The 115343-nt window shown below is 62.9% G+C and carries 91 protein-coding genes and 15 pseudogenes (2 of these 106 cut by a window edge); 40 read left to right on the forward strand and 66 right to left on the reverse strand.

Annotated elements, in window-relative coordinates:
* The 5 genes from OKW41_RS14695 to OKW41_RS14715 all read left to right on the forward strand — a co-directional run.
* Nucleotides 1-170 carry the 3' portion of an efflux transporter outer membrane subunit gene (locus OKW41_RS14695; RefSeq protein ID WP_429572971.1) on the forward strand. It extends 1396 nt beyond the left edge of the window, so only the last 170 of its 1566 coding nucleotides appear in the window; its start codon lies off the left edge, out of view; the stop codon is at nt 168-170.
* Complete coding sequence (locus OKW41_RS14700; RefSeq protein ID WP_429443873.1) at nt 167-1375, forward strand: HlyD family efflux transporter periplasmic adaptor subunit; 1209 nt, start codon at nt 167-169, stop codon at nt 1373-1375. Before OKW41_RS14695 ends, OKW41_RS14700 begins: the two co-directional genes overlap by 4 nt.
* 645 nt (nt 1376-2020) lie before the next feature.
* Nucleotides 2021-2782 (forward strand): hypothetical protein, encoded by a 762-nt coding sequence (locus OKW41_RS14705; RefSeq protein WP_429572972.1) that lies wholly within the window; start codon nt 2021-2023, stop codon nt 2780-2782.
* A gap of 248 nt (nt 2783-3030) precedes the next feature.
* A complete protein-coding gene (locus tag OKW41_RS14710; RefSeq protein WP_429443875.1) occupies nt 3031-3516 on the forward strand; it encodes a GNAT family N-acetyltransferase in 486 nt (161 codons plus the stop codon).
* A gap of 207 nt (nt 3517-3723) precedes the next feature.
* Nucleotides 3724-4950, forward strand: a complete 1227-nt coding sequence (locus OKW41_RS14715) for an MFS transporter (protein WP_429572973.1) — start codon at nt 3724-3726, stop codon at nt 4948-4950.
* A gap of 438 nt (nt 4951-5388) precedes the next feature.
* Here the strand turns inward: OKW41_RS14715 and OKW41_RS14720 are convergent, their stop codons facing one another.
* Both OKW41_RS14720 and OKW41_RS14725 read right to left on the reverse strand, forming a co-directional pair.
* The gene (locus OKW41_RS14720; RefSeq protein WP_429443797.1) at nt 5389-6651 is read right to left on the reverse strand and encodes an IS110 family transposase; all 1263 of its coding nucleotides are present in this window, start codon (nt 6649-6651) and stop codon (nt 5389-5391) included.
* A gap of 783 nt (nt 6652-7434) precedes the next feature.
* The gene (locus tag OKW41_RS14725; protein ID WP_429443877.1) at nt 7435-8577 is read right to left on the reverse strand and encodes a hypothetical protein; all 1143 of its coding nucleotides are present in this window, start codon (nt 8575-8577) and stop codon (nt 7435-7437) included.
* Between the two features lie 281 nt (nt 8578-8858).
* Between OKW41_RS14725 and OKW41_RS14730 the strand changes: the two genes are divergently transcribed.
* The 4 genes from OKW41_RS14730 (at nt 8859) to OKW41_RS14745 (ending at nt 11771) form a co-directional block, all read left to right on the forward strand.
* Entirely contained in the window at nt 8859-9608 is a 750-nt protein-coding gene (locus tag OKW41_RS14730; protein ID WP_429572974.1) for a GNAT family N-acetyltransferase, read from the forward strand.
* 100 nt (nt 9609-9708) lie between these two features.
* Nucleotides 9709-10218 (forward strand): GNAT family N-acetyltransferase, encoded by a 510-nt coding sequence (locus OKW41_RS14735; RefSeq protein ID WP_429572975.1) that lies wholly within the window; start codon nt 9709-9711, stop codon nt 10216-10218.
* Nucleotides 10219-10459: 241 nt separating this feature from the next.
* A complete protein-coding gene (locus OKW41_RS14740) occupies nt 10460-10993 on the forward strand; it encodes a GNAT family N-acetyltransferase (protein WP_429443881.1) in 534 nt (177 codons plus the stop codon).
* A 466-nt stretch (nt 10994-11459) separates the two neighbouring features.
* Nucleotides 11460-11771: a hypothetical protein gene (locus OKW41_RS14745; protein WP_429572976.1), complete on the forward strand. Its 312-nt coding sequence runs from the start codon at nt 11460-11462 to the stop codon at nt 11769-11771.
* A gap of 6 nt (nt 11772-11777) precedes the next feature.
* On the opposite strand, the gene OKW41_RS14750 is transcribed toward OKW41_RS14745, so the two are convergent.
* The 4 genes and pseudogenes from OKW41_RS14750 to OKW41_RS14765 form a co-directional block, all read right to left on the reverse strand.
* On the reverse strand, nt 11778-12671 hold the full coding sequence (locus OKW41_RS14750; RefSeq protein WP_429572977.1) for a class I SAM-dependent methyltransferase: 894 nt from the start codon (nt 12669-12671) through the stop codon (nt 11778-11780).
* 451 nt (nt 12672-13122) lie between these two features.
* Nucleotides 13123-13794 (reverse strand): SagB/ThcOx family dehydrogenase, encoded by a 672-nt coding sequence (locus OKW41_RS14755; RefSeq protein WP_429572978.1) that lies wholly within the window; start codon nt 13792-13794, stop codon nt 13123-13125.
* A 155-nt stretch (nt 13795-13949) separates the two neighbouring features.
* Nucleotides 13950-14149: pseudogene (locus OKW41_RS14760) on the reverse strand (MFS transporter); the annotation flags it as partial.
* Nucleotides 14150-14293, reverse strand: a pseudogene (locus OKW41_RS14765) (nitrate reductase); the annotation flags it as partial. It lies immediately after the preceding pseudogene.
* Nucleotides 14294-14474: 181 nt separating this feature from the next.
* Between OKW41_RS14765 and OKW41_RS14770 the strand changes: the two are divergent.
* From OKW41_RS14770 to OKW41_RS14790, 5 genes are all read left to right on the forward strand, one after another.
* Nucleotides 14475-15308, forward strand: a complete 834-nt coding sequence (locus OKW41_RS14770; RefSeq protein WP_429443885.1) for a class II glutamine amidotransferase — start codon at nt 14475-14477, stop codon at nt 15306-15308.
* A gap of 201 nt (nt 15309-15509) precedes the next feature.
* Nucleotides 15510-15644, forward strand: a complete 135-nt coding sequence (locus tag OKW41_RS14775; RefSeq protein WP_429572979.1) for a hypothetical protein — start codon at nt 15510-15512, stop codon at nt 15642-15644.
* Between the two features lie 7 nt (nt 15645-15651).
* Entirely contained in the window at nt 15652-16944 is a 1293-nt protein-coding gene (locus tag OKW41_RS14780) for an NRAMP family divalent metal transporter (RefSeq protein ID WP_429572980.1), read from the forward strand.
* 212 nt (nt 16945-17156) lie between these two features.
* The gene (locus OKW41_RS14785; RefSeq protein WP_429572981.1) at nt 17157-18518 is read left to right on the forward strand and encodes a metallophosphoesterase family protein; all 1362 of its coding nucleotides are present in this window, start codon (nt 17157-17159) and stop codon (nt 18516-18518) included.
* Between the two features lie 401 nt (nt 18519-18919).
* Nucleotides 18920-19375 carry a PAS domain-containing protein gene (locus OKW41_RS14790; RefSeq protein ID WP_429446846.1) on the forward strand — a complete coding sequence of 152 codons (456 nt, stop codon included), beginning with the start codon at nt 18920-18922 and terminating at the stop codon, nt 19373-19375.
* Here the strand turns inward: OKW41_RS14790 and OKW41_RS14795 are convergent.
* The 6 genes and pseudogenes from OKW41_RS14795 to OKW41_RS14820 all read right to left on the reverse strand — a co-directional run.
* A pseudogene (locus tag OKW41_RS14795) lies at nt 19327-19437 on the reverse strand (CoA transferase); the annotation flags it as partial. The gene OKW41_RS14790 and the pseudogene OKW41_RS14795 sit on opposite strands and share 49 nt — an antisense overlap.
* A complete protein-coding gene (locus tag OKW41_RS14800; protein ID WP_429572982.1) occupies nt 19437-19898 on the reverse strand; it encodes a MaoC family dehydratase in 462 nt (153 codons plus the stop codon). The pseudogene OKW41_RS14795 and the gene OKW41_RS14800, both read right to left, overlap by 1 nt.
* A gap of 3 nt (nt 19899-19901) precedes the next feature.
* A pseudogene (locus OKW41_RS14805) lies at nt 19902-20042 on the reverse strand (VOC family protein); the annotation flags it as partial.
* A 218-nt stretch (nt 20043-20260) separates the two neighbouring features.
* A pseudogene (locus OKW41_RS14810) lies at nt 20261-20641 on the reverse strand (ketopantoate reductase family protein); the annotation flags it as partial.
* Nucleotides 20642-20730: 89 nt separating this feature from the next.
* Nucleotides 20731-21051: a DUF4148 domain-containing protein gene (locus tag OKW41_RS14815; RefSeq protein ID WP_429572983.1), complete on the reverse strand. Its 321-nt coding sequence runs from the start codon at nt 21049-21051 to the stop codon at nt 20731-20733.
* A gap of 171 nt (nt 21052-21222) precedes the next feature.
* Nucleotides 21223-21978 carry a hypothetical protein gene (locus tag OKW41_RS14820; RefSeq protein ID WP_429572984.1) on the reverse strand — a complete coding sequence of 252 codons (756 nt, stop codon included), beginning with the start codon at nt 21976-21978 and terminating at the stop codon, nt 21223-21225.
* A 322-nt stretch (nt 21979-22300) separates the two neighbouring features.
* Between OKW41_RS14820 and OKW41_RS14825 the strand changes: the two genes are divergently transcribed.
* Nucleotides 22301-22711 carry a tannase/feruloyl esterase family alpha/beta hydrolase gene (locus OKW41_RS14825; RefSeq protein ID WP_429572985.1) on the forward strand — a complete coding sequence of 137 codons (411 nt, stop codon included), beginning with the start codon at nt 22301-22303 and terminating at the stop codon, nt 22709-22711.
* A gap of 33 nt (nt 22712-22744) precedes the next feature.
* On the opposite strand, the gene OKW41_RS14830 is transcribed toward OKW41_RS14825, so the two are convergent.
* From OKW41_RS14830 to tssA, 22 genes are all read right to left on the reverse strand, one after another.
* Nucleotides 22745-24202 (reverse strand): serine/threonine-protein kinase, encoded by a 1458-nt coding sequence (locus tag OKW41_RS14830; RefSeq protein WP_429572986.1) that lies wholly within the window; start codon nt 24200-24202, stop codon nt 22745-22747.
* A gap of 40 nt (nt 24203-24242) precedes the next feature.
* A complete protein-coding gene (locus OKW41_RS14835; protein ID WP_429572987.1) occupies nt 24243-25121 on the reverse strand; it encodes a c-type heme family protein in 879 nt (292 codons plus the stop codon).
* A gap of 86 nt (nt 25122-25207) precedes the next feature.
* The gene (locus OKW41_RS14840; RefSeq protein WP_429572988.1) at nt 25208-26251 is read right to left on the reverse strand and encodes a hypothetical protein; all 1044 of its coding nucleotides are present in this window, start codon (nt 26249-26251) and stop codon (nt 25208-25210) included.
* Nucleotides 26252-26416: 165 nt separating this feature from the next.
* Nucleotides 26417-26968, reverse strand: a complete 552-nt coding sequence (locus tag OKW41_RS14845; protein WP_429572989.1) for a hypothetical protein — start codon at nt 26966-26968, stop codon at nt 26417-26419.
* 53 nt (nt 26969-27021) lie between these two features.
* The gene (locus OKW41_RS14850) at nt 27022-27948 is read right to left on the reverse strand and encodes a hypothetical protein (RefSeq protein ID WP_429572990.1); all 927 of its coding nucleotides are present in this window, start codon (nt 27946-27948) and stop codon (nt 27022-27024) included.
* A gap of 21 nt (nt 27949-27969) precedes the next feature.
* Entirely contained in the window at nt 27970-28575 is a 606-nt protein-coding gene (locus tag OKW41_RS14855) for an OmpA family protein (RefSeq protein WP_429572991.1), read from the reverse strand.
* Nucleotides 28576-28735: 160 nt separating this feature from the next.
* Nucleotides 28736-29452, reverse strand: a complete 717-nt coding sequence (tagF, locus tag OKW41_RS14860; protein WP_429572992.1) for a type VI secretion system-associated protein TagF — start codon at nt 29450-29452, stop codon at nt 28736-28738.
* Nucleotides 29449-32994: a type VI secretion system membrane subunit TssM gene (gene tssM / locus OKW41_RS14865; protein WP_429572993.1), complete on the reverse strand. Its 3546-nt coding sequence runs from the start codon at nt 32992-32994 to the stop codon at nt 29449-29451. Before tssM ends, tagF begins: the two co-directional genes overlap by 4 nt.
* Nucleotides 32995-33040: 46 nt before the next feature.
* Complete coding sequence (locus tag OKW41_RS14870; protein ID WP_429572994.1) at nt 33041-34330, reverse strand: DotU family type VI secretion system protein; 1290 nt, start codon at nt 34328-34330, stop codon at nt 33041-33043.
* A gap of 23 nt (nt 34331-34353) precedes the next feature.
* Entirely contained in the window at nt 34354-35688 is a 1335-nt protein-coding gene (tssK, locus tag OKW41_RS14875; protein ID WP_429572995.1) for a type VI secretion system baseplate subunit TssK, read from the reverse strand.
* 20 nt (nt 35689-35708) lie between these two features.
* Complete coding sequence (gene tagH / locus OKW41_RS14880) at nt 35709-37454, reverse strand: type VI secretion system-associated FHA domain protein TagH (RefSeq protein WP_429572996.1); 1746 nt, start codon at nt 37452-37454, stop codon at nt 35709-35711.
* 31 nt (nt 37455-37485) lie between these two features.
* On the reverse strand, nt 37486-39477 hold the full coding sequence (locus OKW41_RS14885) for a type VI secretion system Vgr family protein (protein WP_429572997.1): 1992 nt from the start codon (nt 39475-39477) through the stop codon (nt 37486-37488).
* 1 nt (nt 39478) lies between these two features.
* A complete protein-coding gene (locus OKW41_RS14890) occupies nt 39479-39868 on the reverse strand; it encodes a DUF4280 domain-containing protein (RefSeq protein WP_018422989.1) in 390 nt (129 codons plus the stop codon).
* Between the two features lie 23 nt (nt 39869-39891).
* A complete protein-coding gene (gene tssH, locus OKW41_RS14895) occupies nt 39892-42678 on the reverse strand; it encodes a type VI secretion system ATPase TssH (RefSeq protein ID WP_429572998.1) in 2787 nt (928 codons plus the stop codon).
* Between the two features lie 4 nt (nt 42679-42682).
* The gene (tssG, locus tag OKW41_RS14900; RefSeq protein WP_429572999.1) at nt 42683-43762 is read right to left on the reverse strand and encodes a type VI secretion system baseplate subunit TssG; all 1080 of its coding nucleotides are present in this window, start codon (nt 43760-43762) and stop codon (nt 42683-42685) included.
* Nucleotides 43747-45642: a type VI secretion system baseplate subunit TssF gene (tssF, locus tag OKW41_RS14905; RefSeq protein ID WP_429573000.1), complete on the reverse strand. Its 1896-nt coding sequence runs from the start codon at nt 45640-45642 to the stop codon at nt 43747-43749. The genes tssG (OKW41_RS14900) and tssF (OKW41_RS14905) overlap by 16 nt, the downstream gene beginning before the upstream one ends.
* Nucleotides 45643-45646: 4 nt before the next feature.
* Nucleotides 45647-46159 (reverse strand): type VI secretion system baseplate subunit TssE, encoded by a 513-nt coding sequence (gene tssE, locus OKW41_RS14910; protein WP_429573001.1) that lies wholly within the window; start codon nt 46157-46159, stop codon nt 45647-45649.
* The gene (locus tag OKW41_RS14915) at nt 46152-46988 is read right to left on the reverse strand and encodes a type VI secretion system accessory protein TagJ (protein WP_429573002.1); all 837 of its coding nucleotides are present in this window, start codon (nt 46986-46988) and stop codon (nt 46152-46154) included. Before OKW41_RS14915 ends, tssE (OKW41_RS14910) begins: the two co-directional genes overlap by 8 nt.
* Nucleotides 46989-47083: 95 nt before the next feature.
* Nucleotides 47084-47572 (reverse strand): Hcp family type VI secretion system effector, encoded by a 489-nt coding sequence (locus OKW41_RS14920; protein WP_429443907.1) that lies wholly within the window; start codon nt 47570-47572, stop codon nt 47084-47086.
* A gap of 45 nt (nt 47573-47617) precedes the next feature.
* Nucleotides 47618-49114, reverse strand: a complete 1497-nt coding sequence (gene tssC, locus OKW41_RS14925; protein ID WP_187616311.1) for a type VI secretion system contractile sheath large subunit — start codon at nt 49112-49114, stop codon at nt 47618-47620.
* 25 nt (nt 49115-49139) lie between these two features.
* Complete coding sequence (gene tssB / locus OKW41_RS14930; protein WP_018422997.1) at nt 49140-49646, reverse strand: type VI secretion system contractile sheath small subunit; 507 nt, start codon at nt 49644-49646, stop codon at nt 49140-49142.
* Nucleotides 49647-49733: 87 nt separating this feature from the next.
* Complete coding sequence (tssA, locus tag OKW41_RS14935) at nt 49734-50765, reverse strand: type VI secretion system protein TssA (RefSeq protein ID WP_429573003.1); 1032 nt, start codon at nt 50763-50765, stop codon at nt 49734-49736.
* 786 nt (nt 50766-51551) lie between these two features.
* Between tssA and OKW41_RS14940 the strand changes: the two genes are divergently transcribed.
* The 3 genes from OKW41_RS14940 to OKW41_RS14950 are packed head-to-tail and all read left to right on the forward strand — an operon-like array spanning nt 51552 to nt 53992.
* Complete coding sequence (locus OKW41_RS14940) at nt 51552-52328, forward strand: hypothetical protein (protein ID WP_184062845.1); 777 nt, start codon at nt 51552-51554, stop codon at nt 52326-52328.
* A gap of 34 nt (nt 52329-52362) precedes the next feature.
* Nucleotides 52363-53157: a PP2C family protein-serine/threonine phosphatase gene (locus tag OKW41_RS14945; RefSeq protein WP_429573004.1), complete on the forward strand. Its 795-nt coding sequence runs from the start codon at nt 52363-52365 to the stop codon at nt 53155-53157.
* 34 nt (nt 53158-53191) lie between these two features.
* Nucleotides 53192-53992, forward strand: coding sequence for a glycosyltransferase family 2 protein (locus OKW41_RS14950; protein WP_429573005.1), 801 nt, complete (start codon nt 53192-53194; stop codon nt 53990-53992).
* Here the strand turns inward: OKW41_RS14950 and OKW41_RS14955 are convergent.
* The 3 genes from OKW41_RS14955 to OKW41_RS14965 form a co-directional block, all read right to left on the reverse strand.
* On the reverse strand, nt 53989-58548 hold the full coding sequence (locus OKW41_RS14955; protein ID WP_429573006.1) for a beta strand repeat-containing protein: 4560 nt from the start codon (nt 58546-58548) through the stop codon (nt 53989-53991). The two genes, OKW41_RS14950 and OKW41_RS14955, sit on opposite strands and share 4 nt — an antisense overlap.
* A 76-nt stretch (nt 58549-58624) precedes the next feature.
* Nucleotides 58625-60298: a ShlB/FhaC/HecB family hemolysin secretion/activation protein gene (locus tag OKW41_RS14960; RefSeq protein ID WP_429573007.1), complete on the reverse strand. Its 1674-nt coding sequence runs from the start codon at nt 60296-60298 to the stop codon at nt 58625-58627.
* 20 nt (nt 60299-60318) lie between these two features.
* Nucleotides 60319-62583: a CHAT domain-containing protein gene (locus OKW41_RS14965; RefSeq protein ID WP_429573008.1), complete on the reverse strand. Its 2265-nt coding sequence runs from the start codon at nt 62581-62583 to the stop codon at nt 60319-60321.
* A 277-nt stretch (nt 62584-62860) separates the two neighbouring features.
* On the opposite strand from OKW41_RS14965, the gene OKW41_RS14970 reads away from it, so the two are divergent.
* The 3 genes from OKW41_RS14970 (at nt 62861) to OKW41_RS14980 (ending at nt 67334) form a co-directional block, all read left to right on the forward strand.
* The gene (locus OKW41_RS14970; RefSeq protein ID WP_429573009.1) at nt 62861-64858 is read left to right on the forward strand and encodes a protein kinase domain-containing protein; all 1998 of its coding nucleotides are present in this window, start codon (nt 62861-62863) and stop codon (nt 64856-64858) included.
* 37 nt (nt 64859-64895) lie between these two features.
* On the forward strand, nt 64896-66653 hold the full coding sequence (gene mltA, locus OKW41_RS14975) for a murein transglycosylase A (protein ID WP_429573010.1): 1758 nt from the start codon (nt 64896-64898) through the stop codon (nt 66651-66653).
* A gap of 87 nt (nt 66654-66740) precedes the next feature.
* Entirely contained in the window at nt 66741-67334 is a 594-nt protein-coding gene (locus OKW41_RS14980; protein ID WP_429443917.1) for a ParB-like protein, read from the forward strand.
* Between the two features lie 13 nt (nt 67335-67347).
* On the opposite strand, the gene tssJ is transcribed toward OKW41_RS14980, so the two are convergent.
* The 3 genes and pseudogenes from tssJ to tssF (OKW41_RS14995) all read right to left on the reverse strand — a co-directional run.
* Nucleotides 67348-67869, reverse strand: coding sequence for a type VI secretion system lipoprotein TssJ (gene tssJ, locus OKW41_RS14985; RefSeq protein ID WP_429573011.1), 522 nt, complete (start codon nt 67867-67869; stop codon nt 67348-67350).
* A gap of 23 nt (nt 67870-67892) precedes the next feature.
* Nucleotides 67893-69044, reverse strand: a complete 1152-nt coding sequence (gene tssG, locus OKW41_RS14990; protein WP_429573012.1) for a type VI secretion system baseplate subunit TssG — start codon at nt 69042-69044, stop codon at nt 67893-67895.
* Nucleotides 69041-70090, reverse strand: a pseudogene (gene tssF, locus OKW41_RS14995) (type VI secretion system baseplate subunit TssF); the annotation flags it as partial. The gene tssG (OKW41_RS14990) and the pseudogene tssF (OKW41_RS14995), both read right to left, overlap by 4 nt.
* Between tssF (OKW41_RS14995) and tssD the strand changes: the two are divergent.
* The 3 genes and pseudogenes from tssD to tssE (OKW41_RS15010) form a co-directional block, all read left to right on the forward strand.
* Nucleotides 70089-70364 (forward strand): annotated as a pseudogene (gene tssD / locus OKW41_RS15000) (type VI secretion system tube protein TssD); the annotation flags it as partial. The pseudogenes tssF (OKW41_RS14995) and tssD overlap by 2 nt on opposite strands.
* 146 nt (nt 70365-70510) lie before the next feature.
* The gene (tssH, locus tag OKW41_RS15005; RefSeq protein WP_429573013.1) at nt 70511-73222 is read left to right on the forward strand and encodes a type VI secretion system ATPase TssH; all 2712 of its coding nucleotides are present in this window, start codon (nt 70511-70513) and stop codon (nt 73220-73222) included.
* Between the two features lie 14 nt (nt 73223-73236).
* On the forward strand, nt 73237-73662 hold the full coding sequence (tssE, locus tag OKW41_RS15010; RefSeq protein WP_184010942.1) for a type VI secretion system baseplate subunit TssE: 426 nt from the start codon (nt 73237-73239) through the stop codon (nt 73660-73662).
* A 763-nt stretch (nt 73663-74425) separates the two neighbouring features.
* Here tssE (OKW41_RS15010) and OKW41_RS15015 read toward each other — a convergent pair.
* Complete coding sequence (locus OKW41_RS15015; protein ID WP_429573014.1) at nt 74426-74722, reverse strand: hypothetical protein; 297 nt, start codon at nt 74720-74722, stop codon at nt 74426-74428.
* Nucleotides 74723-75433: 711 nt separating this feature from the next.
* Entirely contained in the window at nt 75434-75703 is a 270-nt protein-coding gene (locus OKW41_RS15020) for a hypothetical protein (RefSeq protein ID WP_429573015.1), read from the reverse strand.
* Between OKW41_RS15020 and OKW41_RS15025 the strand changes: the two genes are divergently transcribed.
* The 3 genes from OKW41_RS15025 (at nt 75681) to OKW41_RS15035 (ending at nt 78287) form a co-directional block, all read left to right on the forward strand.
* Nucleotides 75681-76787, forward strand: a complete 1107-nt coding sequence (locus OKW41_RS15025) for a cation:proton antiporter (RefSeq protein WP_429573016.1) — start codon at nt 75681-75683, stop codon at nt 76785-76787. The genes OKW41_RS15020 and OKW41_RS15025 overlap by 23 nt on opposite strands.
* A 412-nt stretch (nt 76788-77199) precedes the next feature.
* Entirely contained in the window at nt 77200-77478 is a 279-nt protein-coding gene (locus tag OKW41_RS15030; protein ID WP_429443941.1) for a DUF1488 family protein, read from the forward strand.
* Nucleotides 77479-77495: 17 nt separating this feature from the next.
* Nucleotides 77496-78287: a phosphate/phosphite/phosphonate ABC transporter substrate-binding protein gene (locus OKW41_RS15035; RefSeq protein ID WP_429573017.1), complete on the forward strand. Its 792-nt coding sequence runs from the start codon at nt 77496-77498 to the stop codon at nt 78285-78287.
* A 33-nt stretch (nt 78288-78320) separates the two neighbouring features.
* Here OKW41_RS15035 and OKW41_RS15040 read toward each other — a convergent pair whose 3' ends face one another.
* The 4 genes from OKW41_RS15040 to OKW41_RS15055 are packed head-to-tail and all read right to left on the reverse strand — an operon-like array spanning nt 78321 to nt 84119.
* Nucleotides 78321-80390 (reverse strand): acetyl/propionyl/methylcrotonyl-CoA carboxylase subunit alpha, encoded by a 2070-nt coding sequence (locus tag OKW41_RS15040; RefSeq protein WP_429573018.1) that lies wholly within the window; start codon nt 80388-80390, stop codon nt 78321-78323.
* Nucleotides 80391-80442: 52 nt separating this feature from the next.
* Nucleotides 80443-81228: an enoyl-CoA hydratase/isomerase family protein gene (locus OKW41_RS15045; protein WP_429573019.1), complete on the reverse strand. Its 786-nt coding sequence runs from the start codon at nt 81226-81228 to the stop codon at nt 80443-80445.
* Nucleotides 81229-81277: 49 nt separating this feature from the next.
* A complete protein-coding gene (locus OKW41_RS15050) occupies nt 81278-82885 on the reverse strand; it encodes a carboxyl transferase domain-containing protein (RefSeq protein ID WP_429573020.1) in 1608 nt (535 codons plus the stop codon).
* A 52-nt stretch (nt 82886-82937) separates the two neighbouring features.
* Nucleotides 82938-84119 carry an isovaleryl-CoA dehydrogenase gene (locus OKW41_RS15055; RefSeq protein ID WP_429573021.1) on the reverse strand — a complete coding sequence of 394 codons (1182 nt, stop codon included), beginning with the start codon at nt 84117-84119 and terminating at the stop codon, nt 82938-82940.
* Nucleotides 84120-84366: 247 nt separating this feature from the next.
* Here OKW41_RS15055 and OKW41_RS15060 point away from each other — a divergent pair, with 247 nt between their 5' ends.
* The 3 genes and pseudogenes from OKW41_RS15060 to OKW41_RS15070 all read left to right on the forward strand — a co-directional run bounded on the left by OKW41_RS15060 (nt 84367) and on the right by OKW41_RS15070 (nt 86846).
* Nucleotides 84367-85104, forward strand: coding sequence for a TetR/AcrR family transcriptional regulator (locus OKW41_RS15060; RefSeq protein WP_429573022.1), 738 nt, complete (start codon nt 84367-84369; stop codon nt 85102-85104).
* A 39-nt stretch (nt 85105-85143) separates the two neighbouring features.
* Nucleotides 85144-85416, forward strand: a pseudogene (locus OKW41_RS15065) (DUF72 domain-containing protein); the annotation flags it as partial.
* A gap of 191 nt (nt 85417-85607) precedes the next feature.
* Nucleotides 85608-86846: a tyrosine-type recombinase/integrase gene (locus OKW41_RS15070; protein WP_429573023.1), complete on the forward strand. Its 1239-nt coding sequence runs from the start codon at nt 85608-85610 to the stop codon at nt 86844-86846.
* Nucleotides 86847-87934: 1088 nt separating this feature from the next.
* On the opposite strand, the gene OKW41_RS15075 is transcribed toward OKW41_RS15070, so the two are convergent.
* The 5 genes and pseudogenes from OKW41_RS15075 to OKW41_RS15095 form a co-directional block, all read right to left on the reverse strand.
* Entirely contained in the window at nt 87935-88963 is a 1029-nt protein-coding gene (locus tag OKW41_RS15075) for a phytanoyl-CoA dioxygenase family protein (RefSeq protein ID WP_429573024.1), read from the reverse strand.
* Nucleotides 88964-90318: 1355 nt separating this feature from the next.
* Entirely contained in the window at nt 90319-91293 is a 975-nt protein-coding gene (locus OKW41_RS15080) for an NAD-dependent epimerase/dehydratase family protein (RefSeq protein WP_429573025.1), read from the reverse strand.
* Nucleotides 91235-91795, reverse strand: a complete 561-nt coding sequence (locus OKW41_RS15085; protein WP_429573447.1) for a hypothetical protein — start codon at nt 91793-91795, stop codon at nt 91235-91237. The genes OKW41_RS15080 and OKW41_RS15085 overlap by 59 nt, the downstream gene beginning before the upstream one ends.
* Nucleotides 91796-91928: 133 nt before the next feature.
* Nucleotides 91929-92135, reverse strand: a pseudogene (locus OKW41_RS15090) (PDDEXK nuclease domain-containing protein); the annotation flags it as partial.
* A 326-nt stretch (nt 92136-92461) separates the two neighbouring features.
* Nucleotides 92462-92662, reverse strand: a complete 201-nt coding sequence (locus OKW41_RS15095; RefSeq protein WP_429573026.1) for a DUF2905 domain-containing protein — start codon at nt 92660-92662, stop codon at nt 92462-92464.
* Between the two features lie 412 nt (nt 92663-93074).
* On the opposite strand from OKW41_RS15095, the gene pepE reads away from it, so the two are divergent.
* From pepE to OKW41_RS15120, 5 genes and pseudogenes are all read left to right on the forward strand, one after another.
* Nucleotides 93075-93830, forward strand: coding sequence for a dipeptidase PepE (pepE, locus tag OKW41_RS15100; RefSeq protein ID WP_429443952.1), 756 nt, complete (start codon nt 93075-93077; stop codon nt 93828-93830).
* Nucleotides 93831-93869: 39 nt separating this feature from the next.
* Nucleotides 93870-94352, forward strand: coding sequence for a porin (locus tag OKW41_RS15105; protein ID WP_429573027.1), 483 nt, complete (start codon nt 93870-93872; stop codon nt 94350-94352).
* Nucleotides 94353-94710: 358 nt separating this feature from the next.
* The gene (locus tag OKW41_RS15110; RefSeq protein ID WP_429573028.1) at nt 94711-96192 is read left to right on the forward strand and encodes a M81 family metallopeptidase; all 1482 of its coding nucleotides are present in this window, start codon (nt 94711-94713) and stop codon (nt 96190-96192) included.
* Nucleotides 96193-96418: 226 nt separating this feature from the next.
* Nucleotides 96419-96787: pseudogene (locus tag OKW41_RS15115) on the forward strand (IS66 family transposase); the annotation flags it as partial.
* A gap of 102 nt (nt 96788-96889) precedes the next feature.
* On the forward strand, nt 96890-97702 hold the full coding sequence (locus tag OKW41_RS15120; protein ID WP_429573029.1) for a class I SAM-dependent methyltransferase: 813 nt from the start codon (nt 96890-96892) through the stop codon (nt 97700-97702).
* A gap of 398 nt (nt 97703-98100) precedes the next feature.
* Here the strand turns inward: OKW41_RS15120 and OKW41_RS15125 are convergent.
* The 10 genes and pseudogenes from OKW41_RS15125 to OKW41_RS15170 all read right to left on the reverse strand — a co-directional run.
* Nucleotides 98101-98326: pseudogene (locus OKW41_RS15125) on the reverse strand (tyrosine-type recombinase/integrase); the annotation flags it as partial.
* A 513-nt stretch (nt 98327-98839) separates the two neighbouring features.
* On the reverse strand, nt 98840-100225 hold the full coding sequence (locus OKW41_RS15130; RefSeq protein WP_429443956.1) for a sensor histidine kinase: 1386 nt from the start codon (nt 100223-100225) through the stop codon (nt 98840-98842).
* Nucleotides 100201-100866: a response regulator transcription factor gene (locus tag OKW41_RS15135; protein WP_429443957.1), complete on the reverse strand. Its 666-nt coding sequence runs from the start codon at nt 100864-100866 to the stop codon at nt 100201-100203. Before OKW41_RS15135 ends, OKW41_RS15130 begins: the two co-directional genes overlap by 25 nt.
* 22 nt (nt 100867-100888) lie before the next feature.
* Nucleotides 100889-101278 (reverse strand): annotated as a pseudogene (locus OKW41_RS15140) (hypothetical protein); the annotation flags it as partial.
* Between the two features lie 11 nt (nt 101279-101289).
* The gene (locus OKW41_RS15145; protein ID WP_429573030.1) at nt 101290-101742 is read right to left on the reverse strand and encodes a hypothetical protein; all 453 of its coding nucleotides are present in this window, start codon (nt 101740-101742) and stop codon (nt 101290-101292) included.
* Between the two features lie 27 nt (nt 101743-101769).
* Nucleotides 101770-102552 (reverse strand): COG4705 family protein, encoded by a 783-nt coding sequence (locus tag OKW41_RS15150; RefSeq protein WP_429573031.1) that lies wholly within the window; start codon nt 102550-102552, stop codon nt 101770-101772.
* A gap of 67 nt (nt 102553-102619) precedes the next feature.
* A complete protein-coding gene (locus tag OKW41_RS15155) occupies nt 102620-103297 on the reverse strand; it encodes an undecaprenyl-diphosphatase (protein WP_429573032.1) in 678 nt (225 codons plus the stop codon).
* Nucleotides 103272-103607, reverse strand: a complete 336-nt coding sequence (locus tag OKW41_RS15160) for a PepSY domain-containing protein (protein WP_429573033.1) — start codon at nt 103605-103607, stop codon at nt 103272-103274. Before OKW41_RS15160 ends, OKW41_RS15155 begins: the two co-directional genes overlap by 26 nt.
* A gap of 374 nt (nt 103608-103981) precedes the next feature.
* Nucleotides 103982-104227 (reverse strand): annotated as a pseudogene (locus tag OKW41_RS15165) (type II toxin-antitoxin system RelE/ParE family toxin); the annotation flags it as partial.
* Between the two features lie 589 nt (nt 104228-104816).
* Entirely contained in the window at nt 104817-105344 is a 528-nt protein-coding gene (locus OKW41_RS15170; protein ID WP_429573034.1) for a DUF4142 domain-containing protein, read from the reverse strand.
* Between the two features lie 291 nt (nt 105345-105635).
* Here OKW41_RS15170 and OKW41_RS15175 point away from each other — a divergent pair, with 291 nt between their 5' ends.
* Nucleotides 105636-105827: a hypothetical protein gene (locus OKW41_RS15175; RefSeq protein WP_429573035.1), complete on the forward strand. Its 192-nt coding sequence runs from the start codon at nt 105636-105638 to the stop codon at nt 105825-105827.
* Between the two features lie 53 nt (nt 105828-105880).
* Here OKW41_RS15175 and OKW41_RS15180 read toward each other — a convergent pair whose 3' ends face one another.
* Together OKW41_RS15180 and OKW41_RS15185 are read right to left on the reverse strand one after the other, a co-directional pair.
* Nucleotides 105881-107071 (reverse strand): M20 aminoacylase family protein, encoded by a 1191-nt coding sequence (locus OKW41_RS15180; RefSeq protein ID WP_429573036.1) that lies wholly within the window; start codon nt 107069-107071, stop codon nt 105881-105883.
* Between the two features lie 539 nt (nt 107072-107610).
* Nucleotides 107611-108195, reverse strand: a complete 585-nt coding sequence (locus tag OKW41_RS15185) for a hypothetical protein (RefSeq protein WP_429443965.1) — start codon at nt 108193-108195, stop codon at nt 107611-107613.
* A 431-nt stretch (nt 108196-108626) separates the two neighbouring features.
* Between OKW41_RS15185 and OKW41_RS15190 the strand changes: the two are divergent.
* Both OKW41_RS15190 and OKW41_RS15195 read left to right on the forward strand, forming a co-directional pair.
* Nucleotides 108627-109788: pseudogene (locus OKW41_RS15190) on the forward strand (IS30 family transposase).
* Between the two features lie 734 nt (nt 109789-110522).
* The gene (locus tag OKW41_RS15195; RefSeq protein WP_429573421.1) at nt 110523-111356 is read left to right on the forward strand and encodes a DUF932 domain-containing protein; all 834 of its coding nucleotides are present in this window, start codon (nt 110523-110525) and stop codon (nt 111354-111356) included.
* Nucleotides 111357-111717: 361 nt separating this feature from the next.
* On the opposite strand, the gene OKW41_RS15200 is transcribed toward OKW41_RS15195, so the two are convergent.
* Genes OKW41_RS15200 through OKW41_RS15210 form a run of 3 tightly spaced genes read right to left on the reverse strand, consistent with a single transcriptional unit; the run spans nt 111718 to nt 113629 of the window.
* The gene (locus tag OKW41_RS15200) at nt 111718-112455 is read right to left on the reverse strand and encodes a hypothetical protein (protein WP_429573037.1); all 738 of its coding nucleotides are present in this window, start codon (nt 112453-112455) and stop codon (nt 111718-111720) included.
* The gene (locus OKW41_RS15205; RefSeq protein WP_429443970.1) at nt 112445-113152 is read right to left on the reverse strand and encodes a P-loop NTPase; all 708 of its coding nucleotides are present in this window, start codon (nt 113150-113152) and stop codon (nt 112445-112447) included. The genes OKW41_RS15200 and OKW41_RS15205 overlap by 11 nt, the downstream gene beginning before the upstream one ends.
* Nucleotides 113153-113161: 9 nt before the next feature.
* A complete protein-coding gene (locus OKW41_RS15210) occupies nt 113162-113629 on the reverse strand; it encodes a hypothetical protein (RefSeq protein ID WP_429443971.1) in 468 nt (155 codons plus the stop codon).
* Nucleotides 113630-114635: 1006 nt separating this feature from the next.
* On the opposite strand from OKW41_RS15210, the pseudogene OKW41_RS15215 reads away from it, so the two are divergent.
* Together OKW41_RS15215 and OKW41_RS15220 are read left to right on the forward strand one after the other, a co-directional pair.
* A pseudogene (locus tag OKW41_RS15215) lies at nt 114636-114899 on the forward strand (IS110 family transposase); the annotation flags it as partial.
* Between the two features lie 311 nt (nt 114900-115210).
* Nucleotides 115211-115343, forward strand: partial view of an IS5 family transposase gene (locus tag OKW41_RS15220; RefSeq protein ID WP_429573038.1) — the 5' end (the start) only. Its footprint extends 821 nt past the window's final position; only the first 133 of its 954 coding nucleotides appear in the window; the start codon lies at nt 115211-115213; its stop codon lies beyond the right edge, outside the window.

Consider the following 115343-nt stretch of genomic DNA (forward strand, 5'->3'; position numbering starts at 1 on the left):
CTCATATCGCGTTGATCCGGGCGCTCGGCGGTGGGTTCGACGCGACCGCAAGCAGCCCCTCGGCCGCTTCGCCGGCCAGCCACGCGAATCAGGAGTCGCGCGAAAACATCAGCGATATCCGCCGCGATAGCCGCTTTTCTTCCCTTCCCTCCTCCAGCCAGGCCTCATGAGTACAGAAAATCTGCTTGGCGAACGCGTGCCGATGACGGAGCGCGACACAACGAAGGTCAGCCGCCGGAACCGGCGGCTCGCGCTGCTGTTCGGCGTCGTGTCGATGGCGGCGGTTGCGGCGGGCGTGCACTGGTTTGTTTCTGGGCGTTACGTCGAGGAAACGGACAATGCGTATGTCAGCGGCAATGTGGTGCCAATCGCCGCGCGGATTGCAGGCACGGCGCGCGAAGTGCTGGTCGGCAATACGCAGTACGTCAAGGCTGGTCAACCACTTGTCCGGCTCGACGACACCGAGGCGCGCATTGCGCTGCAAGAGGCCGAGGCACAGTTGATCCGCGCGGTGAGGCAGGCGCGCAGCGCCAGATTTTCCAACGCCATGTACCGGGCTGCCGTCGACTCGCGCGCCGCCGAGCTCGCGCTCGCCGAACAGAGCCTGAAAGCGCGCTCGGGCGCAACGGTGGAAGTGGTCTCCGCGGAAGAGTATGCACGGGCCCAGGAAGCGGTGAAAGTTGCGCGGGCCAATCTTGCATCGGCCCGCAGTCAGCTTGCCAGCGGACTCGCCGCGAGCGGCTCGGGCCGAATCGAAGACGATCCGGCCGTGATGCAAGCCGTACAACAAGTGGAGCTTGCGTATGTCCGAAACGCGCGAACGACACTCGTTGCGCCGGTCGAAGGCGCCGTTGCCCTGCGTTCGGTGCAAATCGGCCAGCCGGTTGCGGCCGGTACACAGCTGATGACGGTCGTGCCCGTCAAGCAGTTGTGGATCGAGGCCAACTTCAAGGAAGGACAAGTCCGCAACCTGCGTATCGGCCAGCCGGTTTCCGCGGTCGCCGACCTCTACGGATCGAGCGTGGTGTTTCACGGCCGGGTTGGCGGACTGTCACCGGGAACGGGCAGCGCCTTTTCCATGTTGCCACCGCAGAACGCGGCCGGCAACTGGATCAAGGTCGTTCAGCGCGTGCCCGTCATCATTTCGCTGTACCCCGAGGAGCTCGCCGCGCATCCGTTGCGAGTCGGCCTCTCGATGACAGTGTCGGTCGATACGCATCAACGCGACGGAGCGCTAAGCACCAGCGCCACCGCGCAGCCAGGTGCGAACGCGGCACCAGCGCCTGACGATGACATGACGCGCGCGGAGGCCATCGCGAGAAAATTGATCGGGAAGAGCGATAGCTTGGGTTCTCATGACGCCGGTGAGGATTGAGTTCGACAGCGCAGAGGCGCGGCCACTTGTTCAATGCCCGGCTGCACGGGCTGCTGGGGCATTCACCTTGGCCGTTTTCTTCGCCCGGATCAACGGAATGATCACCCGATCCCGAGATCAGTAAGCTGGTGCGGCATTACGAGCGTCGGTCGACTGGCCGGTCAAGCTGATATGAAAGCAAATATTGTCGATCATTCTTGACGTTCAAGCATAGCGGGCCGCTTTGGAACGCTTCCGGGCGTGTTCTGTCAATGAGTACAGCCGGCCACAAGCAGCCGGTCGACTCGGGGACCGAGATCGTCAACAATAAGCCTGCAAGCACGTGGGTATCCACGACTGACACGACCCTCATCTAGGCTTTCGGTGCTGGCTGCTGCCTGCGCGATTGCATTCGCCTTAGAATATCGCTACAAATCGTGAACCGGACATATGAGGCCGCTTGCTCAGGCGAGACGTAGCAATCTGCTCCCGGGGGGACGCGCTCAAGCGCAATCCTCCGTTATGAGGCCAGATCCGGCCGCGCCGCACCCTTTGGAGGAGTGAGGGCTGTCGCTCAAGTGACACGAATCATTGTCAGACAAAGTTGCGACTGAGCTTCGACGCGGCCGCAATGCTGCACGCAAAAACAACGACGAGGGGGAAACAATGACCGATAACCTTTTCGACCTGCAGCATGAGGTTACGACATCCTTTATTTCGACCGCTGAGACAGAGTACAAGAGCCTGTCCACCACCTACGAAACCATAGACCGGAAAGCACAGGCTACTACTGCAGTCGCGGGTGTCTTTCTGGCGGCTGTATTCGCATTAGCCTCGCACGTCGATGGCAGCACGAATAGTATCGTTGTGTGGTTGGTTTTTCTCCTCATGATCGTGCTACTGACTTGTGTTGTGCTCGCGGTCGGGGCGATGTTTGCGCGAGCCACGGAGCTTCCGCCGACAGCCGAGCAATGCCTGTCGGAGTGCTCGCCAGTGATCCTGGCGGCAGACCCAGATAGCTTTCGTCAGGGGCGCAACAGGGTCTATAGCAAATGGGCTGATGAGTGGGTAGAGGCGAACCGAACCGTCCACGCGGCAAATCAGAATAAGGCTTTGTGGTTGTTTCTGTCGCAGATCGCCGTGCTTGTCGCGGCCGCGTTGACTGTCTTCCTTGGGGCGCTCCTGCTGTTCACCCCTGCCAAGATCGATGTGCAGTCGCAGGTTACCCCCAGTCCCAAATCTGCGGGAACGGGGCAGGACATGAATCGAGCGGTCGATATTGCGCCGCCACTGCCTTCGATTACCGTCTCTCCCACCATAACCGTGGACACGTGCTCATCTTGCGAGCCGCGCGCTTCGAACGGGACTTCGCACATCAGCAAGGCAAAAGCTGTAACCGCGGCGAGCAGTTGCGTGCCGAACAGATGACTCCTCCGTTTGGGCTTCCGCTTCGGGGTATCTGTGAGAGCATGCCCAATTCTAGCCGCTACGTGGAAACGTTTGCTATCCGCCGCGCCGGAAGCGTCGGTCCCAATTACCGTCGAGCGAACCTGTTGTCGCCCCTGACTTTCAGGGGCCGGCAAGGAGCGGTCGGTCGGTAAGCCGTCGAGAATTGGCGACAATTTTGATTCGAAGTACGCTTCCGCAATCTCTTTCTCTTGCCCTAATCTCCTGACATGTTGCCGTCTGTTGACGAACTTCTCGCGCTTGACGCTCTTACATTACGTGAACACACCGAGCAGGCTGGTGATACCTTCGACCTGGACGAGCACCGGGTGCAGTTGGGGAAGTCGTTGGAGGTGAATGAAGTGTGCTCAGTGCGGCGGGGCGGCAAACTCGTTGCTTACGCGATGCTTCGCCCGGAGTCGGGAGCGTGCTGGTTCGTTGGCGCATTTGCTATACATCCCTTGTACCGAACCTATGCCGTCATAGCCGAACTGCTCGCGAAGGTGGCCACGCTGGCGATCGACCGAGGGATTGTCGATCTGAGGAGTCACGTCTACAAGACCAACCGATTATCTGTCGCCTTCCATCGCAAACTTGGCTTTCGAGTGACGCGTGAAAATGACAAAGGGTTTGAATTCTTCGCTGCGGTACATGAGTTGATCGTGCGACCAGCGGTTCGCCGCGTTGCGGCCAACGGTTGCGCCCTCTCTAGGTAACTCGCGAACAACGAGCTGTAGGTTTGATCGACGGGAAGTACGCTGGTAGTCCGCACGTAGCAGCTTCCGGAAGAAGCATACCGCCGCCTAGGGATGCCTTATGCCGCCCGCATAAGCCGAGGACCGGCCAGAAGGCGACATTCACCGGTACGCCAGGAATCTGATACATCCCTATATTCAATCCAGCCGTCGGCAAGGATGTCCTCGATGAAGCTTTGGAGCATTCGCGATTACGTGTTTTTGCTTTCAGCGCAATCGGCGTCCACCTTGGTTGGTGCGGGTATGAACGTGGTCTTTCCGCTGTTGATCCTAAAATTCACCGGATCGATGGCTGCCGCAGGGGTGGTGGGCGTCTTGAGGTCCGCGCCTTACTTATTTTTGAGCCTGCCATTAGGGGCGCTAGTCGATCGATGGAACCGCAGACACATCATGATGGCGTGTCAGACCGGGCGGTACCTCTGCTTTTTCGCCCTTGGCCTAATGGCATATTACGGCGTCGTCAATCAGTGGCACATTTACTTCGTCTGCATAGTAGACGGCATCCTGTTTGTATTTTTCAATATCGCTGAAGCGGCAGTCCTGTCGAGCGTAGTGCCCCGCGAACTGCTGTCTCAGGCATCTAGCACGAACGAGGCTGGCTTCGGTACCGCGATGATTCTCGGGCCGGCGGCCGCGACGTTGGTCTATCAAATTGTTGGGATTAGCGGGGCGCTTTTCGCCGGCGCTTTCTGCTACCTTTGTTCCTTCATCCTCCTCAAAGTACTTAAGACCAAACTAAATGTTTCGCGTGTGGATGCGCGCCGTTCCTTGACCGAGGAAATTGCGGAGGGAATTCGATGGCTTTCAGGTGCCCGCCTAGTTCTTTTGCTTGCATGCATCATGGGGGGCTTGAATTTAATCAACGCCGCAATGCCGCTTTTGGCAATCACTCTGGGACAACGTTTGGGCGTCAGCGATACGTCGATTGGGACGATGGTCGCATGCGGAGGTATCGGAAGTGTTCTCGGATCCATTTGCGGCATGCGTTGGTTGCGTTTGCATGGTTTTGGCCGAGGAGCGGTGCTGGCCGCCTGGCTCCATGCGATCGCCTTTGGTGCGTTGTTCATAGCGACAAATTTGCCGAAGCTTGGCTTAGTTTATGGGCTAGTCGAAGCGTTCTATTCTCTCTACGCCGTTATGCAATTCGCTTACCGTGTTAGGTCCGTGCCCGAGCAGCTTCAGGGAAGGGTCAACAGTTTATGCCGATTAATAGCCTTTGCTTTGTATCCCCTAGGTTCGGCGCTCGCTGGGGTAATCTCCGAATACTGGGGCGTACAAGTTTTATTGACTCTTTTTACAGCAGTTGCGGTCCTGCTGGCTTGTACTCTATCGCTCAGTCGGTCGATCGCGCCGACATGGTGTGAAGGTTCTGTTCGGGAAGGCTTACGAGAATGATTGTGCGCCTGAGGGACCACCGGTTGGGCGATGCCTGTCGCGCAGTGTTCGCTGGAGGATATTTCGGATCGGCAAAATGAGTGATGTAGCGTCTATGCACACGTCCCGCAATGGCAACCGTCCCTGCTTCCTTGCTGTGAAGGGCCGCTTTCGGGAAACCGGAAAGTCCCCTTCACGCCCTGAGGCAGTCCGTCAAGGTTTTTCCGAGGGCATGTGCAGCCCACATCCTTGACCCTGTAGTCTCGGGCGTCGCTCATTCATGAAACGGCGTATGTCGAAGAAACGTCGCGCGCCCACCTGGCGAGTTGCCCACCGCCGGCCAGCGTCATGGTCATAACAGGCGACCCGCCGGCCGGCCGTGGACAACTCGCGACATCACGTCAAATGGAGGCAACCCACGGCCCCGGAACCAGCTGCGTCATCGTCGACCGGAACGGGTTACCCCGGAAGTTCGAGGTTCCTGAGGAGTGACGAACCACGCTTCCTGAGGGCGTTGAGGTAGACGCTCTCGTCGTATCGTGTGCCGGTCTGCCAGCAGCGGTAGAGGATCCGTATCCACTTGAACGCCAACGCCCTCACGGCGGCCTGATACGAGCTGCCCTTCGCCCGCTGTTGCCGGTAATAGGCGCCGGCCCAGAACGATTTGTTGATGGTCTGGCCGGCCCATTCGACGAAGGTCTGGCGCAGGAAGGTCGGGCATTGCCAGCGCCAGTGCACCCAGCACTTCTTGCCGCTGCGCTCGGTGACCGGCGCGATGCCGGAGTACTTCTGCAGTTCATCAGCGCCGCTGAAGCGGTCACGTTGCTCACCGAATGCAGCCAGCAGGCGCGGTGTCAGATGCGGACCTGCGCCGGGCAAGCTGTCAAACAGGTCGAAGTCGGGCAGTGTGCGTGCGACTGCCGCGATCTCCTTGTCGAACACGTCGATCGCGGCGAGCGCTGTGCGCAGTTGCGAAACCAACATCAATGCGAGCAAGCGGTGAGGCGCAACGATCCCGGGATCATCAGTGAGCGATGCAGCACAACGGATCGACTCCAGACGTCCCTCAATCAGTTTGGCCCGCCGACAGTTGTGCGCATGGAAGAACGTTTCAAGGGTCTTTCTGCTCGCGCGCCTGACTGCTGGCAGAGTTGGCCAGCGGGTCAGGAAATCACAGAACAGTACCGTGTCGATATCGTCGAACCATTCCAGGGGTTGAGGGTAATACTGCTTGAGTGCGTTGGTTAGCCGGTTGGTGAACCGGGTCTTGTCGCCGACCAGTTCACGACGCTGTTCGATCAGGCTCAGCAAGGAACGCATGCCGGCGCTCTGCGGCCTGAGCGGGCTGAACCGCTCAGGATGGCGCAGCAGCAGGTCGAGTGCCAGCTCGGCATCGGTGGGATCGTCCTTGGCCCGGCTCGGTTTGAACGCCTCACGGTACTTCGCAAGCATTGCGGGATTGACCGGGAACAGTGTGAAGAACGCATGTTTCTGCAACACAGAGACGATCGGCCCTCTGGCCAGCTCAAGCGCGATCGCGATGGGGCCACCAAAGCGCCGATGTAATACCTTTGCCCATTCATCGATGCGTGTAACCTGGTGAGGAATGCAGTCGAACTCGCGCCTGTCGTCGCCAGCCTGCTGCAGGCAGATGTCATGTTTGGTATCGGCCCAGTCGATGCCGACAAAAGCCTTGAAATGCTGATTCGATAGCGGCGCCATGCGAACCTCCGCAAGTGATAGATTACCCGGTAGGGACATGCATGCTTGCGTTCAGCGAAGGCAATATAGTGAGCCGGTGTGACGGCGAACCCTGAGTATTCGTTATCGGACGCAAGCGCACCCGTGGACTCGAAGCTAAAGCGGCAATCGTCCAGGCGTTTGGGTCGACTTATTCGTAGTCCACGGGTGCATGTTCCGCATTGACTGGCAGCGAGCTGCCAGTCCCACCAGTATCGATGAAAGCGGAACGGACTATCTATATCGGGTCGACATGCGCCCGATGCGTCCGGCAGCATGCGGCCGAGGGTGCGTCAAAACTCAAATTCACTAGGTTTTAGTGGGTCGCTTTATCCCTCCCGAGGTGCCGCGAGGCCGGTATAGGTCGTTTTGACAAGCCGTTTTTTGCGGTGCGCCGAAGCGACGTGCGTTTTGACACAGTCTGGGCCATCTCCAGCAGTTCGCCTGCACGCCCAGACGGACGCTCATGCATCAGCTTCATCCAGACAGCGGATCTTCGCCCGCCGATTACAGGCGTCGTGTCATCGGCCATAACAGCCGCTCGTGGCAGCAAGACGATGTCGGCGAATGATGTTGCCGTTCGACGCGTTGACGGGCCGCTTTATGGGTCGGCGGTCGGTCTCGACCTTCACAGTCGGCGAGGAGCAGACAACCCAATGCATTCTTGCGCAGCGCGAACGCGCTCCTTGAAGCCCCCAAGCTTCAAGGAGCGCTACCGGCGAGGATCGTGCAGCAACCTCCACGCCGGCAGCGGTTCATACGTCCTCAATGCGTAGTGATGACATGAATCCCGCCATTCGGGAAAGCCGCGACCCCTGGCTGGAAGGGCACGTACACCTGACCCGAGGCGCCATCCACCGCGACCGAATGTACACCGTTGCCGACCGCCAGCTTGTCGATGAGTGTGCGCGTCGACGCGTCGACTGTGCCGAGTATCGGCGTGAAGCCGGAGGCGGCCGCGATGCCGGTCGCGGTCTCATGACGAGCCGGGAGAAAATAGCGATTCGACACTGCGTCGTACGCGACCTGATCGACTCCGCCGAATGGAATGCTCGCAAGCGTGGCGCCCGTCGTCCGATCGAGGATCAACGTGATAAGCGGCTTCCCGGCGGCCGGATCGCAGCCCACCAGCATGTCGTTGTTCGGACCGAGTTCGAGTCCTGTTGGCCCGCATGCGCCAAGCGGGAATACTTTGCTCACCGCCGGTGCGCCTGCGACCACCGTATTCGCGGCAATCACGTTCACCTCACCTGCCGGATTGGTGGGCGTGCCGTCGTTGTTGACGATGAAGCTCTTCGACTTCGAGTCGTACACGCATGCCTCGAGGCCGGACGACGTCGTGAACCTATACGTCGCGACGATCGAGTTTGTCTTCGTCGAAATGAAAGTCGCAATCGGGGGCGTCTCCCCCGGACTCGAAAACATCACCAGGTTGTCGTCCGGGTCGTAGCAGCCTTCGTCGACGCGGTGCGGGGCCGTGTTGAGTGGTGGGACTGCGATGGTGCTGACGACTTTCTGCTGGGCGACGTCTATGACCTTGATCGAGTTGACATCGCCGGCATAGAGGATGTTTGTGCCGGGGATGCCGACGAGTCCATCAGGGCCGGCCACATCGGTGTTCGCATTAAAGCCGGTGAAGGCGGTGGGGCCACTGCCCTTGATCTGCGCGATGAGCGTGTTGCTCTTCGTGTCGACCACGTCGACCGCCGCGTTGTTGCGGTCGGCAAGGTAGTACTTGCCACTATCGGCGTAGCTGATGTCGAAACTGAACGGCGGGGTGGCTGAATTGGGTACCGAGATGGCAGTCTTGATGGTCGGCGAAGTGGAGGTGACTTCCGAGCCTCCCCCGCACGCGGTGAGCAGAACGGACGCGCCAAGCGCTAACGCGAACCCAAGCTGTCTTTTCATTGTTGTCTCCGGAATAGGTCCGCATGTTCGGTCAGGAACGGGGACCATTTTTGGTTCAAGGTTGCGAGACCACGCCACGAGTGGACGAAGCCTCCGCATGCACAATAGGACGAGCAACGCGTAAAGTCGAAGACGTAATTTTGCTGCGCGCAACAAAGCATGCCGCCTGGCGTATCAGGCGGACTATTTCATTGCAAAATCAACCAGTTATGCGATTCCTTCGAGTTAGTAGACTCAGAAGTTACTTTTTATTTGCAATCCGGCATTTCTGCTGCCTGTCCGTGAGCGGACGGCTCGCCTCGGAAGGCGAATGTTTATACAGGGTCGACTTCTGCCGGACACAGAACGTCGACGGCGGCTACCTCGACTGTCTCGGCGTCGGACCGGGTTCGGCCAATTTGAGACACTCGACGCCGCCGCTTAAACTGTTGACAATCACTCCTCCTGACGCGAAGAAAATGACAACTGAGATCGAACTCTTGAGGCCTACGACTGCGTTGCTGGCAAGCTACGTTTCGGCCCTTGAAGCGGGATGGTCACCTGACAATGTTCGTAAGGAGGTCGCTGCGCGCGAACAGTTGAATGCTATCGAGTTGAACGCGGAGGCATTCGTCGACGGGCTGGATGATCCGACCGCATCAGGCGGCCCGATTCCTTTGCCCGATGGCTCGACCGTTGCCCGTCTGCCAAGCATCATCCGATGGATTTGGGACGGCGATGTTAGCGGTGCGATCGGATTTCGTTGGCAGGCTGGATCCGCCGAATTGCCGCTGTATGTGCTCGGACATATCGGCTTCTCAGTCGTGCCGTGGAAGCGAGGCAACGGCTACGCCAAGCAGGCGCTCAATTTGATGCTTGGCGAAGCGAGGCTGCAAGGCTTGCCCTACGTGGAACTAACGGTTGATCCTGAAAATATAGCCTCACAGCGGGTGATCGCAGCATGCAGTGGTGTCCTGATTGACCGGTTCAAAAAGACCGCCGCCTATGGATTCGCGGAAACTCTTCGTTATCGCATTGAGCTAGACGACTGAGAAACCTGTCGGACCCTGTTCGGCCAACTCCCGAGATTGATCCATCTCTGTTGGATCGGCGACAATTCAAGCCCTGCACACGCCTATACGATGGAGCATCATGAGTGGCATTCAGCTAAGCCGAGTGATCCGTGCCGACGCCGCCGATTTGATCGCCGCAAACTTGGCAAGTCAGGACTATCACCTGCCTTGGGTCACATCCTTTACCGATCAAACGGGCTTTGATAACTGGTTTTCGGGTGGTCTCACCGGGTCGAACGTCGGCCTCATTGCGCGTGAAGTGGCATCGAATCAAATTGTCGGCGTGGTGAACATTAACGAAATAGTAATGGGCGCTTTTCGCAGCGCCTATCTCGGGTATTACGGAATGTCGAACTTCGCCCGGGCGGGGTTGATGACGGACGCGGTACGGGCAGCTGTGATCTATGCTTTCAGCGAACTTGGATTGCATCGGGTGGAGGCAAATATTCAAGCGGGGAATATCGCGTCGATCGCACTTGTGCGGCGGTTGGGTTTTAAACAGGAAGGTTTTTCTCCTCGCTATCTCCGCATAAATGGCGAATGGCGCGACCACGAGCGATGGGCGTTGCTGGCCGATATGCCCGGTTAGACACAGCCGCCACTCAAAAAAATAATGTGCTCACGCAGAAATTGTTTTTGTGCCAATATTGACAGCATGGAACTTCGTAACGTCCCGAGCAAGGCTCACCACCATCATCACGGTCGCTATCCGTTGCGCCGTGGGTCGTTACGTCCATAGCAAGGAATTCGACCTCACGGTCCATTCCATGTGCAAACGACCAAGGCGCTTAAGGCGCCTTTTTTTATTTCCCCACCATCAAGAGCTGAAGATGACCGACTCGATAAGCTATCGCCGCGCAACCATCGACGACATTTTGAAAATTTGCGAGTTGGGTCAAATCTTGAACGCGATCCACCACTTGGCACGCCCCGATATCTATGCGGATGCCACAACCGAGATGGATCGGGACAAACTGCACTGGCTCTCCAGCCTTCAGGAAGAAGATCGGGCTACGTTTCTTGCCGAGCTTGGCAGCAAGGCGGTCGGCTTTGTCACCGTTCAGGTGATGCAGCCGATAAGCTCGTTATTGCAGCCGATGGTCGTTGGCCGCATCGGCTCGATCGCTGTTTCCGAACGACTGTGGGGACGCGGAATCGGCAGCACACTGATGAAACTCGCAGAAGAGTGGGTGCGGAAACACGGTGCCACCGACGTCAGGCTGGCCGTTTGGGCGTTCAACGAAAAGGCGGTCGATTTGTACCAGGAGCTTGGCTACGAAATTCGTGCATTCGAGATGGGAAAGCGAATTCAGGCTGCTGCGGATATGGCCGCCGATGGACAGGGTGAGGCAACCAGCGCATGAACACTATTTGGGTTGAACGCCACATCGATGCGACATCGTAGGTTCGTACGCGGGATCAACGAGCCGAGCCGTTGTGTGGGCGGCGACCGTCCGCTATCGAGAGAGCGGACGGTCCCTTCAGGGTCGAGATGGAATGGACACCGCCCTCCCTCCGGGGAGGACCGTGCGCGTTTTCCAGCCGCACGATGGATATTCTTCGAGCCCGAACTGCGAGAACGTGGCCGCGCCCCGCTCTAGCAATGATGCGCAGCGCCGGCGACACGTGGCGCGCCGCTTGCTTCGTTTACAGATGCAGGCGAGATTGGGGGGTGGCTTCCCCCCAATGGGGGCCGCAGATGGACGATCGAGCTTCGGAGTCGTGCGATCTGCAAAAGTCGAACTGGCATGTCGAAGAGGCAATGAGACTGGGCTGGGAAGATTCGGCATCCCGCTTGCGGCACCGAGCGGGATACCGATGAGGGTGACAATGGATAGCGTGCAGTGCGAGTACGACGATTGCGTGGTGCTGATCCGCGCACTACGCAACTGGATTGACCGCTACTGGCCCGCCGACTACACGCGGGTCAAGGCCGAGATCAGGCAACTCATCGACATGGTGGAACGGGCCGGACCGCGCGACGCGATGTTTCACGGTCGTCTCGATGCGGCCCGCTCGCTGATCGTGCTCGGGCGACTGTCAGACGCGCTGGACTGTGTCGATACGCTACTGCGGGTCGTGCAACAAACTGAGCGCAGCCCAACGCGTCGGCCGATTACCGCTCGCGGCTGGCGCCCGTAGAACACGCTAAGGCTTGACGAATCTCAGCGTCATGCGATCCGATTCACCGATTGCGGCGTAGCGCGAGCGGTCGACGTCACCGCCCGCGTAGCCCGGTGGCAGCGACCATACGCCTTGCGGATAATCTTTCGTATCTCGCGCGTTCGCGTTGATTTCGCTGCGTTGCGCGAGCACGAAGCCGGCCGCCTGTGCCCGGTCAATCACGAAAGCTTCAGTCACATATCCGGTTTCGATCATCTGCTGTACCGTCGAGCCGGGCCGGGCGCGATGTTCTTCCACGCCAAGTTCGCCCCCGTGCTTCAGCGCGTCATGGAACGCACGCAGATTGGCATCGAGCTGCCCATCCTTGATCCAGTTGTGAATGTTGCGAAAAGTAAGCACGCGATCGAACCGCTCGTGTGCATCGAAGCCGAAAAACTGGCCCGCGTGCAATGTGCCGACCACGACGTTCCCGTAGATTGCGGGGGTGCCCGCGAGCTTACGCAAATACTCTGCATCGATTGACCGGTCTTCCGAGGCCAGGTCCGCGGACGTGCTCAGATATTGCGCTTCGTACAGGTGACCCGCGTCGTGCAGATAGGGCGCCAGAATGTCCGTGTACCACCCGCCGCCCGGCGCGATCTCCAGCACGGTTTGCGTCGGACTCAGATCGAAGAAGCGCAACGTCTGCGCCGGGTGACGATAGACGTCGCGCGCCCGGGCGGTCTGACTGCGTTGTGGATTGGCGACCGCCAGGTCGAGCGCCTTCGCATCGGAAGCTTGCGAAGGTGTGACATGACCGCTCAGCTGTGAGGAGGAAACGCATCCGGCCATGATCGTCGCGATCACCGTCATCGCGAAACGGACAGCACGACGCTTCGAATATTCCACCAGGGTCGAGCGCACGAGAATCGGCTTCATAGGCACCACGCGGAGTTGACATGGCACACACGATACCCGCTCCTTCGAAGTTCGTGTTTGCCGCACTGCTGGCCGGTGCATCGATGTCCGCGCAGGCCGTCGCGCCGGGAAGGACCCAGTCCTCGAGCCCGCGTGTCAGGGAGCGGGCGGTGCCTTGTAGGTGTCTTCTATTGCCGTCAGCTTATCGAACGTGAGGTCCGGGTCCTGTTTGAAAGTATCGAGCACCTTTCGTTCGCGGGTCAGCAATTTGCGGAGCTCGAATAGCACATCGCCTACGCCGATTATTTTGTCCGGCTGGCGGCGGTGGCCCCAGATCGAACGCTTCCGAAAGGAAAACGGGACCCTCGGCCAGTCGCGCCCGCTGCTCGTATTTCTCGTCTTGCCCCAGATATCGCTGGATCGCCTCATGGAGGCCGACGTCGATCGAACTCATATTGCCTCACGCAATGACTTAGACCGGAAAACCTACCGGGATCAGATAGACGACGGTCTGGGCGTGAGGCAGGCCGAGCTTGCGCGCCGCCGGAGCTCCGTCGACGGCGCCCACGGTCACCGCGACGAGCCCAAGCGTGACGACCTGGAGCAGCATGTTCTGGGTCGCGTGCCCGACCTCGAGATCGGCATACAGATTCGCTCTCCCGCCATACCTCGCGGTCAGCCGACTGGGGTCGGCGGCCACCACGAGCAAGGCCGGGGCCGCCTCGACGGACGCCTGGTTGACCGCCAGTGCTCTCATCTCGGGGCGCAGGTCGTGGGTCGCCCGCGTCTCGGCCCGGTGGCCATCAGGCAGATAGTGCATCACCTCCGTGGGGGTCACCACGTAAAGTTCGAGCGCGTACAAAGCGCCGGCCGCCGGAGCCGCGCGCTTGCCGTCCGAGTTGGTGATGCCCTGCCCGGCCCACAGCAGTTGGCCAATGGCCTCGACCGGCAGCGGCTTTGGCGCGAATCTGCGCACGGACCTGCGCTTCTCGATGGCTTCTTCGAGGGACATCGTGCCTTTGAGGTTGGGCTTGGGCAGATCGATCTGACCGGTGAATTTCGCCTGGCTTGCCTGCGCCAGGCCGGTAGAACCCTCGGCGAGCGCGCCTGCGGCCAGCGCAACCAACAGTTCACGGCGTTTCATCGGCACCTCCATCAGCAAAAAAGCAGGCTGGCTGGCAGAGCCTGCAGCCTGCGCGAATCTCAGTGCTGCACGTTTGCCGCCTCGTCTTTTGCGGGGCGGTCCGTCGAGCGGCAACGGCGCAGTCGACCACTCGCGCGGAGCAAACACGAACACGGCTAAGCGACGGAACCCACGACCGGTGTGTGCCGCACTTCCGACAGGCAGATCAGGATCAGCGAAACCCAGACGATCCCGTACAGGAACATAAAACAGGTGGAACGCACCCTGAAAAAATCCAGCAGGATGCCGAAGATGATCGGCCGCAGGAATCCGCCAAGCCCCCTGCAAGCCCGACGATCCCGGTGACGATGCCCATGGAGCGAACTATCTTGTCGTGCTGCCAGCGCTGGCGGTAAGCTTCCTCCCATTGCCGGTCTTCATCTGTGACAGCACCATGACCATCCGAGAACTGGGGACGGGGGGCCTTGAAGTAACGTAACCTGTCCAGAAAGTGGCTCATGCGCGTCCTGCCTCTATCAGATCAGGCCGGTGCAAGCTCAAAGCGATGCCCGGCACGGAAGCACCTAAACGCCATCTGGCATAGTGACAGGTACGGTGTCTGCCTCAATCGGACTTTGGTCCTACAATCGCCGCCCGCGGGTGGTGTAGGGTTGTTACGCGCAACCGACAGGAGAGCAATCATGTGCCGCTGGCTCGCTTATACCGGCAATCCCGTTCAGCTCGAAACCGTGCTGTTCAACGCCCGGCATTCGCTGATCGATCAGAGCATGCATTCCCGGCTCGGCGCCACCACCACCAATGGCGACGGATTCGGGATCGGCTGGTATGGACATCCCACTGACATTCCGTTTCGCTACCGCTGCATCCAGCCCGCGTGGAGCGACCGCAATCTACGCGAGGCCGCGCGGGCAATCCACTCGCCGCTGTTCGTCGCGCACGTGCGCGCGGCGACCGACACGCCGTCGCAGGAAACCAACTGTCATCCGTTCCGCCACGGCCGCTGGCTGTTCGCGCACAACGGCCTGGTGCGCAACTATCCGGCGGTGCGCCGCGACCTGATGGTGAAGATCGACCCCGATCTGTTCCCGTCCATCGAAGGCTCGACCGATTCCGAGGTGCTGTTTTTTCTCGCGCTGACCTTCGGGCTGGAGTTCGCGCCCGTCACCGCGCTCGAACGGATGGTCGGATTCGTCGAAGCCACCGGCCGCCGGCATGGCGTGGATGAACCGCTGAACATGACCGTGTGCGCGACCGACGGCGAGCAGATCATCGCGGCCCGCTATTCGAGCGAAGGACAGTCGCGCTCGCTGTTTCACAGCACGTCGTTCCGTCATCTGCGCGAGTTGTATCCCGACGACGAGCGCATCAAGACGGCCGGCGAGAATGCGTTCCTCGTGTTGTCCGAGCCGCTCGCGGACTTGCCGGGCTTTTGGGAGGAAATTCCCGAGAGCACGGCGGTGGTCGCGCGCGGCGGCGAGATTGGGCAGTATGCGTTCAAGCCGCGACTGGACTGAGCCGCGACTGGACTGAGCCGCGCCTGGACTGAGCCGCGCCAAGCCAATCGTGCTCGAAGACTTGCCTTACGCGATCGACGAGATCCAGTTGCGGACGAAGCCTCTTGCGCACCATGCGTGACGGTGTCCGCCGGGACGGCCCAACGTTCGTTACTCCCGTTTTAGAAACCCGCATTTCCGCTCACTTTCACCGGAGGCGCCTTGCGCATCTTCGCCGGTGCGCTCGTCGAGCGCGTCCATGATGTGCAGCCGATTCCCAATGCCCGCCTCCCGAAGCCGCGCAACGCCGGCACGAATGCCCGGGCCCGCAATTTGCTAAATGTTGCCGCGAGGTGACATATATATGAACGACGAAAAATTGATAGAGCCGGAATCCGCCGTACGCGATTCCGTGGAGCGATCCTGGATCAGACGCCTGGGCCCTGGCCTGATCACGGGCGCCGCGGACGACGATCCGTCAGGAATCGGCACCTATTCGCAGGCCGGCGCGCAGTTCGGATTCAACCTTCTTTGGGTGATCCTGATCACGTATCCATTGATGACCGCAATACAACTGGTTAGCGCGCAGATTGGCCGGGTAACCGGCAAGGGCCTCGCGTCCAACATACGCGCGCATTATCCGGTATGGCTGCTGTACGGCGCGGTCGCCCTGCTCGTCGTGGCAAACGTGATCAACATCGCCGCCGATCTGTCGGCGATGGGCGCCGCGGCCGGATTGCTGCTGCCAGGTCCGCAGCACCTGTATGTCGTCGGCCTCGGGACGCTCTGCGTCGTTCTGCAGATTTTTGTCCCCTACGACAGTTATGCGCGCATTCTGAAGTGGACCGCCCTCTCGCTTCTCGCGTACGTCGCGGTCGCATTCATCGTTCCGATCCCCTGGGGTGAAGTCGCGCGCGCCATTGTGTTGCCGCGCATCTCGCTGACGTCGGACTATCTGACCATGGTCGTCGCGGTGCTGGGCACGACGATCAGTCCGTACCTGTTCTTCTGGCAGGCGTCGCAGGAAGTCGAAGAAATGCGCTCGGCACCGGAACAGGCGCCGTTGCGCCGCGTACCGCACCAGGCGCCCGCGCAGTTGCGAAGGATCCGTTTCGATACGTGGGTTGGCATGGGGGTGTCCAACTTCGTCGCATTCTTCATCATGTTGACGGCGGCGGCCACGCTGCATCTGCATCACATCGACGTGAAAACCTCGGCCGATGCCGCGCGCGCGCTCGAGCCGTTTGCCGGGCGCTTCGCTTACGTCCTGTTTGCGCTCGGCATCATCGGAACCGGCCTGCTCGCGCTGCCGGTCCTCGCCGGTTCGGCCGCCTACGCCGCCGCGGGCAGCTTTCGCTGGCGCAGCAGTCTCGCGTTGCATCTGACACTCGCGCGTGAGTTCTATGCGGTGATCGCACTGGCCATCCTGGGCGGTGTGGCCATCACCTTCATGCATTTCGACCCGATCCGCGCGCTGTACTGGAGCGCGGTGATCAATGGCGTTACCGCGGTGCCGATCATGGTCATCATGATGCTGATGGCGCGAAGCCGGCGGGTCATGGGACAGTTCGCCGTCAAGGGCGTGCTGGCCTGGGGAGGATGGCTCGCAACGCTCGCGATGGCGCTGGCGGCTGTGGGCGTGTTCGTACCGTCATAACAGACGCGTGCCACCGCGAACCCGGCTTTCGCACGGAACAGCGGTGCCCCGCAATTCGGGCCGCACGGGTTGCGCAACGGCAAGAGAATCTGAACTTCCCCGTTTCAGGTTCGTCTGAACCGTGCATCCGGCCAGCGACAGCGCCGTCACATGCTGACGGTTTGCCGACAACAGCGTGGCCGCTCCCGTTCGCCAATCAAGGAGGATTGCAAATGCCGAAAAAGCGTTCAGATGAATCGTCAGCCGCACGCGGCAACCGCAGCGACAGGATTCTAGCCGCGCCCGTTTTCTCGCAGCCACAACCCACGCCGGACCCGCAAACTTTCGTGGTCAGGCACGCATCCGATGCCGCAGCCTACAAGGTCATCGACGAACTGAACCGCGAGCACAAGCTGAAGGCGCTGCCGTTTCCGCCACCGCGCGGCGGCACCGAGCCCCGGCTGACGTTTGCGGAGGTGGTGGACAACAACCAGAAGCTCCTCGATACGATCAGCGCGAACGGACAGATCGTCTTTCACGCCACCGGCGATTGCGGCAGTACGAAAGGTCCGGCCACCCAGAATGAAGTTTCGGACAAGATGGTCAGCGACTTCGACGAAGCCGATCCCGCCGAAGTGCCGCAATTCAACTTCCTGCTGGGCGACATCGTCTACAGCTTTGGCGAAGCGCAGTACTACTACGATCAGTTCTATGAGCCGTACCGCAACTATCATGCGCCGATTCTCGCCGCTGCCGGCAATCACGACGGAATGGTTTCGCCGTTGCAGCATGAGAAGAGCCTGCAGGCGTTTTTGAGGAACTTCTGCTCCGACTGCTTCCAGGTCTCTCCCGATGCGGGCAACCTTTCACGGACGGCGCAAATTCAGCCAGGCGTTTTCTTCACGTTCGAGGCGCCGTTCGTGCGCATCATTGCGTTGTACAGCAATACGCTCGAGGACCCAGGCGTGATCTCGGACCGCCAAATCGGCAACAGCCAGCTGAAGTTCCTGAAAGCGGCGTTATTGCGGGTGAAGAAAGAGAACTATCGAGGCGCCCTGCTTTTCGCGCATCACCATCCGCCCTATGTGGCGCGCGGCCGTCATGGCTGGAGCCTCGAAATGCAACAGCAGATCGATACTGTTTGCAATGAGGTCGGTATCTGGCCGCATGCCGACCTCGCGGGACACGCGCACAACTATCAGCGCTTTACGCGAACCCGTTCCGATGGCACCCACATCCCTTACATCGTTTGCGGGAACGGCGGTCACGCCGTGCAGCGACTCACCACCAACGGACAGCCGCCCCTTCGCGCGCCGCAGCTGATCCAGGCTGCGTCGAAAGACACGGATGCCGTGGTCCTTGAAAGCTACGACGACCGCAACTTCGGCTATTTACGGCTCGTCGCCAACGCGAGGCAACTGCGTATCGAATACCATCCCGCGGTTGACGGACCCAACACGAAGACCCCCGACGATCAGGTGACCATCGATCTGGCCACCCGGCAGGTCGCTCACTACGTGGCTCGCGACTCGGGAATACCCGCTCTTGCGGAGCGCATTCGTCAGTTCGCGCAGGTCAAGCCCCACCAAGGCTGATGGGCGCACAATCCGCCCCCGATCTCATGCGAACCGCGGTTCCCGCGCGTTTCCCCGCATTAAAGATTTGTGACTTCCTACCGTAATAATAGAAGTGAGGCGGCTCGCAGCGTTCGAGCCGCCGCTCAACCCGGTAGTCGGAGAACAGCGTGAGATTCAAGGCGGCTTCGTGCCCTAAAGAAACCAATCCGATTGAGTCCCGGGTCGATAGCGACGCACATGCCAATGGCTGGTCAGCCCGCAACCAGCAGTTTCTTTCCTGTTTCCTGTCGCGGTACGGTCAACGCAGGACCATACCGTTCTCGAGTCTCTGCATTGCCGTCGTTGCCGGCGTTGGCATCGGTGCTCTTGTGCATCAAGCGGCCGGTGAAGCGGCGATTACCCTACGTGTCGCATTGTCGATGGTGTCGGGCGCAGCCGGTCTCGCGATCGTTCGTCGCAAACTCGGCGTGGATTACGCGCGGCAAAGCGCCGCCACCGCACTGGCGAGCGGGCTTCTGCACGCGAATCGCGACTGCCTGAAGGTGCTCGCTACCGACGGAAAAATGCTGCGGGCGTCGGAGCATGGCGCGATGTTGATGGAAGCGGAGTCACCGGAGCAACTGTCCGGCGCGGGGCTCTTGCCGGAAACGGCGCCCGCCAAATCCTTCTCGGCCGCCGTGCGGTCCTCGCCGGTCCAGAATGCGAGCCAGTCGGGGCGTACCAGGTGGTGGAACTCCACGCTCACGCCAGTGACGGGCGACGACGGTGCGGTGAGCGCGCTGCTTTGTGCTTCCGAGGACGTCACCCAGCAATCCGAGCTGCTGAAGACACTGATCACTTCGGCGCCGAGCGCCGCGAGGCAGCGGCCCACATAGGGACCGGCGAGAAAGTGGCTGTAGTCGACGACGCGAATACCTTCGAGGGGACGGGCTTGCATCAGTTCGCTCCCGGACGGCGCGGCACCATCAGGCGACGTTCGCCGCGCTGGACGACCTGGCCGTCCTGATTGATCAGCTCGGACGGCAGCACGACGATGCCCCAATCCGGACGGCTGTTGCTCGCGCGCATATTGCCCACGCGGAACCTGACGTGAAGCACATCGTCGACCTTGATCGGCAGCAGGAAATCCCACGTCCAGCCGAGCGACATGCCGGGCAGGAAGCGATAGTCGCTCTGCGTCTTCAGGCCGTCCGCGATCGACAAGCCGAACAGCCCGTGCGCGACGATCGACCCGAAGTGGCTCGCGTTCGCATATTCCTCGTCCACATGCACGGGCGTGTGATCGCCGGTCAGATCGGCGTAAGCGAGAATGCGTTCTTTCGTGACCGTATAGGTCGGGCTCACGCACGCGTCGCCTTCGTTCGCGTCGTCCCAGTACTTTTCGATGACCGTGCTCATGCTTTACGCCTCCGCGCGTGGATTGATCGCCAGCGCCTGCGCAACGCACGTGGCAGGTTTGGCCTGAATGAGTTCGAGCGCAAGTCCATCCGGCAGACGCAGCCAGTTGCGCCCTTGCGGCATTTCACTGACGCCGAACGCTTGCCGCCAGCGTCCAGGCTTCCTCCGCCTTCGTCATCGAAAGATGGATGCCGGCGGCCTTCGCGGCTGCCATCGCTTCTTCGATCGCCGCCAACGCGGTGGCTTTCAGAACGGGCTCTTCGTACAGTTGCCCATACGTCAGACTGGTGATGCCGGTGATCGCGCCGGTCGCGACATTGATCAGCAACTTGTCCCACATGGTGCCGAGGATGTTGTCGCTGACCTTGGACGTCCTCGTGGCCGAGACCGTTTTGCAGCGACAACACGAGCGTGTCGGGTCCGACGAGGTCGAGCGCGCCGCGCATCGCCGAATCGGTGTGGAAAGACTTGACCAGCACGATGGCGAGGTCCACCGGCCCGACTTCGGCGGGGTTCGTCGTCGCGCGGACTTTCACGCGGCATGACCCGGTGGCATCGTCGACTAACAGGCCGTCGCAGCGCATGGCCTCGACGTGCGCCGCGAAGCGGTCGACCAGCCACGTCTGATGGCCACCTTCAGTCAGCGCGGAGCCGATCGCGCAACCCAACGCGCCGGCCCCCAGGAATGCGATCTTCATAGGTGTCTCCGTGATATGGAGACGAAGATACGATTCCGACGTCATGCTGGCAATGCAATGAACGCAATATGAACATTGCCTATTGCAATGGCGCAGTGCGCCACCGCAGGTGGATCAACGTTCCAGCCTTTCCCTCAATGCGTGCGCAGCGTTTGCCCGCTCTGTCCCGCGTTCATCGCCGCGGCTCTTTCCGTTCGATGCATCGCGGCCACCTTCGCTTCCGCGGCCTGTAGATCGGCAGGATACGAACCATCATCGCCCATCGACGGGTTGTATCCCGCCGCTTCAAGTTCTTCGAGTTCGTGCATGACCTCCGCGCGCGTGACTTGATGAGGCTCGGGCTCCGACACAGTTTGTGCATCCACGCTTGCAGAGCTCGCCATCAACATCACACCAACGATCACGAGGCTCAGTAGCAGGGAAACCGCGTATTGATTCAACGATCCGGATTTCATGATGTACTCCTTTTGACATGGGGATGTATTCGCGCATCTGCATTCACTTCGAACCGTCTTGTCAGATTGTGAGAGTTACGCGATGCACATCCGGTAGACGGAGTTTTCTCGTTGGATATTCCCGGGCTTCGCGTCAAAGAGCACTGTGATAATCCGGATACTTCCAAACGCCTAAATAGAACTCCCACGCAATCTTCGCCGCTCGATCCCGTTGCGCAATTGCCCCGCGACGAACGCGCCGACGATCAGAGCCAGATATAAGGCCACGAGATCGTGACGCCAGGCATTCAGCGTAAGCTGATGCGCGATCAGTTTTGGATCGGGAGCCGCGAGGATCGCCCGCTTCGCTTCGACGGTTCGCATCATCCGCACAAAGCCCACCGCGGACAGCAATGGCAGCACGATGACCGAAGTGAACAGCACAGGCTTCATGCGAAGCGCCCATGGCATGTGACGCAAGCGAAACCATAGTCCGAGGCATCCGTGTATCCATCCGGGCGCGAGCAGCGCAAGCTGCAAACCTTGCGTACCTGTCGTTAGCAACTGGATCACGACGCGCTCGTAGTCCGGTTCGAAACCATACAGCGCGGACGCGAGCCGGGTCGTCACCGCATGACGGATCAGCAGCAGCGGCAGGCTGATTCCTGCCCACAGACGCACCCACTCCACCGCAGGCAACGCCCAGTGACGGCGCGCATAGATGGTTCGCATCGCCAGCGCGAAATGCAGCGCGGCCGCCCCATACAACGCAATCGTTCCAGGCGCACTGCGCCAGAGCCGTAGCGCTAGAACGAGACCACGTCGGGCAAGTTCGAGCGACCAGATTCCGAGTGCGTGATTGAGCAGATGGAGAAAGAGATAGACCAGCAACACCACGCCGGAGCCGAGTTGCATCCGGCGCAACGCGGCTTGTATCCGCAACGTCATGCGAACGTCCCGCCGGTGTCGTGCGCCACGTGTCGGGCAAACGCGGCTTCGATGACGACCTGTTCCGATGCGCGAACCATATCGACGATGTTCATTTGATCACCCATTTGCCGTCAAGTCTTACCTGCAAGACCGCGGGGATGCGGTGGTTATTCCCGATTCGATTTACGTGGCTTCGCAGTGTCGAGCGAGTACGACACTCTGGTGTGCCCGCGATAACGATTCGGCCCGTGTTGCGTGAGTTAGCGACTATGATTGATTGGTTGATTTTGGCCCACCGGAACCACATCGACAGGCCGATGAAAGACTTCTACCAAATCGAATGCAAGTGCGGATATGCGGTGATGCGAACCTGACGCCCTTCATGCGGCACGGCGGCAAGTTGCTGATGGCGCACGGCACCGTCGATCAGACCGTCAGCACGCAGGCAACCGAGATCTACTGTCAGCGCATGCTGGTGACGATGGGCTTTAGCGCGGTCGGCTCGTTCGCGCGCTTCTATGAGATTCCGGGGCTGCAGCACGCGGTCGGCACCGAGTTCAATGCGTCGTGGGACTCGCTGACGACGCTGGAGAACTGGGTCGAGCACGGCACACCGCCGGCGCATCAGGTGGTCACCGATACGGAGGGTGTGCCGGGACGCACGCGGCCGCTATGCCAGTATCCGGCGTGGCCCAGCTATAACGGCGCGGGCGACGTGAACAGCGCGAGCTCGTTTACCTGCGTGCAGTGAAGCCGGTCATGAAGAGGCTGGTCGGTCGCGGCGCTAACTGGATGAATCGACATCGTGCCGGAATCGACGGCGTTGCGCGGGGTCGGTGATGCAGTCCTCGACCCGCTGGACGAACTCGTCGAAATTCGCGGCATGCCGCGCCTCGCGACTGGCGATCATCTTCGCGATCGGGCCCAGATAGACGGCCAGCTTAACGGCGACGGCATCGATGCTGGCCTGATCGATCGCACTGTCTGGCGACGTGCCCGCGGCGCTCGCGGGCGATACAGCCGATACCTTTGCGGCAGCCGTCGCGACGCGTGAGCCCGGCGATGACGAGGTCATCATCGACATATCGGGCAAGCCCGCCGTCAGCCGCGCGAAGGCCTGCTCGAATTCGAGCCGCGCCGTGTCCGGCAACGCCGCCGCCAGCTGCGCGCCGAGCGTCGGCAGGTCGTTCGTCTGGGTGGCCGCGCGTCGCACCAGAAGGCTCGCGAGCGGGCCCATCTGGGTCGCGAGTTGGCGTTCGATGCGCGCGAGCATCTCAGGCGGCCAACTCGGCGGCGCCGAAGGCGCCGGCACAGGTGCGGGGTCGACGCCCGTCGCATGCGCTGGCAAGGAAGCGGACGCGGACCAATACGCGGACGGCGTCACGATGGTCCGGTCATCGTCGGCCGCCGCCGGTGAGACGGCCAACAACCTCAAGCTCGCGAGCCATTCCGCGGCCGAACCGAAGCGGTCGTCCGGCCGTCTCGCGAGTGCTTTCGCGACCATCGCGTCGAGCGCCGGCGGCAACGCGGAGACGATTTCCGATGGCCGGGCCGGCGCATCTTTGAGGATCTTCTGCCTGATCGTGGCCGGCGAGCCGACGAACGGCTGGCGGCCGGTCAGCATCCGGTACAGCACGACGCCGGCCGAGAACAGGTCCGCGCGGGCATCGACCGATTCGCCCTCGAACTGCTCGGGCGACATGTAGCTCGGCGTGCCGATCATCCACCCGGACGAGGTGGCGGATGAGCCGATGCGCGCGACGCCAAAATCGGCGACCTTCAGAAGCCCTGCCGCCGTGACGAGCAGATTCGCGGGCTTGATATCGCGGTGCACGACGCCGGCCTCATGCGCATACGCGAGCGCGGCGAGCAGTTGCGCGAGCCAGTGGAAAGCGTCCGACAGCGGCAACGCGTGGCCCGGCACCAGCAATGTATCGAGGCCATGCCCGGCGACGTACTCCATCACGATATAAGCCGTATCGCCGTCTTCGCCGAAATCGTGGACCGTGACGATGTTCGGATGCGCGAGCCGACCGGCCGCGCGTGCCTCGTTGCGAAAACGCAGCAGCATGTCGCCACTCGTGTCCTCGCCGGCGAGCAGTTCGCGACGCACGGTTTTCAGCGCCACCGGTCTTTCCAGGTGCGGGTCGAACGCGAGATAGACGAGGCCCATGGCGCCCGTCCCCAGCACGCGGTCGATGCGGTACTTGCCAATGCACGTAGGCGTTGCTTCGTTGCTCATTCGGGTTCCGGTCGAGGGGCGCCTGGCCGATCACGCCAGCTTACGCTCCCAGCATCCGCAGCGCTTCGACGAGACTCGTTTTCATGCGATTGAACGAGACCGCGAGCGAGGCGATTTCGTCGCCGCCGCGCGTCGAAAACGATGCGGTGTCGAGCTTGCCGAGGCTGACTTCGTCGGCCGCGCGCGACAATGCCTTGAGCCGCTTCGTCACGAGGAAATGCACCATCAGGTTCAGCGCGATCAGCACGCATCCGAACACCGCGGCGAACGACAGCATGAACGTGCGCCAGACGCTGTGCGCCTGTCCCAGCGGCAGCGACATCGGCACGGACACGACCTGCGCGCCGATCGTTTCATGCAGGGGCCAGTTGAAGCCGTTCGCCGGCCCGTATTTGTCGATCATCGTGCGCGGCGCCGCGCTGGGCGTGCTGTGGCATTCGAGGCACGCGCCCGAGTCGATGCGGGTGGGCCGCGCGATGTACAGGCTGGGGCCCGACGGCGTCGCGCGTTCGCCAATCAGTTCGGGCAATTCGGGGTGGTCATGCAGGCGCCGGATCACATCGGTCTCCCAGTCCGTGGCGCGGTCGCGCGGGTTGGTCGGATCGAGCATCGCGCTCTTGTACGAGAAGCCCGGAAACTTCTTCTGGATCGCGAGCAGGCTCTCGACGGCGGAATACGCGGGAATCGACTGCGGGACGAACGCGTATTTGATCTGCGTGGCAAGCAGCGGCGTCACCTGTTCGGACGTGTAGTTCTGCGCTGCGGTAGCGGCTTCGATCATCAGGCTCGCGTCGCGCACGGTCGTCTGCACCGCGTTTTCCTGCAACACCCGGTCGGCCACGAAACCCGTCGCGGCGAATCCCGCGGCGAACACGACGAGGAAGGCGAGATTGAACTTCAGAGTCAACGACAGGTTCATGGCTGCTCCACGCGAATGGTGTGCAAGGGCGTCAACGCCCGGTGGTGCATGGTACGTCAATGCGCGTCGGCGTCGTCCGGCGTAGGTTAGTGCCGGTATAGCCAGCTGGGGCCGGATTCGGGACGCACCGCCGGCGGCGCTTGCGCGGGCCTTTTGTGTGGCTCGCTCGCTTCGGGACGCACCGCCGGCGGCGCTTGCGCGGGCCTTTTGGTTGGCTCGCTCGCCGGGCGTGGCGGCGGCGGATGCAATATCGGCCGCCATTCCGGCAAAACGTCCAGATGGGCGTCGACCTGCGCGCGGAAGGCCGCTGTCTTCAGGCGCGGCACAAAGCGTTTGACGAAGGTGGCACGCTCGCTGACGCTGCTCGTGAGCCAGTCGGAGACGTCGGCGTAGTCGACGGCGCGAAGTGGCGCGGCAAGTTCGTGCCTGCTCGCGAGCCGTCCCGCCATCCCGACCAGCGCGTCCCGAAAGCCTGGCGGCATCGTGCCGATGAACTCCGCGGATGGCCGGGCTTGCGCGCGCAGGGGCCCGTCGACAAGTCGCTCGAGGTACTGGCCCGCGTGCAGGATTTGCCTGGGCGCCTGGCCAGGGGCGCGAACGACGACGATCGCGTCGTCCCCGGACTCCGCGAAGATTGCGGCGCGCTCGCCGGTGGTCATCGCGACGACCGACCACGGACCATTGCCTGAAGGTTTGATGTCGAGGCCGTGAAGTTCGATCGACAGCGGCGGTTGCGCACCTGCGCTCACGTTGCAGCCGCCCTTGAGCCAGCCGCTCAGCATCGTGATTCGCAGCGGTCCCACCGCGGCGTTTTGCGACGCCGACGGCGTTTTGAGCAGTATTTGCGTTTGCGGCCCGAGCGCGATCAGCGTCCCCGCACCGTCTTCGAGCTGCGCGGATTTGCCGGCGTCGGTTTCGATGATGTCGTCGTCGCGCAGCCTGGCGCCCTCGCCCGTCCGATACAGCGAGGCGCCGCGAATCACCGACACGGGACTCTCGGCGAACGAGACGACGACGTCCGCGTGGACGAGCGGCACCGCCGACGCAAACAGCGCCAGCGCGCCGCCCGCGCGTGCGCGCAGGAAGGCTGACGCCAGCATGACGAGGAAACGGCGAGCGGATGGCATCATCGGGGTCCGTTACGTCGGTGTCTGCGGTACTGTTTATCGTAGACGGTCCGATTCCTCGAGGGGTTCACCGACGAAGGCCGACACACGGCGTATTTCCCCAATCGCGGCGCGCGGCTTTCAAAAAGACGCGCATCGCGTTGTTTTTTGCGGACCGCCGCGCTTGCCTCAATTCCCAAACGTCGCCAGCTTGAACGTGCACGCAGTCGCCCCCGGCATCAGAAGCCCCTGCTCCACGCCAACGGGCACCTGACTATTGCCCGGCCCGTACAGCCAGTAGGTGAAGTAAAGCGCTCCCGCATGGCTGACCGCCAGTCGTTCCAACGTCTGGAACGGCCCCGAATTGATCTTGCCCAGCTGCGGCACGAGGTTGATATCGGTCGAACCGCCGAGCGTGTGCGGAATGGCGTGACCCCGGTGATAGGTCCCGCCGTTGGCGAGCGGATGTCCGCGCATCCGCGTCGCGATTTCCTTGCGCGGCACCGTACTCTTTCCCTGACTGATTCCCCACGCTGCAATGAGGCGCTCGGTCGTCATATCGAACAGATATGAAAACTGGCCCACGGAAGTTTCGAGCAATTCGCACGATGCCACGCGCCGGACATAATCATCAGCCCACAGGTTGACCAGCAGCGGGGCCACCTCGTCGCTAAACGCAGCGGTCGCATGCGCGTGCGACAGGCGCGGCAAAATGCGGTTGAGTTCTGCGTAATCCGTCATGTGTCACCTCGACAGCGTGTGTCGCGCGGTTCGCGCGGCTCGCTTCGTCCTTGCTATCCGCCCGCTCTCGCGACCGCCTCCTGCAAGCGCCGCCGCACCTTGCCGACATCGACGCCGCCAGGTCCCGGCGTGTCGCTGATCGGCATATAGCGCGCAGGCGTATGCAGCAAATAGGCCTGCATCTCATCGATCACGATCCGGTCGCTCGGGTCGTAGCCGAGATTCTCCAGTTGCCGGGTCAACTCCGCGCGTTCCTCGAAGCTCAATACCTGCCACCAGAAAGCGCGGCACGCGTGTGCGTAGGCACCGTCCGAGAAGTACCGCCAATGGCCTAATTCGTGACTGAGGATCGCGGCCCTGACCGTGGCGTCGATCGTCTCGCCGCCTGGCGCGCGACCCAGCCCGGGAATGGTAATCAAAAAATCGTGTGCGTTCGCCGCTTTCCAGATTCCCTGCTCCTCGCGAATCAAACGCCATCGCAGGAGAATCGTCTGCAACGTGCGCTCGCCCTGGTTCAGCACCACGCCCTGCTCGCGCGCGAGTTCGAAAAAATGCGCCAACTCCTCCGCGCTGAAGTTGTTGCCCGCCGTCAGCCCGGCGGGGTCGGTGCCAAAGCGCCGCGCGTGAGCCGCGATGGCCGCCGCCGACACCACGCGGTCGCGCGGCATATCGCGGCGTTCGAGCAATGCCACCACGCGCGTGAACATCGCGCCCTGTTGCTCGAGGCTGGCCGCCTGCATCACATGGAGTCCGGGTTGGTCCGTCACGGTGAACAGTTGCAGGCGCGCGTCGGGAGCCAACGCGGCGGCGAGCCGGGCAAGCGGCAAGCGCACCGCTCCGGTGTCGTCGTCGACGGCCGCGGGTCTGTCGGCGGCGTTGTTCGAGTCCTGCGGACCCGCGGCGACCGCGATCGTGGTGACGCACGCGAACAGCAGCGCCACACCTGTCGCCACGTCGCAATACACGCGATAACGTGTCATCGGTGGCAACCTCGAAAGCGCCTAATCCGTGACCGTGACGATCGTCACCCGACGATTCTCGGGCGCCGTCGGATTGCGCTTGTTCAACGGATCGGAAGAACCTTTGCCGAGCGACGATAGCCGCTCCGCCGAGATACCGTCTTTCCGCGTCAGATATTCGACCACCGCGGCCGCACGGTCTTCGGAGAGCTTCATGTTGGCATCGGGAGACCCGCGAGGATCGGCGTGCCCTTCGACGCGAAACCGGTACGCCGCGAGTTTCTCCGACTGCAATGCACCGGCGACCTTGTCGAGCGCGGCCTTCGCGCTGTCGGTGAGCATGGCCGAATTGGTGGCGAACGTGATCAGGATTTGCGCGGCGGGTTTTCTCGCGGGCGCGGGGCGCGGCGCGGCGGACGGCGGCTTGTTCGACAGCACGAAGCCGCGCGTCACGACGTTCTCGCCCGACTCGCTCGACTCGTCGGGCTCGAGCGCGCGCGTCACCGACTGCTCGTTGATGTCCTGCTCGTTCAGGACCGGTTCGGCTGCGCGCAAGGCCGTGCACAGCAATGCGAGCAAGCACAGCGTGGCGGACAGAACGCCGCCCGGAATGCGTCGTGCGGAAGACGGATGCGTCAGGCGTGACATACGGCGATCTCCGCAGAATGGAGTTGCGGTGAGGCCGCCAGCGCCCCTTTACGGACCGTCGGCGAACACCGGCGGGAACCGGCGTATGACAGCCTCATCCTTTAAAGACGAATCATGGGAAGTCAATTTGAAACGCTTACCCTTACCCGCGGCGGCGACGTCAGTGATGCCGTTGCTGTGCGCCCGGGTTCGAAATCACGTCGATCACCGAATCCCACTCTTGCGTGCCGACGTCGAGCAGACTCGCGAACTGCAAGCCGGTCGTCGTGCCCGCGGAAACTCTCGCCGAAGCCGGCACGGCGGGTGAACCGTCGCTCCACCAGACCGCGTGTCCCATGGCGACGGTCTGTTCGAGCAAGGCGGCGAATCCGCCGTCGGCTGCATCAGAAATGGCGAGCCGCCACGGCATCGATGCGCGATCCCCATTGAACAGGCTCTCGGCTCGCAACGCCGCGTCGAAAGCATCGAGGGCAAATTCCTGCGTCAGTGTCGACAATGCGAGCGCCACCAAGCGGTCATACCATCCTTGCGCATCGGCTAGTCGCCGTGCGAGTTCGGCGCCGTCGATCGCCTCAGCGATCGTGAACGGAAAATAGCGCCCCACACGGTCCACGCCCGGCGTCAGAACGCCCGCCCACGCGCTCGGGCCATACAGACCCGCGCCCAGCGCGAAACACCACACCGGGGCATTCAGATACAGTTCCAGCCACTGCGCGCCAAAGCGCTGCCGCGAGAGCAACATGCCTTCCTGCAAGCGCTCATCCCAACGCGTGACGAACTCGACTGGCAAGCGCCGTCCCACGAAGTCGCCATGCGTGCGCACCTTGCCGAAGAAGCCGGGCCCGGATGTCGGCTCCTGCGCAAGCTCGCCGCTCATAGCCGATCCGGACAGCGAAACTGCTCGAGCATGGCACGGCGAAACGGATTCACGATGCTGCTGGCTGCCAGTTCGAACTCCGCGCGCCGGCCATCCGAGTCGAAGCTCAGGCGAAAGCGGTCGGGTTGCGCGGTGGGTTGCAGACGCGCATCGTCCATCAGATGCAGCAGTGCCCACGGTCCGTCGGCGCGCGCCGCCGGTGTGCTGCCCGCCGGCGTGAACTCGACGTGCGCCTGGCCGGTGCCCTTGCCGCTCGGCCACTGGAACACCATCGATTGCGGCGTGTCGGGTTTGACGACCATTTGCTGCCCATCGATGTCGAGCGTGAACTGGGTAATCGATGGATCGATGGTGAGCGGCTTCACCGTGAAGCGCACCGACACGTCTCGGCCGCCGGCCCGGAAGAACGCGTCGCGGATCTGCGCGGCGCGCTGGAACTGGCCGAGCACGTCGACCGGGATGCCGAGCGTATCGACGCCGCTGCGCCATTTCCACTGCGGTCCCGACATGTCGACCATCGTTGCCAGATTCTTCTGGAAGAAATCGTCGATCAGGCCGCCTGGGCTCAACAGCCTGCCGAAATCGTCGGGCGCGACGTCGCGCGTCGAGCCGCGCACGAGAGGATAGCGACCGTCGAGCGCCTGCCGGCACAGCTGCGCCACGTTCGCCTGCCACAACGCGTTCAGGCGCGCCCGCTCGCCGCCCACCATCAGCGACCCCGCCCCGCTCGCGACGCTGGTGGCCACCGTCGCAAGCGGCGGCGGCGATCCCTGGGCCACCAGCTTGAGCTTGTTCAACGCATCGCCGGGTGGTGGCGGCAAGCCCTGACGGCGCGCCGAGTCCGCGGCCTCCAGATAGGTCGCGGCGTCCTTCAGCGCGGCGAGTTGCGCGTCCAGCGGAGCCGGGCCCGGTGCGCCGGGTTTGCCGGCCAGTTCATGCAGCGCCTGGAAATGCGCGTCGACCGGATTGAGTTCGGCCGGCGCGGGCGGTGCCGCGTCTTCCGGCTGGTTGCCGAGTGCGCTCTCGAGGCGTTTTTTGGCCGCATCGAGCTTGTTGGTCAACGCGGCAACGCCCTGCTCCGTCAGCGAACCGCCTGTTTTGGTGCCGCCCAGCGTGGTTTCCTGCGCCGCGGCCAGCATCAGCGAGCGCAGCGGCGAGTCGGGCGCCGCGAGCACATTTGCCACGCGTGCCCCCTGCTGCACGCCGTCGAACGGCACCACGTCGATATCGTTGAGCAACGCGTCCCACTGGCGGATGTACTCGTCGTAGTAAAGCCGGGTGATGCCCGCCTTCAGATCCTCGATACCGTTCGGCGTCAATACCGATTCCTGACGGCCGAGCACCCAATCGTCCTTCGCGATATCGATCACCGCCGCGTCGCGCAACTGGCCGAACTTCTGATAGCCGGCCCGCGTGTACGCGCCTGAAACACCGCGCGTCAACGGCGCGCCGCTCTTGCGCACGAGCACTAGCGCGGCATTGCGCCCGGCCGCGTTGGCGACGCTGAACTCCGGCAGTCTGCTCTGTTCGAGATCGCGTTTGACGCGGTTGAACAGACGCTGCGTCAGCGGCATTTTGGCGAGCGTCGCGCGCGCCTGCGCGATCAGATCCTTGTCGAGCGGCAGCGACGCATCGAAGCGCGCCGGCTGGAACAGCGCGGCGAGATGGCCGTCGAGATCGTTGCGCTGATCGTCGCTGGCATCGCGCAACGGCCCGCGGCGCCAATCGACATCGGCCCACAAGCGCACCGAGTCGGCGTCGAAGTGCAGCGAATCGCCCAGCATCAGATATGCGCGCAAGACCTCATACTGGAAGTCGGGATTGTTCGCGTCACCGCGGCGCAATTCTTCTTCCATGCGGCTCACGACCAGAGGCAAGAGAGTCTGCCGCAACAGCCGCCGATAACTGGTCTGCGCTTCGAGGCCGAGCTTATCGCCCTGATAAAGGCCGAGGCGCGACAGCCACGGCGCGCTCCTGTCGCGGTCCGCGTAACCGCCGGGAAGGTCGCGCGCGGCATTGAGCAGCGGCAGCAGCGCGAGCGGATTGTCGCCCGGCTGGGTGGTCTGCGCGAGCTTCTGCAACTCGGCAACGTGCTGTCGAACATCGGCGACGTAAGCGCGATTGCGTTGATAGCTGACGAAGAACAGAACCAGCGCCAGCACCGTGACGATGCCGATCGCCGCCAGCGCGGCGCGCTGAAACCAGGCGCGACGCCGCTCCAGCTTCTGGTTCACGCCCGCGAGTCCGGCTTCCTCGAAGATCACGCCGCGCAGCAGCCGCGTGATGAAGTACGCGCGCCCGCTCGCCGGATCGGGCAACACGACCTGTTGCTGGAAGCCGAGCGCCGAGGCGACCGCGCTCATCACGCGATCGATCGGCCGGCCTTCCTGGGTGCCGCTCGTGAAATACACGCCGCGCAGCAACGCGGACTCCTCGAAGCGCGAGGTACTGAAGGTTTCGTCGAGAAAGCTTTTCAGTACGGCTTGCAGACCCGCGAACTGCTCCGGAAATCCATAGACGAGCGCACGCCGGCGCACATCGGTCTCGCGCTGCATACGGTTCAGCACGCGGGCTTGCAACTGCTTTTCCAGCGCGTCGAATTCGGCGGGAAATGCGGCCAGTGCGTCGTCTGGTGAGCCTCGCTCGGTGAACGGGAACGTCATGCCCCAGACCTGTTCGCGCTCGTCGCGGCCGAGGTCGTCGAAGAATTCCGCGAAACCCGCGAGCAGATCGCATTTGGTCACGATCACGTAGACCGGAAAACGCATGCCGAGCTTGCCGTACAGTTCCCTGAGACGCTCGCGCACGGCTTGCGCCTGCTGCGCGCGTTGCGTGTCGGACAGTTGCAGCAGGTCGCGCGTCGACAAGGCCACGATGACGCCATTCAGCGGCCGGCGTGGCCGATACTTGCGCAGCAGTTGCAGGAAGCCGGCCCACGCGGCCTGGTCGGCTTCGGCGAAACTATCCTGGGTGGTGAAGCGGCCCGCGGTATCGAGCAGCACCGCATCGTCGGTGAACCACCAGTCGCAATTGCGCGTGCCGCCCACGCCGCCGATCGACTGCTTGCCGAGCCGCTCGGCGAGCGGAAACTTCAGCCCGGAGTTCAACAGCGCGGTGGTTTTGCCCGTGCCGGGCGCGCCGACGAACATGTACCACGGCAACTGGTACACGTACTGACTACCGAAGCGCCCCTTGACCCGCGCCTTGCGCAAGGTCGCCATGGCGGCTTCGAAACGCTGCTTCAACGCCGCGATGTCGGCCTCGGATTCTTTCTTGCCGGGCGCGGGCTCGGCCGGTCCCTCTGCCACCACGCGAGTGAACTGGATGTTGGCGAGACGCACCGCGATCCAGCGCACGCTCCAGTACACCGCCCACACCAGCAGCAACACGATGATCACGGCCCAGCGGCTACTGTTGCTTTCGAGCGGCTCATGACCCGCGTACGCGACGAGCGGCCCCTCGACCCACACGATCAGCGACAGCGCGAGCACGCCGAGCAACGACAGCACGATGGCTCGTCTGAGCCAGCCAAAGATTTTCATACCCGGCTCCCCTGTGCCACCCGCGACGGACTCATCCCGAAGGCCTTCACGACGCCGCTCCCGGCGCCAGCACCGTGATATCGACGCGGCGGTTGCGCGCGCGATTCGCGGCGGTGTCGTTCGGTGCGATCGGCTCGGCGTCGCCGCGCCCTTCGGCGCTGAAGCGGGCGGGGTTGCCGGCCCGCGACGCGAGCATGTCGCGCACCGCTTCGGCGCGCGCCTGCGACAGATGCCAGTTCGACGGGAAGCGCGCGGACAAGACTCGCTGGCTGTCCGTGTGACCCGCGACCACCACGTTGCCCGGCACTTCCTTCAACGCGTCGCCGATACGCTGGATGAGCGGGACGAAGCCCGCGGCCAGATCGGCGCTGCCCGAGCCGAACAGGCCGTCGCCATTGATCGTGACGACGGTCCGGTCGGGCAACTCCGAGACACGCACGAGGCCTTGGGCAATTTCATGCGCGAGGAACTGCGATAGCTTCGGCGCAGGTTTGGGCGCCGCCGCCAGCTTCGACGCAAGCACGGGAGCCGGCGCGACGCGGATGCCGTGCAGCGCTTCGAACACGCGGTCGGACATGTCGTTGAGCCTGAAGCTCAACACCAGATTGACGATCACCAGCACGAGGCAGGCGATTGCTGCCGCCACCCACAACGGCACGAGTTGCAGCAACGGCTTGCGTTCGACCTTGACCGGCAGCCAGTGCGGCGACAGATCGCGTTCGGCCGCGCCGCGCTGGCCGCGAATCATCTGTTCGAGGCGTTCGCGGATCGTGTCGAGCTGCGTGCGGCCACCGTCGATCAGACGGTAACGTCCTTCGAAACCGAGGCCGAGAATCACGTAGATCAATTCGAGCACGTCGATATTGGCCGCGGGGTTCTGCGCGAGACGCTGCAGGATCAGGAAAAAGCGCTCGCCACCCGAGGCCTCGTTGTGGAACGTCACCAGCAAGCTGCGGCTGCCCCACAAGCCCGCCCCCCATGGCGTGCTGGCGATCGCTTCGTCGAGGAACGTGCACAGGCAATAGCGCGAGGCACCGAGCTTCTCGTCGTCGATGCCGTTGGCGCGGCCTTGCGTCTCGAAGTTGCGCACCATTTGCATCAGCTGGTTGCGCAGGTCGTCCACATTCGGATGAGTCGGCAACTGCCGCAACGGCACCGCCAGTTCGATCAGCGGGTTGGCCGCGCGCAACAGCGGATTCAGACCGCCGCCGGCGGGCAGCATCGGCGCGGGCGTTGCCGCGGCCGCCATGAACGCCGCCCGCGCGCCGCCCGGTGTCGGAATCAGAATCGTCGCGCCGGGATCGTCGGCGGGGCCACGCGGTTCGTCTGGACTCACGATGAACTTCCTCAATCAATGCATCAGCGGCGAATTGCCCAGAACTCCATCGTCAGTCCGGGAAAGTCGCCGGCGACGTGCAACGCCATGCCCGCGGAATTCGCGAACTGTTTCCACAGTTCGTTGCCGCGATCGAGTTCGAAGTAGGTAAAGCCCGCATGGAACGGCAGTTGCCGGGGCGCCACGGGCAACGCGCGCAGGCCGACGCCCGGCAATTGCAGATTGACGAGATCGCGAATGCGTTCGATCGGGCCGATCTTCACCTGTGGCGCGAAGCCGGTCAGGATGTGCTCGGCCGGCATTTGCGCGCGCACCGCGAGCACGAAGGTGGCGCCGGCAAACAGCGTCTTGTCCGGCACGATCGCCACGCGCAAGCCGAACTTGCGCTCTTCGAGCGGGATCGCCACGGCGTGCGGGTCCATCACCATGCTCAGCGACGCGCGAATGTCGTCGATCACCGGTGCGAAGGTTTCGCGCAACCACTCATGGCGATACACCGGATACGCCGGCGGCCGCTTCGACGCCTGGCTGAAGGTCGCCAGCTCGCCCGCCAACTGCACCGCCGCCTGGTACAGCGCCTCGGGATGCAGACCGGTCATCGTCGATAGATGCGCGGCCAGCGGCTCGTGACGATTGATCAACTGCAGCAACAGGAAATCGGCCACTTCCGCGACACCCGTCACGCCGGGCTGCGCAAGCCGTCCGGCCAGCGCTTCGCCGCGCTGATGCAGAAGGCCCACGAGGTCGTCGACGAACGCCGCGAGGCGGCGCGCCACCCGATAGTCGAGACACGGCGGGCTGTAGTCGTTTTCGAGCACGACGCGGTTGTCGGGCAGACGCTCGAGCACGCGCGCGACGCCGAGCGCGGTGTAGGCATTCGCCACTTCGGGGGCGAGCGCGAGACGCACGCGCAGTTTGCCGATCTGCAGCAACGCCGCGCCGGCATTCGGATCGTTGCTGTCGCTGACGTCGAATTCAGTGACACGGTGTCGCGCGAAGTTCTCCTCGCTGGCGTCGTTGCCGGTTTCGGCGACACCCGGCCTGCGCACCGGCAACGCCAGTTGGACCAGCATGTTGCGGGTGCCTTCGGGAATCTCGAGCGGCCCGGGCAAGTCATCGTCGGCGGGCAGATCGAACGGTGTGCCATCCGGCATCACGCCGGAGCACGACAGTAGCGCGAGCTTGCCGAGCTTGAGCAGCGACTCGTCGATCTCCAGCGCGGTAAAGCCCCAACTGTACGGACGCAGGCCGGCCGCGCGCGTCTCCAGTTGCCGCTGCAGATAACGGTCGTGCTGCTGCAAGTGCTGGGGCTGCAGAAACATCCCCTCCGACCAGATGACTTTGCTGTTCCAGGACATGTTGTCTCGTTCAAACGTTTCTAGGTGGGATCGGCGGGATGCTTCGGCTGACGCTCGCGGGCCGCGCGCAGTTCGTCGATCTGGGCCTCGTATGCGTCATTGAACGCCTGACCGAAGAGCTTCTGGAAATCGTCGTCGGCTTCGCGCGCGACGGCGCCCTGCAATGCGACGAACAGATCCCACAGTTTCGCCTTGCGGTTGGACAGCACTTTTTCGAGCGCGCCGGAGTCTTTCAGCTGCGCTTCGATCGAAGCGGGATCGAAGCGTCCGAGCACGTGCGCGAGCGCCGCGCGCATGCCGGCGAGCACCGCGAGCTCGTGCGCCTCGATATCGTCGAAGGCGCGCCTGAGCGCCTCGTCGGGCGGCAGATAACCGGCCGAGCGGCCAGTCAGCATCTGCGCCAGCGCGCTGTCGACGTCAGGGAAAAACTTGAGCGGATTGTTGTCGCGCGCGACGATCATCGTCGTGTCGAGACGGGCTTCGCGTTTGGTCATCGAGCGCGCCCGCAGCACGCCCATCGTGCCGCGCAGCGCGTCGCGCAGCATCGTGCCGATCAGACGCGCGAACTCCGCTTCGGGCAGGTTCGGCGCGCGCGACGGATCGAGGCCGAGGCCTTCGAGCAGCGCCTGCAGGGTGCCCAGGTTCTGGCTCGCGGAAGTGGCGGCGGCCGCGTGCCGAACCGGGGCCGGCTGGGCGATCGGCGCTGGCGCGGCAGGCGGTGGCGTGATCGGGTCCGCGGACGGAGCCAGCTGCTGAAGCTGCTGCGCCACAGGCTCCAAAGCGGGCTGCGCAGCGGACGACGGCCCCGGCGCCGCGCCAGGTACAGCCACCCGCGCGGTGGCGGCTTGCGGCGCGACCACCGGCACGACCACCGGCACCACGGGAGCCAAAGGGGTCGATGGCGCAAACTGCGTCGACGGCGTTGTCGGTATCCCGAACAGATCATCGAACGGTGTCGCCGCCGACCCTGCCGCGCCGGGATCGAGCAATCCCGGCGGCAAGCCGGTCGGGCCGCCCAAAGGCGCGGCCGCCGGCGCGGGCGCAGTGGGCCACCCCGGCAACTCGTGCGAAGGATGCGGCGCGGCCGGCGAACCGCTGCCCGGCTGCACGGGCGTTTCCCATTGCGCCAACGCCTCCGCGAGCGGGTCGTAGTCCGCCGGAATACCCCCCGTGGGTGTGGCAGGCCGGCCGGGATCGGGCCGGGACGCTTGCGGCGCCGAGAACGCCTGCAACTCCGGCGACACATGATCGCTCTCCGAGCCCGCAAAGCCCGGACCCGACGAGACCCGCTGCGGTTCGCCGAAGCCCGGCTGCCCGAGTGGATCGAGCGCGCCCATCTGCAACGCGTCGCCTTGCGAATCGGCCGGCAACGGTCCACTGAGCACCTGCGCGGCACTCAGCGGATCACGCCCGCCCGTCAGACCGCGCACGCCGGCCGCCTGCTCGCCGATCGACACCTCGAGCAGATACGGACCGATCAGCAGACGGTCGCCGTCCGCGAGCCGCGCCTCGCGCGTGCCGCCCAACGCGCGCTGATTTAGCACGCTCGGATTGCTGCCCAGATCGCACAGCAGATAGTCGCCGCCGCGAAACTCGACGCGCGCGTGAACGCGCGAGATCGCGCGTTGTTGATCGGGCAGCACCAGCGTGCAGTCGTTGGCCCGGCCAATCGTGCCTCCGGCGGGGCCGAACGCGATCGCGATCGGCTCGGCCAGCGTCTCGTCGTTGAATCGCGCAACCCGCAGCGAAAGAATCGGATAGTTCACTTGGCTCCCCACGAGCGGTCAGGTGCATCACTCACGATTTGATTTTTTTGGTTCCGTCGTCGGCGTCTTTGGGCGCGCTCGGCGCGGTCGGTGACGAGCCGCTGCCGGAGCCCGCCGAGCCGCCCGAATTGAGCAGGATCGGTGTGCCCGACACCGCCACGCTGACCGGCCCGACCACCACGAAGGCGCCGCCCGCCTTTAGCGTAATGCTCGCACCCGCTTCGATCACGATGTTCATTCCGGCCTTGATGTGGATATTCATGCCGGCGTCGATCGCATAGTCCATGCCGACCTTTTCCTGCAACTTCTGCCCGACCTTCAGCGACGCGTTGCCATCGACCTGGGCGTTCTGGTCGCCCGTCACGGCGTCGTGGCGCGCGCCGGTGATCGCCACGAACTCGTTGCCGGTCACTTTCAGATGCCGGTCGTTGCCGACGTTACTCAGCATGTCGTTCTTGACCCAGGTCTCGTGGTCCTTTTCGGCGTGGAAGAACAGTTGCTCGCTGCCCTTGTCGTCGTCGAAACGCATTTCGTTGAAACCGCTGCCGCCCTTGGTCGAATTGCTCTTCAGCGTCGAGAACATCTGATTGGCCGGCAGTTCGTACGGCGGCATCGTGTTCGCGTTGTAGACGCAACCGGTCACGAGCGGCCGGTTCGGATCGCCCTCGACGAACTCGACGACCACCTCCTGACCGATCCGCGGCAAGAAGAACGTGCCCCAGCGTTTGCCGGCCCAACTCTGCGACACGCGCACCCAGCACCGCTTCATGCGCGCGTCGGCATCGGCCGGCGGAGCGAACTGCTCCCAATGAAACTGCAGCTTGATGCGGCCATATTTATCGGTGAGGATTTCTTCGCCGTCCGGGCCGACCACCATGGCGGTCTGCGGGCCCGCCACGACCGGCTGCGGCGTCAGCCGCTCAGAGCGGAAGTGGTTTTCCTTGCGCAACGCGGTGAACTCGCAGTCGAAGAGCGGCAGCGAAGGATCGTGGCGCACCGTAGACACATAGACATCCGAATTGATCTCGTACGCGGCGCTGACCACCAGATACTCGTGGTTCTGCGTATCGCAGGCGTGATTCTCGAGCTTGAACTGACCGCCCGGCCAGATGCCGCGCGCGCTCGATCGGCCCGAAATGCTGTCGTTGCGCGCCTGACGGATCTCGATACCGACCTTCGCATAGCGGTCGCCATCGCTGGACTGCGCGTGGCCGCTCAGATGTTCCTGCATCGCGTACACCGGCGGATCGTACACTTTCGGCCGCGTCGCGCGCGACAGCAGGCCTTGCTGATTGCTCAACGTGGGCTTTTCGAAATCGTAGTCGTTGACTTCGTACTTGCCGGTCTGCAATTCCGCGCCCGAACTCCACGCATACACGCATTCCTTCTCGTTCGAAGGCTCGTACCACGCATCGTACGAAACCGACGCATAGTGTTCGATCGGTCCGTGAACGTCGCTCGAATCGGTCAACACCAGCGTGTGCTTGCCCCCTTTGTGCTCGAAGTAGTAGTACATGCCCTCGTGCTCCATCAGGCGGCTCACGAAGGCGAAATCGGTCTCCCGGTATTGCGCGCAGTGCTGCAGCGGCGGATAGGTCGCCTGGCATTTATTGCTGACGTCGATGTTGTAGTCCTGCAGCACGCCGGTCACGATATCGAGCACGCTCTTTTCATGGAAAAAGCGGCTGTGCGCCGCGCGCGTGAGCAGCCACAGCCGCGGACGCACCACCGCTTCATAGCGCGCCATGCGGTTGCGGGTGTTGTCGCCCGGTGCGACGATCCGGAACGCCGTGACGATCCCGTTGAATTGCCGCTCGCCGTCCTCTGGCAACGACAGTGCAATCGAGATGTCATGCCCGAGCAGATCGCCGGCCTGCACATCGTTGCGCTTGCCAAGCAGATCGAGCCGCCATTCGCTCAGGCGTCCCAACTCCTCGGTGCCGCTCAGATGCAGAAACAGCAGATCCTCGCCGGCAGGCGCGCAACTGACGGTGACGTGTCGGTTCGGGTTTTGCGTGGTCATGTCACGGAATCATGGTCTTGACTGTCGCCGGATTGACGATCGTGACCACGCCACCCCAGTTGCACATGCAGGTCGACACGTTGTCGAGCGACGGCTGGTTGCCGAGCAGCACGGTCGGCGCGCCCGGCGTCCACGGCGTCATGGTGGCCGGAATGCACGGCATCGGCGTCAGCACGCCCAACGCCGCCGCCGTCGCGGCGGCGACGGTCGGATTGGCGGGCGAGCTGCACACGCCGAACGGCATGATATTGACGAGCGGAATGTGATCCATGATGTTGGCCGCGGGCGGCCCTTCGCCCATCACCCGGTTGACGGGCAAGACCACGAGCGTCGAAGGCGCCGCGCCGAACGAACATTGCAGCGTCGCGCCCATGCTGACTTGTTGCGGCATAAGAAGGCATCCTCCCCTTTCGATCAATCGAACGTATAGAGAAATTCACCGTCGCGCGCGCCGATCTGCACTTTCGTGACCGGGCGGCCGTTCATCATGCGCGTCAGAAACTCGGTGCTGATACGCGGCAACAGCGTGTTGGTCAGGATTGCGTCGATCATGCGTCCGCCGCTTTCGAGTTCGGTGCAGCGACTGCCGATCAGCTTCACGACGTCGTCGTCGTAGCTGAACGGAATCTTGTGCGACACGCGGATGCGTTTCTCGATCCGGCCGAGCTGCAGCCGGATGATCGCGCCGAGCATCTCGTCGGACAGCGGAAAGTACGGAATGACCACGACGCGCCCCAGCAAGGCCGGCGGAAACACCTTCAGCAACGGCTCGCGCAGCGCTTTCGCAATACCCTCCGGCTCCGGCATCAGCTCCGGGTCTTTGCACAGGCTCGTGATCAGATCCGTGCCGACATTGGTGGTCAACAGGATCAGCGTGTTCTTGAAGTCGATCACGCGGCCCTCGCCGTCTTCCATCCAGCCCTTGTCGAACACCTGGAAGAACAGCTCGTGGACGTCGGGATGCGCCTTCTCGACCTCGTCGAGCAGCACCACGCTGTATGGACGGCGGCGCACCGCCTCGGTCAGCACGCCGCCTTCGCCGTAGCCGACGTAGCCGGGCGGCGCGCCCTTCAGCGACGACACCGTATGCGCTTCCTGATACTCGCTCATGTTGATCGTGATGACGTTCTGCTCGCCGCCATACAGCACCTCGGCGAGCGCCAGCGCGGTCTCGGTCTTGCCGACTCCGGAGGTGCCGGCGAGCATGAACACGCCGATCGGCTTGTTCGGATTGTCGAGACCCGCGCGCGAAGTCTGAATGCGCCGCGCGATCATCTCCGTCGCATGAGCCTGGCCGATGATGCGCCGGTTCAGGTTCTCCGCGAGCTTCAGGACGTTTTCGATTTCGTTGCGGACCATCCGGCCCACCGGTATGCCGGTCCAGTCCTGCACGACGGAGGCGACCGCCTGCTGGTCGACGGTCGGCAGGATCAGAGGATCTTCGCCTTGATGCTGCGCGAGCTGCGCCTGCAACTCGCGCAGTTCGGCGAGCCGCGCTTCGCGCGTCGCGGTGTCGCTGGCGGAGTTGTCAGTCGCGCCGGTGGCCGCTGTTTCGTTTACCGTTCCGTTCGCAGCTTCGTTCGCTTCGTTCGCTTCGTTCGTGCGGCTGGCTTGCGCCGCGCCTTCCACCTTGCCGGTCTCGCCGCGCAGTTGCGCGCGCAGCGCGAGAATCCGCGTCACCAGTTCTTTCTCCGCCTGCCAGCGGGTGTCGAGCATGGCGAGACGCGCCTGTTCGGCGGCGAGCTTTTCCGCCGCGGCGGCTTCACGCTCCCGCGTGTCGACGCCCACCGCGCTTTCTCGGCCGATGATCGCCAGCTCGGTTTCGAGCGCGACGATCCGCTTGCGCGAATCGTCGACCGATGCGGGCGTCGCATGCTGGCTGACCGCCACGCGCGCGCAGGCGGTGTCGAGCAGGCTGACCGCCTTGTCGGGCAACTGCCGCGCCGGGATGTAGCGATGCGACAGACGTACCGCGGCTTCGAGCGCTTCGTCGAGCACCTGAACCTTGTGGTGCTGCTCCATCGTCGAGGTGACGCCCCGCATCATCAGGATCGCGCGGGACTCGTCCGGCTCGCTGACCTGCACGACCTGGAAGCGCCGCGTCAGTGCGGGGTCCTTCTCGATGTGCTTCTTGTATTCGGCCCACGTGGTTGCGGCCACCGTGCGCAGCGTGCCGCGCGCCAGCGCCGGCTTCAGCAGATTCGCCGCGTCGCCGGTGCCGGCCGCCCCGCCCGCGCCGACTAGCGTGTGCGCTTCGTCGATAAACAGGATGATCGGCTTTTCCGAGGCTTGCACTTCCTCGATCACCTGCCGCAAGCGGTTCTCGAACTCGCCCTTCATGCTCGCGCCCGCCTGCAACAGACCGACGTCGAGCGTGCGCAACTGCACGTCGCGCAGCGACGGCGGCACGTCGCCCGCCGCGATGCGCTGCGCGAAGCCTTCGACCACCGCGGTTTTGCCGACGCCCGCTTCGCCCGTCAGGATCGGATTGTTCTGGCGGCGGCGCATCAGGATGTCGATCACCTGGCGAATTTCCTCATCGCGCCCGACGATCGGGTCGAGCTTGCCGTTGCGCGCCTGTTCGGTCAGATCGGTGGTGAAGCGCCGCAGCGCTTCCTGCTTGCCCAGCGCGGCGGCCGGCACCGGGCCGCCCGTGGTGTCCGCGTCGCCGCCTTCGCGCTGCGCGCCGCCCGCCTGAAAACCATCGCTCGCGCTCATCGCCGCTTCCGGCGACTCGCGTAGCAGGCTGTGAAATTCGTCGACGAGCGAATCGAGCTTGATGCGCTCGAACTGACGCGAGATGCCGTAGAGCCCGTTGCGCAGCGACGGCGTCTTCAAGAGGCCGACCACCAGATGGCCGGTGCGCACCTGCGACTCGCCGAACATCAGCGAGCCGAACACCCAGCCACGTTCGACCGCCTCCTCGACTTGCGACGAGATGTCGGTCACCGAAGCCGAACCGCGCGGCAGACGGTCGAGCGCTTCGGTCAGATCGCGCGCCAACGCGGAAGGCTCGAGCCCGTAGTGTTTGATGATGCGGTGCAGGTCGGAGTCCTGCAGTTGCAGGATCTGGTGGAACCAGTGCGACAGTTCGATATAAGGATTGCCGCGCAACTTGCAAAACACGTTCGCGCTCTCGATTGCGCGGAATCCGAGCTTGTTCAGCTTGCCGAACAACGCTGCCCGTTTGATCTCGGCCATTTTTCTATTCCCTCGATGATGTCGATGGCGGCGCCCCCGCGGACGCCTCGCGGGCCGCCACGGCAATCCGTGAACGGCCGTCCGGACCGGTCGGCCGCAACACCAGCTGACGCTGATCGCCGCGCGCCGGGCGGCCGAGCGTCCAGGTGGTGTAACCGAGCCGCGTGTGGCGCCCGAGCTTCAGGCTTGGCACTTCCTCCTGTTTCAGCACCAGCCGGAGATCCCAATCGAGCCCGTCGCGCGCGTAATTGCGCACCCAGTCGATGAGGCGCTTCAGACTCTCGCCGCCCGGCAGGAAGCGCTCGTAATCAGCGCGGCTCAACGGTCCGATGACGATGCGGAATTTATGCTGGCAATCCCAGACGCGCGCGCCGAGCAGCGTCGACACGCCGAGCGCGGCCGAACCGTCCGGTGCGCCCAGGCGCAACAACGAATTCGCGGGCAGCGTCATCCAATGGCCGACCCACTGCTCGATGTCGACCGGCAGGTTGAAAAAGCGCGCCAGCACGAGTTTCAAACCGGCGGCCGGACGGGTCGGCCCGCCCAGCAATCCGGCGAAGTGCAGCTTGGCGAAATCGGGCACCGCGTCGCGCTCGCGCAGCGTCGGCTCGCCCAGCCCGAACACGCTGCCGACATAAAAGGAAAAGCGATCGCGCCCCGGACGGTCGAGACTCACGGCCGGTTGCGCATTGGCCCACGCGCGATAGAACAGCGACACCATCCGGTGGTGAAAGACATCGAGAAAGCGCGCGAAGGTCGGATCGTTCGCGTTGCGGGTGCGGTCGCGAGCGTACTCGGTCAGATGGGTGGGCAACGGACCGTGCGGCCCGAGCAGGCCGAAGAACTTGACCGCGAGGCGCGCGGCGTGATGCTCGCCGGCGGGGGTGAAGTCACCGAGCGTCGTCGGATGGAAAACCAGTTCGGGCTCCTGCACGAAACGGATCGCATCGTCGCGCGGCTGCATCGACTCGCCGACGCGCGGCTTGTCCGCATACGCGTTCTCCAGCAGCCGCACGACCTGGAAGAAGTCGAAGCGGCGCGCATCGTCTTCGAGCCGGCGCAACAGTGTCAGAGCGTCCGGCATTGTCCGACCCTCGCTGGCCAGCGCATGATCTCGCCGCGCGACAGCGTCTTCACGACGGTCTCGGTGAACGAGTTGATCGATACGTATTGCGCGAAATATTGCGCGAGCACGGCACCGAGCAGAAACGCGCCGGCGCCTTCGAACGCGGCTTCGTCGAGCGTCAGCGTCACTTCGAGACCGCGGCCGAATACGATCGGCCCCGCGCCTGGCAAGCGTCGCGTCACCGAGCGCGAATCGATCGAGCGTACGCCCTCGATCAGCCGCTGACTCGCGATCTCGTCGGCGGGACAGTAGAGACTCAGCAGATCGCGCAGCGCGCGGGCGCCCTCCTGTGCATCGTTATCGAGCAGCGACGAGTAGTTCAACGACAGGTGACTCAACAGCCGCCACGCCACGGCCCCGTGCGCATACGACGGCAGCGGCCGGCTCGGGCCGCTCACGCAGCGCACGCTCTGCACCGGCGCTTCGACATCTAGCGTGAAATCGGCGGGGCCGACGCCGACCGGCATCGTCAGTGGCAGGTCGCGATTCGTGCACAGCACCTGCAAGCCGAGTTGCCGCAGGTCAGCGCGAAACGGCGCATTGCTCGCGTCCACCAGCGCGATGAACATCTCGCTGCCGAGGTAGCTCGTGCGCGTGCCGCGCTCATGCTGACGCGCCGACGGCAGACGTTTTTCGCGGCGCACCTGGTAGTACGCGCCGGCGCGATAGGTGGCGCCGAGATCGCGCGCGTGATAGAACGGCTCGAAGCGCTGCTCGCCGCCGGCGCCCGCGCTATAGCCGGTCGCACTCTCGATCTGATAGATCTCGAAGTCCATCGGCCGGGTGCGGTCGGCCACCACGTGATATTCGAACTGTTCGTCCGACAGCGCGATGCGATCGGTACGCCGCGGAAAGAGATTGATCGCGGGCGTGCAATGCAGCGCGAAATTATTGGCATCGAGCGATTGTTCGAGCAGCGGATCACCGCGTTTGAGCAACACGATGACTTCGATTTCGGTGTCCGCGCAACGCCGCAACGCCGCGTGCAAACCGTCGATGGCGAGAAACATGAAGCGCTGCGGAAACGCGAAATACTCCTGCAACAGCCGGTAGCCCTGGAACGACTGCCGGCTGACCGGCAGCAATGCTTCATCGTCGGCAAACCCGAGCGGCCGCAGCGCGCTCGCCGGCAACTGCACATGCCAGGACGCCGGACGCTTGGCCGGCATCACGACGACGCCGCTCACCGAACCGAGCAGACGCTCGTGGATACGCGTGGCCATCCCGTCCGTGCCGCGCAGATACAGCGTCAGCCGGTCGAGTTTCAGCTGGTTGATTCTCAGACCAGCGGTGGCGCGTAGGCGCAGCCTGAGGCCGGCCTTGATTGCGGCGCCCGCCGCCATGCTCGCCGGCAGCGCGCTGTCGATGCCACCGAGCGAGCCCGCGTGCGTAAAAAACCGCGCTTCCGCGATTTCGAGCGGCCAAAGCGTCAGTTCGTGCGCGCTGCGGTATTCGCAGCGCGTCGAGCCGTTCTTGTCGAGCACGCTGCGCAGCGTACTGCCGCGCGGAACCCGCACGCCGTCCGCGAGATTGGAGCTGGTCAGGTCCGGCTGGATCTGCACCACGGCCATCGACGGCGTGGGCGCGAGGTAATGCGGGTACACCAGCTCCGCGAGATGCTGGGTGAAGCGCGGAAACTCGTCGTCGATCTTCAGTTGCACACGCGCCGCGAGGAAACTGAAGCCTTCGAGCAGACGCTCCACGTAGGGGTCCGCGCATTCGAGGTTTTCCAGTCCGAGGCGCCCGGCGATCTTCGGAAATTCGCGCGCGAACTCGCCGCCCATCTCCCGAAGATGCTGCAGTTCCTGGCTGTAGTATTTGATCAGGTCTGGATTCATGGCTTCAGCGCGGCCCGCCCTGGTCGATCACGCGGATTTCGCCGACTTCCAGGTCGAGTTCGGTCCTGAAGTAGAGCCGCTCCGGATACGGCTGCGCCCACAGATCGCCCTCCACCAGAAACGACACGGTGTTGTGGCGCCCGGTCGTCTCTTCGAGTTGCATCGAACTGACCCGCACGGTGTCGCGCAGAATGCGTGGCTCGAACGCCCAGATCGCATCGCGCACGAGCCGCTCGAGCCGCGACGGATCGATGCCTGAGGCGGTCTTGCCGGCAATGTCCGGCAGGCCGAAATTGATCACCGATTTCGCGACATACGGATAGCCGCTCAGATCCTGCACCGACGCGAGGCCATTCGCGTTCAGCAGCCAACCGAGGTCGCGCTGCACACTTTCGCGCAGCGCGCGCATCGACAGAACGCGCCGCTCGCGCGCTTCCTGCTTCGCCTCCGGTTCGAGATCGGTCAGCCGGTCGAGCAGCGACGGTTGCAGGCGATCACGCGCGGTCAGTTCAGCCATGATCCGCAGCGGCCGCGCCGTCGTGTTCGGGAGGCGCGTCGCCGCTCGTCAGTTCGATGGTGCGCACGTCGAAGAGCGCGTAGTCGTTCGCATCGGAGGCGAACATACGCTGTCCCACCGGCCGCGCGAGCAAGGGATCGTCACCGATCCATTCGGTCAGGCGCGCGAGCCACAACGCTCGATTCGGCTCGGCGAGCGTGCCGGGATAGCGGGCGGGAATCAGACCGGCGGCCTGGCCGTCGTTGGCCCACGTGAAAACGGCCGGCATCCAGACGCGGTCGCGCAGGTCGGACGGCGGCTCGATTTCGATCCGTTTGATGCGCGAAAAAGGAATCCAGTAATAGCGGCCGTTCAGCACGGCTTCGAGTGTCGGGCCGAGCCGGTTGTCGGCGTCGGCGAGCCACATGAACGGTTCGCCATTCAATGCGCCGGCGGTGGCGGGCGCCTCGTCGAGCGCCCGCGCGCGCGCGGCGGCCGCCGCGCCGCTATCGCCCGCGGTGTCGAGCCGCAATGCCTCGAGGAGCAACGCAAGCCAGCCGGTCGGCTCGCCGAAGATCAGCGGCGCGCGCTCGCCTTTGAACACCGCTTCGCGCAGCGCCTCGCATTGCAACGCTTCACGATAGGTTTGCACCATCGGCAACGCGGCCGCGTCGAGTTCGCCGACGACGTTCAGTTGCGTCAATGCGCGATCCCAGGCGCCCGTCACCGCGAGCAACTGGAATAGAAAGACGCGATAGGCGGCTTTCGACGGATCCTTGCGAACCTGTTTTTGCAATTCGCGCAGACATCCGTCCAGATCGCCTTCGCGCAAGCATTCTTCTGCGTTCATGCCGGTTCGCTCCGGTCTGGCTCGAGTCGTCCCACCCGCCGCCGCACTGCGACGGCAGGACCGCCGCAGTGCAGTCGCCCTTTGCGGTCAGCCGATCAGGTAGTCGCGTTGGCGGGGATGTTCCATTTCACTTCGACCACCCCGCCTTCCTTCTCGCCCTTCGCGTTTTGCGGCTGGTACTCGACATGGAATTTTTCGAAGTTGAGCGTGACGTTCTCGGTGAAGCGTTCTTCGCCGCCCGAGCCGCCGGTCGAATACGAGCTGATCAGCACGCCGTTCAACGTGATCTTGTAGTACTCGAGCGGATTGTCGCCACCTGCCTTGCGCACCGTCAGCAACACCGTGTCGATGTGCGTGCCTTTGGTGCAGGCTGCCATGATCGGCGGACTCGCCTTGTCGCTGTATTTGGTAAATGACAGGTCCTGCACCGACACCTTGCCGGCGCCGCCGCCCGTGCCCATGTGCATCGTGCCGCTCTGGCTCATGCCCCAGCTCCACGCGAGCACTTCGATTTCTTCCTTGTGGGTCTTGTCCTGAGACTCGCCCTTGATATCGCCCAGCTTCATGAACATGTCGATGGCCATCTTCTTCTCCGCTCAAAGCAATTCGTCACTGAATGGGGATTTCCGTCATGCCGCCTTGGCGGACGGAAGCTTCGAAACCAACCGTAGCGATACGGTCAGGCCTTCCAACTGGTAGTGCGGACGCAGGAAAAACTTCGACGTGTAATAACCGGGATTGCCTTCGACTTCCTCGACGACCACCTCGGCGGCCGCGAGCGGGCGTCGTGCCTTGGACTCTTCCGTCGAGTGCGCCGGATCGCCGTCGACGTACTGAAGGATCCAGTTCTGCAGCCAGCGCTGCATGTCGTCCCTCTCCTTGAAACTGCCGATCTTGTCGCGCACGATGCACTTCAGGTAGTGAGCGAAGCGGCTGCAGGCGAACAGGTAGGGCAGACGCGCGGCCAGGTTCGCGTTCGCGGTGGCATCGGGGTCTTCGAACTCGGCGGGCTTGTGCAGCGACTGCGCGCCGATGAAGGCGGCGAAATCGGAGTTCTTCTTGTGCACGAGCGGCATGAAGCCGTTCTTCGCGAGTTCGGCTTCGCGGCGATCGCTAATGGCGATTTCGGTCGGGCACTTCATGTCGATGCCGCCGTCGTCGGTGGGGAACGCGTGCACCGGCAGGTTCTCGACGGCGCCCCCCGACTCGATGCCGCGAATCCGCGAACACCAGCCGTACATCTTGAACGAGCGGTTGATATTGCTCGCCATCGCATAGGCGGCATTGGCCCATGCGTATTTGCCGCTGTCCGCGCCGGCCGTGTCTTCCTCGAAATCGAATTCCTCGACCGGATTGGTCTTGGCGCCATACGGCGCGCGCGCGAGAAAACGCGGCATCGCGAGACCGACGTAGCGCGCATCCTCGGATTCGCGCAGCGAGCGCCACGCCGCATGCTCAGGCGTCTGAAAGATTTTCGTCAGGTCGCGCGGATTGGCCAGCTCCTGCCATGAATCCATCAGCATCACCGCGGGATCGGCGCCGGCGATGAACGGCGCATGCGCGGCGGCCGAGATCCTGGATATCTGCGTCAGCAGATCGACGTCGGGCCCGCCGTTGTCGAAGTAATAATCGGCCACCAGCGCGCCATACGGCTCGCCGCCGAACTGGCCGTATTCCTCTTCGTAGAGCTTCTTGAAGATCGGGCTTTGATCCCACGCGGTGCCCTTGTACTTCTTGAGCGTCTTGTACAGATCGCCCTTCGATACGTTCATCACTCGGATCTTCAACGTCTCGTCCGTCTCGGTGTTGTTGACCAGATAGTGCAAGCCGCGCCACGCGCTCTCGACTTTCTGGAACTCTTCCGAGTGGATGATCTGATTGATCTGGGCGGTCAGCTTCTCGTCGATCTGCGCGATCAGCGATTCGATCGTCGCGAGCACATCGCCCGAAATCACGTTCGTATCGCGCAGCGCCTGTTCGGCGAGCGTGCGCACCGCCGTCTCGACGGCTTCCTTCGCCTTCTCGCTCTTCGGCTTGAATTCCTTTTGCAGCAGATTCGCGAAATCGCTCGTTTCAAGCGACGCCTCGCCGGGTTGCGCTTGCCCTTGGGTGCTAGGTTCAGCCATGGTCAGACTCCCCTGTAGATCACGCTCATTGCTGCGGCTTCGGTGCGGACGCCAACGACTGCAGCAACGCAGGATCGTTGAGCAGTTTCGCGATCAGCTCCTCGGCGCCGGTCTTGCCGTCCATATAGGTCAGCAGGTTTTGCAACTGGCCGCGCGCCTCCAGCAGCTTCGACAACGCGTCCACCTTGCGCGCGACCGCCGCGGGCGAAAAGTCGTCCATGCTCTCGAAGGTCATGTCGACCGCGAGGTTGCCCTGACCGGTCAGCACGTTCGGCACCTGCACGGCGACGCGCGGTTTCATCGACTTCAGACGCTCGTCGAAGTTGTCGACGTCGATCTCGAGAAACTTTCGATCCGCCACCGGCGCGAGCGGGTCCGCCGGCTGACCGGAGAGATCGGCCAGCACGCCCATGACGAAGGGCAGATTGACCTTTTTCTCCGACCCGTAGACTTCGACGTCATATTCGATCTGAACTCGCGGCGCTCGATTGCGCGCGATGAATTTCTGGCTGCTTTCCTTGGCCACGACCATTCCCCTGGTTGACGCCGCACGGCCGCGAGCAGCGTGGCGCATGACTGGCGTTGCTAGAAGCGAAAAAGCCCATCCCCGCCTGACTGCTTACTCGTTTTCGATACCGCCGGCCTGCCTGGCCTGGCGCACGCCTTCTGGCGCGAGGTCCTGCAGAATTTCCATGAAGTTCTTGTCGACCAGCCGGCGCGCGCGCAGCAGCAGCAGCGGCAACGGGCTGGAGGGCTCGTGACGCTCGTAGTACGCGCAGATCTTGTCGATCATGCGGATCACGTCCTGACGGTCCGTGATGTCGCCGGACAGCGGCACGGGTGCCGGCGCCGCGCCGACGCTTTCGCCCAGGGTCACGTCGCCGTTCGGCGATACTTGCGGCGCTCCGCCCGGGACGTCGAGACGCTCGCCGAGAAAGTCGGCTGCACGCCGCAGCAGCCTCGATAGCGGCGACAGATCGATGGAGCGCGCCGCGCCGACACGCTCGGTCAATACCGTCTCGATGCGCATCGCGCTATGCGTGGCCGCGAGCAAGGCCGTGTGCGCTTCGGCGGCGTCTTGTTGGGCGTCGGCGATCACCGCGTCGATCGAGCTCAGCGACGCCGCCTCGACGCCCTTGGGCAGCGGCACTTCGCCGGTCGCATATTCAATGTCGCGCAAGCTGACGCCACCGTGCGCGCGCGACGACGCGAGCGGTGCGTCGCGCACGTCCAACAGCATGCCGGACGGTTCGACGAGGGCGGCGAGCGCGTTGACGCGGGCGGTCGGATCGTTGTCGTCGTCGGGATCGAGCTGTGGATAGACATGGTCCCAGCGCTGTTCGAGCAGGCCTTCGACGAGCGCGAGGCCCTCGGCGAAGCCGGCGAAACGACGGCGATTGAGTAGCGCGCGCGCCAGGTGTACCGCGACGCGCAAGTCGCGGCCTTTTGCGAGCAGATCGAGCGATAGCGCTTCGGCCACTTTCCAGTCAGGCGGCGTGGCGGCGACCATGGTCTCGCCGAACTGCACCTCCGGCTTGCCGTGGACGACCTGCTCGAGCGCAAGGAAGTCAGGGTCGTACTCGAGGTCGTCCCCGCATGGACTGGCAGCTGATAGGTCGGCAAGCATTTCGCCCGCGAGAAGCGTGGCCATGTCTGGTATCGGTCTCGGATGAGTAGTCTCGACGCACCGTAAGTGACCGGTACGGGTTGCCCTTGCCCGCCGGGAATCAGCGTTCCCGGAAATACGTGTTAACTCTGATTAGATTGCCTTCGCCAGCTATTGCGATGTTTTTAGCGAGCGTTGTCCTTTCTCGGCGGCAATCCGATATGAGAATAGCACGCAGCCCGGAAAATCAAAGCCGGATAGCAATAGAAACGAAACGGATTTTGTTTAATTAAGCGAAACAGTATATGTAATACCATTCAACTCCATAAACACTTAAGACGTTTTAACCCTTTCGTTCTGGCACCATTACAATCACAAGCTCGGACGGTCGTCTTACGACCTCACCAGCGCGCCCTTTCAGGACGGTCGATTGGCGGGATCGGCCGACATTTGGGTAAACGAATCAGGTGCTCGTATTTTGTAAAAAATTTGACCTTCCTGGACTGCCGGTAAGCGCTTACGTTGCGTTTAGGGTTAGTCCTGATAGCGATAGAACCTGTCGCCAAAGCGGTGAATAACATATTAAGTTTTACCTTGTAATAAATAAAACGTGCCAATAGACTAAGTCTGTTTTCCAATCACGCGCCGGTTGCACGGCGGAATTGCCGGTATTGCAGCGTTTGGCACGCGCATCTGCCCGATATGGCGGCAAAGCGAGTGCCGGATTCATTGGGGACAGAAAACCGGCGCACCACAAACGCGGCGAAATGGGTAGTGTCAGCAGCCGGGCTCCGCCCTTAAGAAGCGGGGCTCACCACCTCGGGGTGAAAAGTGGCAGATATCCAAAGCGCTGCAATTGCCGACCACGCTGGAGAAAGCGCACTGCCCGACCTGTGGCAACGCCGCACCTGCCTGAGCCACGACGAAATGGCGTCGATCTATACGATCGTGCGCCGCGCGCTGACCGGCTACCATCCGTCGGAATTGCAGGCGCTTGGCGAGGACAAGGAAGAACTGATCTCGCAGTTCCTCTATCTCAAGGTGTTCCGCCTCGATACCGCGCCGACGGCATTGCCCACTTTCCCGCTGCACAGCGCGCCTTCGACCAGCCATGCCGTGTGCGCCTATTTCCGCCGCTATCTGATCGACTGTCTGCGCAGCGCGAGCCATCAGCGCAACGTGTCGCTCGACGAAGGCGACGTGATGCTCGAAATCGACCGGCAAACGGCTTTTCATCCGGATCCGATCGGCTCGGTCCTGTTGCAATACGGTCTGCACGAAGCCGAGGTACGCGAATCCGCGTCGCATTTCATCGCTTCGCTCGACGACGCCGACCGCATGCTGCTCGCCGGCAGTCTCGGCTGGCTGTCGAACGAGAAAGGCGGTCTGTCGCAGGTGGCCGCGCGTTACGGCATCGCGTCGTATCACTACCGGGCGCGCAAGCTTGGCGTCACGCTGAAAAAAGGCTCGATACCCGCCGACTTCGCCCGCACGCAAATCGGCCAATGGATCGAGCACAGCCTCGGCATCGACATCTCGCCGGGCAATCGCATCGTCATCCTGCTGGTTCTGGGCATTCTGTCCGCGCAGTCGCACGCGCAGGAATGAGCTCGACAGACCACGAGCATATGAGAGGTCAACGGTGCAACTTGCCACCGCAAGCCTGACCGACCGGGGCGACCGCCCGCGCAACGAAGATTCGTTCGGCGACTGGTCGAGCGAACGGCTCTACTATTGCGTCGTCGCCGACGGCGCCGGCGGACACGGCGGCGGCGACACCGCCTCGCGCCTCGTCGTCGCTTCGGTGCTGGCGGATTTGCGCTACCTGACCGTGGCCGAATTGCCGCCGACGGGCGACCGGCTGATCAGCGCGCTCACGCATGCCAATGAGAACATCGTCGAAGAACAGTTGCGCGGCAAAGGCAATGAAAAAGACATGCGCTCGACGGCCGTGGTGCTTGCCATCGACCGCGAATGCGCGACGGCCGCGTGGGCCCATTGCGGCGACACCCGCCTCTACTGTTTCCGCGACGGCGAGATCTGCGCGCGCACGCGCGACCACAGCATGGTTCAGCAGATGGTCGACGCGCGGCTGCTCGCCGAGGAAGAGATGCGTCATCATCCGCGCCGCAACGTGCTGTATGCGGCGCTGGGCACGCGCGACGCACTATCTATTGCGGGCGTCGACGGTACTTTCCCACTGCATGACGGCGACGCTTTCCTGATCTGCACGGACGGCCTGTGGGAGTACGCCGACGACGCCGGCATCGCCGACGCGCTGGCCCATGCGGCGACACCCGGCGCCTGGCTCGACGCGCTCGCGCAACAGGTGCGCGCGAGCGCCAGCACGAATCACGACAACTTCACGGCGTTCGCGGTGTGGGTCGGCGACGACGCCCAGGCGACGCAATTGATGCCCGGCCCGGCACAGGCGTAACGCAGCGGATCAGCATCGGAACGGGGCTCGCATCATGCCGATCTCGATCATCATTCCCTGTCTGCAGATGGCGGCAACGCTTGGCCGCGCACTGGAAAGCTGCCTGATCCAGCCGGAGGCGGCGCAAATCATCGTCGTCGACGATGGCTCGACCGATGCTTCGATCGAAGTCGCGCAACATTACGGCCGCCTCGACGCGCGCGTGGAAGTACTGCGCATGCACGTGAACGGCGGCGTCGCCGCCGCGCGCAACTGGGCCGCGATGCACGCGACCGAGGATCTGCTCGGATTCATCGACGCCGACGACGAATATCTGCCCGGCGCGCTGGCCGCGGCGAGTGGCTATCTGCAGCGTTGTCCGGGCGAGGCATCGGTGCGGCTCGATGTCGACTATGCGGGCTTTCCGCGCGCGATCGTCGAGCACCCCGATTTCGAAAAATACGCGGCGATCCTCAGCAACACCGTGCCGAGCAGTCTCGTGATCCGGCGGGCGGTGTATCGCGCGCTGGGCGGGTTTCCGCTCGACGCGTTCTTTCGTCGCGTCGGCGGAGAAGACGGCGCGTTTTCGTGGGCATTGAGCAGGCTGTTCGGCAACCGGCGGCTGATCGACGCGAAGCGGGTGCGCCAGCATTACCACCCGGCCATCCACGCTGAACGATTCTTCCGGATTCACCTCGGGATGGAGCAGCCCGTCCATCAGGAGGTCGTCGAAGCATGGCGGCTCTCGCAACGGTTCGTCGCGAGCGCCGAGGCCGCCATCGCGCAACTGCGCGCGCTGCATTCGCCCGCAGGCGCCGCGCCACCCGTCCCGCCCGCTTCGCCCGGCTCCCGCTAGAAGTCACCGCAGCCGTGCTGGGCGTTCGTCAGCATGCAGCTGTTCAGGTTCGGCTGCGAACGCACCCGCTTCCATTCGACCGCGAGGATGTCCTGTTTCTCGCCAGGCGGCGTCGTGCTGAAGAGCGGCTGGTTCGAGCCGATGCAGATGTTGGTGCCCTGCAGATTGTTTTCGTAGACGAACGTCTGCTCCTGGCTGCTGAAAAACGTCTGCAGACCGCTTTGCGCGACCGGATTGGGGATCGGGCCCTGCGGATTCAGGATCGTGCTCTGAAACGGAATCACCGTCAGCGTGCCCGGCACTTCGTTGACGATATAGCCCACAGTGGACGTGAAGTTGGGGTCGATCGGATAGCCGCCCGCCGGTGAAGTCAGAGTGGCCGTGGTCGTCTCCGAGCCGCTCAACGTGCCCGCGGCGGTATCGCCGTTGATCAGGCCGCTCGTCGCGTAGGTGAACGCCCGGTTCGGCGCCCCAACGTAGCGCGTCGCGCCGTCCGCGCTGACCGTGACCGTCGGCCGTGCGACATAGACGAAATGATTGCCGGTGGTGGGCACCGTGCCGCCCCAACTACAGCCAGAGCCAAACAGGCAGCCGTAGAAATTGGGCTGCGCGGTGTTCGGCTGCACGCTGCCGCGTGTCTCGCCGTTCCAGGTGCTGGCCCAGACTCGCCATGCGTTGCCGGCGCCAACTGTGCCGGAGTTCGCATCGACGAACACGCCGTTCTCCATCACCAGATCGATCGAGCCGACCGCGCTCAGATTCGTATTCGGAGCCGTCGCGGACGGCGTGCTCGCGCCCAGCCCGATATTGCCGGTCGTAGCGGTCGCGACGAGGCTGCCGGTGAGCGTAGAGTTCGTCACGCTCATCGGGCTCAACTGGCTCGCGGCGGAGTCGAACGTCTGGCTCGTCAGCGGGCCGATCACGAAGCCATGCGAGTTCGAGAAGTCGACGCTCCCCGCGTTGGCCATCGCCAGCACGCCGACGTCGTTTTGCGGATCGGTCAGCGTGAAGGTACCGGGGCCGGCGAGAATCAGCCCGGCGGCCTGGATGCCGCCAGGGTCCGTGACGGGACCGGCCGACAGCAGCATCAAGGTGTGGCCCGGAGTCGAGATGCCGTAGGTCAGCGCGATCCCTTGACTGCCCGCGCCCGGGTTGGACAGCGTGAGATTGTTCGCGAAGCCCGGACGTGGCGGCACGCAAGTCGAGCCGCCCGATACGCACTGCCCGTTCACTGTGATGCGCCCGGTTTGCGTGCTGGACCCGAGCACGATGCTGGGAATCGACGCGAAGGTCGAGAAAGTCGGGGCGTCGATGCTGAGACCGCCGCCCGTGCCGAGCAGCGTGATCGGCGTCGCGTTCTGAGCGGTGATCGTGAAGCTCGACGGGTCCACCGACGCCGGCATGATCGACAGCACGCCGCCCGGCGACGACAGCGTCGCCTGCGTGATGGCGAGGCTGCTCGCCGTGCCGTCGTTGAATGCGCGCAACACGATCGAAGCGGGATTCGTCGTCGAGATCGTCACGTTGTCGGCGGTGGCATTGGCGACCGCGCTCGTCACGCCGCCGCCGGTGACGATGGAGGTCGGATTGATCAGCCCAAACTCGCTCTGCTCGATCTCGGGCACCGCAAGGCCGATCGCGACGCCCGGATCGGACGTCGTGGTCGAACCGGCAATGCCGATCGTGGTGGTACGCGTCCCGGTCGCGCTGATCGCGCCATTGGCGATCAGCACGCCATAGTCGTTCTGCAGGTTCGGACTGCTGCCGGCCGGGCCGCTCACCGCGCCGCGGATATCGATCGCCCCGCCGTTGGTCGACGTGATCGTCGTGCCGTCGGTGATCAGCACACCCTGCACGAACGGACCGGTGCCGCTGCCGAACAGGCTCACCGTGCCCGTGCCGGTCGTCACCGATACGGGGGCTGTCTGGATGCAGTCCACGCATAGCGTGTTCTCGAACATCAGCCCGATCACCGAGTCGCCGTTGACCGCGGCTCCCACGCTTTGTCCGGTGAACTTGAGGTTGCCGCTCGTCGACTGGACCGACGACCCATGCATGTCGAGGCCGATGCTGACGTTCATGTTCGACGACACGCTGCCGGCGGCGGAAATGTCGCCGCTGCCGGTGCTCAACGTGGTGCCATAGAAATAGACGCCGTCCGCGAAGGTGCCGCCGGCGGCTGTACCGGTGACATTGCCCGTCACGCCGATCGAGCCGGTCGTGTTGGAGATCGTGGTGTTCTGAATCTCGACGCCGAAGCCCCCTTGCGCGCTTTGCGCCACGCTACCGTTGATCGTGATCGCGCCGCCCGAACTGCTGAGCCCGGGCTGCAACGCGGGACCTTCGCCCACCGTGGCGCCGCCGGTCAGGAACACGCCCATCGCGCTGCTGCCAGAAGAACTGCCGTTCACGCTCAGTGCCCCGCTCGTCGTGCTGGCTGAAGTGCCGGATAGAAGCACGCCGATGCCCTGATCCTCGATATTCGAACTGCCGGCGCCGCTGATGGTGAGCGCGCCGCTGCCGGTTTGAATCGTATTGTCACCTTGCGCGATCACGCCGTCGTTGCCTCCGCCGCCGGCGGTAGCCGTGCCGGTGATGCGAAGCGCGCCGCTCGTCGTCGAGAGCGAGCTGGTGCCGTTGATCGCCACACCCTTGGCGTTCGGGCCCAGCGCGACACCCGACAGCGAGAACACGCCGCCCTCCGTGGAAATGGTCGACGAGTCGATGAAAATGCCCGACGACGACGTGATCAGATAGCCAATCGCCACGCCATTGATCGGGAACGTGCCGGTGACCGTCAGATCGCCGCCCGCGGTGTCGATGTTCGAGTTCTGGATCAGGACCGGGCTCGCGCCACCGCTTCCCAACGTCACGCTGCCGCCGTTGGTCTTCACCGTAACGCCCCGGAACGAGACCAGACTGAGCGGACTCGTGCCGCCCACGTTCGCATCGAATACGAGGCTGAGCGGCCCCGCGCTCGACGTGATGGTGTTGTTGACCAGCACCGATCCCGTCGCGCTCAGCTTCAGCGTGGCGGGAAGCGTGCCGGTCGTGAGGTTGAGCGGCGCGTCGACGACGATGTCGCCCGCGCCGAAGTTGGGATCGGTCCCTGTCAGTACTGTCACCGACGTGCCGAGGCTGAGCGGACCGGTAAGCGCCGTGTTCAGGATGAACGTGCTGCCCGTGATCGGCCCGAACGTCATGGTGTTGGAATCGGTTGCGGTCTGTGTCGGGACCGGCGCCGCGGTGACATCCGGCACCTGCGTCACGATGTCGACCTCGAACGGATCGAGCAGCCACCTGCCGCCCTGCCCCTTCGCCGCCGATGCGTCGACGCTCATGCCGGTCGTGTCGAGCGTGTGGCCGGACGTTTCGATCAAGCCGCCGTTACCGCCCTGCGGCCCGCCCTTCGCGGTCAACGTGCCGTAAATGCGGCTGGCCGTTTCGCTGTAAGCCACGAGGTTGCCGCCATTGCCGTCGACGAGCGCATCCGCATGGAGGCTGGCGGTCGGCGACATCCAGATCGCATTGGCATTGCGAACGGAGGGGTCCGCACCCGCCGGGCCGCCGCCGAAGTGCACGGTTCCGCCGCCCACGGCGCCGCTCGCATCGACGTACGCTCCGGCCAGCAGCGCCACGTCGTAGCCGGTCACGTCGATCCTGCCGCCGGTTTGCCCCGCGCCGCCACTGGCGTCGAGCGTCCCGCCCACCTGTGTCACGCCGTTCGTGCCGCCGTCGAGCAGAATGCGGCCGTCGTGTTCGCTCAGGCTCTGCGCGCGCACGATGCCTTGCTGGTTGATGACGGTGCCCGCCAGCGCGTCGGCCGTCTGTGCGCTCATCACCACGGTGCCGCCGTCGGCGGCCAGCGTGCCGGTATTGCCGATCAGCGCGTGCGCCGCGCCCTGGTTGATCTTCAGGGTGGTCAAACCGTCGCCGGCAAAGTCGACGGTGATGTCGTTGCCCGCGCCCAGCGCGACGCTGCCCAGTTTTGCGCTGACCGTGCCGCTATTGCTGACCGTGCCGCCGAGCAACGCGATGGTGCCGCCCGCGGCCGCCGTCAGCGACCCCGCATTGCTGAGCGCCGCCGCGGACGAGCCGACGAAATGGAAGTTGCCGGCAAGGAAATCGGCATTGGAGATATTGAGTGTCGAGGCGATCATGGACCCCACGTTCACCGACGATCCCGGCGCAAAGATCACCCCCGCCGGATTGACGAGAAACACCTTGCCGTTGGCCTGCAGGCGTCCGGCGATCAAGCTGGGGTCGTTGCCCGTCACGCGGTTGAGCAGCGCGGCGGAAGCCGACGGCTGTGAGATCCTGACCGCTTCGCCGCTACCGATCGAAAACGCGTTCCAGTTGACGATCGCATTGGACGAGCCCTGCGTGATGTGCATCTGTCCCGCGCCCGGCGAGTTGATGCTGACCGTGCCGGCCACCACCTGGGCGCCGGTCGGATTCGCGAGCACGAGCGGCATATACGACGCCGCGAACAACGCGGCGACCGCGCCGGCGATCGTGCTCACATGCCCCGGTCGCACATTGCATCGCTTGTTCATCGCACACCTCGGCACAGATTGCTGCTGCTTGTCGTTGCGTTTCGTTTCGTCTCGTTTCGTTGCGCTTGGCTGCCAGCTAGAACGTCTTGGTCAGTTGCACATAAAAGCGCGGCAGCCTGTCGTTGCCGGTCGTATCGGGCCCGGTCGTGCGCCATGCGACCGTGCCCTGTAGCGAAAAGCCGCCCGGCGCGGCCCAGAATGCGCCGAGACCTGCGCCACTGCGCGTGATCACGTTCGACCCTTGGCCCGGACGCGGCGTGGCGTTGTACCAACCGGTACCGAAGTCGAAGAACGTGAACACGGTCGCCCGCGCATCGATCGCGAAGCGCCCTTCGAAGGTGGCGACGAACCCCTCGTCGACCAGTGCCTCGGACGGCGAATAAGCGCGCACCGCGTGCGGGCCGCCGAGCAGGAAGCGCGACGAACTGTCGAGCGTGGTTCCGGCCCACTGGCCGGACACGCCGGCGAATACGCTGAGCCGCTCCGTGATCGCGTTCAGGCGGTTGGCGAAGAAAGTGGCGCGCACTTCGGTGCCTTGCGTGTCGCGCCCGAGCGGCGAGGCATCGAGCGCCTCGGCTTGCGCGTTGCGGAAATGCAGACTGCCGATCAACAGCTCGACATCCGCGCTATTGAAGCCGCCGCCGAACAGCGCGTCGCGGCTTTCATAGCTCAGGCCGATACTGCCCTCCACCAGCGATCTGGGATTGTGTTGATCGACGATGCCGACGTTGTCGATCAGGTCGCGATACTCCAGATTGACGCGCCCCAACAGGCTCTGATCGCGTGTGCGCACGAGCGGATGCGTGAGCGTGAAGTCCACCACGGTCGCCTCGCCCTGCGCGTCGAGCGACGCGAATTCCTGGCCGAGCGCATAGTTGAGCCGCGACACCACGACCCCGACGCGCGTACCTTGCGCATTGATCGGCGCTTCGTAGCCGACGCGCCCGTAAAGGGTGTCGCCGCGTTCGGTGCCGAGCAGCCGCAGGTCCAGGTTGTCGCCGATCATGAACGGCGAGTTCAGACGCGCGAGCGCGCCGAGCCGCCAGGTACCGCTGGACTCCGCCCCGAAGTTGTCGACATCGAGCGCAAAGGTCCAGCGTTTGGCCGGCGCGACGTTGACGGTCAGATCGACCGTGCCCGGCTCCTCGCCCGCTTCGATTGCCGAGGAGACCTGAATACCCGGCAGATCGGACAGCAGCAGCATGGTCCGTTCGAGTTCGTGCTGCTGCAGCGGCTTGCCCAACGGAATCTGCGCGACCCGCGCGCGCAACAGGTCTTCGCGGATCGGCGTGCCGGCCGCGATGTCGAGCCGCACATGGCCGACGCGCCCTTCGAGCACGCTCATTTCGACGTTGCCGGACGTGACGTCCTGCGGCGGGATCACCACCTGGGCGAGCAGATAGCCGTGATCGCGATAAATCTGCGTGATGCGCGCGGCAATCTCTTCGAGCCCGGCGAAACTGGTTTGCTTGCCGAGCTTGTCCTGAACGGGCGCAAGCAGCGCGTCGCTGGCGATCGTGTCGTTGCCCTTCAACTTGATGCTGTTCAGCAGGAAGGTCGGGCCGGGCGCCGTCACGGGGGCCGCCGGCGGCGGCACGGCGGGTAACGCCTGATTGCCGCCCGGCGGCGCCGGCCGGGTCTCGCGCGGCGCCGTCTGGTTCAGGATGCTGCCCGCGTTCGGCAGCGTCTGGCCCCACGCGAGCGCACTACTGCAGGACACCGCCGCGGCGATCAGTCGGAGTCTGTTCATCGGTCTAGGGTCTGTTGGGTTCATCCCTGTTGCTGACGCGCGATGGTCAAACGCCAGCCACCCATCAGATCGAACGGCGCCCAGAAGAACGGATGCGCGAAGCGCGGCGTGTGCAGAACCGCCAGTTGCGCGGTGCGCATCGCGTCGATCGAGTCATGGCCTTGCGCGAGTTGCGCGTAGAAAGTGCGCATCGTCAGCGCGCTCGATTCGTCCGCGACCGGCCACATCGACACGATCAGGCTGGTGGCGCCGGCATAGAAGAACGCCCGCGTGAAGCCGAGAATTTCGTCGCCGCGCGCGATCCGGCCAAGCCCCGTCTCGCAGGCCGACAGCGTGACGAGCGAGACGTTGTTGAGCTTCAGGTTGTAGATGTCTTTCGCCAGCAGCGAGTCCGGGCCGTCGGCCGGCTGCGTCGCGGGCGCGAGCAGGATGCTCGAGTGCAACGGATCGATCGTGTCGGCCTGGGCGTGCGTCGCCACGTGCAACACGCGTCCGGCGGGCGCGTTGTCGCGAAAGCTCAGGCGCGTGGCGTCGCTATGCAGAAACACCTCGTTGCGCGCGAACAGCGGCGCGATGCCCTGCACTTCCGCCTCGGCCCCTGGCAGCGCATAGGCAGGTGTGATGGTCGGATTGCCGAACGCGACCAGATCGCTCGCGATCTTCTGCTGGCGTTGCGCGAGTTGTACCGCGACGCTCGCCGATGGTTCGAGTGCGATCGCATGGCGTTCGATCAGAAAGCCGTCGGCATCGTGCAGCGCCTGAAACGGCAGATAGTGCAGCGCGCCGTGCGGCACGATGATGAGCCGCTCGTTCGCGCGCAAGCCGAGCGGCGCGATCAGCAACGCATCGAGCTTGTCGCCATAGGTCAGCGCGGCCGGTCGCCGGCGCACGATCGCATTGCGCAGGTCGGTCACTGCGGCATCCATGTCCGTGCGCGCGATCGGCAAGGTGTGGCCGGTCAGGCCATCGTTGCGCACCACCCAGACGATCAACTCGTTGGGCAGGCTGTGAAATTCGACGATCGCCTCGTTGGGCCGGAGCGCGCCGCGCGTCGCGGCAAGACTCGGCACCTGCCCGTTCAATTGACGGTCGTCGACGCCGGCGTCGACGCGGTTGCGCACGACGTCGAGCAGCGCACGCGCCCGGCTGCGTTCGGACAGACTCCAGGCGCTCTCGTAGTCGCCGGCTTCGACCGTCAGCGCGATGGCCTCTTCGAATACCGTTTGCGTGTCGCCGAACAGCGCCGTCTTGAACTCGTCGCTGCGAAACCGCGTGCGGATTTTCTCGGAGTCGTCGACGGCCAGCAGGTAGGCTTCGCGCGCATGCGGCTTGTCGCCGAGCGCGAGATCGGCGCGGCCGATTCCTTCGTGGGCCCACAGGCGGTCGTAGTTGGCGTCGCTGGAATTGCCGCTTTGGCTCAACAGCGCTTCGAACGCGTGTTTCGCATCCTCGGGCTTGCCTTCGGCCAGCAGCAGATTGCCTTCGATGCGCCGGTAGGCGGGCGCGAGTTCCGCAGTGGCCGGTGCGCCGACGGCATCGAAGGTTTGTCGCGCGCCAGGCGTATCGCCCTCGGCGAGCTGCGCGTTGATGATCGACATCAGCACCAGCGGTTTGTAACGCGGCGAGGCGGTCGTGAGCGCGTCTTCGTAGGCGGCCAGCGCCTGCTGCGGCTTGCCCCGGCGCAACGCGACATCGCCGAGCACCTTGTTGGCCGGAGCAAAGACCTGCTCGGGCGCCTTCGGCGTCGAAGCGAGCGCATCGCGGGCGTAACGTTCGGCGTTGTCGAGGTCGCCGGCATAGCTGTAGGCGATCGCGAGATCGCGTTTGGACAGGGCCGCCAGATCCGCATTGTTGGTCTGCCCGGCCACCACCAGGGCGCGCGCCGCGGCATCGACGCTGTCGCGGAAGTCGCCGCGCTCGGCGGCCGCGACGGACATGCTGCAATAGTCGTAGGCAGGGAGTTTGACGCGGTCTCGCGACAGCAGCAGACGTCCCTCGGACGTCAACGTGTTGATCGTTTCGGCGTCGCGTTCGCGTTCATCGGCCTGACGAAAGCCGAACGACTCGGGCGCGAGGGCCACGGCGCTCGCGGGCCGCGCCGCGGCGGCGGACGTGCCAGCGGCCAGCGTATTGCCCGCCGCGCCCAGCAGCGTCGAGCCCATGACGAGCGCGCCCGTGATCCACGCGGCGTCGATCCGGTGTGCCCATGCGACGACCGCGCGCCGCGAGTCGCGTCGCACGACGCGGTGTGCCATCCCGCTCGATAAGCCTTGGCGCTCGTTCACTTTAACTTCCTGCAAGAAGGCAAAAGGAAGCGGCTGGGATGGAATGCGCGTACAACCCGCAAGCTGCACGCAGCGGTTGACTAACACCGTATAGACGAATCCGGCCGGCCGATTTTGAAACCGGCGGCCGCACGCGGACCACCGCTCAGGCCCGCGCGCCCGCGTGATTTCAAAAAATGACCCGCTCGTTCGTCTTAAAGACGGACGCGCCTGCGCGTGAGGGTGGCGCTCGCGTGTGCCGGGCTCTGCCGTCGTACCCTCCAGGGAGCCAAAGCCGATGAGCAGCCCCGACGACAAAACCGTGATCGTGCAACGGGCGTCCGGACCGGACGGCCAGCAGAACCCCGCCGAAGCGGCGCACGCCGATCGCACAGTCGTCACCCGCCCCGCCGCGCAGGGTTCGAACGCGCAACATGCGCTGCCCGCCGGCACACGGCTCGGCGAGTTCGAGATCGTCGATCTGATTGGCGAAGGCGGCTTCGGTATCGTCTATCTCGCCTACGACACCCAGCTAGGACGTCATGTCGCGCTGAAGGAATACATTCCCGCTGCGCTGGCCTCGCGCGTCGGCGCGGCCGAAGTGTCGGTCCGCTCGGAACGTCATGAAGACACCTTTCGCGCCGGCCTGAAAAGCTTCATCAACGAGGCTCGGCTGCTCGCCCGCTTCGATCATCATTCGCTCGTCAAGGTGTACCGGTTCTGGGAGGCCAACGGCACCGCGTATATGGTGATGCCGTACTACGAGGGCGTGACGCTGCGCGACGGCTTGCGCCGCATGAGTGCCCCACCCGATGAAGCATGGCTGCGCGCCCTGCTCGCGCCGCTGCTCGAAGCGCTGGCGGTATTGCATGCGGCGCAGTGCTATCACCGCGACATCGCGCCGGACAACATCATGCTGCTCAAGGGCAGCGGCCGCCCCGTGCTGCTGGACTTCGGCGCGGCGCGGCGCGTGATCGGCGACATGACCCAGGCATTGACGGTGATCCTGAAGCCCGGCTATGCGCCCGTCGAGCAATATGCCGAAGTGGCGGCCTTGAAACAGGGGCCGTGGACCGATGTGTACGCACTCGCCGCGGTCATCTATTTCGCGATTCAGGGCAAGACACCGCCGCCGTCGGTCGGCAGACTGATGAGCGACACGTATGTGCCGCTCGCCACGGCAGCGGCCGGCCGCTATAGCGAGCGGTTCCTGCGCGCGATCGACCATGCGCTCGCGGTCCGCCCCGAACAGCGCCCGCAAAGCGTTCAGGCGCTGGCGGACGAACTGGGCATTGCCATCGATACGCGTGATGACGCCGATGCGGCGATCGAACCCACGACTCGCGCTTCCGTCGAGACAGCGGGTGCCAGTGCGCCGCGAACAACGACGGCCGCGACAGTCGAGGCGAAGCGCAATGAGCCAGACACAGCGGCCGTTCCTGCGCCAGGCGGTAGTCAAGAGAAACGCACGGGCTTGATCGCAGCAGCTGCCGTTTGCGTCGTGGCGCTCGCGGCGGTCGGTACGTGGTTTGCCATGCGTTCGCCACCGGCCGCGAGCCCGGCTGTCACGGCAAGCACGGATGCGCGCGACACGGCTTCGCCGAGGCCTGGCAATGCCGCTCAAAGCCCGGCATCCGTTGCTGCTGTTGCCCCGGTTGCCCCGGTTGCCCCGGTTGCCCCGGTTACCCCGGTTACCCCGGTTGCTCCTGCCTCGCCCGCCACGGTTGCCGCGCCCGCCACACCACCCGCACAGGCCGACAACCTCGCGCCCTTCACCCCCGCGAGCGAACTCGAGCGAATCGTGACGCTGGCTGATCCATCGATTCAGATCACCGCCACACCGCGCAGCACGTCCGCCACGATCGGCAAGGATTATCTGCAGTTCAAACTCGACAGCAACCGCGCGGGCTACGTGTATGTGTTCATGGTCGATCCGGACGGTCAGTACCTGATGCTGTTTCCGAACGGACTCGATCGCAACAACCGGATCGCCGCCGGTCAGACGCTGTCGTTGCCGCGCGCCAGCTGGCCGATGCTGGCGGGCAACCCGCCCGGTCCCAACCACTTTCTGACGCTGGTATCGACGACGCCGCGCGATTTTTCCGACGGTGGATTGAAGTCCGCGGCGCCATTCCAGTCATTCCCCGCTGATGCCCAGCAGCAAGCGGCCGCGCGTCGCGGCCCGCGCTACTCGCCGTTCGCGGGCAAGCCGCGTTGCCCGGCAGGTACGGCGGATTGCGCCGGCGCGTTCGGCGCCGCCACGTTCACCATCGATGCAATCAAGCCGCCAGGCTAGCGCGCGCGACGTTCGCGATGGTCCGCAAGGAGGCCGCATGCGACGGGCTCAGCTTCTCCTGCTTGCGCTGACAGCCACGCTCGCGGCTTGCGCGAGCAACACGCCCGCGACCAGCGTCATTCTGGGGGACGCGAGCCATACCGCGACGTCGCCGGTCGAGCAGGTGACGCCGATGGCGCAAGCATCGCCACTCGCGCCGCCGACGATGCCTGGGCCGATGCCGGCTCCCGTAACGACACACGCGACGGTCTCGGGCGCGTCCACCGGCTCGAATAACCCGCGTCCCAAGGCTGCGTTGAGCGGCGGCTTCGCCACGCGCCACGCTTACTACGAGCCGATCGCTTTCGCCGACTTGCCCGGGTGGGACACGGACGACGTCACCGCGTCATGGGAAGCGTTTCGCCGCAGCTGCACCGTGCTCGGCGCGCGCAGCGGCTGGTCAGAACCGTGCAATGCCGCGCGAGCGGTGGACGTAGGCGACGTCGCGGCGATCCGGCGATTCTTCGAAACGTATTTCAACGCGTACCAGATCCGCAATTCCGACCGCTCGCTCGACGGTACGATGACCGGCTACTACGAGCCGCTGCTCAATGGCAGCCAGCAGTACGGCGGCGCCTACCTTTATCCGGTCTATGGCACGCCGGCCGACATGCTCTACCTCGACGCGCGGCGCCTGCCGGACCGCGCGCGAGGTGACGTGAGCGCGGCTCGCATCGATGGACGTAACGTGATCCCGCTCAGCAATACGACGAGTGGCGACCTCAAAGGCGTCTACGCGCTGGACCTGCGCGATAGCGTGCCGGATATCCGCGACAAGAAGATTCGACTGCGGCTCGATGGCGGGCGCATCGTGCCGTACTACACCCGCGCCGAGATCGAGCGCGGCGCACTGAAGGCGCCGATCCTCGCCTATGTCGACGACCCCGTGATGTTGTACTCGATGCAGCTGCAAGGCGCGGGCAAGGTCCGCATGAGCGACGGCTCGATTCGCCGCTTCGCCTATGCGGAACAGAACGGCCGGCCGTTCCTGCCGCCGCTCGCGCACAGCGGCAACGCGACGGCTGGCGCGCGCAAGCTCGTCGTGCGCGGCATGGAGATCGAGGTCGACATCAGCGACGACGGCGCGCCCGCTACGAGCAACGGAAGCAACGCGGCGCCCGCCGACGGTGACGACGACGAACCCACGTCGCCGTTGCTGCGCGGTTTCACCCTGGCGACGACCACGCCAACGACCGCCGGCGCGGTCACGCCGGCGGTCACGGGCTCCGCTGGCGGACACGGTGCCGGTAATGCAACTGGCGCCGGAACCGATGCCCATGCGTCGAACCCGCCGAAACCTCATCCCGTGTATGCGGTTTCAGATCCGAGCTATGTGTTCTTTCGTGTGATCCCCGATTCACCGAACGGTCCGCTGGGCGCGTTGGGCGTGCCGCTGTCGGCGGGCCGCTCGGTGGCCGTCGATCCGCGCACCACGCCGCTCGGCGCGCCGGTATTCGTGTCCACGCGTGACGACCCTCAGGCACCCGGAGGGATCAATCGCCTGATGCTCGCGCAGGATTCGGGCGGTGCGATTCAGGGCGCAGTCAGAGCCGACTACTTCTACGGCTTCGGTCAAACCGCGCAGACCCAGGCGAGCCACACCAAAGAGCGGCTGCGCATGTGGGTGCTGCTACCCAAGGGATTGCGCATCGCCGCGCAGCAGACGTCGTTGAAAACGCGCGGCGGCGGACCTGCCGCGTCTGATGCGGATTGTCTGGTCAGCGATCCGGTGCTGTGCGTGGACGATGCGCCGTAGACGTCTGGGCGGAAAGTGGGCGACGCCTCGCCCGGTGGCATGAAATTTGCGGGAGCCGCGTCAACGCATCCAGACAAGGAGACCGACATGGACACGCGGCAAATCGAAGAGCTCCATCCCACACAAATGACCCACGGCGCGCGGGAGGTCCGCGAAAAAGCCCGCCAATACCAGTCTCTGAGCAGCCATGACCTGGAGATGGCCATCGCCGAAAAGCCGATACCGGTCGTCTGCGGACCCAACGGCATACCGTTCGCGATCGATCATCACCATGTGGCGGCGGCGCTGTGGCAGGTGGGCGTGCGCTCGGTTCCGGTCGTGCTGGTGCGGGATCTTTCGTCGTACACGTGGGCGTCGTTCTGGCTCAGCATGGAAAACCAACGATGGACCTTTCCGTATGACGCGCAAGGCGTGCGCCGGCCGTTTGCCGAATTGGCGGAGCACGTGTGGGAAATGAAGGACGATGAATACCGAAGCCTCGCGGCAGCGGTCCGCGATGCCGGCGGCTATGAAAAAACCAGTGTCCCGCTGGAAGAATTTCGCTGGGCCGACTTCTTTCGCGCGACGTTGCCGCGGCCCGATAGCGACGAGAAGTTCACAGCTTTGCTCAAGGAAGCCTTGAAGCTGGCCAGGAGCGACTCTGCATTGGGGCTACCGGGCTATCTCGGTCGCACGGATTGAGCCGGCGGCCCACTTAATCGTGGGCCGCACTGCCCGCCGGCACTAGAAACTGATCCATCAACGAGATCTTCAACGGCTTGTCCGCATCGAGCTTCTTCTTCTCGATCACATACTTCCAACCATCCCCGCTACCCGGATTGCGATAGAACGCGACGACCGCCACATAGTTCGTGTCGGCCCGCATCGGTTGCGACAGGCTTGCCGACGCACCGGGATTCAGCACCGATGCCATGTTCGCCTGCAAGTCCTGCGCGAGCACCGTGCGGTCGTTCTTCAGCAGATCCTCGTACGACGCCCCATCGAACATCTTGCGGTCCTTCAGCTGATACACGCGCACCGCGACCGATGTCGCACGACCAGCATCGTCGGGGTTCAGCGCTTCGCGCGCGGACAGATCGATGTCGAGCACCTTGATCTGCTTGAAAAACACCGCGTGATAAGCGCTCGACGACGCGTCCGATACGGATTGCCAGGCGCCGCATGCCGACAGCAGCGCGACGGACGCAAGGGTGGAAACGGTAAAACGAAGGTTCATCAATGGTCCTTTCGGCGCGTCGTTCATGACGCGGCATGAGTCAGGTACGGATTGGCGGCGGGCTTCGGAAGCGCCCGATAGACCCCGAGTGCGACGTCGATCAGGCGTTCGTTCACGGCAGGCAGCACGGTCGTCCAGCCGAGGCGCGGCGCGGCTCCGGCCGATCCGTCAGCGACCCGGCCACGCGAGTTGATCGACGGCAGCGGCGCGAGGCGCGACGACATGGCCATCCGCAGATGCACGTCGGCCTTCAGCCCGACATACAACTGCACGAACGCCATCAACTCGCGATGCAGCCACGCACCCGGCAACAGATCGTGCGCCTGCGTGGCATGGGCCGGCCGCAACGTCACGCGTACCGCGCGACTGCGATACGCAAGCCGCTTGCCGAGCACATAGCCGCCGCCGAGGCCGCGACGCGCGTCCTCGTTCACCGCACCGGCACGAGCGGCCGACGACGTCAGCGGCTGCGGCTCGCCCGCGCGCGCGAGCGCGGGAAAGAACTCATCGACGCGCACGTCCGCGCCGGGCACCGCGAGCGCGATCACGCCCGCGAGCCCTTCAGGTGTGCGCGTTCGCTGGATCAGCAGACCGAGCAGCGCGAGCATCCGCGAATCGGACAAGCCGGCGCGTTGCGGCTTGTCGCCCCAGCCAAAGCCGGCGAGGCACAGCAGATTGCGCGAATGCGCATCGCCGCCGCCGGCGCGAAAGCTTTCCGCATAGCGGTACTTCTTCCACGCCCGATACAGCAGCGTGACGAAACGATGATTGAACTGATCGAGAAAGGCCTCGACCGCTTCGTGCCCTTCCTCGCGCATCACGATCTCGTCGATCATGTGCGACGGCATCGCCGCGTCGACGCCGTAAAGACCCATGAACGTCGTGCGCACGGTCGGCGCCGCGGCATTGACCAGGGAATCCGGATCAGCATCGAATTCGACTGCGGCGATCTCGCCCACCGGAAAGCCTGTGCGCGCGCGTGGCCGGAAGCGCACTGGTTCATGCGCCGGTGTATCGAGCGTGCCGAAGCCCGGCTGCCGCGGCATCCGCAATTCGAGCAGTCGGCACAACTGCATGAAGTTCATCCGCGGCGCGCGCGCGAGGAGCGATGCGACGAGCGGGTCGAGATTGGGCGGATCGTTGCGCGCTTCGCAAGCGTTAGCGTACGCGCTCATAGCGGAGCCCGCTGCGCCTTGCTGCGCGGCCAGACCGTGCGGGTCTGCGACGGTAGGCTGACGATCGACAGCTTCGTAAACAGATTGATCTCCGCGTACAGCGCGAAAAAGCGTTGCAACAACTCGCCGAACAACATCACGTCGCCGTCGCCCGCGAACGCATGCGAATCGAGTGTCACCTCGATGTGCACGCCACGCTCGACCGAGCCGCCCGACACCTCCTCGAGCAATTCCTGCGACACCCACAGAATGCCCGCGAGGCGCCGGCGGTTCAGTTCGTCGCTGGTCCAGTCGTAGAGCGCGAGCGCGCCGCGCAGCACTTCCGCGTTCATCATCGACAGGAAGTTCGGCGCAAGGTGCGACAGCACTCGCAACTGGAAACGGTCGCCGGTCGGCGGATAGAGCGGCAGGGTCGGCGCGACGAGATTGTTCACGCCCGCGACGTTCGGCGTGCTGGCCGCCAGCTCGGCGATGCTGGCTTCGCGCAGGCCCTTGCGCGGCAGCATGCCGTTCGTGCCGGTTACGCGCAGCGACAGGCTTTCCTCGGGCAGCGTGTCCATCGTGTCCCACGCGTGACCGCCGAGCACGACCCACGTCTGATGCAGACCCGCGACACCGGGCCGCACGCGCGCATGGAAGTAGCGTTCCGGCGCCTCGTGGCGCAGCATGCCGCCGCGATGCCGGAACGTCGCGAACGGGACGTACTCGTAGCGCTCGGCGGTGTCGTGATCGAACGCGTCGATTGCATCGACCGAATAGGTCTCGACGTGCTCGCCCTGATGGCCGGCCGGCAACACGCGGTATTCCGTTTCGTGATGGTCGATCTCGATCGGCTCGGCATCGAGTTCGAACAGGTTGATCACCGGCGTGCAGAAAAGCCGCAGGTTTTCCGCGTTGAAACGCTGATCGGACGGATACGCGTGCTTCAGCAAGATCTCCAGATCGAAGCGCGTCGACTTCTCCGGTAGCTTCGTCACGTCGAGTCCACACAGATCGACGAACAGGAATTTCTCGCGGAACGTGAAGTATTCGAGCAGCAACTGATATCTGTACAAGGCTGTCACGAGCGGTCAGACGCTGAAGTCGGTCGAGATCAAGTGGTACAAGATCGACGACGCCGGCAAGGAAAAGGAGTACTTCAACACGAAGCTGGACAACGTGAAGATCGTCGCGGTCAAGCCGAAAATGTTCGACATCAAGAACCCCGACTACGAGAAGCACAACCACCTCGAAGACGTCGAGCTTCGCTACGAGACGATCACGTGGTCGTACAAGGACGGCAACATCATCCACAAGGACACCTGGAACGAGCGTTCCTGATTTCCGCGTGTTACGCGAGACCGGCGTGCCGGCGGTCTCGGGACGCGCGTCGACGCGTCTTTACCGGTCCGCGTGGCGGGCTGGTCCTTTTTCATCGGCGAGTGCACAGCGCACTTGCCGCCTACCTCCGTGACCGGACTGCCGACATGACCTTGCGCGACGACCGAAGAAGCGCCCTTTGGGACACCACTCATCTGCTGCGCCGACTCAACCCGCACTGCGCGCAGGCGCTCGAAGCGGCCGCGAGTCTTTGCCAGACGCGGCTGGCTGACGAGATCACAGTCGAGCACTGGTTGCTGAAGCTGATCGAAGCCGGCGACGGCGACATCCCCGCTATCCTGCGGTATTACACGATCGATATCGACGCGGTATGGGATACGCTGCTCGGTGCAATCGATCATCTGCCGCGCAACCTGCGGGGCAAGCCAGCGCCGTCGCCGCAGCTGGCCGCGATGCTTGGCGATGCCTGGCTTCATGTGTCGTCGGAGCGCGACCATGCGCGAATCCGCTCCGGCAATCTGCTGCAGGCCATCGTCGATGCGCCGCATATGCTGCGCGCCCAGAATGCGTGGCCGCTGCTTGCCGTCAGCAGTACGCAGATCGAGCGTCTGCTGCCGCGAATTGCGCATCGGTCGTGCGAAAGCGAAATTGAAAGCGAAACCGAGAAACAGGAATCCGAAACGCCGCAACGTTCCGCCAGCGCTCCCGGGGCGAACGGCGTTTCTCGCGCAAAAGAGACCCCGCCCGCCAGCGCCGACGCCCTCGCCCGCTTTGCGATCGACCTGACCGACAAGGCGCGCCGCGGCGACATCGATCCTGTGTTCGGGCGCGAGCGCGAGATCCAGCAGATGGTCGACGTGCTCGCGCGCCGTCGCAAGAACAATCCGATCCTCGTCGGCGAACCGGGTGTCGGCAAGACCGCGCTCGTCGAAGGGCTCGCGTTGCGCGTCGCCGAAGGCAGCGTGCCGAACGTAATCCGCGACGTGCGCATCCTCACGCTCGATCTCGGCCTGCTGCAAGCGGGCGCCGGCGTGAAAGGCGAATTCGAGCAACGCCTGAAGACCGTGATCGACGAGGTGCAGGCTTCGCCCGTGCCGATCCTGCTGTTCATCGACGAAGCGCACACGCTGATCGGCGCCGGCAACGCGGCGGGCGGCGCCGACGCCGCGAACCTGCTGAAGCCTGCGCTCGCGCGCGGCGAATTGCGCACGATCGCGGCGACCACGTGGTCCGAATACAAGGAATTCTTCGAGCGCGACGCGGCACTCGAACGCCGCTTCCAGATGATCAAGGTCGAAGAACCCGACGACGACGCGGCCTGCTTGATGCTACGCGGCCTGAAAAGCCGCTACGCCCGATACCACCATGTACACATTCGCGACGAAGCGCTGGTCGCCGCGGTCAAGCTGTCGCGTCGCTACATCCCGGCGCGGCAACTGCCGGACAAGGCCGTCGATCTGATCGACACGGCCGCCGCGCGCGTACGCATGGGCCTCGAAGCACCGCCGGCCGAGTTGCAACGCGCGCGGGCCGCGGTCGCCGCGCTGGAGCTCGAACACGCGGCGCTCGCAGACGACGAACGCATCGGCATCGACGATAGCGAAGCACGCCGCGGCGCACTGGACGCCGCGCTCGCGAGCGCGAAGGCCGAACTCGCGGCGCTGCAAACACGTTACGAACAGGAGCTCGAACTCGTCCAAGCGTTGCACCGCCAACGCGACAGCGATGCCGTCTCGCGCGATGCCAGCGCTTTCGCGCAAGCACGTCGCGCACTGACGACTGCACAAGGCAAGGCCCCGTTGATCTTCGCCGACGTCGACGCCCAGGCGATCGCACGCGTCGTCGCCGAATGGACCGGCGTGCCGGTTGGCCGTCTCGTCGAAGACGAACTGCAAAGCCTGCTGACGCTGGAAACGCAGCTCGCGACACGCGTCGTCGCGCAGCACGACGCGCTCGCCGCCCTGTCCGAAAGCCTGCGGACCGCCAAGGCGGGGCTCAGGAATGAACACGCGCCGCTCGGCGTGTTTCTGCTTGCTGGACCATCGGGCGTCGGCAAGACCGAAACTGCGCTCGCGCTCGCCGACCTGCTGTTCGGCGGTGAAGCCGCGCTCACGACGATCAATATGTCCGAGTACCAGGAATCGCACACAGTCTCGCAACTGAAGGGCTCGCCGCCCGGCTACATCGGTTATGGACGCGGCGGCATTCTGACCGAGGCGGTGCGGCAGCGTCCGTACAGCGTCGTGCTGCTCGACGAAGTCGAAAAGGCGCACCGGGACGTGCTCGACATGTTCTATCAGGTGTTCGATCGCGGCATGATGCGCGACGGCGAGGGGCGCGAGATCGACTTTCGCAATTGCGTGATCCTGATGACGTCCAATCTCGGCAGCGCGCAAATCGATGACACGACCGCGGAAAGCCCCGAGATCTCGCACGACGAACTGCTCGTCGCGATTCATCCGCAGCTCGTCGGCCACTTTCAACCGGCGCTGCTCGCGCGCTTCCAGACGCTCGTGTACCGCCCTCTCGATGCGAGCGCGCTGGCCTCGATCGTGCGCCTGAAGCTCGGTAACGTGGCGCAGCGTCTGCACCGTCAGCACGGCGTCGAACTGAGCTGCGACGAAGCGCTGATCGATGCGATGGCCGCGTTGTGTCTCGCGCGCGAATCGGGCGCGCGCAACGTCGATGCGTTTGTCAATCAGCGCATTCTGCCCACGGTGTCGCGCGAACTGCTCGCGCGCATGGCATACGGAATCGCGCCCGCCAGGATCCTGCTGACCGGTTCACCCGAAGGTAGTCTGACGATCGATTTCATCGATCGCGAAGAAGCCGTGGCTGAACATGCGGCGAACGGCTAACGGAGCGCCACTCGATGCCGGCGGGACCGTCTCTCTACGATATGCTGCTCGGCCAGATCGGCGGCGAGCCGCTCGACGCATACGACGACCGCACGCTCGAATGCCTGAGCGTGCAGCAGAACGTGCAGCGCATTCTGAACACGCGCGCGGGCGCATTGAAGCACCTGCCCGATTACGGTCTGCCGGACATGACGAACATCTACAAGGCATTGCCGTCGTCGGCGCACGCGCTGAAGCAGCAGATGGAAGCGACGCTGCTGAAATATGAACCTCGTATTCGCGCGATCGACATCGACATCCTCGAGGACGACGACCCCGGCGTGCTGGTCAGCTTCGAAATGACATGTCATTTGAAGAAGGCCGGGCTCGTGCGCTTCGGCACGTATTTCGAGCCGCCGGGGCGGCTGCATATACGACGCCGGATGCAGGGGCGTGGGTAATCAGCGTTATCCGCAGGCTGGTCGAATCCGACGCTACGATTCAGATCTATTCGGGAATTCGCCGGTCGATGCGACTGCGACATTTGTTCACAGTTGCTCGGCGGGTAACTCGCTATAGTGGGCAAGGTCGATCACGGGTCCGATCGACCTTCCCAGACAGGCATTGAGTCTGTCCTTCGGCAGCCTCGATCACGCCTCGTGTTCGAGGCTTTTTTCCTTGCTGCCCCGTTAGCAAGCGATCACGTCGCCAGTGTGCCGTCCGCCGCATTCATGCGCGCGGGCCGTTCGTGAGGATCGGGACTATCGGTCTGAGTCGTCCCCACGACGGAGACAATAACTGCAAACAGAAAGGAGTTTCGAATAAGCATTATTTGTTCCGCTTGCTTTTTCACCCGCATTTCACACAGCCGGCATAAATCGCGAGCTAAACATGCACTTTTCATTGTGTCGCTTGCGCATAAAAAATAAAAAGTGAACCCCGAATCACATTTTCGAGATGCTCGTTCGACTATAACGATTAAGCAAAATCCCGCACAGGGGAGCGGGATTAAAACAACAGGACGCTGAGGAGACGAGCACGCCCTGCCTGGGACCCACACGCACCGCAGGGATACGCGTGGTTATTTCGACGCTCGCCACGACCGACAACCGTAGTCGACGGTCAATGATCGCGAGTGCTTTGAAATGCCGGGACCGCTTGGGCACCCCTGTGCGCGCTCACGCCTGCCGCGTGGCACCACGGCGCCGAGCGCCCATGTGGAACTCAGGCCGCCTTGCGCGCGAACCCGTCGCCCATCACACTCACCACGTCGTCGACGACCCGAGTGGCGGCCGCGAATCCAGCCGCCAGCGCTTCCCGCAGATCGGTCGACGAACGACCGGGCACCGAAGCTACCCGGAAAGCGGTCGACCACTCGCCGCCGATCAGCCGCGTCTTCAACGTGACGCTCGCCACGTACGCGCGCCGCGCCGTGGCACTGCCGACACGGGTGGACATATCGGTCGCGCGCAACGCGTTGACCACGATGTCGAATCCCCGATAACGATAGGTTTGCTCCATGCTCTTCTCCGTCTTCACCCATTGCTACACAACAGCATTTCGCCATGTATCGATGCTGCATCATTCTCGACTTGAGTTTGTCAAAAATTGTCATATCTTGGGCGATTCCCGGTTAGGGCTTTCCCTGCTCTCGACCTGCCAATTCCGGCGTCAATCATGCTTAATGACGAGCAGAACAGTTTTACTGTGAGATTAGATATATGCTTTACAGATTTTGGAACAATGAATCACCGGGCTCCATGCAATGTGAAGTCATCGGACCGGCAAATTCGGATTACAAATTCATACCGTTTATTCAGATTCGATCGAATAACCTTGACGAATCAAGCCCCGCGAACCATCTCGAAATAAAAAGCTATATCCTAAAATAAAGACCGGAACTCGTCCGGCGCTTCTGTAGTCCGAACACTGCGATTGCCCATCGTGGCGCCCGTCTGGCGAGCCTGGCTCCGCCCGGTTCGCCGTCATCCGCTCGTGGTCCAATAAACAGCACGCTGCGTCTGACCGCATCGTCCGTTGCGTTTGAATAAAGCGTCCGTCCCGGTACGTCGCTCGATCGCCAGCGGCAAAGATCGTGTCATTACAGACCGCAGATCGCTTATCGGATTGAATGAGCCTGAATAAGGAATTGCTGGTGAAACATCTCGCAGGTTCAATATCGCAATTGTGTCGGCATGCTCTGCCTGCCTGTTTTATGCCTTGTCGCGCGTGTTACCTCGGTGCCACCGTGATCACGCGTTTGCGCCGCCGCCAAGCGGGAGAGCGTGCACGATGAGCGTCTTCCAGATTGCCGGTGTGCTGTTCGCCATCGTCGCGCTGTTCGGCGTCCTCAATTATCGATTCATCAGGTTGCCCGACACGCTCGGCATCACCGCGGTCGGGCTCGTCGTCTGCGTCGGCATTTCTGCGCTCGGGTTCTACTATCCGGCGATGGCGATCGCCCGCGCGCAAGATCGTCGTGCAGATCGATTTTGCCGACATCGTGTTTCACGGCCTGCTCAGTCTGCTGCTGTTCGCCGGCGCGCTGCACGTCGATCTGTCGAAGATGCGCACGCAGCGGCGCGCGGTGCTGATGCTCGCGACGATCGGCGTATTGATTTCGATCGCGGTGGTCGGCCTCGGCTTTTACTACGCGGCGCAATGGCTCGGCCAGCCGGTGAGCCTGCCGTGGTGTCTCGTGTTCGGCGCACTGATCTCGCCGACCGATCCGATCGCGGTACTCAGCGTGCTCAAGCGCGCGGCGGCGCCCGAAAGCCTCGAAACCAAGATTACCGGCGAATCGCTGTTCAACGACGGCACGGCCGTCGTCGCATTCGTCACGCTAGTCGGACTCGCGACCGGCGCGAACGAGTTTTCCGCGGGCGCGATCGCATTCGATCTGCTGCGCGAAGTCGCCGGAGCGCTCGTGCTCGGCGCGGCGCTCGGCTTCGGCGCGTCGCTGCTGCTGCGAGGTATCGACAGCTATCCAGTCGAAATCCTGATCACACTCGCACTCGCGACCGGCGGCTATAGTCTCGCCGAAGCGCTGCACGTGTCAGCGCCTCTCGCGGTCGTGATCATGGGGCTCGTGATCGGCAATCACGGCGCGTCGACGTCGATGTCGGAGAAGACGCGCGAGCATCTGTTCAACTTCTGGGACCTGCTCGACGAGTTGCTCAATCTCGTGCTGTTCGGGCTGATCGGACTCGAAATCATTGCGCTGTCGCTGCGCGTCGAGATCGTTTGGCTCGGGCTCGCGGCGATTCCTGTCGTGCTGTTCGCGCGCGGCGTCAGCGTCGCGATTCCGCTGCTCGCGCTGCAGAACTTCCGGCGGCTCAGTCCGCATTCGGCTGTCGTGCTGACGTGGGGCGGACTGCGCGGCGGCATCTCGATTGCGCTCGCGCTGTCGCTGCCGGAGTTTCACGGACGCGAAATGTTCATCGGCGTCACGTATCTCGTCGTGGTATTCAGCCTGCTGATTCAGGCGACGACATTGGGCCCGCTGATCCGTCGGCTCAATATTCCGGGCGCTCACGCAACCCGGCCAGCCCCGCCGGACGCATCGCCTGCACAAAACGCGCGCTAATCGTAAAGTGGATACCTACGCCGATCTGCACCGCGAGGTTGGTGAGAAAATCCAAACACAGTCCGAGACCGGCGCGAGCGGCTCTCGCGTCGATTTCGACACTGGATTGGAGCGTCCGATTTAAGCGTTTCCTGAGCAGTGCCCGCCGCGATTCTGACCCGAGGCGGCCCACCAGCAGGCGAGACCGATGGCGAGTCGAACCGCCGCCGTCTCCCTCCGGCCACGGTTCACGCCGCGGCCCTGGCTCGGACTTGAACGAGTCCGCCGCCAGTTTCTGGCTTACTTTCCGCCAGTTTCCGGACCGTCGCGCCTGCTGCGGCGCCGGGCATTTGGCCGTCAATGCCGGTTCTCCCACATACCTGGCAGGCGCGGTTTGTCATCCTGTCGATTCAGGCGTCCGAAGGAGTTCGCCATGTCGGTCTATGTCGATGAAGGGTTCCGGCCCTGTGTGACGGAATGCGAGACGGTCGCGTTCCGCGTGTGCTGCGACGATCGTGCGCAGATTTTTGAAGTTAGCGCCGACGCGCTGGTCGAGTTCTGTGGCGCCGTGAGCCGCCGCAAGCAGGACCTGTTGGTCGCGTTCGAGGATGCGCAGGACGAGATCCTCTCCGTAGCCGCACAGAGATGGCAGTTCACGCCGAGCGAGCCGGTGCGGCTCGGTCTCGACGAATTCAAATTGGTCAGACATTAGGCGCGAGAGACGCCTTCATGAGCTGGATCGCCGCCCTGCCGATGTACAACGTGACACCCGCGCTCGACCTCGAATGGCGCGAGTGGCTCGACGACGTGCTGCGCCGGGTCAAGCCCGCGTGCCGCATCGTCGAACCGGACGAGGAACTGCACGGCTTCTGGCGGCGCCCGAATCTGCTGATTTCCCAGACCTGCGGTTATCCGCTGATGCAGGGGCTGCACGCGCAGGTGCAATTGGTCGCGACACCCTGTTTCGATGCGCCCGGCTGCGACGGCGCGCATTACTCGAGCGTACTGGTCACGCGCGCCGACGCGAGCTTCGACTCACTCGCCTCGTGCCGCGGCGCACGCGCCGCCTACAACCAGGACGATTCGAACAGCGGCATGAACGCATTTCGTCACGCGGTCGCGCCGCTCGCGCGCGCCGGCATGTTCTTCGGCGCGGTGCTGCGCACGGGCTCGCATGTCGGCTCGCTGCGCGCGGTCGCGGACAATCGCGCGGACGTCACCGCGATCGACTGCGTGACCTTCGCCTTCGTTTGCGACGTGCTGCCGGAACTCGCGGGGCGCGTGCGCGCGATCGGCATGACCGCCGCCTCGCCGGGCTTGCCGCTGATCGCCGCGGCCAATGTGCCGCCGGCCACGATCGCCGCGTTGCGCGACGCGTTGAATGAGGCGCTGAGCGTCCGCCCCGAGCGCGCAAAACGCCTGCGTTTAAGGGGTTTTTCGACGTTGCCGCTGACCGACTACGCGCGCATCGGCGAGTTGGAAAGCGAAGCGCGCGCCGCGGGCTACGCGCGGCTCGCTTGATTCACCTACTCGCTCATCTGCCACTCGACGCGCTTATTCACCCGCCTGCTGCACCTCCAGCACCAGCAGTTGCGCGCCGTCGGCGACCTGATCACCGACCGCATACAGCACCTCGGCGACCGTGCCCGCCGCCGGGGCGCCGATCGTATGCTCCATCTTCATCGCTTCCATCACGATCAGCGGCGCGCCCTTCTCGACCACCTCGCCTGGTTCGACCAGCACCGCGATCACTTTGCCCGGCATCGGCGCGGTCAGACGGCCTTCGCCGTGCTCGGCATCCGCGGCATGCGCGAGCAGGTTCTGCCATTCGAATGCGAGCGTCTCGCCATGGCAGAACACGTGGAACCTGTCGCCGTCGACGAATACACGCCCCGTCACGCGCGCATCGCCGATCGTCGCGCGGAATTCATGGGCGCCCGCGGCGACCGACCATGTGAAGTCCTCGCGCAAGCCGTCGTGTTCGAGTGTTTGCACGAGCGCTTGCGTGTCCCCGTTGCGCGCGAAAACGACCCTGAACGCGTCGGGGCTGTCGTCGTTGGCGCCGTCGTCGATCACGCGCCAGCCGAGCGTTTGCGTGTAGCCGCTATTGAGCCGCCAGTGCGACAACGCGTCCCACGGCGACGCGCCGTGCGCGGTGCCGCCCTCGCGCGTCAACAACGCGGCGCACGCGAGCGCGAGTGCTTCCTTGAACGGCTTCTGTGCCGGCGCGAACAGCACGTCGTGATGACGCTCGATCAAACCGGTGTCGAGCTCGCCGCTCGCGAACGGCTCGCTCGCGACGATGCGCCGCAGAAACTCGACGTTCGTGTGCGGCCCGACCACCTCGCAGGCATGCAGCGCACGCGCGAGGCGCGCCAATGCCTCCTCGCGCGTCGCGCCGTGCACGATCAGCTTGGCGATCATCGGATCGTAGAACGGCGTGATCGTGTCACCCTCGCGCACGCCGCTGTCGATACGCACCGGCGCCTTGCGGCCCGGCTCGCCGAGCCCGGCCGCGTCGATCGCGAAGTCGACGCCTTCGGGCATGCGCAGATGCTTGAGCGTACCGGTGGACGGCAGGAAGCCGCGCGCCGGATGCTCTGCGTAGATGCGCGCCTCGATCGCGTGGCCGTCGAGCTTCAACTGCTGCTGGGTGAGCGGCAAACTCTCGCCCGCGGCAACGCGCAATTGCCATTCGACGAGGTCCTGCCCCGTCACCATCTCGGTGACGGGATGCTCGACCTGCAGCCGCGTGTTCATCTCCATGAAATAGAACTCGCCGGTCGGCGTCATGATGAACTCGACCGTACCCGCGCCAACGTAGTTGACCGCGCGCGCGGCGGCCACGGCCGCTTCGCCCATCGCGCGCTTGACCTCGGCCGGGAGCCCCGGCGCGGGCGCTTCCTCGAGCACTTTCTGATGACGCCGCTGCACCGAACAGTCGCGGTCGAACAGATAAACGGCGCCGCCGTGCCGATCGGCGAACACCTGGACCTCGACGTGACGCGGCCGGGTCAGATACTTCTCAATCAGCACGCGATCGTTGCCGAAGCTGCTCGCCGCCTCGCGCTTGCACGACAGCAGCGCGGCCGCGAAGTCCGCACCGCGCTCGACCACGCGCATGCCCTTGCCGCCGCCGCCCGCGCTCGCTTTCAGCAGCACCGGATAGCCGATCGTGTCCGCTTCGCGCTGCAACAGCTGCGGCTCCTGGTCGTCGCCGTGATAGCCGGGCACGAGCGGCACCGCGGCCGCGTGCATCAGCGCTTTCGCGGCGGCCTTCGAGCCCATCGCGGCAATCGCTTCGACCGGCGGTCCGATAAAGACGATGCCGGCCGCCTGGCACGCATGCGCGAAGTCTTCGTTTTCCGAAAGAAAGCCGTAGCCCGGATGCACGGCCTGCGCGCCGGTCGCGCGCGCGGCTTCGATGGTCCGCTCGATGCGCAGATAGCTTTGCGCCGCCGTCGAACCGCCGATATGCACCGCTTCGTCGCAGGCGGCGACGTGTTTCGCGTTGGCGTCGGCGTCCGAATAGACGGCCACGCTCGCGATGCCGAGCCGCTTGCAGGTCGCCGCGACGCGGCACGCAATTTCACCCCGGTTGGCGATCAGGATCTTGTTGAACATGAGTGTCTCGATGAAATGGGCGGTACGGGGCGATGGTTGTTAGCGGAGCATGTCAGTTGCGCCAGCCCGGCGTGCGCTTTTCGAGGAACGACGCCACGCCTTCGCGGCCCTCTGCGCCGGCCCGCGTTTTCGCAATCCGCACGGCGGTGTCTTCGATCAGCGCGTCGCTCAACTCGCGGCCCGCGATGTCCTGCACGAGCCGCTTGCAGGCGCGCACCGCTTGCGGGCCGTTCGCGCACAGCGTCTGCGCGAGCTGCGCGACCGTTGCATCGAGCTGCTCGGCGCTCACCGCTTCGCTGACGAATCCCAGCCGCAACGCGGTCGCGCAGTCGAACACCTCGGCGGTGAGGAAGTAGCGCCGCGACGCCTGCTCGCCGAGCGCACGAATCACGTATGGCGCGATCGTCGCGGGAATCAGCCCGAGCCGCGCCTCGGACAGGCAGAAGTGTGCGCTTTCGACCGCGACGACGATATCGCACGCGGCAATCAGGCCCATGCCGCCCGCGTATGCGTCGCCGCTCACGCGCGCGATCACCGGCTTGTTGCAGCGATACACCACCGACAGCATGACGGCGAGCCGCATCGCATCGGCGCGGTTCTCGTCGTCCGAGTAGCCGGCCATTTTCTTCATCCAGTTCAGGTCGGCGCCCGCGCAGAACGCCTTGCCGTTCGCGGCGAGCACGACCGCGCGCACGTCGTCGCGCGTGTCGAGCGCGGTGAATGCGGCAGTCAGCTCGGCGATCATCGTTTCGTTGAACGCGTTGCGCACGTCCGGACGATTGAGCGCGACCGTCGCGGTCTGGCCGGCAATCTCGACCGTCAGGGTTTCGTATTGCATGCGTAGCACTCCTTTGCCTTGCGTCGTCGCATCGCGGTGACGCGGGCCATCACATTCTGAACACGCCGAAACGCGTGTCTTCGATCGGCGCGTTCATCGCCGCCGACAAACCCAGCCCAAGCACGTCGCGAGTTTGCGCGGGGTCGATCACGCCGTCGTCCCACAACCGCGCGCTCGCGTAGTACGGATGGCCCTGATGCTCGTATTGCTCGCGGATTGGCTGCTTGAACGCCTCTTCTTCCTCTGCGCTCCAGTTGCCGCCCTTCGCTTCGATGCCGTCGCGCTTGACGGTGGCGAGCACCGACGCGGCCTGCTCGCCGCCCATCACCGAGATGCGCGCGTTCGGCCACATCCACAGGAAGCGCGGCGAATACGCGCGGCCGCACATGCCATAGTTGCCCGCGCCGAACGAGCCGCCGATGATCACCGTGAACTTCGGCACCTTCGCGGTCGCGACCGCGGTGACCATCTTCGCGCCGTTCCTCGCTATGCCTTCGTTTTCATACTTGCGGCCGACCATGAAGCCGGTGATGTTCTGCAGAAACACGAGCGGGATCTTGCGCTGGCAGCACAGCTCGATGAAGTGCGTACCCTTCAGCGCCGACTCCGAAAACAGAATGCCGTTGTTCGCGACGATGCCGACCGGGTGCCCCCAGAGATGCGCGAAGCCGGTGACGAGCGTGGTGCCGTAGCGCGCCTTGAATTCGTCGAACGCGGAATCGTCGACGATACGCGCGATCACCTCGCGGATATCGAACGGCTTGCGCGTGTCGACCGGAATCACGCCGTAGATGCTCCGGGTGTCGTAGCGCGGCGGCTTCGGCTCCTGCAATACGAGCGGCGCCGGCTTCACGCGGTTCAGATGGCCGACGATGCTGCGCGCGATCCCGAGCGCATGCGCATCGTTCTGCGCAAGATGATCGACGACGCCCGACAGACGCGTATGCACGTCGCCGCCGCCGAGATCTTCGGCGCTGACCACTTCGCCGGTCGCGGCTTTGACGAGCGGTGGGCCGCCGAGAAAAATCGTCCCCTGGTTCTTGACGATGATCGACTCGTCGCTCATCGCCGGCACATACGCGCCGCCCGCGGTGCACGAGCCCATCACGACCGCGATCTGCGGAATACCCGCGGCCGACAGATTCGCCTGGTTGTAGAAGATGCGGCCGAAGTGATCGCGATCGGGAAATACGTCGTCCTGATTCGGCAGATTCGCGCCACCCGAGTCGACGAGGTACACGCACGGCAAGCGGTTTTCGCCGGCGATTTCCTGCGCGCGCACGTGCTTCTTCACGGTGACCGGATAGTAGGTGCCGCCCTTCACGGTCGCGTCGTTGCAGACGATCACGCACTCCTGTCCCGCGATGCGGCCGATGCCGGTGATCACGCCGGCGCCCGGCGCGTCGTCGTTGTACATACCGTACGCGGCGAGTTGCGACAGTTCGAGAAACGGCGTGCCCGGATCGAGCAGTTGCGCGATCCGCTCGCGCGGCAGCAGCTTGCCGCGGCTCGTATGCTTGTCGCGCGCGGCCTGGCCGCCGCCCTGCGCGAGTTGCTCGATCTTCGCGCGCAGATCGGCGACGAGCGCTTCGAGCGCCGCCGCGTTCGCGCGAAAGTCGTCCGAGCGTGGGTTCAGTTTCGATTCGATGATCGGCATGACGTCGCTTCTCCAAAGTGCGGCGTATTGAGGGGGTTCACGCGCGCTTGCATCACAGCGTTTCGGCAAACAGCTCCCGGCCGATCAGCATGCGACGAATCTCGCTCGTGCCCGCGCCAATTTCATAGAGCTTCGCATCGCGCCACAGACGACCGACCGGATACTCGTTGATATAGCCATTGCCGCCGAGAATCTGGATCGCCTCGCCAGCCATCCAGGTCGCCTTTTCGGCCGTGTACAGAATCACGCCCGCGCAGTCCTTGCGGACCCGGCGCACATGGTCGTTGCCGAGCGTGTCGAGTTGGCGGCCCACCGCGTACAGATACGCGCGGCATGCCTGCAGTGTCGTGTACAGATCGGCGACTTTGCCCTGGATCAGCTGGAATTCGCCGATCGACTGGCCGAACTGCTTGCGGTCGTGGATATACGGCACGACCGCGTCCATCACCGCGACCATGATGCCGGTCGGGCCGCCCGCGAGCACCGCGCGTTCGTAGTCGAGACCGCTCATCAGCACTTTGACGCCGCCGTTCAATGCCCCAAGGATGTTTTCCTCCGGCACTTCGACGTCCTGGAACACCAGCTCGCCGGTGTGTGAGCCGCGCATGCCGAGCTTGTCGAGCTTCTGCGCGACCGAGAAACCCTTCATGCCCTTCTCGACGATGAACGCGGTAATGCCGCGCGAATTCGCTTCGGGATCGGTCTTTGCATAGACGACCAGGGTGTCGCAGTCGGGGCCGTTGGTGATCCACATCTTGGTGCCGTTCAGCACGTAACGATCGCCCTTCTTCTGGGCGCGCAGCTTCATGCTGACCACGTCCGAGCCCGCGTTCGGCTCGCTCATCGCGAGCGCGCCGACGTGCTCGCCCGACACGAGCTTCGGCAGATACCTGCGCTTCTGCGCGTCGGTGCCGTTGCGATGAATCTGGTTCACGCACAGGTTCGAATGCGCGCCGTACGACAGGCCAACCGATGCCGACGCACGCGAAATTTCCTCCATCGCGACCATGTGCGCGGTATAGCCCATGTTCGCGCCGCCGTACTCTTCGGAAACCGTCATGCCGAGCACGCCGAGGTCGCCGAACTTGCGCCACAGGTCCATCGGGAACTGATCGGTGCGATCGATTTCCCCGGCGCGCGGCGCGATTTCTTTGGCGGCGAACGACGCGATGCTGTCGCGCAGCATTTCGATCTCTTCGCCGAGCGGGAACTGCAAACCGGGCAGATTGGGCATTGCGGTGTCTCCTGAGTTCGTGGGCGGCCGCTGGTGGAACGCGAAGCGGCACGCGAAAGCATGTCAACGCGCATTTCACGCCAGATTGACGTAAGCGTCAATAGGTATTTTTGAGTGTTACTCAGAAATTTACAAACGCGCATCAGCCGGCCGATTCGGTGCTACGATCGCGTTCATCGGGCACAGACGCAGCGTTCAAACGCCAGCTCGAGCCCCAATCCGCATCAAAAATCTGAATTTTACTCATATGACGGTTGCCGAGAAGGCCGGATTACCTGTCTCGCGTCGCCAGCCGGCCGGGCGCAAGTCGCAGCAGCGCGTGAAGGAGATTCTTCAGGCGGGGCGCGACGTGTTCTCCGAAAAGGGCTACGAACGCGCGACGACCGCGGAAATCGCGCAGCGCCTGGGCGTTTCCGAGGCGACGGTGTTCAGCTACTTTCGCGGCAAGCGCGAGTTGTGCGCTCGTGTCATCGGCGATTGGTACGACGAGATCATCGACGCGATCGAAGCGGGCCTGCCGCGCGACGGCAACGTGCGTCAGCAGTTCGCGTTCATCGTGCGCATGCATCTGCGGCTGATGCTCGTGAATGGCACCGATCTGTGCGCGCTCGTGCTGTCCGAAGGCCGCACGCGGCATCACGAACTGAGCGAGGCGCTGACCGAACTGCAGCGCCGCTACACCGCGCCGTTGATGCGCGTGCTCGCGCAAGGCCAGCGAAGCGGCGAGATTCGCTCCGACATGCCGCTGCGCCTGTTGCGCTCGATGGTGTTCGGCCCGATGGAGCACGTGCTGTGGGACGCGACGCTGACGAACCGGCAGATTGATATCGACGCCACCGCCGATCAGCTGATCGACGTGCTGTGGGTCGCGCTGACGCCGCCCGACCTCGCGCTCGGCGCGTTGCAGCGCTTTCGCGTGGAAGTGGCCGCAGCGAGCCGTCGTTTCGACGAAGCCAGCGCCGCGCGCCGCGAGAAAAGCGGCTAATCTACGAGCTTTCCCGCCGCAGCCCGAAGGAGAGCCCAAGTGCCCGCAGCGACAAGCGCGAAGGAAAGCAACAAGCGAAGCGAGAAGTCTGGCGAAGAACGCGGCGACAAACCGAAAGCCGCAAAGAAAGCGCCAACGAAAAAATCAACCGAAACGTCGTCCAGTTCCACGTCCGCCGCACGCATTCGCATCGGCATCGGCGGCTGGACCTATGCGCCGTGGCGCGGGCCGTTTTATCCGGAAGACCTGACGCAAAGCCGCGAACTCGAATATGCGAGCCGGCGTCTGACGTCGATCGAAATCAACGGCACTAGTATGGATTGTTTTCCGGCAGCATCCGCCACCGTCCGGTCAGTCATTTTTTTCTAATATATTCAATTAGCTACCTTCCTATAGCATCCATTTTTGGCCGATAACATCCACTTTGAAACGGGTAGCTAGTTGGGTGGCTTGGAACACGTGTGGGTAGCTATAATGGGCAAGTCCACCAGAGGAGATACGACATGCCCAAACAGCTTCACGTTCTGGACGATATCCAACTCCGCGCCTGGATATGCAGAGGTGAGCCGGTTGCCAAATCGGACGGTGACGGCCTCACGTTTACGCTGTCCAAGACCGGGACCGCGAGTTGGATTCTTCGCTACCGCCTCGGCGGCAACACCCGGCGCGAGTTGACGCTTGGCAACTACCCGGACATGTCCCTCGCCGCGGCACGCAAGCTCGCCCGGCAGCACCGGGTCAAGATCGATGGCGGCGGCGACCCGGCGCGCGAGAAGCGCATCAAGATGGCGCGAGCTGCCGCGGACTGGACCGTCAATGTGCTGATCGACGACTATCAAGAAAAGATCATGCCCTCGCTGGCCGAGGGGAGCGCCGGCGCTCGCAAGCGACACTTCAAGAAGAGGATCCGCCCCACCCTTGGCCCCCTGTCCGTGTCCGTCGTGACTGCTGCGGATATCGTGCTCATGATCGAACGTGTCAGCAGTTGGTCGATGGCAGAACAGATCCTGTGCTCGGTGTCGCGCCTCTTTCATCACGCGGTCGGCCGACGCCTCATCAACGCGAACCCCTGTGCTGGCATTTCGCTAGAGGCCATCAAGGGAGCCAAGCCTCCTCCGAGAAAACGCGTGATGCTAACAGCTGAGGAACTGCACAACATCCTGTCTAAGATAGACCATGCAGCGGGTCGAAGGTACGGTTTGATGTTTCGCTGCCTGCTCGGGACGTGCGTCCGGACCGCCGAGTTGGTTAAGTCGAAAAAGGACGACTTTGACCTCGACAAAGGGACGTGGTGGGTCGTACCGGAAAACGTCAAGACGCGCCACGGAATGCTGATCCCTCTCAGTCCGGCCCTGACCGAATGGGTTCAAGAGTTGATGGAGATGTCAGGGGACTCGGAATACCTGCTGCCAGGGATGTACACGCGCGAGGGGAGTCATATGGGCGTGACCACCCTGTGGGACGTCTTGTCGGGGCTTCAAGACGATCACGTGTTCAACACGCGCTACTTCACGCCACACGACACCCGCAGCACCGCGAAAGGTCACATGCGCAACCTCGGAGTGTCAAACGAGATTAGCGAACTGGCATTGAACCATAAACGCCGGGGCATCGAAGGAATCTACGACGTGCGCGTAGACGTTCCGGAACTGCGCGTCGCGCTGCAGTTGTGGTCCGACTATCTAGTGCGTTGCGAGCGAGGCATAACGAACGTCGTGCCGATCACTTCGGCGCGAGCGTGAAATGCTTGCTGGGTCTGGAAAAGCAAAGGAACGCAAGCATCGGTCATCTGATGCTCACATTCTTGGCATGCCCCACTCGATCGTCAATCAGACGGTTGAACCCTTGTCGAGACGGCTTTCTCGCCCGGCTATTTAGCGCCGATACCGCCAGCGATACCGAAATTTCCTCCCAGCACTTGACAGCCTTCATCGGGCCGCACTGGCAGATCAACGCCGCCAGATTTACAAAAACGTCAAGGTGGGTCGTCTCAAAATGTCCCGCAGAGAGATACCGTCAAGTCATACTCTTTTCAAAGCGGTCGACCGAACCTCGCCGATCATTCAAAGATCGAACAGCGCTTCCCGTAAGCAAAAGCACGCTCACTGCCGCTCCAACAACCGTTAAGCACCTGACACTTGGACGAAACAGAGGAATACCAATCTATCAGGGGCTAGCGCTCCTCTCCTCCCACCGAAATCAACGCTGCCGCAATGACGGCTTCCGAGATACAACAGGCATACGCCGCACGACGCCGAATGCCCCGAACTCGGCCATTGCAGACATTGGCACGGCTGGTGTTCTACGTCGGCAATGTGGCGGACCGCTGACGGTGACGTCATCGAGCAACCCTACGGCAGCTTTCCGCATCAGCGAACTCACACTCTCGACCCTCAACCGCCGTTGGGGTCGCACCGCGGCCATCGGCGGCTCTTGAGGTGCAACGGCCGCCGACGAATCGAAACAATAGGCGCGTAGTCGGCCCGTGCCGTACGCGGTCCACCGCGTACCCTCAGTGCGCACGCGATGTTCAACTACATCCTGAAGGTGCCGTCTCCCGTTGCCAGTGGAATGAACTGCACATCGCGAAGGACCACTGCAGACGCTTGGAGACCCACTGCGCACGCATCTATCGCGCCCTCCGGCGCTGGCAGCGCCGACGGCTGTTTCGACGCTCTTTTCGACGCCCTTTTCGAAGGCTCGGTGCTCAGGCTACATCAGGACGCGCGCCTGAACGCCCGTGTCATCCGTGGCAATGGACAACAAGCTTGGTCAAGAAGGACTCCCTAAGGCAGTATAAAAGAGAGCACGCAAACCGCCTCGCAACCGATTACCTTTTGATGAGCCGCCTGACAGCGGGTCGGACAGACTGCGGGAGTCTGGAAAAAGCCCCGCGGGAGAGGCGATACAAAACATACCTCGTCATCACGCGGATCATCTTCTTGTCGAGGGTCAAGGAGTTCAGCGTGGTTTTTGGAAAGACCTCATAGTCGGACGCTTTCCCAAAGCCCAAAAACATCGAGATCTGGTCATTCAACCGGGTCATGAATTCAGTGTTGACGATAATCGGCTCGGACCTTTCGATTTCGCTGTCTACCTGGAAGAAGACGCTTTTCCTGACGAAAGTCTTGTTGTTCACGGGTCTCGCTCTGTGTATGCCGTATGTGTTGTAGATCAGCAAGGAGCCACTTGGCATCTTGAAGCTTCTGATCGCGGACTCGTAGTTCGCTTCGATGAACTCGTCGGTATAGTTGCTATATGCCTTTTCGCCCGACCAAAGGTGAGAGCCTTCGATATATTGAAATTCGCCATCCTCGACGTCCGACACATAAAAAATAAAGATGATTCCCGGAATATGAGCGAATGCCTTGTCCGTCTTGTTGTCGGTGTGCCACTGCATATGATGTCCACCATATGTTTCATAGTAACGCAGCGCTTTCAACCGGAATTCATTGCCCAGATATCGCTCGCAGATTTTGAACACGAACGACGAGGTGGCAAAGTTGTAGAAGGTCTTCGAAACTGCGAGAAGATTGGTCAGGTAGTACTGTTTCTCGGAGTAGACGCCGCTGATGGAGTTTTCATTCAGCCCAATTCTCGATTGCGTCGCGTCGCGCTCGATGGTTTTCAGCGTGTCTTGCGATATCGCCGAGGGGAAGGCGTAATATCCTTTTTCATTTAGATCGCTGACGATCTGATCGATGTCGACAGAGAGAAACTCACTGCAAAATAATGCTGCTTCATTTTGTTTGCCACCGGCCCGGGCACCCCGGGCACGACATGAGCTCGCCGGTGTCTCGTCGACGCTGATTTCAAGGCTGCAGCCCGAATCGTCAATATTGAGTGGCACGCTTGCCATTGCTTTCTCCCATGGTTTATTCGGCTTCTCACTGTGCCCGTTTATGGATGCTAGTTGCAGGGACGTCGTCGAAATCGCCGAGTCGGAAGGCGACAAGATTTTGGCCGGTCTGCCCTAGTTAGCGAACAGATCACGAGCCGTGATCTCTGATCGCCTCCCGTTTGCGCACCGAGAACCGCGCCTGGCGCCGCGAAGCCGAACACCGGAGCTGCGGCATCTGAAGAGGCGCCGGAGCGCGCAATCGCATCCCCCAGGCTTGCTGAATGGCAGTTTGGGGTCGAGTTTAAGCATTCAGCGAGGCCACGGTAGCAGCCGTTCGAAGTCGTCGCGCGGTGAATGGCCGTTTGCTGAGCGGAGCCGACTCTCGAATGTCCCAGCTATGGTGCGGACCAATGGCGCTTCATGGCCGATCTTAGCCTTACGGCAGGCAGCTTGCTTTCGTGCTGACTACACATGAGGCGTCTCTTGGGTGTTCATTAGCGCATTAGGTCGGTCGCAAGGCGCCCCGACTACGGCGACGGAACGCCATCAAGTGAATTGGGCGAAAAAGACGCCTCTTTTCCATGAATTAGACAACGTGCGGATCTGGGAAGCTGAAAAAGACTTGAAAAAAATCACTGCGTATTATCCTCCCTAGCCCAACGAAATTGCTCTACGAATTCAAAGAACGACGCATCTATGAAACGTACGTTTATATTCCTAACGGTTGTAGCCGCAATGTCGGGGTGCGCTACCGTGCACGAGAGTTATTCCTCTGACGGCCGGAAGGCCTACACCCTTAACTGCAGTGGGCTCGCGCGGGGCTGGGATAAATGCTTTCAGTCGGCCGGCGATCTCTGCAAGTCGTCCGGCTATGATGTCCTCGACCGAAGCGATGAAAACGCGTCAATGGTCAGCGGCGGATTCTCTGGAGGTTCGGGGGGGTTCTCTGGGGCACACACCCATGAGCGCTCCATGGTCGTAGCCTGCAAAAAGCCTGCAGCGTAGCTCATTCTGTTTGTCGCAAACCTTTCCGCCGGGTTCGACGCCCCGCTTGTCCTTGAAGGGCGAAGCGCGATAGGTCTGGCGGCGGCGTAGCGACGCGAAGATGCCCCGCCCCCACCGGTTACGCACGATGTCGGTGTTATTGTCATCGCCGCATTTGGTAAAGGATACGCCATCACCGTGTCGCTCGGCGATGCCGACAGTCAGAGAGCCGTTGAGTGAGCCAGCTTGCTCGACGATGAGGCGAAGATTGCCACAAGCCGTCCCGCGAGCGTCCCTTGTCGTTGATCGAGCCGACGTCGGAATGTCCCTGTCGAGGAACGCCGCAATGACAGCTTCTGGCCGATCGCTGCCCCACGAGACGATTGCAATCAGCGCCCGACCAAGCCTTCTTTCCTCATCCAGGCAACTGTATCTGCAAGCAGGCTGTCCAACGGCGTTTCAACATAGTTCAGCTCACGCATGGCCTTCGTCGAATCGACGCGGAGTGTTCCGCAGACCAGCGTCGCACTTTCGGGCGTCACGTCAGGCTCCTTTCGAGTGAGCCACGACGATGCTTCGGCGAGGTGAGCGAATGCCATCAATGCCCACGCCGGCGTGGCATCGCCAGGTGTGCGCTTGCACAATGCAGCGCCCACGCGGTGCACGAGGTCGACGTAGCTTGCATGCTCGCCACCGACCAAATAACTTTCGCCAAACCGCCGCCGTTGCCAAGCACACAGCTGAGCCCTGGCGATCTCTCGTACATCGGCAAAAGAACCACTGCCCGGTGGTATGCCCGGTAGCTCCTCGCGGTCCACCATCAAGATGAGACGGGCCCAGTTGTGACGGTCGCCCGGACCCAGGATGTGGGAGGGGTTAAAGACAATCCACGGCACGCTGGAGCGCCGCACGGCCTGTTCGCCGAGGAACTTGGTGCGCTCGTAATTGATCCAGCTCTCGGCCCCTCGCTGCGGCACTGATTCATTGAGCGTTTCGCGCGCGAGGTGCGAGTACGCCGAGACCGAAGACGTGTGCACAAAGGCCTGCACACCGGCCGCCTCGGCCGCTCTCAGCAGGTTTTCGGTCCCCTGCACATTGGTGGCCGTCTGCGTCGCTGCCCTCGTCTTCCACATGCTGGTATCCGCCGCTGCATGAAACACCGCCTCGCAACCGGCCAGCACGACATTCAGGGATGCGGGATCCGCTAACTCGGCGCGAATTGGCACACCGCCTTGCTCGGCGATGATCGCGTCGGAATCAATTCGACGGGAAAGCGCCCGCACCTCGTGGCCCGCAGCAAGCAGTTCACGCAACAAATGCCCACCTAGAAAACCGCTTGCGCCAGTCAGAAGGACAGCGGCCATGTTCGCACCTGCTTAGTAGATCAACCAGAGGCACCCGGTCGATCTGGCACACCGGGAAAGGCCTTACGACCGCACCGCACCCAACGTCAATTCCCACACTATTGAACCGCGATCCTGCGTGACGCGAGACCTTCGTGACTTGCTCGCGGGCAGGGGCGAGACTGCCGACAGTTTTGCATGCAGCCAGTCGGCTGTTTCCTCGTCGTAGACCTGTTCGCCGCCCACGTACACCGTAAGCGACTTCAGGTACTTCGCCTTTTTCTTGGGGGTTGCCGATCGTATCCTTCGTCCATTGATACAGCGGATACTGGTCCCGACCCGCATGCTCCGCCTCCTCGACGTAATCGGCGAATACGTCGAACTGGCACTTCAACGAGGCGTTGCGCTGACGCAAGACGGCATCGAGCAAATCGCACCCCTCTTGCAGCCCACGCGCCCGCAACGAATCGGCCAATTCGGGCACGACGGTGATCTGGATTTGGAATTGTCCCTTGTCCTCCATGTATTCCTCCTGCGGTCGCTGACCATGAGACCAGAGCTTGAGATCGATGATGACGAGGCATCCCAAGCGCCGGTAAAAAAAACAACAGGTCGACGCGAAACCAGCTGTCACCGATTCGCAGGCGTCGCTGGCGGCCCATACTACCGAGCTCGAGCAGGAAGTCCTCAAGCCGGTGGATTAGTGCTTCCTCGAGCCGCGTCTCCGAATATTCGTCTTTCAGGTCGAGGCGTTCGAGGAGTTCGAGGACGTACGGATCCTTGATCGCTTCTTCGGGCGTGACTGCATCGCCGTGCTGCGCGATGCTACCTCTCTCCAGCATCGCGCGCTTGTTTTGGGACATCAGCGTGCGAGTGTGGAACCTTGGCTGCCAATCTGCCAGTCTGCCAGTCCAGCTAACCCACGCTCCAACCGCCACGCAACGCCTCGGCTTCGTAAAAGCGACGCTCTTAAGGCGAACGCGTACGCCGCATCAGGTGGACATAGTGCGTCCAGGAAAGCGGAAAGGTCTCAGCCAGTTGCTGGAGCGAAAAAATCCGAATCGGTGATCCGGAATTTGCCGTCGGCGCTGGCGTCGCAGATTTCCGAACAACTGAGCGCGCGACCCACTTTCCGACCGCTTCGCGCCTACACAATCGGCGTCATTGTGTGCGCCGACGCGCACCGCTCTCAACGCCGCAAGAACCACAACAGTGCGGATATCACGACCGAAATCACGATGCACGTGATGATCGGGAAGTGGAAGTTGAATCCGTCGCGGACGATATGAACGTCGCCAGGCAGCCGGCCGAACGGGATGCGCGCGAGCCAGTGCCATCCGAGGCCGGCAAGAATGCACAGTATGCCAACGACGATCAGGAAACGGCTCATGGGGCGCAGTCACTCACGGTAGCGGATGGGGCCATCATAGGCCCACGCATGCGGACCTGCCAGAGCTGCTGGCCGCGGGCGCGCCCTTTGCGCCCCCCAGCTTGGCCTTCATCAAGCGCGCAGCGGAGGGAGCCGGCCAAACAATGCAAGGTCGTCGTTGAGGGAGCGAGATCTGGCCAACGGCGCACGCGCCGACCGATGTCTGTTCACGGGCGACACGGCGGGCTCTTCACGACCCTGAGCCGCCTCTCAGAACGCCGCCGCGAGCGTCCCATGATGGACGAAGACCGGACTTTGCTTTCTCGGAATGATTGCACTGCGCCAATGACCAAGGATGCGCAAGCAACCAGAAACGGCCGCGCTGATTCGCGCAGCCATCACGCACTGACCGGCTATAGCCGACGAGGCAATCATGACACAACGCATTTTGCTGATGAGTAGCTCGCGCAAGGACAACCTTGGCTACCTTGAACACGCTCCCGAACAGATTCACGCGGTCCTGCGCCGCGAGAAACGCAAGATCGTCTTCGTTCCCTACGCGGGCGTGACGTTCAGCTTCGATACCTACGAAGGGATCGTCAAGCCTGTTTTCGAAAAGCTCGGCTACGAACTCGAAGCGATCCACCGCAGTCCGGATCCACGCAAGGCTGTGGAGCAGGCCGACGCGATTGCCGTCGGTGGTGGAAATACGTTTGCGCTGCTTAAACGTATGTACGACGCTGACATCGTCGACGTCATCAGGGAAAAGGTGAAATCGGGCACGCCGTATATCGGATGGAGCGCGGGAAGCAACGTAGCTTGCCCGACTATCCGTACCGCGAATGACATGCCCATCGTCCAGCCACCTACGCTGCGCGCGCTCGGACTTGTGCCTTTCCAGATCAATCCGCACTTCATCAGCGGCAAGCCGGTGGGACACAACGGCGAGAGCCGGGAAGAGCGTCTCGCTGAATTCCTCGAGATCAATGTGCCCGAGCAGGTTTTGGCACTTCCCGAAGGATCTGCGTTGCTCTCTGATGGGGTGACCGGCACTGTGCTCGGAGAGCGTGGCGCACTTCACTTCGTCGACTCGACGACGACCGTCAACATCGCATCAAACGAGTCCTTCCCCCTCGCGCGGATCAAGGGACCGGTTGTTGCCGATGGCTGGCCGGACTTCAAGAAGTAAGGATGTTCAAAAGACAGGTAATCAGGGAGAACACTACAAATGATGAAGCAATGCACCGCCATCTCGCTGACCATGGGCGCCAGTGTGCACGCGCATTCCGCTGTGACGCTGTATGGGGTAATTGATGAGGCGGTGAGCTATCAGACGCACACTAATCCGGCCGGTGATTCCACCTGGTCGCTCCAGCAGGGCAATGAGGGCTTTCTGGCAGGCAGCCGGTTTGGCCTTTTGGGCAACGAGGATCTCGGGGGTGGCTGGAAAGCGGGATTCAGGCTCGAAAACGGCTTCCTGGCGAAAAGCGGCAAGCTTGACCAGCAGGCACAGCTCTTCGGCCGCCAGGCGTACGTGAAGCTCGGCCACGATCGATACGGCGAACTCGCGCTCGGCCGCCAGTACACGACCGCAAACACGATCCTGTACTACGTGGACCCCTTGGGCGTCGGCGCTGCGCCGACTAACTCATGGCAGGTATATCTCACGGGTCAGCGCTCTTGCCTCTGGGCAGATGATATGAGGAAATAGTGGTCGCTCGGACAGCTGCTACAGTCGGTCGCGTATGGGTCTTCCGATCGGGCGCTACGAGAATTCAACGACACTGGAGAGCGAAGAGGTATGTCCCGCCGCTCCAACCTCCCAACCTCCTCACACCTCCGCCCTTTACAGGACATAGATTCGCTCCACCTAGCATCGTGAGCACTACGTGTGCCACTTACTTCATGCGTCGCAAATTAGCTTGATTGACCAGCGGAAGGCGACTTTACTGAACACATGTCCGGCGCCTCCAGAGGCCTTTTCTCCGCATTCAAGGAAGCGTTTATATCTGACTGCGCGGCAGCTGAGTTAACCAACGGCGGACGCCTACCCACCGAAAGGTAATCGCATGGCAAGGATAGCAATCGCTGGCTTCTTGCATGAGACGAATACATTTGCCTCCACGCGGGCCACGTTCAGAACGTTTGTTCAGGCTGATGCGTGGCCGGGTTTGCTCGTCGGGCGCGAAATGTTCGATGCGGTAGCTAACGCCAACCTTGCCGTCGAAGGATTTATCGCCGCGGCGCGATCGTCTCACGAACTGGTTCCGCTATTGTGGGCGTCGGCGAATCCGTCCGGCATGGTAACCGAGGACGCATTTGAAGCCATTTGCTTCATGCTTTGCCGCATGATCCACGATGCAGGGCCGCTTGATGGTCTCTTCCTCGATCTTCACGGTTCTATGGTGGCCGAGCACGTGGACGACGGAGAGGGCGAGTTACTCCGACGCTTGCGTGAGCTGGTCGGGGCAAAACTGCCGATTGTCGCAGCGTTGGATCTCCATGCGAACGTCTCGCCGGCTATGGTCGAACTTGCGAGCGGCCTCGTTTCCTATCGCACCTTCCCTCACGTCGACATGGCGCAAACGGGACATCGGGCGCTGAAGCTGATGGCCCCACTGCTTGCGGGTCTTGACCTGTACAAAGGCTATCGGCAACTCCCTTTCCTGATCCCTGTTCCATGGCAAAGCACCTTGACCGAACCGATGTGCAGTCTGTCCACTCTCGGTGCGACCATGGAGTCGGTTGATCTGGTCTCCGCCGATTTTTTGCCGGGTCTTCCGCTCGCGGATACCTATGACAGCGGCCCGAGTGTCATTGCTTACGGATCCGATCAAAGGGTGGTCGAAGCCGTCGTCAACCGGTTGAACGAAGCCGTTCTAGAGAAGCGCAGCGGTTTTTGCGGACGCCTGTACACGCCGGCAGAGGCAGTCGAATTGGCAATGCAGTACGCTAGCCGCCCCGCTGCAGGCGCCGTGATACTTGCCGATTCGCAAGACAATCCGGGCGGAGGTGGCAACGGCGATACAACTGACATCTTGCGTGAGTTAGTACGAAGGGGCGCCAGACGGGTTTGTGCTGGTGTGCTGACCGACGCTGAATTTGTACGGTTGGCCACGGAAGCTGGCGTCGGCGCGGTTCTTGATGCGCCCTTGGGGGCAGCGGACAGCACGACAGGTACTCCGCCTTTGCAGGCACCGTTTGAAGTCCTTGCGTTGGGCAGCGGCTCCTTCCTCGGTACAGGTCCGTTTTATCGCGGCTGTCGAATGAGCCTCGGGCCGATGGCCCGAGTGCGATGCGGGGGCCCCGACGCCGTCGAGATCGTGGTGTCCACCCGTAAGCAGCAGGCAGGCGACCGGGCGATGTTCCGGCATGTCGGTGCCGATCCGGCGGAATATCGCATTCTCATGCTCAAGAGTACGGTGCAATTCCGGGCCGACTTTGCTTCACTGGCCGTTGCGATTCTCGTTGTCGCCGCTTCGGGACCCAACATTGCTGACTTGCACCAGCTTCACTATGAAAAGCTGAGGCCCGGCGTCGAAGTGCTATAGACGGCGTCCTACCAGCGCCCCCCTGCACTGTCCATGTGCGATCGCGTCGTTTTATCGAGGATTCCACTGCTTCTGGCGCTATACGACGCCCGGTGTTTGATGCCTTCGCAGGGGACTCTAGCGGCGCAGAGATAAACCCGTTGGGAACTTTGGGCGTAAGCGCTTACGCGGGCTTCGATGAGCTGTTCCGCGACGGCTCGATACGCGAGGCGGCATGTCATGCCCGCTGTCGTCGAAGTCCGATACAGCCAAGGCGATCAACTACTCGCTTAACCAGTGGAGCGCGCTGACACTGTATTGCGAAGACGGTACGCTCGAGATCGACAACAACATCGCGGAGAACGCGCTGCGCTGCGTAAGCCTGGGCCGGAAGAATTTCGTGTTTGCCGGCTCGGACAGCGGCGGTGAACGGGCCGCCGCAATGTACGCGCTGATCGGCACTTGCGCGCTGAACGACATCGATCCGCGCGCCTATCTGGACTACGTACTAACGCACATCGCTGATCACAAGATCAATCGCATTGACGAGCTTCTACCGTGGCGAGTGGCCGACAAGCTGCACACACCTGGCAGTCCGCCGACTTCCCCTGCCTGACCGGACAAATCCGGATCACCATCATGCCTTACGTGCACGCGCGTGGACGAATGGCCTAGGTGAGCCGCTTACTTTGGGCAGGCAACCTTTGGAGACACTAACATGGAAGAGGATGCATTCAGCGCTTTCGAAAGACAAGGCTGGGAAAAGCTTGCCCAACCATATCACGCGTATTACGCGACCTTAACAGATCAATCGATTAAAGCACTCCTTGATGCGCTCAATCTCCAGCCCGGCATGCACCTGCTTGATGTCGCGACAGGTCCCGGTTATCTCGCTGCGGCGGCAGCGGCACGAGGGGCGAACGTTGTCGGCGTCGACTTCGCAGCCGCGATGGTCGAGCAGGCAAGAAGACTCTATCCCACGCTCGCATTTCGTTTCGGAAATGCTGAAGCGCTGCCGTTCGCCGACCAGAGCTTCGACACGGTAGGCAGCAATTTCGGATGGCACCATTTCCCCCATCCCGAACAGGCGCTTTCGGAGGCATATCGCGTACTGCGTCCGGGCGGAAGAATCGCTTTCACCGTCTGGGCCAGCCCGGAAAAGTGCGCCGGAATCGACATGGTCCTTAAAGCGATAGCAGCACACGGCAACCTAAACGTTGATCTTCCGCAGGCGCCCCCGTTCTTTCGCTTCAGCGACTGGCGTGAATGCGAGCGCGTACTGCTCGAAGCCTGCTTCGTTGAGCCGAAGGTCGAGGACGTCGCCCAAATCTGGCGTATTCGCGCGCCGGAAACCCCATTTCACGCCCTAATGCGCGGTGGAGTGCGCGTGGCCGCAATCCTGAAGGCGCAAACGCCGGAAGCGTTGGCGTTAATTGAAGAGGCAGTGTCTGAAAGCGCGGCGGAATATCGAGTTGACGGAGAGGTTCGGGTACCGATGCCCGCCGTGCTGGCTTCTGCGCGAAAAATCTAGAGACTTCGCCGCAACTTCCGGCTACCCAAGGTTCATAGGCACACGGGCATAACGGCGTTCGGGCATGCTGCGAGGATCGCAAGATATCGCACATTCCGCCCCCCCCCCCCCCCCCCCCCCCCCCGGCGTAACGAATGTCCGTAGCCTACCCGATGGTGTTGAAAAAGTCGCCCCGTCGCTTTCTCAGTTTTCCTGCGCGAAAATCGACCTCTCAGATCGGCCTACAAACCGCTCGCGCGTGCCGGCCAAGGGTAAGAAGACCCCTGAAAACCTCGCGACAGAGACGGTCAGCGACTTTTTCAACAGTATCTACCCTATAGCGGTCACTGATATTGCCTAAGTGAGCGTCGGGAGTTGGCCGGTTAGAGACAGTCTATTTACTCTGTAATGCGAAGTAATTACACGCGAATCCGCTCCACCTCGTCCAGACTGATGTCGTCACGGCGCCGGTCGTAGAGTTGCGTGGTGCGTCGACGCATGGTTGGCCATCGCCGCGGCGTTTTCCAGCGTACCGCCGTTTTTCAGATAGGCGGTAATGCCGGTCGCGCGGAACGTGTGGTTGCCGATCACCGTGCCGATGCCCGCTGCAAGCGCGCGGCGCCGCACCATCGCGAACGCTGCCGCCACTGACGCGTAGAACCGGTGAAAGCCGTCGCACACGCGATAGGCGAAGGGTGCGGCGGGATAGTCGGCCGATGGCAAGGCGACGAAGGGAACCGGCGGCATCTTGGCGCCGGTTGCCAGCCCGCTCAGAACATCGACCATTCGCGTCCGGTCGAATCCGCGCCAGTCGCGCATCACTTCGGGATTGCGAAACGGCGGCTCGATCTTCTGAAGCGGCACCCGGACCGCATCCGGGCTCGACCGGTAGCCCGGCTCACTCGCGCGAAAGGTTGTCATGCCGGCATCGGACCACCGGGAATCGGGGATTCCGGATTCGGCGGGCAGCAAAGGGAAGTTAAAACGCATCGTTTTTCAGGGAAGTTGGCGGATCAGGTCCATATGGTTCCTGCCCGCCGCGGTCTCCCATCGTGTCTGCGCCCGTTCCCAGCAGCGCCCCGATTTCCCCGGGCGTACGAAACCAACTCTAGTCTGACGTGTTTCGAGGGTTGGCCTGACGTCCAGTTGAGGTATAGCCTAATCTGACTCCTTCTGAACTGCATGGACTGTGGCGGCAGTCGGAAAGAGGACGGTGACGTCCAGACCGGTTAGCTTCTCCAGGTCAGAGAAGTCGAGGCGAATTTCCGCACCAATACGATTGGCAATCGTTTGGACGATGGACAGCCCCAGGCCAGAACCGATCTGCTCGCTGCCCAGCGTGCGGTAGAAGGGGTCAAAAACCCGCTCCCGTTCGGTCAACGGGATGCCTGGTCCGTTGTCCTGGATGCGCAACTCGGCCTTCCCGTCCGACACACCCACCGAAAGATCGACACGCCCTCCCTCTGCCGTGTAGCGGATGGCGTTATCAACCAGGTTCTTGACCACGGCGATCATGTCCAGCTCGCTCACCCAAACTTCGGCGTCTTGCATGCCTTCGACACCGATGTCGATGTGCTTGGCCTCGGCCAGCGGCATGAGGTCTTCCAGCACACGGCGGTAGATGCCCTGGACGGATACAGGCGACTTCGGCGAGTCGGCGGCCGACTGCGCCTTGGCCAAGGTCAGGAGTTGATCCAGGAGGCTCCGGCCGCGCTCGATCCCTTGGCGCAACACCGTCAATCGTTCGCGCGCCAGGCCGGACATTTCCGCTTCCGCCAGTCGTTCTGCTTGCAGCGAAAGGGCGGTCAGTGGCGAGCGCAGCTCGTGCGCGGCATCCGCCACAAAGCGGCGCTGTGACTCCATGGACTGGCCGACACGGGCGAGCAGGCGATTGATCGCCACGGCGAACGGCCGCACCTCGACCGGAAGGTGACGGTCTTCGACGGGGTGCAGTTCCTGCTCGGCGCGCTGGTCAATTTCCTTGGAGAGCGCGGCGATGGGGCGGAACATCTTGCGCACCAGGTCGGCGACGATCAGCAGCAGAACCGGAACGAGAATCAGGAAAGGCATCACAGTGCGAAGCGCCCCATCGCGGGCGATTTCATTGCGGAAGCCGGATTCCTGCGCCACGGCAATGCGCTCGCCAGCAGTCGTTGTCTTGACGAGCACGCGGAATGTCTCGCCGCCAACCTCCAGCGTATGCAGCCCATCGGCCAGTGTGGCCGGTAGCGGTAGTGTTCCTCCCGCATCCACGCCTGCCGGAAAGGAACTGGCCTCGCCCAAGCGCTGGACGATCACGCGCGATTCTTCATCGCCATCCTTGAGACGGGCATCTGTGGTTGGAGAGGCCGGTGAGAGGCGCTGCCGATCCATGAGCTGCGCCACCTGGCGCAGGGCATCATCCTGTAGCTCGTGGGCCTCGTCAAAAGCCGACAGGAACGAGAAGACGCCGGCCACGATCGCCACCACGAGGATGGCCAGCGACAGGGTGAACGACAGCTTGATCCGAACCGATTCGTTCAAGCGCCTTTTGAGACCATCCATCCGACTCCCCTTACGTTCTTGATGATCTCGCTGCCGAGCTTGCGCCGCAGCGCATGGATCAGAAACTCGACGGCATTGCTTTCGACCTCTTCCCCCCAGCCGTAGATGCGATCCTCCAGCTCGCTGCGCGAGAGAATGGCCCCAGGCCGAACTAGCAAGGCTTGCAGCAGCGAGAACTCACGGTTGGACAGTTGCGCCGAGGGGCCACCGTTGACGCTGGCTTCCTTCGTGGCCGGATCGAGCGATACCACGCCGTTGCTGAGAACGGGCACTGCGGTGCCGCCTTTGCGCCGCAGGACGGCGCGCATCCGGGCCAGCAGCTCCGCCATCTGAAAGGGCTTGAGCACATAATCGTCGGCCCCACCGTCCAGGCCGCGCAGGCGGTCATCCAGGCCATCGCGCGCCGTGATGATGAGCAGGGGAATCGGGTTGTCCTTGCCACGGATGCTGGCCAGCACCTCTAGCCCATCCTTGCCGGGCAGGCCCAGGTCGAGCAGCACCAGGTCGTAGTGCTGGCACCCCAGTGTCGTGAGCGCCGTCTGCCCGTCCTTCACCCAGTCAGCCGCATATGACACATCCTTCAATGCGCCCTGAATGGCTTCACCGATCATGGGATCGTCTTCGACTAGCAATACCCGCATCCGCCCTCCTCTCAATCGTTGTTCAATGTGCCGTCCTGGCCGCCTGCTGCCTGAACAGCAGGATAGCCGTCAGCATGAAAGCGAGCAGCGCGGCCGATGCCGAGTAGCGGCTTAAGGCCAGACCGCCCGCGCTCAGCGGCTTGTCCAGAAAATCACCGACCACGGCACCCAGCGGGCGGGTCAGGATGAACGCCGCCCAGAACGGCAGAGTGCGGGACACGCCGGTCCAGTAGTAGGCTGCCACGACCAGGGCGAGCAGCCCGCCGAACACGATGGCCGCGCCTGTGTAACCCAAGCCCGCCGTGTCAGCCGTCCAGTCACCCAACGCCGTACCCAAGGTCTGGGAGAACATGATCGTCAGCCAGTAGAAGGCTTCCGCCCTGGGCGAACTGACGGTACTCACCGACACGGACCACTTGCTAATCAGGCCTTGCCTTGCAGCGCGTCGAAGGCTTTCAGCAGGTTCGCCATGGCTGCCTTGCAATCCGCCTGGTTCGGCAAGTCGGCACGCAGGGCGGCCAACGCCTTGTCGATGGCCTTGTCGAGCACATGCCAGTCTTCGGCTGCCCGTGGTTTCAAACCTGCCTCGGCCGAATCCCACGAGACCTCCAAGTCCTTGATGCGGATCCTGGCTGCGGGCAGATCGCCCTTGTCCACAATGGTGGCCACATCCGTGGCGATGCTGCGGAACGCCGACAGGTCGCCCAGTCTGGAGGCGGTTTTGCCCTGCGGTGCCGAGGCAGTCTGGGCCGGTGTGGTAGGTGCCGTGCTCGCGTTGCTCTGATCGGCTGGCTTGGAACAACCGGCCGCCAGGGCCAGGAGCACGGCTGCCAACACGGCGGCCACAGGACGAGCGATTGAGTGCTGCATGGGCATGATTTCTCCTTGAGAGTAGAAAGAGGGTTACTCGGCGGCTCGCGCAGAGCGGCTTCCGTTCATGCCGATCTGTGCGACGGCCACGAGCATGACGATCACCGAAAGGAACAAGGCACTGGTCCACATGGCACCCATGCCAAGGCCACCGTAGGTCTTGGCTTGCGTCAGCAGATCGCCGAGCGCGGCCCCAAACGGACGAGTCAAGATGTAGCCGATCCAGAAGGTCAGTACCGCATTGCCACCCATGCGCCAGGCGGCGTAGGTAATGCCGATCAGCGCACCGAACGCCACCGCGCCCCACGTAAAGCCTAGGCCCAATGCCTCGGTCGCCAAGTCGCCAGCAGCGGTGCCCAGCGCGAAGGTGCAGAGGATGGCAGCCCAATAGAACAGCTCTCGACTGCGCGTCACGATGTCATGGATGGACAAGGTGCGCTCGACTCGATACCAGACGAAGAAGATCGCGGCGAGCGCCACGGCGAACGCCGAGGTGCTGATGTACAGGCTGACGCCCAGGCCATCGGTCAGCAAGTCGGTGATCTGGGTGCCTACCACGCTGACCAACACCACCGTCAGCCAGTAAATCCAAGGGGTGTAGCGGCTGGTGCGCAACTGCATAAATAGGGCTGCCGCCAGCAAGGCGGCCATGACCGTGCGTGTCACGCCTTGGCCCAAGCCCGCGTTGACCGCCAGGAAATCGGCTCCCGTCTCGCCCACCGTGGTGGACATGATTTTGATGATCCAGAACGACAGCGCGACTTCCGGGACTTTGTTGAGCCAGCCTGTGAAGCTGGTCGTGGGCATTTTGTTCATGGTGTTCTCCTGCCGATGTAAGGTCTTGTAATCAGTCTGACCAGGCTGACTTAGCCGAGCCATAGGTTCAGTCGCGCACCCATCCCAGCGTGATCAGCCTGCCGAAAAGCCTGCGATGGATGCCAGAGGCAAGCTGGTAGCTCGGCCCGAGGTACCAGTCTGCGGCGCGCAACGTCAGCCAGGCACTGAGCGCAGCGACAGCGATGGCTCCGAGCATGTCGAGCGGGAAGTGAACTCCCAGGTATATGCGCGCCCAGGCGATGGGTGCGCCCAACAAGGCCAATGCGACGCCTGCGCGCCGCAGCTTTTGCTGAAGCAAGAAACTAAGGGCAACCGACCACCACAGCGTCAGGTGGTCGCTCGGGAATGATGAATCAGCGACGTGCGGAATGAGCGTATGACCCAGCCCGATCATGAAAGGCCGGGGATGCGACCAGGTCAGGCCGATGAGTTGGTTGATGAGCAACCCCATCAGACCCGAGGCCGTGGCAATGAGCATCGTTTTCCGAGTCCCCTCGTTGCCGCGCAACCAGCCGATACCGATCAGGGCAGGAATGATCCAGATAAGCCATTCCGCAAGGAAAGTGGTCAGCGTCAACACGAGGGCATTCGGGGTGTTCAGGCGCGTTGAGCCATAGAAAGAGTGTTTGATTGAGATGTTCCATGAGGTCTCCGGGCCGGACCGCCGCGTCACGCGTGATCCGGCCACACTGGCGGTGTCAGTCTTGCTTGTCGTGGTCGTCATCGTGATCCCCCTTGTCCTCGGCAGAGGAGATGACCGTACCCCTGTCAGGATCGACCCGAACGTCGAAGACCTTGGCGCCGCTGACGACTTCCACGTCGTAGACCCAGCCTTGTTTCGAGTTCTCGTACTCGGCGCGTGACGCCTTGCCATTGGCGTGCTGTTCGGCAACGGTCACAGCCTGGGTGAGCGGAATCTTTGCTTTGCTGATCGCCAGGGCGTCGATCTCCATGCCGCCTTTGGCGGCGTAGGCGACAGCGCCAGTCGTGGCAATGGCGATGGCCAGCAGGGAAAGTTTGGTGTAGCGGTACATGATGCTTCTCCAGAGGAGTGCAGGGATTTGCACGATGGAGAAGCTACGCAAGCAGACTTAGCTGCTACTGAGCCAAGCCGTCGCCGTTATCGCCGAGGACGGCAGGTAATGGCTTAGCGTGCTTTTGTTTTCCGTTTCTGAGACGACCCCAAGATAGATGGTCCTCCCGCTCAATTAGTACTCGGGCCATAGGGACGGCTGCCGTATAAACAATCATGGGACTGTCACTACTCCGACAGCCGTCTCATACATATCTGAAACCGGACCGTTGATGAGTGCTCGCGAGTGGCGGGTGCGGGTCGCGCAAACACATTCGAAACGCCTGGCGTAGGCGCTTAGCGTACGAAAAAATCCGTTTCTTGAGGGCACCCCTAGTTGCGATGCACGATCATCTCGCGCGTGCCGCGCATCCGGCCGGCGCGGTCCAGCCTGGGCCGCGTGCGGAGGCCGTCAGCCTTCGCGCGGATCTTCCGCACCAGTTCGAGCGCCGCATCGGGATTGTCCTGACCGCTGTAATCAAGGATATCAAACAGGTCATTTTCTGCCTGCACCTTCCATTCAAGCCTTCGCACGCTTGCCCTTGCGCATCGCCTCGATGCGTGTGTTTCGGCCTTCTTCATCACGTCCTCGTGCGAAATCGTCGGACGCGGATCGTAATTGTGGGCAGAAGTACCGCCGAGTGGCCGCTTTTTCGGTCACCACGCTCGACTGGCCGTGGCCGATCACTGCCTCATGAAATTCGCACGCGAGCCCTGAACTTCGCGAAGCGTCGATCGGCAGCACGCGACCCAATATAGGCCGGTTAGTCGCGAGGATTCTAGCGGCGCTTCCTTAGCTACAACGGCCATTCGCCCGTGGGCGCGCACCGGCCGCCTTGGTCGCTCACCGACGGAATCTGCACGTCGCCGCAGCCAGGGGACGCTTCGTCACTGCGTGCTGTGAGCGTTGAGCACCGTTGCCATGTATTCCGTCGCAAAGTCGACGAATGCCTTCGCCCGGGCCGGCATGACTTGCTCCGCAGTGAAATTCGTTGGTGTCGGTTGCGCAAAAAGTGTGCATATGGGCGCTACTTAATCGGCGGACGCCGCCTGAAATGCATCGGGACGTGCGCAGTATCGAGCGCGTCGCACATCAGCTCGAAGCCGGCATTGTCGGCATCAGCGAAGGTGCACCCGCAAGCGAGGCTGGCTCACCCGAATCCCCTGGGGATTACCAGAGCCGTGCCGATTGCAGTCGAATCGCATAGTCGAGATGCAAGATGAAAATCACGCGCGCTCTGACGAGCAGCGCCTTCAGTTGCGCGTTCTTCGCGGAGGGAATCAGCGTGTTGTCCACCGCATGAACCAATTGCTGGTGATATGTGATCTCTTGATAGAGGTAGTCTCCGTCGAACGCGTACTCATCGACCGCTTTCAACCTGGCGAGGTTGTCATCCCCTTCGGTCCGAAACGCCTCGCTCATCCTACTATTTTCGGGGTAGAGCATCAGCCTCTGCGTCAATTCGACGGCTGATTGATACAAGTCCCTGTGTTCTGCGATCATTTTTCCAGCGAAATTCTGGATGCTTCTACTCTGGCTTCGGCTTAGCGCGAGGTTGCCCGCCTCGATTTCGGCTCGATTCGCAACCATGAGGATGGCGGCGATTTGCTGGTCAGTGTGTTGCGCGTGTACGTCATACATGCGCAGCGACAATGCAGCGAGTAACACCAGCGCGGCAGCTTTGCGGCTCGGGATCATCTTTCGCCTCCGGTTCGAACCATTGAACGGACAAGTCTGCTGCGGTACTGCATTGACCGGTTGCCGTACCGTTGTAGCCGTTGCTTTCCAAGCTCCCATTTTGCGCCCGAGACGCGCGGTCGAGTGGCCTGTCTCAACGGCGAGCAGTCGCTTGGTATGGTCACTCACGGACGAGATTTTGTCTTCTTCATCACTTCGTTCTACCGCCGCCTTCCCATCAACCTGACAAAGCCGCTACCGCCCCTGCGACGTCTAAGCTTGTACTTGTTGCGAGCCGTGAACGAAGGCGTGATGTCTTGTCCGAGAGGCGAATGCGGGAGATCTGCACGTCCGGTGCGGGTGAACCGCGCGGTGGTCGAGATGGACCCGGTCACGCAGCCGAACACCGCGCTCGTCGAGGAAGCGGCGGTGGCCGCCCACTCGCTGAAGGTTCAGGTCGACGTGCTGCGCGAAGCGATCGAAAACTTCTCGCTGCCGGCCTGACCGCCGCTTCGGCCATACGTGACGAGCGTCATGCGCAGAAAATTTGATAAAAGTTATTGCGCGAGAAACCTTTCGACGAGGCGCGCCCAGTACGCCGCGCCGACCGGAAGGTTGGCATCGTTGAAGTCGTAGTGCGGGTTGTGGACCATGCAGCCGTCCTCGCCTGCGCCGTTGCCGATGCACAGAAACGAGCCCGGGCGCTCGTGTAGCATGAACGCGAAGTCTTCGCTGCCCATCAGGATGTCCGCGTTCGCGACGACGTTTTCTTCCCCGACGAGTTCGCGCGCCACCTGCGCGGCGAATTCCGTCTCCGCGTCAGTGTTCACGACGACAGGATGGCCCTCCTCGTACGCCACCACCGCCGTCGCGCCGTAGCTCGCGGCCTGCGCCTGCACCAACTCGGCGATGCGGCGCTTGAGCAGCGCGCGCACTTCCTCGCTGAACGAGCGCACACTCAGTTCCAGCTTCGCCGAATTCGAGATGACGTTGTTCGCCGTGCCAGCATGCAGTGAGCCGACTGTGACGACCGCCGGCTGCGACGGATCGACGTTGCGCGCGACGATGGTCTGCAGCGCCATCACGACGCTCGACGCCACCACGACCGGATCGACCGTCAGATGCGGCCGCGCCGCGTGCCCGCCGACGCCTTTGATCGTAATCGTCACTTTGTCGCCCGCGGCCGTGAACGCACCCTTGCGGAACAGGAACGTACCCGGCGGCATGCCCGGATGGTTGTGCGCGCCGAACACGGCGTCGCACGGAAAGCGCGTGAAGAGGCCGTCAGCGATCATCTTCTGCGCGCCGCTCGGGACGCTGCGCTCCTCCGCCGGCTGGAAGTACAGATGCACCGTGCCGCTGAAACGCTGCATGCGCGCGAGATGGCGCGCGGCACCGAGGAGCATCGTCGTGTGACCGTCGTGGCCGCATGCGTGCATCTTGCCGTAGATCGCACTGGCGTAGGGCTTGCGGGTCTGCTCGACGATCGGGAGCGCGTCCATGTCCGCGCGCAGGCCGATGCTGCGCGTGCCCTCGCCGACCTCCAGCGTGCCGACGACGCCCGTCTCGCCGACGTCGCGCGTCACCTGCCAGCCCCATTCGGCAAGCTTCTCCGCGACGAGCGCGGCCGTTCGCAGTTCCTCGAAGGCGAGTTCGGGATGCTGGTGGATGTGGTGGCGAATCTCGCGCAGGGAGGGGGCATCGTCGGCGAGATCGGGGATTTCGGTGTAGCGGGAAGTGAGAGTCATCGGGGAAGCCTTCGTGTGCCGGGTCGGCGCGGCGGCTTTTGGGTCGTGTCAACATTTACGGGCTGCAAAAGCAACTTGCGCACCGCTACACATGTCGCTCAGGTATAGCACACGAATTCAGCCGCAACCGGGGATAACCTCGAGCTATTTGGCCAAGATGCCGGATGTTTCGGCAGCTTTTTCCGACGGCGGCCTGGTTCGCCGCCGATGGCTTTTACCTAACGGGCCCGTCGGGGCGGGCAGCAGTCGACCCACAACTGACGGTTAGGCCCGCGCGCAGTCAAAGGCCGCTTGTAGCGGGTACTACGGCCATCCACTCTCCTCGTCCGTTCGACGGCATGTCGGCATACCCGCCATTCACCGCGCCGCGATAGTGGCGATGCTGCAATGACCGCTTTCGAGCGAATCGAACAGATGCCCCCCGACCCAAAGTCGTCTCTACCAGCCTTGCTTCGCGTCCTCGAGGCCTACAAGCGTGCTATCGCCACAGTTCGCTCTAGCTCTCAAAACAGAGTGATCCAGTAGTCGCCAACGCCTCTTCAGCGACCTCGTCCTTCCACGTCGAACTTCTCGCCAACCACGCTTTCCTGAGCCCGCATGTTGCACGCCGGCGTCGGGCCGCAGGTTGTTATTCCATTCGACGCAGTGAAAGGGCCGGCAATTTCCTGATGGCTTACAACACCGTGAAGTCGGTGGCCCCCTTCGGTCAGCACGAATCTAACGTCAATGATGGTGGAAGCGATGGGAGCAGGAAACGTAATATGCATCACGCCCGTGCAGTTCGGGAAGACGGTATATGTGCCAGTTTCGCCCGTATCAAATCCGGTCGTCGGGTCTGTCAATCCGGGCCGTTTAGACCCGTCACTAGTCACGTAGTCAGACCGGGTGAAGCCGCCAGTGCCATCAAACTTCTGGATAAACACTGCGTCAACGAGGGAGGGATTGGGGATTCGGTGTGGAGTGCCGTCTGCTTCGAAGAAGCCGATGAATTCGCCGCGAAGCGAAAAGCCATAGAGGCCTTTGAGCGTCGCGTTGGAACACCTATCTTCTGCATGCGCCGTACCACTTACGGTCAGCAATGCGGCGCTTGCAAGCACCGCCTGTTTCCAGAAGTTGCGGGTCATTTTTCATCTCCTGTTTGACGATTAAGAGGTCCGTGGACGCCGCCCCGCCTGAATTGTGTTTTATTTGGACTCCGATGGCGTGCAGAAGGGACGGCCGGCGCATGAATGCCGCCGAAACGCGGACATGGCTCGGTAATTCACTAGCGGAATGCCTCGCGAATCACACGACAATATTAGGAAGTTGAGTCGTACTTTCCGGCCAAGATTCAGACGTGTCCAGGGAACTGAAAGCGGAATGTCATAGCGCCGATACACGCTTTGCTTCCTGGGCGGCAGCTCTCGCGGTTGCCCGAGCACGATCGAACCTCCAACGTCGGCATTGGCCGAGGGTGTGGCGTATCGGATCTGCATCTCAACGGCCGCTACCTGGGGCGGATTCAACCGGTCGATGCAACACAATGAACGTCGCATGAGCGGCGGGAGTGTTGCAAATGAAACAGAGGCGCCGGATCTATTACAGCGAAAGCCAGAAGGCATTGATGTGGGAACGCTGGCGCAAAGGCGAGTCGTTGCAGCACATCGCCCAGCTATTTTGACCGCAATCACTCGTCAGTACAGGGAATTCTGGCGCAAACTGGAGGAATCCAGCCTGCACACCGCCAGCGATCCCGGCTGGCGCTGACGCTTGCCGAACGCGAGGAGATTTCGCGAGGCCTCGTCGCGGGTGATTCGATTCAGTCAGTCGCCCGGCGACTGTCGCGGTCACCGTCCACGATCTGTCGCGAGATCAAGCGCAACAGTGGGCAGGGCGGCTATCGGGCCAGCCACGCCGACCAGCTGGCATGGGATCGGTCGCTGCGCCCCAAAGTCTGCAAACTGGTCGAGCACCGGACGCTGGCCCATATCGTGGCCGACAAGCTCCAGTTGCAGTGGTCGCCCCAGCAGATTGCTGGATGGCTCAAACGAGCCTGGCGGGGCAACGAGGACTACCACGTGTCACACGAGACCATCTACCGCAGTCTTTTCATTCAGGCACGGGATGCACTGAAGAAAGAGTTGCTGGAGCATCTACGGCGCACCCGGGCCATGCGTCGCTCGCGCCATCACACCCAGAAAACGGACGACCACGGCAGGATCCGTGAGGCGGTATCAATCCGTGAACGCCCCGCCACTGTGGAAGACCGTGCGGTGCCGGGACACTGGGAAGGCGATCTCCTGTGTGGCAGTGGCGGTAGCCAGATTGCAACGCTTGTAGAGCGTCAGACGCGCTATGTGATGCTGGTGAAGATCGCCAGCAAGGACAGCGAAACAGTAGTCAATGCGCTCATCAGACATGCTGGAAAGCTGCCGAAGGAACTGTATAAATCGCTTACCTGGGATCGGGGATCAGAGATGGCGAACCACAAGCAGTTCACCATTGCCACCGACATTGCCGTGTACTTCTGCGATCCGAAACACCCCTGGCAACGGGGCTCGAATGAAAACACCAACGGCCTGTTAAGACAATACTTCCCGAAAGGCATCGATCTGTCGGTCTACTCACAGGCCAAACTCAATGCCGTGGCTCGAAGGCTGAACGAGCGTCCAAGGAAGACACTGGATTACGAAACGCCGGCTGAACGGTTCCATCGAACTATTGCATCGACCGGTTGAATCCGCCCCGGGAAGCTGCCATTAAGGTGGCACGATCTTCGGCGGCCGGAGCGGGTCGTGAGTACGCGTTCGCCTATGTGAGCGTTGCCGCTCCGGAGCCGGCTCGGGCGAACGGCCGGTTAGCACTATGCAGCCGCCCGATGAATGTCGGTAGCTGAGCGTCTGCATTGGCCGAAGAGCTGCGGCCAGCCCGGTGTCAGCGAATGACCGCTGGACATGGGTGACCCGCCGTTGACACCGCTGCGATCCGTACCGATCGTAACGGGAGTCAAAATTCGTTTATGCGGCGAGGCCGGGTTTTCGCGCTGAGCGTTGAGCAGAGTGCCGCGCCTCACCCGTTCCAGGCGTCCATCCGGGGCGCAGCAGACAACCCCGTCCCCTCCTAGCCAGGCGTGGCCGGCACGGCCACGCTGCCGCGCCTGCCGCGCGGCACCCTCACCCGGTCAACTCGTGGCATGGCATGCACCCGGCTCCCAGGTTCCCGCCCTTGACCCGCGACCGTAGCCGATAGCGGGCAGGCATCAAGGGGCGAGGGACCGTGTCGCCCGCACCCCTCCCTCGCCTTTTTCCTTGACGCCTGCCCGCTATCGGCTCCTCCAGTCGCACGGGCGGGAACCCGGGACCCTGGCGGCAGCAACGCCAACCCCGAGTTCCACCGGGAGGTGTCCAGCCGCAACGGCAAGTCACATCCCCTCGCCCGGTTCAGGTCCTCAACCTTGACCGTGGAGACTGCCATGCAACTCGCTTCCTCTTTCCGTTACGGCTCCCCGATGCTGCGCGCTGACTCGCCCCTTTCAGATGATCAGATTCGCCGTGTTGCCCCGTCCATCTTCGCGGACGGCAAGCACGAAAGCCGTTCGGAACGCTACACGTACATTCCCACCATCGACGTGCTGCGCGGCCTACGCAACGAAGGCTTTCAGCCGTTCATGATCTGCCAGACCCGCGTGCGCGATGAGGGCAAGCGCGAATTCACCAAGCATATGCTCCGGCTGCGCCATGCCGACCAGATCACCGGCGAGGAAGCCGACGAAATCGTGCTGCTGAACTCGCACGACGGCACGAGCAGTTACCAGATGCTCGCAGGCACGTTCCGGTTTGTGTGCCAAAACGGCATGGTGGCTGGCGAGAACATCGCCGATATCCGTGTGCCGCACAAAGGCAACGTCGTTCAGAACGTGATCAATGGCGCGTTCGACGTGCTCGACGGCTTCGACCTGATCCGCGAGCAGAAGGAAGGCATGCGCGCCGTGACGCTCGACCGCGACGAACAGCACGCGTTTTCCCGCTCCGCGCTCGCACTGCGCTACGACCCAAGCGACGCCGAAGCACCCGCCCCCATCACCGAAAGCCAATTGCTCGCGCCGCGTCGTTACGAGGATCGCCGCAATGATCTCTGGACGGTCTTCAACCGCATTCAGGAAAACCTGACCAAGGGCGGTCTACATGGACGTTCGCGCACGGGCCGGTCCATGTCCACGCGCCCCATCACCGGCATCGATCAGAACGTGAAGCTGAACCGCGCCCTCTGGATGCTCGCGGACGCCATGCGCCAGATGAAGGTGTAACCGACCGTGGGGCGGCGCACTCGCGCCGCCCATTCTCCGCCGTTGCTGAAGAAGGTCGACGCCGCTGCCACCGCCGAACTGCGGCCCGCGAAAGTCGCACGGGTCCCGGAAGTCCTCACCGTTCGCGAGATTTCGACCATACCCTCGTGGGCCGTCCGCGACGACGTGGATGAGGACGACTCCGTTACCGGAAGCGACACAGGAAACTCGCGGGACAGCAACGACGACGACGCGGAATCAGCGCACAGCCGGCGTGGCCCTTCCCGACTGCCGCCATAGTGAATACGGCGCAAGGCTGCCCTTCGCGACGCGTAAGCTTCGCCTCGTACTGATGACGCGGCACAGCAGGCGGCAGCACCCTCTAGGGGCCGCCGTGTGCCTGCCGCAACTGCACCGCGCGACAATTCGCGCCCGCCGTATGACCACCCGCCCCCCCTTCCACTAAACCGTCCACGACCAGTAACATCAGGCAGAGCACGGCTCCGCCCATCAGCAATAGACGGCGCATCGAGCGTGCAAAACGCCTTTCCATCCCTGTCGCCATCGCATCCACCCGCACCACCGTTGCATCAGTTGCCTGTCCGAACGCGCCAATCGCATCATCCAGCCGCTCACGCTGCTCGCGCCCCGAAATTGCAGCTGCGCCAATCAGCCGATTACCTGCCGAGCGCGCGACCCGATTTGCTATACGCACGGTCAAAGCCGTCAGCGCCGCCTCATTGAGATTCGCCAGCGCAGCCCGATACCGCGCCTCATGTTCCCGTATCAGCTTTTCCGCGAGTTGGATCGTCGACTTGCACCGCTCAAGCGCATCCTGGTGTTGTTGCATCAGAGCATCGGTCGCGCCGCCGACTTCTCGGCGCGCGGCTTCGAGACTGCCCTCGCTCACCCACCGAATACGTTCCGGCATCCCCTCATACAGGCGCGCATAGTATTCGAGCACCGCGATGATCGACCATAGCGCGTCGTTCTCTTGCAGATTCAGTACGCTCGATACTCGACGCATACGGGCCAGACTAGCCTCGTCCGGGACATCGCCGGATATTTCATGAAACAGGCGCATGAGCGGATCAACCGGCTGCGATCGTCTACTGCTCATGGGCGGTCCCGTCGGCGCCGATCGCCTTCGCGAACATGACATCGCACAACGCCCGCCAACGCAATAGTTCCGCTCGCTCCCCTATGTGCATCATTTCCGACGCCTTGCGGATGGACATCCGCCGACTCCGAAGTTCGTCGGCCACACGATCCGCAAGATCTGGAAAATCGAGTGAGTGCCCTCTCGCCTCAATGGTCTTGCGAAGCTGCGATAACTGATACAGCGCGAACTTGTCGGGCGTGCCGAAATAGCCATTTCGCACCACGTGCGTCACCGCATTGGGAAATGTCTTACTGAATGCGTGCAGCAGCTCGAGGCTGTCGCGCTGCCGGTTGATCACCCACAGCACGACGAGCTGACGCCGCAATTCGCCGAGCGTACTGGCGAGTGTCGCACCGAAGCGTGCGACACCCGTCTGACTGCGAGCCGCCGTGTTCACGATGACGGCGGCGTCCCGGCGTTCGTCGCAGAAGTTGACAAGACCGATCCAGCCGTCTGCCTCGTCCAGGCTATAGGCGATGCAATGCATCTCGTCCTGAACAGATTTCATTACGTCTGGATTGGAAGTATCGGTTTCAACCAGGGCGACAGGAAAGTCGTGCCGCTGCAGGTAATCGGCCAGCGCGAGTGAAACAAAGCTCTTGCCAACACCGCCCTTGCTGCCACCGACCAGATAAATGGGATAAGTCGTTGCCATATGAGCCCTCTACAGGTTTTCGATATCGGGCGTGATCTCGAACGAGAAAGCATCCCGAATCACCATTGACCCCGGCGTGGTCACTGTCTTTCCCCCATCCTGCCTGGATTCCTTCTCTGCGCTGTCCGCGCTCCACGACCTTGTCTGATTGGGCTTCTTGGCGCGAGGCGATGCTACCGTCGGAGTCGTCGTCGTGATTTTCTTTCCCACGGGCTCGGACTTGCTTTCCTTCGTCGCGCGTTGAATCGCGTACCTCAACGTGCTGGTACTGATGTCCACGCCCTCCTGCGCCAGCTGCTGGACGATCTCTTCGAGCGTGTACCCTTTCCTTTTCGCGCCACTGATTTGAGGTTGCATCGACTTCACCGCATCGCACACATTGACGCGATGCTCGTGCGCAGGCTTTTCCGGCAGCGCGTCGAGACGGCGCGCCGCAGCGTCCCATTGGGCTTGAGTAAAGCTCTTCACGAGCGGCATGATCCGCCTCAACACACTGCCTTCATGCCATCTTGCGGAGGAGATTAACGGTCGTCAATCCCTGAAAACAGACCCAATTCGAGGTATCGGAACGTCCAGGAGCGGACCGGAATTGCCCGGAATCAGAAATTTTTTTGCTCCGTCGCGAGCGGCAGTGCCTTCAATTGCACGCGAAGATATGCAGCGACGTCCCGCCTCCGATCTAACGATCAATCACCGTTCGTTGGCGACTGACTGTCTTTGAAATTCGTGGCTCACGATACTATGTCAGGTGATCGCAGGACCTGCTGAAACCTGCACGGCAGACAAGGTTTTCCTGCGCTGCCACACGGGAGCAGACTCGTTTAACCTGCGCGAGCATTGACACCCTCGTGCATCGGAGCGGCTGTCTTTTTGCGCGAAGCATGACCGGAATGGTTTTGCATGCTGCGCTCGGCGTTTAGCTTTCGTGTTCCAAGTGGATCAGCTTACTCGCGCGAACGGCCGGAGATGTCCATGCGACGTCCTGTTCATTTCACTGCGCATGTTTCATCTTCCAGCGCGGGCCACGCGTTTTTCCTGCGCGTCCAGACACGGCGTTTTGCAGCGGTAGTCCATCTATCCGCTCGACCATGGTCAGGCCCACTCACCGGATTCGCGAACGGCGATCTTAAAGACATAAAAACCAGTAACGGCAGGATAGGCTATCGCTGGTTTCAGGCGCCCAAGGGGCCAACGCCTGAATTCCAGAGGGTCGTCAGCGCAGCCTCCGCGTCGTCGTCGTGGTCGTGCGCGTCGTATTCGTCCCCGACGCACTGAACTGGATGTCCAACTGAGCCTACACAGAACACGACCATAGGATATGGCATGAAGAACATTCAATGTTGAGGCCAGATTGAAATGTCAGGGTTGCGGCTTTTTAGACGGAATGGTCGCCTCTTGCCTTCAGGGCCGTCCGATGCAGCAGGCTCTCGCCCCGAGCGTGAGACATTGGAGGTTCGGCAGTCCTGCCGTCAAGGAGAACCTGATGGAACCCACGACCATTGCCATAGATCTGGCCAAGCACGTTTTCCAGATTCACTATGTCGAGCCTGAGTCTTGCGCGATTCACGGCAAGGTACTCAAACGCGCCCAGCTCGTGCCGTTCTTCGCCAACCGGCCTGCGAGCCGTGTTGTCATCGAGGCCTGTTGCAGCGCGCATCACTGGGCCCGCGTCCTGGCGCGGGTTGGCCGCGACGTGCGGCTCATCGCTGCCCAGTTCGTGCGGCAGTTCGTGAAGTCGAACAAGAATCTATGGTCCTCCCCGTTTTTGCAACACTGACTTTTAATGTTGTGATTGGCTTGATTGAATCTATTCGGCGTCTTGAAGGGGATCACTCCCCGCGCCACGATGAGAGTCGCGCCCAACGAACCTCAGAACGACGGCGGCTTCATATACGAGCCAATTCATTTCGGGTTCTTCGTTGGGCCACTGTGCCGTTCACGTCATCAGCTGTCAGCGGTCGCAAAACCAGTTGGTTAAGGAAAGTCTGCAAAAGCCCTGGCTTTGCGTTGCTGCTGAGCTATCCTGGAAACAGAGCGAATTAGATGAGGAGCAACGTGATGACGCAGCTTGGTCTTGGTCTGGATCTGTCAACGAAGCGCACGCGCAAGCGGGAATTTCTCGATGAGATGCGACGCGTCGTGCCCTGGCTGAAGCTGATTGCGCTGATCGAGCCACACTATCCCACGGGCA

The sequence above is a fragment of the Paraburkholderia sp. UCT70 genome (assembly GCF_050434085.1).
GTDB lineage: Bacteria > Pseudomonadota > Gammaproteobacteria > Burkholderiales > Burkholderiaceae > Paraburkholderia > Paraburkholderia tuberum.

Coding starts and splice junctions, on each gene's coding strand:
- OKW41_RS14850 (WP_429572990.1), bottom strand. CDS start 27,948: ATGACACGTTATCGCGTGTATTGCGACGTGGCGACAGGTGTGGCGCTG.
- OKW41_RS14745 (WP_429572976.1), top strand. CDS start 11,460: ATGGATAGCGTGCAGTGCGAGTACGACGATTGCGTGGTGCTGATCCGC.
- OKW41_RS15085 (WP_429573447.1), bottom strand. CDS start 91,795: ATGGAGGACAAGGGACAATTCCAAATCCAGATCACCGTCGTGCCCGAA.
- OKW41_RS15110 (WP_429573028.1), top strand. CDS start 94,711: ATGGCAAGGATAGCAATCGCTGGCTTCTTGCATGAGACGAATACATTT.
- OKW41_RS14980 (WP_429443917.1), top strand. CDS start 66,741: ATGGACACGCGGCAAATCGAAGAGCTCCATCCCACACAAATGACCCAC.
- mltA (WP_429573010.1), top strand. CDS start 64,896: ATGCGACGGGCTCAGCTTCTCCTGCTTGCGCTGACAGCCACGCTCGCG.
- OKW41_RS15175 (WP_429573035.1), top strand. CDS start 105,636: ATGTCTTGTCCGAGAGGCGAATGCGGGAGATCTGCACGTCCGGTGCGG.
- OKW41_RS14830 (WP_429572986.1), bottom strand. CDS start 24,202: ATGAGCAACGAAGCAACGCCTACGTGCATTGGCAAGTACCGCATCGAC.
- OKW41_RS15120 (WP_429573029.1), top strand. CDS start 96,890: ATGGAAGAGGATGCATTCAGCGCTTTCGAAAGACAAGGCTGGGAAAAG.
- OKW41_RS14735 (WP_429572975.1), top strand. CDS start 9,709: ATGAGTGGCATTCAGCTAAGCCGAGTGATCCGTGCCGACGCCGCCGAT.
- tssB (WP_018422997.1), bottom strand. CDS start 49,646: ATGGTCGTGGCCAAGGAAAGCAGCCAGAAATTCATCGCGCGCAATCGA.
- OKW41_RS14785 (WP_429572981.1), top strand. CDS start 17,157: ATGCCGAAAAAGCGTTCAGATGAATCGTCAGCCGCACGCGGCAACCGC.
- OKW41_RS15095 (WP_429573026.1), bottom strand. CDS start 92,662: ATGAGCCGTTTCCTGATCGTCGTTGGCATACTGTGCATTCTTGCCGGC.
- OKW41_RS14885 (WP_429572997.1), bottom strand. CDS start 39,477: ATGACCACGCAAAACCCGAACCGACACGTCACCGTCAGTTGCGCGCCT.
- tssE (WP_184010942.1), top strand. CDS start 73,237: ATGCCGGCGGGACCGTCTCTCTACGATATGCTGCTCGGCCAGATCGGC.
- OKW41_RS15160 (WP_429573033.1), bottom strand. CDS start 103,607: ATGTACCGCTACACCAAACTTTCCCTGCTGGCCATCGCCATTGCCACG.
- OKW41_RS14950 (WP_429573005.1), top strand. CDS start 53,192: ATGCCGATCTCGATCATCATTCCCTGTCTGCAGATGGCGGCAACGCTT.
- OKW41_RS14750 (WP_429572977.1), bottom strand. CDS start 12,671: ATGAAGCCGATTCTCGTGCGCTCGACCCTGGTGGAATATTCGAAGCGT.
- OKW41_RS15150 (WP_429573031.1), bottom strand. CDS start 102,552: ATGAACAAAATGCCCACGACCAGCTTCACAGGCTGGCTCAACAAAGTC.
- OKW41_RS14700 (WP_429443873.1), top strand. CDS start 167: ATGAGTACAGAAAATCTGCTTGGCGAACGCGTGCCGATGACGGAGCGC.
- OKW41_RS15045 (WP_429573019.1), bottom strand. CDS start 81,228: ATGCAATACGAAACCCTGACGGTCGAGATTGCCGGCCAGACCGCGACG.
- OKW41_RS14920 (WP_429443907.1), bottom strand. CDS start 47,572: ATGGCCATCGACATGTTCATGAAGCTGGGCGATATCAAGGGCGAGTCT.
- OKW41_RS15015 (WP_429573014.1), bottom strand. CDS start 74,722: ATGGAGCAAACCTATCGTTATCGGGGATTCGACATCGTGGTCAACGCG.
- OKW41_RS14710 (WP_429443875.1), top strand. CDS start 3,031: ATGTTGCCGTCTGTTGACGAACTTCTCGCGCTTGACGCTCTTACATTA.
- OKW41_RS15035 (WP_429573017.1), top strand. CDS start 77,496: ATGAGCTGGATCGCCGCCCTGCCGATGTACAACGTGACACCCGCGCTC.
- OKW41_RS15050 (WP_429573020.1), bottom strand. CDS start 82,885: ATGCCGATCATCGAATCGAAACTGAACCCACGCTCGGACGACTTTCGC.
- tssC (WP_187616311.1), bottom strand. CDS start 49,114: ATGGCTGAACCTAGCACCCAAGGGCAAGCGCAACCCGGCGAGGCGTCG.
- OKW41_RS14955 (WP_429573006.1), bottom strand. CDS start 58,548: ATGAACAAGCGATGCAATGTGCGACCGGGGCATGTGAGCACGATCGCC.
- tssH (WP_429572998.1), bottom strand. CDS start 42,678: ATGGCCGAGATCAAACGGGCAGCGTTGTTCGGCAAGCTGAACAAGCTC.
- OKW41_RS14790 (WP_429446846.1), top strand. CDS start 18,920: ATGGTGTCGGGCGCAGCCGGTCTCGCGATCGTTCGTCGCAAACTCGGC.
- tssM (WP_429572993.1), bottom strand. CDS start 32,994: ATGAAAATCTTTGGCTGGCTCAGACGAGCCATCGTGCTGTCGTTGCTC.
- OKW41_RS15030 (WP_429443941.1), top strand. CDS start 77,200: ATGTCGGTCTATGTCGATGAAGGGTTCCGGCCCTGTGTGACGGAATGC.
- tssH (WP_429573013.1), top strand. CDS start 70,511: ATGACCTTGCGCGACGACCGAAGAAGCGCCCTTTGGGACACCACTCAT.
- OKW41_RS14825 (WP_429572985.1), top strand. CDS start 22,301: ATGCAAGTGCGGATATGCGGTGATGCGAACCTGACGCCCTTCATGCGG.
- OKW41_RS14720 (WP_429443797.1), bottom strand. CDS start 6,651: ATGGCGCCGCTATCGAATCAGCATTTCAAGGCTTTTGTCGGCATCGAC.
- OKW41_RS15070 (WP_429573023.1), top strand. CDS start 85,608: ATGCCCAAACAGCTTCACGTTCTGGACGATATCCAACTCCGCGCCTGG.
- OKW41_RS14755 (WP_429572978.1), bottom strand. CDS start 13,794: ATGAAACGCCGTGAACTGTTGGTTGCGCTGGCCGCAGGCGCGCTCGCC.
- OKW41_RS15210 (WP_429443971.1), bottom strand. CDS start 113,629: ATGCCGCTCGTGAAGAGCTTTACTCAAGCCCAATGGGACGCTGCGGCG.
- OKW41_RS15180 (WP_429573036.1), bottom strand. CDS start 107,071: ATGACTCTCACTTCCCGCTACACCGAAATCCCCGATCTCGCCGACGAT.
- OKW41_RS14705 (WP_429572972.1), top strand. CDS start 2,021: ATGACCGATAACCTTTTCGACCTGCAGCATGAGGTTACGACATCCTTT.
- OKW41_RS14820 (WP_429572984.1), bottom strand. CDS start 21,978: ATGACGTTGCGGATACAAGCCGCGTTGCGCCGGATGCAACTCGGCTCC.
- OKW41_RS14845 (WP_429572989.1), bottom strand. CDS start 26,968: ATGACGGATTACGCAGAACTCAACCGCATTTTGCCGCGCCTGTCGCAC.
- OKW41_RS15020 (WP_429573015.1), bottom strand. CDS start 75,703: ATGTCGGCAAAATCGATCTGCACGACGATCTTGCGCGCGGGCGATCGC.
- OKW41_RS15080 (WP_429573025.1), bottom strand. CDS start 91,293: ATGGCCGCTGTCCTTCTGACTGGCGCAAGCGGTTTTCTAGGTGGGCAT.
- OKW41_RS15195 (WP_429573421.1), top strand. CDS start 110,523: ATGCAACTCGCTTCCTCTTTCCGTTACGGCTCCCCGATGCTGCGCGCT.
- tssG (WP_429572999.1), bottom strand. CDS start 43,762: ATGCCGGACGCTCTGACACTGTTGCGCCGGCTCGAAGACGATGCGCGC.
- OKW41_RS14855 (WP_429572991.1), bottom strand. CDS start 28,575: ATGTCACGCCTGACGCATCCGTCTTCCGCACGACGCATTCCGGGCGGC.
- tssA (WP_429573003.1), bottom strand. CDS start 50,765: ATGGCCACGCTTCTCGCGGGCGAAATGCTTGCCGACCTATCAGCTGCC.
- OKW41_RS14915 (WP_429573002.1), bottom strand. CDS start 46,988: ATGAACGCAGAAGAATGCTTGCGCGAAGGCGATCTGGACGGATGTCTG.
- OKW41_RS14835 (WP_429572987.1), bottom strand. CDS start 25,121: ATGAACCTGTCGTTGACTCTGAAGTTCAATCTCGCCTTCCTCGTCGTG.
- tagF (WP_429572992.1), bottom strand. CDS start 29,452: ATGAGCGGCGAGCTTGCGCAGGAGCCGACATCCGGGCCCGGCTTCTTC.
- OKW41_RS14890 (WP_018422989.1), bottom strand. CDS start 39,868: ATGCCGCAACAAGTCAGCATGGGCGCGACGCTGCAATGTTCGTTCGGC.
- OKW41_RS14800 (WP_429572982.1), bottom strand. CDS start 19,898: ATGAGCACGGTCATCGAAAAGTACTGGGACGACGCGAACGAAGGCGAC.
- OKW41_RS15145 (WP_429573030.1), bottom strand. CDS start 101,742: ATGCCCATGCAGCACTCAATCGCTCGTCCTGTGGCCGCCGTGTTGGCA.
- OKW41_RS14740 (WP_429443881.1), top strand. CDS start 10,460: ATGACCGACTCGATAAGCTATCGCCGCGCAACCATCGACGACATTTTG.
- OKW41_RS15170 (WP_429573034.1), bottom strand. CDS start 105,344: ATGATCCCGAGCCGCAAAGCTGCCGCGCTGGTGTTACTCGCTGCATTG.
- OKW41_RS14960 (WP_429573007.1), bottom strand. CDS start 60,298: ATGAACAGACTCCGACTGATCGCCGCGGCGGTGTCCTGCAGTAGTGCG.
- tssG (WP_429573012.1), bottom strand. CDS start 69,044: ATGAGCGCGTACGCTAACGCTTGCGAAGCGCGCAACGATCCGCCCAAT.
- OKW41_RS15055 (WP_429573021.1), bottom strand. CDS start 84,119: ATGCCCAATCTGCCCGGTTTGCAGTTCCCGCTCGGCGAAGAGATCGAA.
- OKW41_RS15205 (WP_429443970.1), bottom strand. CDS start 113,152: ATGGCAACGACTTATCCCATTTATCTGGTCGGTGGCAGCAAGGGCGGT.
- OKW41_RS14725 (WP_429443877.1), bottom strand. CDS start 8,577: ATGAAAAGACAGCTTGGGTTCGCGTTAGCGCTTGGCGCGTCCGTTCTG.
- tssJ (WP_429573011.1), bottom strand. CDS start 67,869: ATGAACCTTCGTTTTACCGTTTCCACCCTTGCGTCCGTCGCGCTGCTG.
- pepE (WP_429443952.1), top strand. CDS start 93,075: ATGACACAACGCATTTTGCTGATGAGTAGCTCGCGCAAGGACAACCTT.
- OKW41_RS15185 (WP_429443965.1), bottom strand. CDS start 108,195: ATGACCCGCAACTTCTGGAAACAGGCGGTGCTTGCAAGCGCCGCATTG.
- OKW41_RS14715 (WP_429572973.1), top strand. CDS start 3,724: ATGAAGCTTTGGAGCATTCGCGATTACGTGTTTTTGCTTTCAGCGCAA.
- OKW41_RS15135 (WP_429443957.1), bottom strand. CDS start 100,866: ATGCGGGTATTGCTAGTCGAAGACGATCCCATGATCGGTGAAGCCATT.
- tssE (WP_429573001.1), bottom strand. CDS start 46,159: ATGGCTGAACTGACCGCGCGTGATCGCCTGCAACCGTCGCTGCTCGAC.
- OKW41_RS15200 (WP_429573037.1), bottom strand. CDS start 112,455: ATGAGCAGTAGACGATCGCAGCCGGTTGATCCGCTCATGCGCCTGTTT.
- OKW41_RS14815 (WP_429572983.1), bottom strand. CDS start 21,051: ATGAAATCCGGATCGTTGAATCAATACGCGGTTTCCCTGCTACTGAGC.
- OKW41_RS15130 (WP_429443956.1), bottom strand. CDS start 100,225: ATGGATGGTCTCAAAAGGCGCTTGAACGAATCGGTTCGGATCAAGCTG.
- tssK (WP_429572995.1), bottom strand. CDS start 35,688: ATGTCCTGGAACAGCAAAGTCATCTGGTCGGAGGGGATGTTTCTGCAG.
- OKW41_RS15105 (WP_429573027.1), top strand. CDS start 93,870: ATGATGAAGCAATGCACCGCCATCTCGCTGACCATGGGCGCCAGTGTG.
- OKW41_RS14770 (WP_429443885.1), top strand. CDS start 14,475: ATGTGCCGCTGGCTCGCTTATACCGGCAATCCCGTTCAGCTCGAAACC.
- OKW41_RS15040 (WP_429573018.1), bottom strand. CDS start 80,390: ATGTTCAACAAGATCCTGATCGCCAACCGGGGTGAAATTGCGTGCCGC.
- OKW41_RS15155 (WP_429573032.1), bottom strand. CDS start 103,297: ATGACGACCACGACAAGCAAGACTGACACCGCCAGTGTGGCCGGATCA.
- OKW41_RS15075 (WP_429573024.1), bottom strand. CDS start 88,963: ATGGCAAGCGTGCCACTCAATATTGACGATTCGGGCTGCAGCCTTGAA.
- OKW41_RS15060 (WP_429573022.1), top strand. CDS start 84,367: ATGACGGTTGCCGAGAAGGCCGGATTACCTGTCTCGCGTCGCCAGCCG.
- OKW41_RS14840 (WP_429572988.1), bottom strand. CDS start 26,251: ATGATGCCATCCGCTCGCCGTTTCCTCGTCATGCTGGCGTCAGCCTTC.
- tssF (WP_429573000.1), bottom strand. CDS start 45,642: ATGAATCCAGACCTGATCAAATACTACAGCCAGGAACTGCAGCATCTT.
- OKW41_RS14970 (WP_429573009.1), top strand. CDS start 62,861: ATGAGCAGCCCCGACGACAAAACCGTGATCGTGCAACGGGCGTCCGGA.
- OKW41_RS14780 (WP_429572980.1), top strand. CDS start 15,652: ATGAACGACGAAAAATTGATAGAGCCGGAATCCGCCGTACGCGATTCC.